This window comes from Amycolatopsis sp. CA-161197, assembly GCF_050942255.1.
In the GTDB taxonomy this organism is placed as follows: domain Bacteria; phylum Actinomycetota; class Actinomycetes; order Mycobacteriales; family Pseudonocardiaceae; genus Amycolatopsis.
The window spans coordinates 7,094,466-7,202,073 of record NZ_CP192059.1 but is presented as its reverse complement, the minus strand read 5'-3'; the positions used below and the strand labels follow the sequence as shown (position 1 = coordinate 7,202,073).

Sequence of the window (107,608 nt, the reverse complement as noted above, 5' to 3'; positions counted from 1 at the left end):
GGCCAGGTTGTCGGCCAGCCGCGCCCCGCCGACCTGCAGCACGCGCAGGCTCGCCAGTTCGCCGGCGCCGTGTTCCGTGGCGTGTTCGAGCCAGCGGGCGGCCACGGCGGGCACGACCGCGGTGTGCGTGACGCCTTCGGCGGCGATGGTGGCGAAGGCCCGCACCGGTTCGGGCGAGGGCAGCATGACCACGCGCCCGCCGGCGAGGAGCGCGCCGAGGATCCCGGGACAGGCCAACGGGAAGTTGTGCCCCGCGGGCAGGCTGACGAGGTAGCCGGTGTCCGGGCCGAACCCGGTGAGCTCGGCCGAGGCGCGCGCGTTGTAGGCGTAGTCGTCGTGCGTCCGGGCGATCAGCTTCGGCAGCCCCGTGGTTCCGCCGGAGAGCAGGAACACGGCGACGTCCCGGCTGTCCGGGCACAGCGGGTCGAGCCGCGCCCGGTCGGCGGCGGGATCGACGGCAGGGCCGCAAAGCGCGCGCAGGTCGACGCTCCCGGGCGTGATCTCGTCGCCCGCGACCAGGACGTGCCAGGCTTCGCCGGTCACGTCCTGCACGGCCGGGGCGAGTTCGTGCGCGAGCGCCTGGTGGTCGAACTCGCGCAGCCGGTCGGGCACGGCGATGGCGGTGGCTTCGGCGTGGCGGGCGAGGTAGGCGAGCTCGGTGCGCCGGTGCGCGGTCAGCGCCATCACCGGCACGATCCCGGCGCGCAGGCAGGCGAGCGTGAGCACCACGAACTCCCAGCCGTTGCCCAGCTGCACGATCATCCGGTGGCCCGGAGCCAGGCCGAGGTCGAGCAGCCGGACGGCCGCCGCGGCGGCGCGCTCGTCGAGCTGCGCGTGGGTGAGGCGGGTGCCGTCGGCCGCGTCGATCAGCGCGGGAGCATCCGGGGCTCGCCCGGCGGCCTCGCGCAGGAGCTCGCCGAGCGGGACCCCGGCCCAGTACCCGGCCGCGACGTACCGGTCGGCGTCGGCGGCGGGCCAGGGCACGGTGTGGTCACTGATCGGGCTGGGCATCGCCGGCCTCCTTGCCGATGAGCACGGCGTCCAGCGCGACGAGGCCGTCGCGGGTCAGCCGCAAGGGGTTGATCTCGAGTTCGTCGATCCCGGGGTTGGCGACGAGGACCGCGCCCACGGCCGCGACCACCTGTCCCAGATCGGCCGGGTCGACGGCGGGACCACCGCGCCAGCTGTGCAGCAGAGCGCGCCCGGCCAGCTCGTCGGCCATGCCGGCGGCCTCGTCGGGGGACAGCGGCGCGAGCCGCACGGCGACGTCGGCCAGGGCCTCGGCGGTCGTCCCGCCGAGCCCGAGCACGGCGACCGGGCCGAACACCGGATCGCGCCGCACGCCGAGCACGAGGTCCACACCGGACGGTGCCATCGCTTCGACGAGGTAGCGACGGGCGCCGGCGGCGTCGAGCGCGTCGAGCGCGGCCTCCAGCTCCTCGGGCGTTTTCACGCCGAGGTGGACCCCGCCGATCTCGGTCTTGTGCAGGACCGCGGCGTCGAGGATCTTCACCGCGACCGCGCCGCCGAGCTCGTCGAGCGCCGCGCGCGCTTCCGCCCGGCTCGCGCAGGCGCGCCGCGGCATCGTGGTGATGCCCAGCGCGTCGAGCAGGTTCTTGGCCTGGTGCTCGTCGTGGGCGCCGGCGACGCCGGTGGGCACCTCGCGGTCGAGGACGCCGGTGGCCGGACGCGCCTGGGCGCGGGCGTCGGCGAGCAGCGCGCCGGTGGCGGCCGCGACACCGCGGGCGTCGGTCGCCACCGCGACCCCGGCGTCGAGCAGGGCCCGCCGGTCCGCGGTCACCGCGTCGCCGGCGCCCCCGACCCCGAGGACCATCGGTACATCAGGAGTACGGCCCCCCTTGGCTGCGGCGACGAGGTCGACCGCGTCGGGTTCGTGCAGCGCGTAGCCCGCGATCACGTCGACGCCGGGGTCGCCGCTCACGGTCGCGAGGATGTCGCCCAGCTCCGGGCCGGGGCGGCCGGTGTCGACGGGATTGCGCTGGAACGTCAACGGGGGCAGCAGTTCGCTCAGCCGCTGCTGGGTCGCGGGCGCCAGTTCGGGGATGCGGGCGCCGCGTCCGCGCAGGTCGTCGAGCAGCAGCAGGCCCGGGCCGGCCTGGGCGGTGACCACGCCGACGCCGGGGTCCGCGGCGGGGCGGGCCCGAACGACCGACAGCGCGCCGACGGCGTCGACGAGCTCCCGTTCGTCGTCGACGAGCACGGCACCGGCCTGCGCGAGCGCGGCGCGGGTGGTCCGCCAGGACGTGGCGAGCGCGCCGGTGTGCGAGGCGGCGAAGGCGCCGATGTCGTTGCGCCCCACCACCAGCGCCACCACCGGACGCCGCGGCGTCACCCGCCGGACGGCGTCGACCAGCCGGGGCCCGTCGGCGACCGACTCGACGTGCAGGGCGATCGCGCCGGTGTGCTCGTCGTCGGCGAGGTGCTCCAGCACGTCGGGGGCGCTCACGTCCACGCCGTTGCCGAGGCCGACGGCGAGGCTGACGCCGTGGCCGGCCTCGGTCAGCAGGAACGACACGGCGTGGTTGACCCCGCCGCTGGCGGCGACCACGGCCACCCGGCCGGGCCGCACGCCCGCGACGCCCGGCACGAAGCTCGCCGTCACGCCCGCGTGCGGCGCGAGGAAACCACTGGTGTTGGGACCCAGCACCCGGATGCCGGTTTCGGTCACGATCTTCGCGATCCGCTGCTGGTACTCGATTCCCGGCCCGCCGGCCTCGGCGAACCCGCCACCGCACACGACCGCCGCGCGGACACCCGCTTCCGCGGCGTCGGCGACCACGTCGGCGCAGGCCGCCGCGGGAACGCAGATCATCACGAGGTCGACCGGGCCGGCGTCGGCCGCGGCGCGGACCGTCGGGTGCATCGTCTCGTCGCGGCTGTTGACCAGCGCGAGGTGCCCGCCGCGGGCCGCGAACGGAGCCAGCGACCGCGCCAGCGTCGCGCCGAGCTTGCCGGGCGACCGCGACGCCCCCACGACGGCGATGCCGCGCGGCGCGAACAGCGGGCTCAGCCCGGCTCCGGGGCCGCTCACGCGACACCACCGACCAGGTCGGCGCGGCCGGACAGCACTGTGGTGAGCGCCTGATCGCGGTCGAGCCCGGGATCGACCAGCAGCGCCGGGATCCCTTCGACCATGCGGGCCCGCTCGCACACCAGCAGCCGCGTCAGCGCCGTCCCGCCGTGGACCGCGACCAGCGCCGCACCCGCCAGGCGGGTCAGGGAGTCGTACGCCGCGGGCAGGCCGGCTTCGCGGTCGGGCGCGGCGAGGACCGCGCCCCACGGGCCGGACCGCGGCGTGGCCGACAGCGGCAGGCCGGCGGCGCGAACCGGTGTGCCGTCCGCCGCGAGCTCGACCTCGACGAGCCGGCCCGGCACCGACCAGTCGCCGGCCGAGAACGGTGTGTCGAGGGGTTCGGCGCCGTGCTCGCGTTCCCAGCCGCGGTGCGTGGCGGCGACGAAGTCCGGGGCGCGCCGGGCGAGGCGCGCGTCGGTGATGCTGCGGGAGAGGAAGTGGTACGCGAACTGCCACGGCTCGAACACGTCGTAGTACTGGCCGAAGTGCTCCCACCAGGACAGGCTCGGGCGCGCGGAGTCCTGGATCCGGCGCACCGACGGCTGCGCGGCTTCCTCGTAGCCGGCGAGCGCGGCGGCCAGGTCGTCCGGGTGCTCGGCCAGCGCGCCCGCCAGCGCCATCGCGTCCTCCATCGCCATCTTCGTGCCGGAACCCACGGAGAAGTGCGCCGTGTGCACGGCGTCGCCCAGCAGGACCACGGGGCGCGGGGCGAGCGTGTGCCACCCGCGGGTGCGGCGGGTGCGGAAGCTGCCCCAGCGGGAGTTGTTGGTGAGCAGCCGGTGCCCGTCGATCTGGTCGGCGAACAGCTTTTCGAGGTAGTTCTTCGACACCAGGTCGCTCACGCCCGGCGGCTGTGCCGGGTCGAACTCGTCGAGGCCGGCGCGCCGCCAGGACGGTTCGTCGGTTTCGACGATGAACGTCGAGACCTCGTCGGAGATCGGGTAGCCATGCACCGCGAAAACGCCGTCTTCGCTGCGTTCGTGCACGAAGGTCAGCCCGTCGAACAGGTAGTCGGTGCCGAACCAGATGAACTTCGCCGTCGCGGTCTCCACGTCGGTGTCCAGGTCGCCGTAGCCCTGGCGGTCGAGCTGCTCGCGGATGCGCGAACCGGTGCCGTCGGCCGCGACGACCAGGTCGTAGCCGGTGAGATCCTCCAGCGCGACCTCGGTGGAGAAGCGCAGGTCCGCACCCGCGTCCCGGGCTCGGGCCTGCATCAGCGCCAGCAGCGTCTTGCGGACGATCGAGGCCATTCCGTTGCCGCCGCAGCGGATCCGTTCGCCCTTGAGCCGCACTTCGATCTCGTCCCAGTGCCGGCCGTGTTCGGCCAGCGCCTCACGCAGCACCGGGTCGGCCTCGTGGATCCCGGCCAGCGTCCGGTCGGAGAACACCACGCCGAACCCGAACGTGTCGTCGGCCCGGTTGCGCTCGAACACGGTGACCTCGACCGACGGGTCGGCCCGCCGGACCAGCGTGGCGAAGAACAGCCCACCGGGGCCGCCTCCCGCGACGGCGACGCGCATCAGGACTCCTTGACCGTGGTGTTGCGCAGCTCGCCGACGCCCTCGACGCGCGTCACCAGCTCGGCACCTTCGCCGAGGTAGCGCGGTGGTTTGCGGGCGTGGCCGACACCGCCGGGCGTGCCGGTGGCGATGAGGTCGCCGGGCACGAGGGTGATGAGCTGCGAGAGGTAGGCGACGAGGTCGGCGGGGCTGAACACCAGATCGCCGGTGTCGGCTTTCTGCATGACGTCTCCGTCGACGACGCAGGTGATCTCACCGGGCTGGGCGTCGGTCACCAGCCACGGCCCGACGGGCGTGCTGCGTTCGAAGGTCTTGCCCTGCAACCATTCCACCGACCGGTACTGGAAGTCGCGGGCGGTCACGTCGTTGACGACGGTGTAGCCGGAGATCGCGGCCGCCGCCTGCTCGGGCGTGGCGTGGCGGACCTCGGCGCCGATGACGACGCCGAGCTCGGCTTCCCAGTCGACCTCGGTGGAGCCCGCAGGCAGGACCACCGGGTCGTGGGCGCCCACGAGCGCGCGGGAGAACTTCGCGAACAGCGTCGGGTACTCGGGCAGCTCGCGGCCCATCTCGAGGATGTGGGTGCGGTAGTTCAGCCCGACGCAGAAGATCTTCTCCGGCCGCGGCACGAGCGGTGCGTAGTCGAGCGTCGCCAGGTCGTGCCGCGGCCCGTTCGCCTGCTCGGCGGCCGTTTTCCACCCGGGCCGGGCGAGGAACTCGCCAAGGTCGGGGGCGCCGAGCTCGACGGCGGCGTCGTCGTCGACCCGGACGGCCGTGGTGCCGGTCGGGGTGCGGATGGTCGCGAGCTTCACGCGGAAGCCTCCTCACGGGCGGTGCGGGAGAGGCCGAGGGCCTCGAACACGGGGTCGTCGGAGAACCGGAACGCGTCGAGTCCCGATTCGGTGCGGAAGGACAGCGGCACCCACGACGGGACGGCGAACAGGTCACCCTTGCCGACGGGGTAGGTCTCGGCGCCGACGCGGACCTCACCCGACCCGTCGAACACCTGCCACACGGCCGATCCCGCCGTGCGGACCGCCGCGGTCGAAGCGCCCGGGCGCAGGCGGTGCATTTCGCAGCGCATGGTCGACAGGCAGTCGCCGGCGGTGGCGGGGTTGGTGAAGCGGACCACCGCGTGACCGGGCTCGACGACACCGGGGTGGCCCTCGTCCTCGAGTTCCAGCTGGGCGCGCAGGGCCGCGTCGGTGTGCTCCCAGCGGTAGGCCATCAGGGGAGACGCCTTGGGGGCCGGTGCGCCGACGGGCGTGAGGCCGGGGTGGGCCCAGAGGCGCTCGTTGCGGGAGACGGCCGTGGTTTCCTTGGTGGACAGCACATCGGGGCCGAACTCGAAGAAGCCGGCGTCGAGGTAGCGGACCAGCGGGATGTCGAGCCCGTCGATCCACGCCATGGGCTCGCCGGTGGTGTTGTGGTGCTCGTGGAAGTGCATGCCCGGGGTGAGCAGCAGATCGCCGCGGCGCATCGCGACCGCGTCACCCTCCACATTGGTCCATACGCCCTCGCCCTCGACCACGAACCGGAACGCGGTCTGGGTGTGCCGGTGGGCGGGCGCCTCTTCGCGCGGGCCGAGGTACTGGATCGCGGCCCACAACGTCGGTGTCGCGTACGGCGTGCCGGGCAGGCCCGGGTTGCGCAGCGCGATCGCCCGGCGCTCACCGCCGCGGCCGACTGGGACCAGTTCGCCCGCGCGCTGGGCCAGGGGCAGCAGCGTCGACCACTGCCACAGCGCCGGCACGGCGTCCGGGCGCGGGCTGGTCGGCATCAAGCCGCCGATCTGTGTCCACAGTGGAGTCATGTGCGCCGCGTCGAAGGCCGCGTACAGCTCGTCGAGCTGGGCCTTCTCCTCCGCGGTGAGCTCGGGCGTCGAGGTCATGCCGGCGTCTCCTCCTTCGTGACGGGGTCGTCGCGGTGGCGTCGCCGTGGTCGCTGAGCTACCGGCCGATGCCGCGACGAGTGCTCCACGTCGATCACGCACGCCTCCGCGGCGGCGCGCTGTGCCTCAAACGTACAACACTCTGAAGACGTCCGTCTACAAAGTGGCATAGGTTGCCGAGTCAGCCCGCCTTCTCCGACGCCGGCGCGTCCTGCTCGATGAGTTCGTCGACGTATGCCTCGGCCGCCCGCCGCAGCAGGCCGTGGGCCTCGAGGAAGGCGTCGTGGGCCTGGCGTCCGTGCCAGCCCGCCGGCAGCAGCTCCGGCGGCAGGTCCGGGTCGCGGAACGGGAAGTGGCGGTACTCGTAGACCAGGCGCATGCGCTCGGCCAGCGCTTCGGCGCCCGGCAGCGTTCCGGAGCGGTACCGCGGCAGGCGCGGACGCAGGTCGGCCAGCCACGCGGCGTAGTCGCGGTCGAGGTCGGCGAGGTCCCAGGCCCGCGCGGCGATGTCGCGGTCCTCCTCGGGGCCGCCGGACTGCGACCGGAACACGTCCAGGCGCGCCGACGGCTCGCCGGCGAACGCCTCGCGCACCTGGTCCGCGCGGTCGTGCGGGCTCAGCCACACCGACGAGGACAGGGGGCCGAAGCCGAACCACGCCAGCTTCTTGCGCAGCTGCTCGCGCAGGGCGCGCTCGGACTCGGGCACGGAGTAGATGACCATGTGCCACTGCCCGTCCCACGGGCCGCGCACGCGGTCGAAGATGCGGTCGCGCCCTTCGTCGAGCATGTGCCAGGCCGTCTCGCTCAGCGCGTAGACCGTCTCCCGGCCTTCGCGGCGGCTGGTGAGCCAGCCTTCCTTGCGCAGGCGGGTGGCGACCACCCGCACCGTGGGTTCGGGGATGTCGAAACACGCCATCAGGGCCACCAGGTGGCGCAGCCGGGCCTCCCCGCCCCGGTAGCGCAGGTAGTCGCCGAACAGGTCGAACATCAAAGAGCGGGCTTTCACCGACCACCTCCGTCAACGAGCTCGTCTTCAGTATGGCATGTGCAACGTTTTGAAGACGATCGTCGAATAAGCGTCCTATTTGGGGAGCGGTCGGCTGTCAGTGGTCCTGGCTGGCGCCGAGCACCCCGAGCACCCCGAGCAGCGCGAGAACTCCGGGCTGTTCTGCAGCAGCGTGTCGACCAGTGCGCGGGCTCGCGCGTCGCCTCGCCGCACCAGGGCCGCGCGCAAGTCGGCAGCCAGCATCCGGGACTCCTGGGCCTGGTCCTCGGGCGGGTAGGCGGCGCGGGCGTCGGTTGAGGTGAACCACCGGTAGACGGCGCTGCGGTCGGGTCCGTCGCGCCGGGTGTGGTCGCCGAAGACGGCGGTGGCGAGCGCGTTTTGTGCGAGGACTTCGCCGAGGTCGGTCATGACTTGGGCGGGCATGTCGTGGAGGCGGTCGAGCAAGCCGAGGAGCACCGGGGAGACGTGGTCGTCGGCGAGGAGCCGGTCGGGTGGGGTGTGGCCGGCGAGGCGGAAGAGGTGGTCGCGTTCGTCGAGTGTCAGGCGTAGTGCGCGGGTCAGGCCGCGTAGGACCGAGGGGGTTGGTTGTGGGGCGCGGGCTTGTTCGAGGCGGGTGTAGTAGTCGGTGGAGATGCCGGCGCGGGTGGCGACCTCTTCGCGGCGCAGGCCGGGGGTGCGGCGCCGGGTGGTGGACTTGATCCCGAGCTCTTCGGGGGTGAGCGCTTCGCGGCGCACCCGCAGGAAGTGGGAGAGCGGTCCGGAATCCATGGGCCCAGTGTCCCCCGGGGCACCGTCGGTCAGCCAGGGATCGGCGGTCCCCGGGAAGAGCTCGCTCTGCTTGGGTGTCCGTCCGCATCGGACAGTGGTGAGTGAGGGGCCGGAAGCGCCCACCCACAACGACGGAGGAGTACGTAATGACCGAACACGACACGAGGACCTGGTTCCTGACCGGGGCGTCGCGGACTGGGCGCTTCGTGGGCGCAGGCCGTTCTGGAGCGCGGCGACCGGCTCGCGGCGACGGCGCGGGACGCCGCGTCGCTCAAGCCGCTCGTCGACAAGTACGGCGACCAGGTGCTGCCACTGGGCTTCGACGTCCAGGACGCGACGGCCGTCCGGGAAGCCGTGGCTGCGGCCGAGGCGCACTTCGGTGGCATCGATGTGCTGGTGAACAACGCCGGCCACATGCTCATCGGCGCCGTGGAAGAAGTCACCGACGAGCAGGCCCGCGCCCAGATGGACACGAACTACTTCGGTCCACTGTGGACCACCCGGGCCGTCCTGCCGGGCATGCGTGCCCGAGGGGGTGGACGCATTCTCCAGGTTTCCTCGCTCGGCGGGGTTGTCGCGTACCCGGCGCTCGGGCTGTACCACGCGTCGAAGTGGGCGCTGGAGGGCGTGAGCCAATCGCTTGCGGCGGAGGTCGCGCCCTACAACATCAAGGTGACGCTCATCGAGCCGATCGTCTTCCCCTCGGGACTGATGAGCTCCTCACCCCAAGCCCGCGAGGACGCCGCCTATGCCCATGCCCGCCAGTCCCTCTTCGCCGGCGCCGCGCACATCGTCCCCGGCGACGTCACGGCCACCGGCCGGGCCGTGCTGGAACTCGTCGACGCCGAAGAGCCGCCGCTGCGGGTCCTGTTCGGCGTCGGAGGCTTGGACGAGGTGCGCGCTGAGTACGCGCACCGCCTCGAAGGCTGGGAGAAGTGGGACGACGTTTCGCGGATGGCCCACGGTTCGTGACCGGTACTGCCACGGGTACGCCGGATCGTTCACGCGGGCAGGGCGTCTCCGGGGAATCCGTGGCACGGGTGGACCTCGTAGTGCATCATCCCGGCCCGCACGCAGGGGTCTTCGGCCATGATCCGCGCGGCTTCTTCGGCCGGCACGGTCATGATCGCGACGCCGGCCACGGTGTCGGAGGCGACCGGGCACAGGATCGCGATCACTCCGTCGGCGCGCAGCGACACCATCCGTCGCTGGTGTTCGAGTTCGATGGCGTCCGCGCCGGCGGTGGTCCGCTCCGGTCCCCACCGGAGGAGCGCCACGCTGTAGGGCTTCGCGGTCGCGGCCAGGGCCTGGATTTGTTCGTCGGTCACGGTCGTGCTCATGAGGTCTCCCTACTTCTCGATGTGCTCGGCCAACGAGACGATGATTCCTTCGGGCCCGCGGACGTAGGCCATCCGCCACACGCCTTCGTATTCGGCGACGCCGCCCACGAGGCCGTAGCCGGCGGCCGCGGCGTGGTCGACTGCGGCGTTGAGGTCCTGCACCTCGAAGGCGACGTTGCGCAGGCCCAGCTCGTTGGCCGGCGCGGCGGGTGAACCCGGCAGGTGGTCCGGCCGCGTGAAGCTCGAGAGCTCCAAGGTCGTCCCTCCGCCCGGCGCTCGCAGCATGACGATCTCGGTGCGGGCGCCCGTCATGCCGATCACCGTGTCCAGGAACTCGCCTTCGACGGCCATCTTCGGGTCGGCCTCCAGCCCGAGGCCGACGAAGAACGCGGTCACGGCGTCGAGGTCGGCGACGGTGATGCCGACGTGGTCGAAGCGCCTTACCAAGGTGGCCGGAGCCGGTCGTGACGTCATGACGGCCACCCTAACGAGGGTCGACGACCGGTGAAGGCGCTTTCCGTCAGGGGTGCGGGCGCAGTCCGTCGACGACGATGTCGAGCAGACGGCGCCAATCACCCGCTTCGCTGCGGATGGTCGCCGAGATCGACCCGACGATCATGTACACGTCCGCGACGGTGCAGTCGTCGCGGAGCGCGCCGGCTCCGCGGTCGCGCTCGATGAGCTCTCCGACGACGGACTCGAGCCGGGCCCGGCTCTCGCCCCGCGGTTCGCTGCCCGCCGACCGCCGCGTGGCTTCGAGCGACGCCGACAGCCCGCGGTCGGCGGCCAGCACCTCGCCGACGTGCTGGAGGTAGCCGGCCAGCGCGTGCCCGGGCTCGGCGCGGAGCAGGCGGGTGCGGGCGAAGTCCTCGATCTCGGCGAAGCGCAGTTCGGCCGCGGCCTCGATGAGGTCGCCCTGGGTGGGGAAGTGGCGGTACACGGTGCCGACGCCCACCCCGGCCACGCGGGCGATCTCGGGCAGCTGCACCTCGTCACCGCGCTCGGCGAGCAGCGTACGGGCCGCCGCCAGGATGCGGGCTCGATTGCGGCTGGCGTCGACCCTCGGCTTGCGCGCCGGCGAGCTTGACATCGGCGATCCTCCCGTGCGTACACTCGGTGAAGAAACGGATTAGGACTCCGGTTCCGATTATGACACGATGGGGGCTGACCAGCCATGCCCGGTGATCGTTTCCTGCTGCTCGAACCCGGCGAGGCCCGGCCCGGGCGCGTGCCGTTGCCGCCCGCGTTCGCGGCCAAGGCGCTGACCGGGGACACCGAAGGCCGCTTCTCACTGCTGGAGGTCGTCCTCGCCCGCGACATCCCCCGGCACACCCACCACGCCGCCGACGAGTGCATCTACGTGCTCGACGGCGAACTCGGCGTCGACTTCGACGACCGCCACCTCACCGCGACCAAGGGCACGTTCGTCCTGCTGCCGCACGGAATCCCGCACGCGCTGCGCGCCGTCTCGGCACCACCACCGCGCGTCCTGCAGATCTCCTCCCCGGGCGGCTGGGAGTGCTACCTGGAGGACCTGTTCGAAGCCGGCCCCTCGGTACTGACCGACGGGGCGCTGGATCCACGGAAGGTCAACCCGATCGCGGCGAGGTACGAGATCCGGTATGAGGAACCGGCGTAGTGGGGCGGATTTGTTGACGGCCGGCAAAGGCGGGAAGCAGTACGAGGCGCCGCTCCTCGCCGCCCGCCGACAGCGGGCCACCGAGATCGCTCTCAGGCACGCCGAGCTCGGCTTGCGGCAGCAGGACCGTGACCAGGAGCAGCAGAAGCGGGTCACCGACGCGACCGAGGCCGACGCGGACGCGCGCCGGATCACCGAGCTGTACACCACGGCGGCTGCGCAACTCGGCTCGGACAAAGCTCCGGTGCGTCTTGCCGGTCTTTCTGCGTTGGAACGCCTCAACCAGAACAACCCGAGCCAACGGCAAACGATCGTCAACGTGCTGAGTGCCTACCTGCGCATGCCCTTCAGCATCCCCGGTGCGCTGGGTGATCGGCGACCTCATGCACCGGCTCGGCGCGCGGCAGATTTGCGGCGGGGCTCAAGGCAGCACACCGTGGCCGGATTCTCCAGCGGACGCCGCTCGGCGTACCCGCCGGCCGCGATGTGTGACGAGTCGACTGTCAGGGCGGTGAAAGTGCCCTCGCGGGCGCGCGCGGCGTGCTTACCGTGGGAGCGTGAACTTCTTCGCGCGGGCCCTGCTCGGATCCGGCCGGCTGCCCGGGGCGGTGCGGGCCGAGGTGCAGGGCGAGGGAGTCGTGTACCTGGCCGAAGGGCTCACCGGATCCGTGCGCTACCACGGTTATCGGGCGCCGGGGGTGTGGCGGTTCGGGGCGGTCGACTCGACGGCGGGCGCACTCGTGGTGACGCGGCGGCGGTTGCTGGTGTGGCTCACCGGCGGTGAGCAGAAGGGCAGGCACCTCGACGTGCCGCTGCGCGAGGGGCGGCCCTTCGGCGTGACCGTCCGGGTGGGGGAGCGGCGGCTGGTGCTGGGGTACGAGCCGGCCACTTTCCACGCCGATCGCAGCGGTCGCGTGGAGGTGCGGTTCAGGAGCGCCGAGGCGCCGAGGATCGCGGCGTTGCTCGGGGTGCGCTGAACCGCGGATGCGTCCGCGCGCCGGGCCTGCGCGAACGCATCCGGAAAGGGCGTCAGCCCAGTTCCTCGACCAGTCCGATGATCACACCCGCCGGACCGCGGACGTAGCAGTAGCGGCAGTAGTCCTCGTACCGCGCGACCTCGCCGACGAGCTCGGCGCCGTGGGCGCGCAGGCGGTCGAGGGTGTCGTCGACGGAGTCGATGACGAAGGTGAGGCGGGGGATGCCCGGGACGTTGACCGGAGCGCGCGGCGCGGGCGCGGTGGGCAGCGGCGAGCGGAACGCCGACAGCTCGATCCGGCCGCCGCCGTCCGGGACGCGCAGGAAGGCGAGGTCGGCCCTGACGTCGTCGAGGCCGACGAGCTGGTTCACCCATTCGCCCTCGACCTTGGTCTCGCCCTCCAGCTCCATCCCCAGTTCGACGAAGAACGCGACGGCGGCCGCGAGGTCCTCGACCACGAAGCCGGTGTGGTCGAATCGGCGGATCGTCATGGTTGCCTCCCGTGTCGCGCGGCCCTCGTGGCCGCTCGTGCCCCTGGGACGGAGCCCGCGGCGCGGCTCCGACATCGGCCGGCTGTGACCGCCGTCACGATCCTCTCATCTGACGCGAAGGCCCGGCTGCGCAGGCAGCCGGGCCTGGCGAGCGTCAGCGGACGAAGACCCCGATCCCGTTCGCGACCGAACGCTCGCCCGCGGCGTCGGTCGGGTGGTTGCGGACCGTGACGGTGTTCGCGCCGGGGTCGCGGGCCACGAGTGAGGTCGAACCGCCGCCGTCGAGGTTGACGGCGTTGGCGGCGCCGGCCTGCTGCAGGAGCTGGGCGACCTCGGGGATGGTCATGCCGCCGCTGGTGCCGGGTTTCGCCTGCACCGCGACGAGGTACAGCGTGTGGCCGTCGGCGCTGAAACCGGCGCCGGTGCGGACCGCGGCGGTCTTGGCGTCCTGGCCGGCGACCACGGTGCCGTCGCGCAGGATCGGGAAGCCGCCGATCGCGAAGCGGAACGGGACGCCGTGCCCGGTCGAGAGGGCGTACTGCGTCGTGACGTGCTGGCCGACCTGGAGCGTCCGCAGCGCGTCCGCGCCGCCTTCACGCCCGACCAGCACGGTCTCGTCGCGCGCGATCGCGCCGGCGCCGACGGTACCGCCGACCGCGACGACCCGGTCGTGCCTGAGCGTCACCTCGGTCGTGTCCGTGCTGCACGCGGCGCCGCGGCTGGTGTCGGTGCCGCAGACCGAGCGGGCGCGGGACGTCGCGCCCCACGCGCTGGTGTAGGCGCCGATGCCGCCGACCGGGATCGCGTACTGGTTCAGGCCGCCGAGCGAGTACGTGGCCGACTTGATGCGGACGCTGCCCTCCAGGTGCGCCGAGCCCAGCCGCGCCACCCGGTCGACGCCGACGCCGAGCACGGCCTCCGTCGTGACCCCCGGCGGCATCCCGGGCCCGAACCGCTGCCCGTTCGGGACGGCGGCCTTGAGCACGCGCCGGTCGGCGATCTCGGGGCCGTCGGAGGAGTCGGTGAAGGCGACGCCGGGGTGCTGGGCCTCGGTGTTGTTGAAGAAGTCGCCGTTCACGCCGGCCACCGCGCCCTGCGCGTTCGCCATCTGCGACACCGTCTGGGCCTGCGCCACCGCCGGCGGGTGCAGCAGGTCCACCGAGACGCGCGGGTTGCGCAGGTCGACGGTCAGCAGCTCACCCTGGATGGTCGCGGCACTCGCCGAAGCGGTCGTGAAAGACGAAAGCCGGACACCGGGCGCGACCTGCTGGCTGCCGGTCACGTCGAGCGCCGGGTCCGCGATCGCCGGCGCGGTCAGCGTCGTCGCGGCCGCGGCGGTCAGCGTCAGCGCCACCAACGTTCTGCGCAGTCTCATGGGCGGGTCCTTTCTTGCCGGAACGGGAGCCCGCCCACTCTTGCCGCCGGTGGTGACTCCGTCCGTCCGTGGCCGTGAACCCGGCATGAACACCAGGGGGGCTCCTGGTTCGAGTCCGGCGGGCAAGCGAGAAGCCCAGGCCGAGGGGCCTGGGCTTCTTCACTGGCACTGACCGCGGAACTCAGCCGGCCGCCGCCGTGGCGCGATGGCCGAGTGCCGCCGGCGTGTGCAGGTGGTCCGCCGGGACGACGCCCGAATACAGCGCCGTCCAGCACGACGGGCAGCAGTACTGGCGGAACGCCACACGCGCGTCGACATAGGCGGCGTAGCTGCCGCCGTGCCACGTCATCGCGAACACCGCGCCCGGCGCGAGACAGGTCGACGCGTACTTCTGCCCGGGTTCCGCCACGGGCCCGAGTTCGTCCATTGTGGAAAGCGTCCCGGATCTCCTCGACGTCGGTGGTTCACTTTCCGGAAGTCTCCAACCTGGCGAGGCGCTCTCAGGTGAAGTACAGCCTCGACGGCGCCGGATCCTGGTACACCCGCGGACTCCCGCCCGGCGTCGGATCGGCGCCGAAGGCCACGCCCTGGCCGGTGCGGACGCTGGTGAGGGTGAAGAAGCCACTGAAGCTGGTCGGGTTGCCGACGGGGTCGAGGGCGGTGAGGGTGAACTCGTCGGCGTGGTCGGAGTTGTCGGTGGCGCACGTGCAGAGCAGCTGGTGGCCCAGCGGTGTGGTCGTGGCGCTCGCGTGGAGGGGGCGGCCGGTGGCCTTGGCGGTCAGGGAGGTGCCGGCGCCGAGGAGGCCGAAGGACCACAGGTCGGCGTCCTCGACGCCGGCCGGGCGGGGGCGGTGGACGACCTCGAAGTTCGAGGGCGCGCCGGGGACGGGTTCGGTGCTCGCGTGGAGGCAGTCGTTGGCGGCGTCTTCGCGGACGTAGGCGCCGTCGGGGCCGGGCAGGCCCGCGCAGAGGTAGCCGGCGGAGGTGGCGAGGCGCAGTTGCTTGCGGACGGCGATGAGCTGGGCCGCCACGTCAGGCACGCCGAGGTTCGTCAGGACGGCGCCCATGCGTTCCAGCAGCGGGGTCAGCACTTCCTGCTGGGTTTTCCGGCCGAAGACCGTGTCGCGGTAGGTGCGGATCTGGTCCAGCAGCTGGGCACGGCGGCCGGCGTCGTCGTGGACGAGGCGGGCCAGCAGGCCGCTCGTGCGGACCGTGAAGTGGCGCGAGGGCTGGAAAGTCTGGTCGACGCCCCACGGGATGAGCTTGAACTTCACGTTGCCCACGCCGGGCGCGGCGACGGCCTTGACGTCGTTGTAGGCGTAGGTGTTGTTCGTGTTGCCGGTGTAGCCGTCCCAGTGCTTGAGGAAGAACTCCATCGCGAACAGCTTCACGAACTGGTCGAGGTCGAACACTTCGGCGGCCCCGCTCAGGCCGTGGGCGGCGACGTGGTCGATGGCCAGGCGCAGGTCGGCCTTGTTCTCGAACTCCGAAAGGTCCTCCACGCCGATGAAGTCGAACCGGGCGTCGGTGAAGTCGTCCTTGTGCTCCAGCTCGTACAGATTTCCTTTCATGTTCCCGAAATTGCGCTCGATGTAGCGCGGCATGATCGGTTCGGCGCTCACGAAGACGCCGGGCGCGACCTGGCCGACGAGGGTGCCGTTCACGCGGACGCGCGCGAAATTGCAGCGGGAATGCGGCAGCCCGGCGAGCTCGAACAGCTTGTAGCCGAGCGGCTGGCGCAGGAAAGAGGAATCCTGCACGGAGTTGTTGAGCGTCAGGTACCGGGAGCCGATGAGATTCGCGATCAGCGGTTTGTTGGCGTCGCGGAACTTCCCGAAATCGATGTGCAGGCACGGTTTGTCATTGTCGAACGAACCGCAGAACGACTTCTTCTTGATCCCCACCTCGGCGAACGACGTCCGCGCCGGGAACCGCGTCCCGGAGATCTCGACGGAAGTCGCCTTCCGCCAGGTGAAGCGGCTGCCGCCGGTCCAGTCGAAGTTGCACCGCCCGCCAGCCGGCTCCTCGGTGCGCACCGCGTCCCAGTCGGACTGGGGCATGGTGATGTCGACCGTGAGCACGTTGTCGATTTCGTACAGGGAATCGAGTGCCTGCTGCTCCTGAACGCTCATCGTCCCACCTCCGCGACCCCTGGAGTGTACGGCTGGAAAAGCGCCTCTGTACTGGTCTGTCCACCGCTCCTACGATTGGGGTATGGCAGCGGTCGACGATCTCGTGGAGCTGGTCCAGCGCGCGGCGGCGGCCGAGAAGAACGCGATGGCGGCGAAGTGGAAGGACGAGGACGACGTGCGCCGCATGATCGGCAAAGCACGCGCGGCCTCGGAGGAACAGCGGCAGGAGATGCGCCGCGACGTCGATCCCGCGCGGCTGTCGCCGGAATGGGCGCGGCTGAGGCAGTACCACGTTGACGCCGACCCGCAGGAAGACCAAGCGGGGGTCCCGACACCCGGAACGGTGACACACCAGGACGCCGCGCAGGCCGAACGCGACGGGGTGGCCGCCGTCGCGATCGCGCGGATGGCGTTGACCGACGCCGCGCGGGCCGTGCTGGAGGCGCGGCTGGCGCGCATCCGGGCGGGGGAGGACGAGCCGGACGCGGTGGCCGTCGACGGGCACGTGCCGCTGCACGGCAGCAACCCCGTGAGCCGCCACGGACCGGCGCTCGCGCACGGGCTCGTCGGCGAGATCCGGTACGTGCTCACGCGCAAGCCGCGCAAATCCGTCCGGGCGCTGGGGGTCGCGTTCGGCCTGGGCCTGCTGTACCTGGGGTACCTGCGGCTGTTCCGGTGGGACGAGGACCAGAAATGGCTGCCGTACCTGGGGTTGTGGACGATCTCGTACGTGATGGGCGGCGCCGTCTGCGTCAACGCGATGAGCTTCGACGCCATGCGCGTGCGGGCGGCGCTGGACACCGGGGCGCGCCTGTGGCACGTGCTGGTGATCAAGAACCTGGCGCTGGTGTGCATCGTCGCGCCGATCGGGTTCGCGCTCAGCGCCCTGCTGGCCTGGCGCGCCGGGGAGTTCGGGGCGTTCGCGCGCGCGTGCACGCTGGTGGTGTGTTTCATCCTGCTGTGGCTCGGCGTGGGCAACGTGCTCTCGATCGCGCTGCCGAACCGCGACGAACCCCTGTTGAAGCGCCGCAAAACGGGCACGCTCAAGCAGTTCCTGATCGCGCTCGGCGTGGCGTCCGCCGTCGGCTACCTGGTCAACTTCATGCTCGTCTGGCGCGTGCTGGCCGCGCGGGCGCTGACGGAACGGCTGGACGCGGTCGTGCTGCCGGCGATCGCGATCGTGCTGAGCTGCGTCGTGATGTGGGTGCTGCTGACGGTGTTCGCGATCGCGCTGGCGCAGCAGCCCGTGGTGCGCCGGCGGCTGCAGCGCGAGACCGCCGACTACCGCGCGAACGCCGAAGCCGAGGCCTACGCCGCCGAAGAACGCGCGGCGGCGAAACCGGTTTCGCCGGCGCCTTCGTGATCCCACCCGGTGCGGGTGAGGTGCCGGGCGGCCGGATGACGGCATGCTCGCGGCCGAGCAACTCGGGAGGAGACCGGCCATGGCCTCGCACAACGACGCGCCTGTCGACCTGTACATCGCCGCCTACTCGGACCCGGACGCGGCCCGCGGTGACTGGGCCGCGCTCAAGCAGCTGGCCCACGAGGACGTGATCAAGGTCAAGGGCCTGATCCTCGTCAGCCGCCACGGCGACGGCAAGATCCACGTCGACGACGACTTTCACACCACCCGCAAGGGCGCCACGTGGGGCGCCGTCGGCGGCGCGGTCGTCGGCTTGATCTTCCCGCCGTCGCTGCTCGCCGGCGCGCTGGTGGGTGCCGGCCTCGGCGGCGGGGTCGGCGGGCTGCTGTCGCACGCGGAGAAGAAGGCGATCAAAGCCGAGGTGGAGGACACGCTGCCACCGGACAGCTCGGGGATCGTCGCGCTCTTCGAGGAACGCTGGGTCGTCGAGGTCGACAAGGCCCTGCTGCACGCGGCGAAAGTCACGAAGGAAAAGGTCGACGGCGAAAGCGCCGAGCAGGTGACGGCAGCGGCCTCCGCGGTGAAGGGCAAGGAGTAACGACCGTCCACACGGGCCGGCCGCCCGGACGGGATCCGGGTCGCCGGCCGGTTGCCGCTGCCGTGGGAGCTTCCGCCTCGCTGGTGGGTGTTTTTGTCTTCTGGCCGGGCCCGCGGGCGCGGCGTAGTCCTGGTCGTAGACAACCGGTCTACTACCTGAGGACGGAAATGATGGGCAGCAACAGCGGGCAGAAGGTGGCCGTGGTCACCGGCGCGTCGCAGGGGTTCGGTGCGGGGATCGTGGAGGGGTACCGCAAGCTGGGCTACGCGGTGGTCGCCACGGCGCGCTCGGTCGAGGAGTCCGGTGACGCCGGCGTGGTGGCGGTGGCGGGTGACCTCACCGACCCGGCGACGTCGGAGCGGGTCGTGGCCGCGGCGATCGAGCGGTTCGGCCGGATCGACACGCTGATCAACAACGCCGGGGTGTTCGCGGCGAAGCCGTTCACCGAGTTCACGGCCGAGGACTTCCAGTGGCTGGTGTCGGTGAACCTGGGCGGCTGGTTCGCCGTCACCAGCAAGGTGCTGCCGCACATGCTCGAACAGGGCGGCGGGCACATCGTGCAGATCACGACCAGCTTCGTGGACCACCCGGTGGCGGTGGTGCCGGCGTCGGTGTCCATGCTGACCAAGGGCGGCCTGCAGGCGGTGACGAAGTCCCTGGCCGTGGAATACGCGGGGCGCGGGATCCGCGTCAACGCCGTCGCCCCGGGGATCCACAAGACGGCGCTGAACCCGCCCGAGACCTACGCCGAGCGCGCCGGCCTGCACCCGCTGGGCCGCATGGGCGAGGTCAGCGACATCGTCGAAGGCGTGCTGTACCTGGAAAACGCGTCGTTCGTCACCGGTGAGATCCTCAACGTCAACGGCGGCCAGAGCGCGGGTCACTGACCGACGCCGCAACCGGGGCCGCGGACATTCGTTCGTCCGCGGCCCCGGGGCGTTCTCTTCGAATCCACAAGGGACAGATGTCCCCGACCGTCATTCCACGATCCTGGACACGTGGTAGTGGCTGATCAACCAGTCGCCCCCGGCCTGCTGGAGCAGGATCACGGTCAGGTGAAACGGGAGCTCGGTGCCGTCGGGGCGGGTGAACACCGGATCGACGTAGGCGGAAAGCACGCCCTGGGCGAGGGGGCGGATTTCCCGGATCTCGTAAACGACCGTCAATCCGACGGGCTGTTCTTCGTAGTATTCCTCGACGCCTTTCCGCCCGACGGAATAGCCGGGGTGCGCGCCCTGGAAGAGGGCGTCTTCGGTGAAGTAGTTCGCGACCTCGTCAGGTCGGTGCGCGTCGACGCCGTCCTTCCAGCCGTCGAGAACCCGGGTGATGACCGTTCGGTAGTCCATCTTGACCTCGGCAGATTCGCTCAAGTAGCAGACCGGTTGTCCCTCTCCACGAATACCGGGCCGGCGGCCCTTTCTCCAGGAGGGAGAGCCACTCACCATCGAGGCGCAGACTCCCAGCGGCCGAGGGGCCGCTGAACACCGTGGGCGGCCACGCATCAGGTGCCCGTTCACTTGGTGGAAAGGACCGTCAAGGAAACGTCAACGACGAGCACCGCCCGGACGGGTGAATCCCAATCTGTGCGGTGTGACTACGACGCTTCCCGCCAGCGACAGCAGCGAGACCGGCGACGCCGCCGAAAGTGGTGGTGAGCGGCACCGGCTTTCCGTCGTCGGCGGGCTGGCCGCCCTGTCCCTGGACGCGATGGCGTCGGTGGCGTACGGCCCCGAAGCGATCGTGATCGTGCTGGCCGTCGCGGGCGGGAGCGGGCTGGGGTTCACGCTGCCGGTCACGCTCGCGATCGCGCTGCTGCTCGGGGTCCTGACGCTGTCGTACCGGCAGGTGATCGCCGCGTTCCCGGACGGCGGCGGCGCGTACGGCGTGAGCCGGGTCCACCTCGGCCGCCGGGCGTCGCTGGTCGCGGCCGCGTCGCTGATCGTCGACTACGTACTCAACGTCGCGGTGTCCGTGGCCGCCGGCGTGGCGGCCCTGACGTCCGCCGTGCCCGCGCTGCTGCCCTACACGCTGTGGCTGTGCCTCGGGGTGCTGGCGCTGGTGACGGGCGTGAACCTGCGCGGAATCGCGGAGAGCGCGCGAGCGTTCATCGTGCCCACGGCGGTGTTCGTCGGGTCGATCCTCACGGTCGTCGTGGTCGGCCTGGTCCGCACGGGGCCCGCCGCGGCCGTCGCCGCGCCGGCGCCCGGGGTCAGCCTGCAGACCATCGGGATCCTGTTGCTGCTCAAGGCGTTCGCCAACGGCTGCGCCGCGCTCACCGGCGTGGAGGCGATCGCCAACGCCGTGCCGTCGTTCCGCCGGCCGCGGGTGCGCCGGGCCCAGCGGGCCGAGATCGCGCTCGGCGTGCTGCTGGCCGTCATGCTCATCGGGATCGCGGTGCTGATCGGGAAGTTCGCCATCCACCCCGTCGACGGCGTCACCGTGCTCTCGCAGGTCACCACCGCGTCGCTCGGCAACGGGTTCGGGTTCTACCTGGTGCAGTTCTCCACCGTGGTGTTGCTCGCGTTGGCCGCCAACACGTCGTTCGGCGGGCTGCCGGTGCTGGCCCAGCTGCTCGCGAAGCACAACAACCTGCCCCACGTCTTCGCGCTGCGCGCCGAACGCCAGGTCTACCGCTACGGCGTCGGCTTCCTGGCGATCACCTCGGCGCTGCTGCTCGTCGTCGCGAACGGCGACACGAACACCCTCGTCCCGCTGTTCGCGATCGGCGTCTTCGTCGGCTTCACCCTCTCGCAGATCGGCATGGTGCGGCACTGGTTGCGCATTCGCCCGCCACGCTGGCACGGCAAAGCCGTCCTCAACGGGTTCGGCGCGCTGCTCACCGGCATCGCCGCGATCGTGGTCACCGCGACGAAGTTCGGCGAAGGCGGCTGGCTCATCGTCGTCGCCCTGCCGCTGCTCGTCGCGGGCATGGAGTGGGTGCACCGCAGTTACCGTCGCATCGGCGACCGGCTCGGGCTCGGGCGCACCCCGCCCCCGCCGCGACCGAACCGGTCACTGGTCGTCGTGCCCGTGCACACGGTGTCCCGCCTGACGCGCGACGCGCTCGCCGCCGCCCTTTCGCTGGGCGAGCGCGTCGAAGCCGTCCACGTGACCCACCCGGGCGAGGAGGCCGCGGCGCGGGAGTTCGTGGCGTCCTGGGACCTCTGGCACCCCGGCGTGCCGCTCGTGCAGCTGTACGACGAACGCCGGCGGCTGGGCGAGCCCCTCGTCGAGCACCTGCGCGGCCACTCCGGCTGCCACGTCTTCGTCCTCATCGCGGAAGTCGAGCCGGACCACCCGTGGCAGCGCATCCTGCAGAACCGCCGCGGCGCCGTGCTCGCCCGCGCCCTGCGCCGCCGCGCCGACGCGGTGGTCTGCCGGATGCGTTTCCGTCTCGGGCAGCGGCCCGAACCGGGCAACGAGGGACGAACCAAAGTCCGCCGCGGTGCCAGGTGATTGACGGGCCCGCCGACGCCGCCGTACCGTTCTGGCCGCGTGACGGCTTCGAGAAGCCGGTGAGAGTCCGGCACGGTCGCGCCACTGTGAGCCCATCGTGTACCCGGTGGGCGAGTCAGGTCGAGGAGCCGTCACCTGTTCCACCCGCAAGGGACGCGTCATCCCGAAGGAGAACCGGACATGGCCAGGCTGAACACCTCCTGTCCCTCGGCCTCCATCTGCCTGCCGGTCGCCGTCGCGGTGTGAACCCGTTCTTCGCTTTCGACACGCACGCCGTGGGCGACGAGCCCGCCGCGCCGTGGCGTCCGCTCTCCGAAGTCCTCGACGACGGACCCGTGCTGCGCGAGCGCGTGACGCAGGTCCGCGCCGTGCTCGCCGCCGGGGGTGGCGACGTGGAGCTCCGGGTCGCCGCTTCCGTGACCCACCTGGGCCTCGCGGCGCGCCTCCTGTCGCCCGCCCTCGCACTCGCCGTGGGCGCCGGCGTCGTCCCCGACTTCTCCACCGCTTGGTGGCAGCCAACGACCGGCGGCGCGGTTCCGCTTTCGCTGCCCGAAACCGATGCTGTGGACGACGACCTGGTCGCGCTCTTCGACCACCGGGTCCTGAGTGGACCGTTGCGCCGGCTGCACCAGGCTCTCGCCGGGTTCTCGCTCTCGGCGACCATCCGCCGCGGCAACGTCGCCTCCGCCCTCAACGGCGCCGTCACGATGCTCCGCCGAGAACGTCCCGAGTGGACGGACGACATCCACCGCTTCCGCGACCGCCTGGAAGCCCTGCCGGTCCTCGCCGACACCGCCATCCACGAGGACGGCCGCTTCCGCCGCCGCAGCTGCTGCCTCATCTACCGCGCCGCGCCGAACCACGACGGCCCGAAATGCGGCGACTGTGTCCTGGCCTGACCCGTGCGGGTGATCGCGCTGTGGTGCGGCCTCGCGGCGGTCGTCGGTGTCGTCGGTGTCGTCGATTCGCTGACGCCCGGAGCGCCGCACCTGCCGCAGCAGAGTTGTTCGCGGCCGTTGCCGGGATCTTCGTGGTGGTCGGGATCGCCGCCGCGAAACTCGCGCTGAACCGTCCGGAGGTGCCTGCCTCGACGATGGCCCGCCACCTCTGGCGGAAGCTCCCCGCCCTGCTGCGGTGGGGAGCTCTGGCCGTGATCGCCGGTGGTGCCGTCGTCGCCGTGCTCGCCGCGCCGCGAGTGCCCTACGGCGTACCCGAGGTCACTCCTCACGGCTACCTCATGGTCACCCGTCAAGGCGATTTCTTGGTCAGCACCGCCGATTACCTCTACCTGCGCGCCGAGAACGAGCGGCTGATCGCCGCCATCGCACTCGTGGTCAACAGCGCGGCGGGAACCACCGCGTTCGCGTTGTCAGTGTGGTTCGCCGATCCGCACCCGTGACCAGTCGAGCTCGGCCAGGTTGACCACGATGGCCTCCTGTGTCGTGCGGGCGATCACCACGACGGCTTCGTTCTCCGGGTCCGGGTTCTCCTCCCGGTGCGGCACGAACGGGGTGCTCGACGCACAGCCGGCGGTCCAGCGCGGCGCCTTGGCCACTCCGGTGCCCGACGCGCTGCTTCGCGCGGCTTACCGGGCGGCCCCTCCGTTGCCCCAGCTTGTCCTCATCGGTGACGAAGACCCGCTCGCCGACCGCGAAACGCTGGCCCGCACGGTGAAGTCCGCGCCGCGCGCCCGCCTGTCCGTGGTCCGCGGCGCCCACCACGACGTGCTCAACGACCGGCAGCACCGCTCCGTCGCCGCCGAGGTCGTCAGCTTCCTCGAAACCCTCGGCAACGAACTGGTGCCGGTGATCTCGGTCGAGTCCAGTGCCTGGTGAGCCCGGGCTCGACCCCACCCTGCTGCGCGCCGCGTTCGGCGCCTTCCCGACCGGCGTGGTGGCGATCGCCGCGTCGGTCGGCGGCCGCGCTGTCGGTCTCGCGGCGAGCTCGTTCACGTCGGTCTCGCTCGCGCCGCCGCTGGTCTCCTTCTCGGTCGCGACCACGTCGCGCACGTGGCCCGCGCTGCGCCGCGCGCCCCGCCTGGGCGTCACCGTCCTCGCCGGCCACCACGGCGCCGTCGCCCGGCAGCTCGCCGGCCCCGCCGAAGGCCGCTTCACCGGCCTCCCCCTCACCACCACGGCCGACGGCGCCATCACCCTCGACGACGGCGTCGCGTGGTTCGACACCACCATCGAACGCGCGGTGGCCGCCGGCGACCACACGCTCGTCCTGCTCCGCCTGCACTCGGCGGCCCACGCCGCTGATGCCGCGCCGCTGGTGTTCCACCGCAGCGGTTTCCGGCCGGCGGTGTGATCGGTGCGTCAGCGATCCAGCGTCACGTGCGTGCCGAACGAACGACGGTGGTACGTGAGAGGCTCCCCGGCCCACCCCGACACCGCGAGGACGGACCCCAACACGACGATGTGGCCGCCGCCCTCCACCTCCTGCTCCACGGAACACGCGAGCCAGCCGAGCGCACCCGCAAACCGCGGCACGCCGTGGTCGACTCCCCACTCGACGCCTGCGAACTTCTCCTCGGGCGTGCGGCTGGTCGCGAACGTCCGGGCCAGCGCGGAATGCGACGAACCGAGGACGTTCAGCCCGAACCGGCCCGTCTCCCGGATCACCGCCAGCAGCCGCGACGCCTTGATCAGCGACACCAGCACCATCGGCGGCCGCAGCGACAGCGACGAGAACGCGCTGACGGTGCTGCCGTAAGGACTTCCGCCGTCACTCAACCCGGTCACGACGGACACCGGCGTGGCCACGTGCGCCATGACCTCGCGAAACCGCTCCTGCACGTCTTCGGGCATCGGAGTTCTCCTTTCGTTGGTCGCGGATCGACCCATGCGTGCTTCCTGGCCGCAGCCGCGGAAGCACAAGCCGGGCTCGCGCGTTCATCCACAGCCGGTGCGCCCGGTTCCCGCCGGCTACGCGCCGATGCCGAGCGAGGCCGCGGTGTCGTTCAGGACGGCGCGCAGCTGGTGGTCGTCGAGGCCGGGGACGGCCTTGATGCGGTCGGCCCAGTCGCCGGCTCGGACGCGGGGCGCGTCGGTGCCGAGGACGAGCCGGTCGGCGCCGAAGGAGTCGGCGAAGAGCTTGATCGCGGCGGGGTCGTCGGTCAGGGTCGTGTCGTAGTAGAGCTTCTTGAGCTCCTGACGCGGATTCGTCGCCAGCCATTCGTCCTGGTGGAGGGTTTCGGTGATTTCCTCGAACCGCCGCCAGAGGTAGCCGATCGAGCCGCCCATGGTCGCGATGATCCACCGGATGTTCGGGTACCGGCGGGTCACACCCGACACGACCAGCCGGGTCGTCGCGAGCGTGGCCTCCATGGGGCCGCCGTACTTCGGTCCCATCATGAACGCGTCGAGCCCGGTGGAGAACGTGTCCGGGGTGCCGACGGGGTGCACGAAAACGACCGCGCGGCGGCGGTCCAGTTCGGCCCACAGCTCCGCGAAGGCCGGGTCGTCCAGCGAACGGCCGAGCGCGGTGGTGCCGACGCCGATGCCGGCGAAGCGGTGCTCGTCCAGGCAGCGCACGGCTTCCGCGACCGCGTGCTCCGGGTGCGGCAACGGGACCGCGCCGAACGCGGAGAACCGGCCCGGGAAATCGGCCGCCATGGTCGCGTAGAGGTCGTTGGCGAAGCGTGCGCAGTGCACGGAGACAGCGGAGTCGGTGTGGTAGGGCTGGTTGTGGCCGAGCCCCACCACCTGCAGGCGCACCCCGTCGGCCGCGAGCTCCTCGGCGCGGCCGGCCAGCTCGGGCCGGTGTTCGGGCCAGACCTTCAGGTTGCCGACGCGGGTGAACTCCTTCGTGAGCGCCGGGGGAAACCAGTGCGCGTGGATGTCGATCACAGTCGGGTGTCCTTTCAGACGAGGAAGCTGATCGCGGACGGGTTCTTCTCGAGCAGGGCTTTGCCGTGCAGCTCCTGGGTGACCCGGCGGAAGAAGGCGGCGTGCCGGGAGGCGATGCCGGCGTCGCGCCAGATCCGCTGCAGCGGGTTCACCTCGGCGAACGCCGAGGATCCGTGCGCAGACATGAGCAGGTCGACGGCCAGGAACGCCTGCCGGGCCGCCCAGGCCAGGTTCACGCGCAGCTGCGTCCGGACCGTCTCCGGGGGAAGCTCGGCCTTGGCCGCGTAGTCGTCGAGGATGTCCGCGGCCTGCCGGGTGATCTCGCGCGCGGCGATGATCATGCTCGAAGCCTCGGCGACGTCGATCTGGAAACCGACGGATTCGGACTGGGAGCCGTAGACCGTGGTCGTGATCGAGCGTTTGGGTGCCTTCTCCAGGACATAGTCGAGTGCGGCTTCGGCCTGTCCGAGCTGAGCCCCGGCGAGCGAAAGCGACAACAGGCCGGCCAGGCTCGCGCGCCCGCTCAGGCCGGCACCACCGGTCGCGTTGGCGCCGGTGAACAACGGCGTCAACGGGCGCAACCGGTGCGCGGGAACGAAGACCTCGTGGGCGACGACCGTGTTGCTGCCCGTCGCGCGCATCCCCGAGACGAACCAGGTGTCCTCCAGCGTGACGTCCTGGACGGGCACGAGCGCGAGCTGCATACCCGGGTCGTCGGGGGAGGTGCCGGGGTAGCAGACGCTGACCCAGTCGCAGTGGTTCGACCCGGAGGCGTACCCCCATTTGCCGGTGAGCACGATCCCGCCGTCGACGGCCTTCGCTTCGGCGGTCGGCGCCAGCACGCCGGCCGTCGTTGCGGCGGGGTTCTCGCCCCACACGTCGGACTGCGCCTGGTCGGAGTAGCTCGCGGCCAGCCAGTTGCCCGTGTTGAGCACCCCGGTGACCCACGCCGAAGAGCCACAGCCGCGGCCCAGCGCGATCGTCACCTCGAGGAAGGTGCGCATGCCCGAGTCGTACCCGCCGAACCGGCGGGGCACGAGCAAGCGCGTGAGCCCGGCGTCGCGGATGGCCTGGAACGTCTTGTCCGCCACCCTCCGGGTGCGGTCGGCCTCGGGTGCGGCTTCCCACAGCAGCGACCGGAGGTCGTCCGCGCGGGTGATCAATTCTTCCCGGCTCGGTGTGTCCTGCTTCGCCGAGACGGTGGGGCCTGACGTCGTCATTGATGTCTCCCTGCTCGAACTGTTCGATGGCGCCGCTGGTCCAGTGGAGGGGTGCCGACCGCCCCGGAGGGCGGGTTGGTTCAGTGCGTGCCGCCGGTCGCCGGCAGCTCGACGCCGGTCCAGTAACGGGTGCCCGCGACGTAGAGCTGGTCGGCGGGGAAGCGGGTCAGGAGCCGGCAGCCGTCGGCCGTGACCACGAGCTCCTCTTCGATCCGCGCGGCCGCGGAGCCGTCCGGGGTCGGCCAGTACGTCTCGATCGCGAAGGTCATGCCCTCCACGAGCTCGATCGGGTGCTCGAAGGAGTGGTAGCGGCTCATCAGCGGCCGTTCCCACAGCCCGAGCCCGATCCCGTGGCAGTACTGCAGGCCGAACGCTTCTTCCTCCGTGGCGAAGCCGAATTCCTGGGCGGCGGGGAAGTGCCGGACGATGTCGGCGGAGCTGGCGCCCGGCCGCACCTCGGCGATCGCGTTGTCCATGTACTCGCGGGCACGGGCGTAGGCGGCTCGCTGCGCCGCGGTCGCGCTGCCCACGTTCATCGTGCGGTAGTAGCAGGTGCGGTAGCCGTTGAAGCTGTGGATGATGTCGAAGTACGCGGTGTCGCCGGGCCGGATCAGGCGGTCGGAGAACACGTGCGGGTGCGGGCTGCAGCGCTCACCGGAGATCGAGTTGACGGCCTCGACCTCCTCGGAGCCGTTCTCGTAGAGGTACCGGCTGACCAGCGCGACGCAGTCGTTCTCGCGGATCCCGGCCCGCAGGGTGCGGTAGAGCTCCTCGTAGGCGCCGTCGACCAGCGCGGCCGCGTGGTCGAGCAGGGCGATCTCGTCGGCCGACTTGATCGCGCGGGCGTCGAGCAACAATGCCTGGCCGTCCTCGACGTGCAGGCCTTCGCGTTCCAGCGCGCGCAGCACCGGCAGCTCGACGACGTCGACGCCGACCGGCTCGTCCGCGAGACCGTGCTCGCGCAGGAGGTCGGCCAGCCGCTTGGCGTTGCCGGCTTCGATGCCCACGTCGGTCGGCACCGCGCCGCGCCACGTCGAGACGCCCGCTCGCCAGTTCCCCGTGGGCAGCCAGGGCGCGAACATCTGGTGGGTTTTCGCGGCCGAGCCGATGTCCCACAGGATCGGGTCCTGCCCGCGCATCAGCAGCACGCAGCGGAAGTACTTGTCCCGCGCCCAGTTGCCGATGTGGGTCCCGGTGACGTACCTGATGTTGTTCATGTCGAACAGGATCAGCGCGCCGAGCGACGACTTCTCCAGCTCGGCCCGGGCGCGCGCCAGGCGGGCGTGGCGCAGGCGGTCGGGATCCACGCGGCGTTCCCAGTCGACGGTGCCGGTCGCACCGGGCGAGCCGATCGGCGTCGGGCCTTCGCTCGCGTGGTAGAACGCGGGCGATCCCGTGGCCGGCGACGGCGAAGAATCGTTGGTGGGCATGGGAAAGGTCCCTCCGTGCGGTGTGCTGCGGTGGTTCGGGCCGGGCGGTGGGTCAGACGGGCGAGTACTCGCCGGTCTCGGCCTCGGTGACGGGCGCCCGCGGAGCCGGGCCGGGCCGGGCGAGCGCCGACCAGGCGGCGTCGATGACGTGCTGGGTCGACAGGCCGTACTTGTCGAACAGGTAGGGGGCCGTGAGCGATCCCTCCGCGAAGGTGTCGAGGATGCCGACCCGGCGCAGCGGCCGGCCGAGGCCGGCTTCGGCGATCGCCTCGGCGACGGCGGAGCCGAGCCCGCCGATGACCGAATGGTTCTCGGCGGTGACGACCCCCTTCGCGCCGGCGACGGCACCCAGGATCGTGGCGGTGTCGAGCGGCTTGATCACCGGGACGTTCACCACCGAGACGGAGACGCCGGCGTCGCCGAGGGCTTGTGCGGCACCGAGAACGGCAGCGAGCATCATGCCGCCGGCGATCAGGGCGAGGTCGCTGCCTTCGGCGAGGACGGCGGCCCGCGTGGTGTCGAGGACGTGGTCGTCGTCGAAGACGACCGGGACCTCACCGCGTTTGAGCCGGACGTAGACCGGGCCGGGAAGGTCCACAATGGCCTCGGCGACCTGAGCGACCTCGACGGCGTCGGCCACGTCGAGGACGGTCATGTTCGGCAGCGCCCGCATGAGGGCGACGTCGTCGATGGCCTGGTGGCTCGGGCCACCGGGAGTGGACACCCCGGGCATGAACCCGATGATCCGCACCGGGAGGTTCGGGTAGGCGATCGCGTTGGCGATCTGGTCGTAGGGCCGGCGCGTGGCGAACACGCCGAAGGTGTGCACGAACGGGAGGTGTCCTTCGCGGGCGAGGGCGCCGGCGAGTCCCATCATGTTCGCCTCCGCCATGCCGGCGTGGACGAACCGCCCGGGCAGCTCGGCCCGGAACAGGTCGATCTCGGTCTGCCGCGTGAGATCTCCGCTGAGACAAAGGATTTCCTCGCGGCGGCGGGCGAGGGCCAGCAGCGCGCGGCCGTAGGGCTTGAGCTCGATCGGGTAGGGCGGCTTACGCACGGTGGGCCTCCAGCTTCGCGGTGAGCTCCGCCTCGGCGGCCTCGGCCAGCTCGGGCGGGAGCTTGATGAAATGGCCGTCCGCGTCGTCGGGAAGGCAGTCGAGGCCGTGCCCGGTGGAGGTGCGGCAGACCAGCACCCTCGGGCGGTCGTCGGCCTCGGCCGCGCGCAGGGCGGCCAGCACGGCCTCGACGTCGTGGCCGTCGAGATCCACGGCGTGCCAGCCGAAAGCCGTCCACTTGCCGGCGATCGGCTCGAGCGTCGTGATGGTGTCGACGGGGCCGTCGACTTGCGAGTTGTTCGCGTCGAGCAGGACGGTGAGCGACGCGAGCCGGTGGTGTGCGGCGAAGATCGCGGCTTCCCAGAGCTGTCCCTCTTCCAGCTCGCCGTCGCTGACCAGTGCGTAGGTCCGCCGGTCGGCGCCGCGGAGCCGGTCGGACAACGCGAACCCGGCCGCCGCCGACAGACCTTGTCCCAGTGAGCCGCAGGTGTAGTCCACCACCGGTGAGCGCTCGGTGCCGATGGCCTCGATCGCCGAGCCGTTGCGCCCGTACGTCGCCGCCGCCTCTTCGGTCAGCAGCCCCAGCGCGGTCGCCGCCGCGAAGGGCGCGATGACGTAGTGGCCTGGGGAACAGACGAGCCGGTCGCGGCCGGGGCGGGCGGCGGCGAACACCGCGGCGACCTGTTCCGCGGCGGACAAGGCCTGCCCCAGATAGCCGAACCCCTGCGGAGCCACCATCCGGACGGCCTGGAGGCGGATCCGCAGCGCGAGTTCGGCCGGGTCGCGCACCGACCACGCCGCCCCGGGGCTTGAGAAGTGCAGCGGTGCTGGCATCACGGCTCCCGTGCGAAGTGGAAAAGTGGCCAATTGGCTATGCCACATACTGAGGGTCATTGAGCGGTACTGTCAACAGCCGCAGGACTCGTGGGTCCCGGCCCGCAGGGAGGAGAAAAGTGAGCGAGCCTTCGCCGAAGCGCCCGTACCGGCGGCGCGCGTCGCCGGTGCCGCTGGAGGGCATCACGCCGCTGCCGACCACCCGCCTCGCCGACGAAGTCGCCGCTCGGATTCGCGCGTTGATCATCAGCGAGGACGTGGAGGAGGGGGCCCGGCTGCCCTCGGAACGCGAGCTCGCCGAGCGCTTCGCCGCGAGCCGGCCGACGGTGAGCCAGGCCCTGCGGAGCCTGTCGCTGATGGGGCTGGTCGAGATCCGGCGAGGCTCCGGGGCCTACGTCGTGCGCCGTCCGGAGTCGATGGTGACCGCCTCGGTCAACCTGATGCTCGACCTGGACCGCCGATCGGTCGGCGACCTGATGCAGCTGCGCCTGTGGCTGGAGACGCTCGGTGTCGAGGAGGCGGCGCGGCGGACGACCGCGCCCGATCCCGAGGAACGCGCCGAAGTGCTCTCGGCCCTGACACGGCTGACGTCGTCTGCGGGCACCATGTCGGAGTGGATCGCGGCCGACACGGTCTTCCACGCGACGGTGGTCCGCAGCTCCGGCAACCCCTACCTCGCGGCGATGTACGAGAGCGTGCACACGGCCGTTCTTTCCTTCGAGTTCCAGCAGTGGGTGGACACCGAGTCCGCGCCGTCGTGGCTCGAGACCACCGGCGCCGACGAGCAGCGGGCGCTGCACGAGCCGATCGCGCGCGCGGTGCTCGACCGTGATCCGGAAGCGGCGCGAAAGGCAGTTGCCGCCCACCACCAGCGGATGGCCGAGCACCTCAACGAGGCGATCGAGTCAAGCCTGAAGCGCTGATCCCGGTCACGTGCGGCGACGGGCGAGACCGGCGGCTTCGCGCTGACCCTGCGTGCAGGCGGCGCGCACTTTGGCTTCACCGCTGACTTTCGGCCGGCCCCGGGTCGCCGATCGGCGCGCGCTCGCCGGGAGCGGCCGGGGTGTCCGGGTGGGGCGGACAGGCTCCTTGACTGGGTTGTGGGCGCACTCTTAAAGTCAATGTGGCTATGCCACTTAGCCACATCTGTCGAGCGGTTCCCCGCCTGTTTTCCCGAGAGGGCATCGACCCATGAGCGAGTCCCGGCTTTCCCCTGAGATCGACACCGTTGTCCGCAACATCGAGGCGCTGCAACCGATCCTTCGGGAGGACGGCGCCAAGGCGGAAGCGGGCAGGCAGCTCACGCAGCGCGTCGTCGACGGCCTGCGCGAAGCCGGGGCGTTTCGCGTTTCCGTGCCGACCCGCTTCGGCGGATACGCCGCCAACTCGGTCGAGTCGACCGCGGTGTCGCGGCAGATCGGGTACGGCGACGGCGCCGCCGCGTGGATCTACGGGGTCGTGAACTCGGGATCCTGGGTGGTCGGCCTGCTGCCGCTGCAGGCGCAGCAAGACGTGTGGGCGGACAACCCGGACGCCGTCATCTCACTGGTGCTGCCGCCCACCTCGACCGCGGAAAAGGTCGACGGGGGATACCGGGTGACCGGGCGCTGGAGCTACGGAACCGGTTCGCACCACGCGGACTGGTCGCTGCTGGGCATGCCGCTCGTCGACGACCGGGGTGAGATGGTCGGCGCGGCCATGGGCCTCATCCCGGCCGCCGATCTGCGGATCGAAGACACGTGGTTCGTCGCCGGGATGAAGGGGACGGGCAGCGACACCCAGGTCGCGACCGACGTCTTCGTCCCCGACCACCGGGTGTTCCCGCTCGCCGAGGCGGTCGAAGGAAAGTACCCGGGATCCGGGGTGAACCCCGAGGTGTCCTACAAACCCGCGTTCGTGCCGGCACTGGCGTTGCAGCTGGTCGGCCCGCACCTGGGAATGGGGCGAGCTGTCCTGGACACGGTGGTCGGGAAAGCGTCGACGCGGGGAATCGCTTATTCCGGGTACACGCGTCAGGCGGACTCGGTGGGTTTCCAGCTGACGACGGCTCGCGCGGCTCTGCTGCTGGACACCGCCGAGCTCGTGGCGAGGGAAATCGGGCAGCAGCTCTATTCCTGGGCCGAGGCCGGCGAATATCCGGGATTCCCCGAGCGCGTCGGGGTCCGGGGAAAGATCGGCTACGCGGTGGAATGCGTCACCGAGGCGGTCGGGGCACTCGTTCTCGCGCACGGATCGAGCGGGTTCGCCGAGTCGAGCCTGGTGCAGCGATTCTGGCGCGACCAGACCACGGCGGCGAGCCACGCGCACACTTTGCCGGCGACCGGGCTCGACGCTTACGGAAAAATCCTGCTCGGCCTCGAAAAGGAAGCCAGGGTCGTGCTTCCGGTCATTTGAGACCGGCACGGGAAGACGCAAAGATCGATCACGGAAAGGCGGACCGATGTCCGAAGAACGCATCACCAGGGTCAAAGCGCCGAAGATCCCGGGAATCTCCGACAGCGTCCGGGTGGCGGCCGGTGATCTGGTCTTCATCTCGGGGGCGGTCGGGTTCCCCGAAGGCGGCGGGGCTCCCGAGAGCTTCGAGGAAGGCGTCGAGCTGGTCCTGAAGGAGCTGGACCGCGCTTTGACGGCCGCCGGTGTCACGTTCGACGATCTCGTGCGGATCAACGTGTACGTGACCGATCTCGACGCGGACAAGCTGCGCACGTTCCGGGAAGTCCGGGACCGGTGGGTCGATCCCGGCCACGTCCCCGCGAGCACGTTCATCGGTGTCGCCCGGCTTTTCGACGACCGGATCAGCATCGAGATCGACGCCATCGCCGCCGGCTGAGCAGCGTTCGGGCGGAAGGCGAATCCGCCCGCGTCGCCGGTCCACGACACCGTGGTCCGAGATTCGTGATGGGAAAGGGGAAAACGTGCGCTCGGTGCGCGTCGCGCTGCTCGTGCTGGCACTGGGGGCGTTTTCCCTCGGTACGGGCGAGTTCAGCATTCTGGGTCTGCTTCCGCAGGTCGCCGACGATCTGCGGGTGTCGATCCCCGAAGCCGGCCACCTCGTCTCGGCGTACGCGATCGGCGTCGTCGTCGGGGCGCCGCTGCTCATCGCCGCCGCGACCCGGCTGCCCCGGCGGCGGGCCCTCATCGTCATGATCGCGCTCTACGGCGCCGCGTACCTGTTCACCGCGATCGTGCCGGGTTACCCGCTCGTGCTGCTGGGGAGATTCCTGTCCGGGCTGCCGCACGGGGCCTACTTCGGCATCGCGGCCATCGTCGCCGGCTCGCTCGCGCAGCCGGACCGGAGGGCCCGGGCGATGGCCACGATGTTCGCCGGCCTGACGGTGGCCAACATCTTCGGCGTCCCGCTCTCCACCCTGCTCGGGCAGCTGCTCGGCTGGCGGTGGACGCTCGCGGTGGTCGGCGTGATCAGCCTGGCCTCGGCGTTCGCGATCCGGTTCGTGGTCCCGGATCTTCGTCCCGAGGGCGGCCGGCCCCGGCTGGCCGACGAATTCCGCGCTCTCGCACGGCGCCCGGTCTGGCTGACCCTGCTCATCGTCGTCCTCGGCGGGGCGACGCTCTTCGCCAGCTACAGCTACATCGCCCCGATGCTCACCGACGTCGCGGGTTATCCCGCCGCCGCGGTCACGCTTTTGCTCGCGATGTTCGGCGTCGGGATGACGGCTGGCAACGCGATCGGCGCGCGCCTGGCCGACCTCAACCCGATGCGGACGATCCGGGGCGCCTTGGTCGCCGACATCGTGATCGCGCTGGCTCTGGTGCCGGCGATGCACCACCCGGTCAGCGCCGCGATCGTGCTCTTTCTCTTCGCCGTCACCACGTTCTCCCTGGTTCCCTCGGCCCAGTTGCGCATCATCGACGGCGCGGCCGGCGCTCCGCACCTGGCCGCCGGCTCGATGCACGCCGGGTTCAACCTGGCCAACGCCCTGGGCGCCTGGCTCGGCGGCCTGGCGATCAGCCTGGGCTTCGGACTGACCGCTCCCAACGTCGTCGCCGCCGGCCTCGCGCTCCTCGGGCTCGGCGTCGCCACGATCTCGGTGCTGGTCGAGAAACGCAGCCCGGTTCCCGCCTAGGCCCACCCGGTCCCGATGCCGGGACCGGCACCCGCAACGGGCGTCAAGGCCGACGCCCGCCCCGAAGAGAGGAAATGCGATGACTGACGTCGTCACGCCCACCGCCGCCGACTCCGGTTCGTCGGCGACGGAACAGTTCCAGCAGCGAGACCGCGCCCGCGGTTCGGCCACGCCGGCCGACACGGCCCGGGTGGACGCCATGGCGACCGAAGCGCTGGAGGCGCTGCGCGCGGTGATCCGGAAGTACCAGCTCACCTACGCCGAGTACCACGCGGTCAAGGCGTGGCTGATCAAGCTCGGCGAGGACGGCGAATGGCCGCTGTTCCTCGACGTGTTCATCGAACACGAGGTGGAGAAGATCGCGACCGAGGGCCGGGAGGGCTCCGTCGGCAGCATCGAAGGCCCGTACTACGTCGAAAACGCGCCCGAACTCGGTTCGGCCGGCACCCCGCCGATGCGCGAGGGCGAGCCCGGCACGCCGCTGCACTTCTTCGGTCAGGTCCGCACCGTGGCCGGGGAACCGGTCCAGGGCGCCGTGGTGGACTTCTGGCAGGCCGACGCCGACGGCCTGTACTCGCACTTCGCGCCCGGTATCCCCGAATGGAACCTGCGGGCCCGCTTCACCACCGACGCCGAGGGCAACTTCGCCATCGACACGGTCCACCCGTCGCCCTACGAGATCCCGATCGACGGCGCCACGGGCATCCTGCTCGCCGCGGCGGGATGGCACGCCTGGCGTCCCGAGCACCTGCACATCCGGGTGTCGGCCGAGGGCTACCACACGATCACCACCCAGCTGTACTTCGAGGGCAGTGACCACGTCGAAGACGACATCGCCATGGCGGTCAAGGACGAGCTGATCCTCGCACCGACCGCGACCGACGACGGCCGCGGCGAGCAGGTCCGGTACGACTTCGTGCTCGACCCGGCCTGAGCCCCCTCACCTTGCTCGGCCGAAGGCGGCTGCGCGCTCGGCTCACTGGTCCAGATACGTCCTGATCACCGAGAACCGCAGGTAATCGTCATTCACGTGCACCACCGTCACGGCCACCGGGAGCTCGTCGGCACGGATGTGGGTGTGGCGCAGGCGCAGCACGGGACGCGTGCGGGGGAGGCCCAGCGCCGTGGCGATCGCGGCGGGTGGCAGGACGGGGCGGATCTCGGCGACGGAGTAGCAGACCGGTGTGCCGGTGTCGGTTTCGACGAACTCGAAGGTGGAGCGGCGCGGGTCGCTGTCCTCCGGGTGTTCGCCGAGCAAGGTGGCGGGGACGTGGTCGACGCTGTGGACCGCGGGCTTCCCGTCGGCGTCGAAGACGCGTTCGATCCGGAGCGCGCGCTCGCCGGCGGGGAGCTCGAGGGACGTGGCGAGCTCCTCGTCGAGGGCGATGAGGTGCTGGTCGAGCGTGCGGACGGCGGGGCGGTAGCCGGCCTGGGTGAGCAGGTCGACGAACGGGCTGGCCTCGGCGAGGTTGGCGGCGAGGCCGATCGTGTGGCGGTTGATGAAGGTGCCGCTGCCGTGCAGGCGCCGGATGCGGCCTTCCTTCTGCAGCGACTGCAGCACCGAGCGCAGCGTCGCGCGGCTGACGCCGAGCGCGGTGCTCAGCTCCTCCTCCGACGGCAGGCGGTAGCGGCCCTCGGCGGCGTAGCGCGTGATCGCCTCGCGCATCCGCTCCTTGGCCTGCCGGTAGGAGTCCGCGGCGACCGTCTGGATGGAGACGGGTGTCAGCTCCGGCTCACGCATGACCATCGGTTGTCCTCCCCGGGGCGGCCTCACGGCCCGTCGTACGGCAACGCTGCCGACACGCACAGTCGATCGGCACCCTCCGAGCGTAATGACCTCACGCCGCGTCCTGAACCCACCCTGGGCCAGGCAGACGGGTGATCACGAGCTGTCACGACGCGCGCCACCGAGGTTCCCACTCCTCCAGCTGCTCCAGCGTCTCCTGCTCGCTCCAGTCGGTCAGCCCGGCGAAGCGCGCCCAGTTCCCGCCCACCATGTTCGCCACGTCCAGGCGCGAGATCGGCGCGCCGGGGTCGGCGACGTCGTTGACGAGCGTGAGCTTCGGCAGCAGGACGGCCGGTTTGCCGCCGCCGGGGTAGTCGGTGCCCCAGCAGATCCGCGACAGCGGGCAGCCCAGCTGCTGCGCGCGCAGGAGGAATTCGTAGAGCTGGCGCTGCGTGGACTTCGTGGCGAACATGCTGATGTCGAGGTAGGTGTTGTCGTGGCGGGCCACCATGGCCAGGCACTCGTCGACCCACGGGAACCCGGCGTGGCACACCAGCAGCGGCAGGTCGGGGAAGTGGCGGGCGACCTCGTCGAGCGCGCCGGGCCGGCCGTAGTCCAGCACGGTGTCCTTGGCCGAAGACGTTCCCATGTGGACCATCACGCCGATGCCGAGCTCGACCGCGCGCTCGTAGATCGGGAAGGCGAGGTCGCGGTCGGCGGGCGCGTAGTGGTCGTACATGGGGTAGAGCTTCAGCCCTTGCAGGCCCAGCTCGCCGACGGCGCGGGTCAGCTCGTCGCGGGCCCACTCGACCCCGCGGAACTTCGGGTTCACGGCGCTCATGCCGATCAGCTCGGGGTGGCGCCGGGTGAGCGAGGCGATGTAGTCGTTGCTCTTGGCCACTTCCAGCGGACCGTCCACATCGGTCACGCGGCCGAGGTCGATGGTGCCGCGTTCCCCGTAGGCGGTGTAGGTCGAGGGCGCGACGGCCAGCACGGTCGCGAGGTCCACCCCCGCGCTCACGTGGTCGTCGACGAGCGTGCCCGGGTCGATGGGGTCCAGGTCGCCCTCCAGCCCGGCCCAGTCCTCGTCCGTGGCCGGCCGGTACGCGGGCAGCCGGCCCGCCCGCCGGTGCCCGGGCGCGCGCATCTCGCGCACGAACCGGTCGTGGCCGGGCGGCAGGGCGGTGGCCAGTACGTGGTTGTGGCAGTCGATGATCACTCGTCGAACTCCTCGGCCAGGCTTCGCCAGATCGCCCGCTGCAGGCGCTGGAACTCGGGTTCGAACCGGACTTCCTGGAAGTGCCGCGGCCGGTCCAGGGAGATGCGGAACTCCTCCTTGATCGTGCCGGGACCGCGGCTCATCACGAGCACGCGGTCGGCCATCGCCACGGCCTCCTCGACGTCGTGGGTCACGAAGACCACGCTCTTGCCGAGGTTCTCCCAGATGGAGAGGAACTCGCCGCCGAGGCGGATCCGCATCTGCGCGTCCAGCGGCCCGAACGGTTCGTCCATCAGGTAGACGTCCGGGTCGTACGCCAGCGCGCGGGCGATGCCGACGCGCTTGCGCATGCCGCCGGAGAGCTGGTTGGGGTAGCTCTGCTCGAACGACGTGAGCCCGACCAGCTCGACCAGCCGGCGCACCTCGGCGCGTTGCTCTTCGGCGGGGACTCCCTTGATCGCCAAGGGAAAGCGGATGTTGTCCGCGACCGTGCGCCACGGGAACAGCGCGTCGGACTGGAAAACCAGCCCCACGCCTTCCGGCACGCCTTCGGGCACCGGCGCGCCGTCGAGCCGGATCTCGCCGGTGGTCGTGGGCAGCAGGCCCGCGATCAGCTTGAGCAGCGTGGACTTCCCGCAGCCGCTGGGCCCGACGAGCGCCACGAACTCGCCGGGCGCGAGGTCGAGGGTCAGGTCCTCGAGCGCGACGAACCGGCCCTTGGGGGTGCGGTAGCCGAGCCCGACCCCGCGCAGGCTGAGCTTCGGCGTGGCCGCGGTGGACTCGACTGAGGACGTCAGCGTTTCGGTCATCGTGGTCCTCCCGGCTACTTCGCGGGCAACAGGCTGTAGTCGAAGATGTCCTGAGTGGACGGAACCGGGTCGGTGAGGAAGCCGGTGCGCACCAACAGGTCCGTCGAGGACTTCACGACCGCGTCCTGGGCCTTGAGGCCGTCGGGCACGCTCTTGATGGCCTCGGTGACGATGGTCTTGAGGTCGGCGTCGCTGATCTTGTAGCCCTGCTTCTTCATCCACGTCGTGGCCTGGTCCGGGTTGGCCTTGGCCTGGGTGGACGCCTCGTCCATCGCGGCGAGGAAGGTCTTCATGAGGTCCTGGTGCCCGGAAACCCAGTCCTGGTCGGCCATCGCGACGATGTCGACGTAGTGGTAGTCCGGTTCCTGCCACAGGACCTTGAACTTCCCGGTCCGCAGCAGCTGCAGCGTGTCGGGCTGGCTCGTCATCCCGGCCACGACCTGGCCGCCGTTGAGCTCGGCCTGCATCGTCGCGCCCGCCCCGCCGCTGACGACGGTCAGGTCCTTCTTCGGGTTCAGCCCCGCGTCCAGTGCCGCCTTCTGCATCTCGGTGTCCGACAACGTGCCCGGCGCGGTGACGGCCACCTTCTTGCCGGCGAGGTCTTTGACCGAGGCGATGTCGTTGCGGGCGACCATGAGGTAGGAGAAGCGGTCGTTGGCCACGCCGTAGGCGCGCATCTTCACGCCCTTCTTCTGCGCCAGCACCACGTGGCCGATGTCGCCCATGAACACGTCGGCGCTGCCGCCGATGAGGGCGTTGGTGGCGGTGGAACCGCTGGTGACGCACATGGGCTTGATCGTGATGCCCTTCTGCGCCGCGATCCCGCTGTTCTGCGCGAGCTCGGCGGCGATGGGCGCCAGGCCGCTGCAGAACAGCTCGACCCGGATCGTCTTGGTGTCGCCGCCACTGCCGGCCGACGAGCTGCCGCACGCGGTGGCGGTCGCGGCCAGGGCGAGCGCGGCCACGGTGGCCGTGATGCGGGAGAGCTTGGTCATCGGTGGTGTCCTCATCTGTGACGTTTTCGGAGGGGACCTCAGCGGGTGGCGCGGTGACGCAGGACCCGTCGCTCGACGAGCGCGACGAGCTGTTCGGCGAGCATGGCGATCACCGTGATGATCACCAGGCCCGCGAAGACTCCGGTGGTGTCGAGCACGTTGGCGGCGTAACCCATGTAGTAGCCCAGGCCCTGGCTCGCGCCGACGAGCTCGGCGATCACCGCGCCGATCAGCGCCAGCGCGATCGACAGCCGCAGGCTGGTCAGGATCCAGGGCGCGATCGAGGGGAGGATGGCCCAGCGCAGCCGGGCCGTCCACGGCGCGCGGAAGCTGCGCGTCATCTCGATCAGGTCGGGCTCGATGCCGCGCATGCCCTGGTAGGTGTTGTAGAAGGCGACGAACACGACCATGGTCACGACCATGAAGATCTTGGATTCCAGGCCGATCCCGAACCACACGATGAACAACGGGGCGAGCGCCACGCGCGGCAGGCTGTAGAGCGCCATGATGTACGGGTAGAACCAGCGTCCGACGGTTTTCGACGGCGCGATCAGCACGCCCAGCGCCACGCCGATCACCATGCCGATCGCCAGCCCGGCGAAGGTCTCCGCCAGCGTGGTCCCCAGGTCCGGCCAGAGCGTGCCCCCGGTGACCAGCTCGACGATGCGCTGGACGATCAGCCACGGACTGCTCACCGTGAACGCCCCGAACACCTGCCCGGCCAGCTGCCACAGCACGACGATCAGCACGCCGACGCCCCACTGCCCGCCGCGGACCACCCACCGGTGGCGCCGGTCGGCCCGCCGGTCGCGGTCGTCCTGGGAGTCCGCCGGTCCGTCACGCTCGGTTCGGCCGGCCGAGCCGCCGACACGGTTCGCCACCATCCGCTGCCTCCTCAGACGTCAGACGTCTGACGGACCATAGGAGCCGGTCCGGGCGGGCACAAGGGTTCTCAGGGGGTGGGACCAGGGCTTGCTTTTGTTCGGTCGTGTGCCGGCGGAGACGATTGTCCACTGTAGACATTCGGTGGCCTGACGGGGCCTCCCTTGCCGAACCCGGACTTGCCTTCTTCGAATTTCTCTGACTATGGTCAGAGAATGGAGGAGCAGATCGGGGCCGTCCGGCGGTTCAACCGCGTCGTCACCCAGCGGGTGGGTGCGCTGGAGGACGCGTACTTGTCGCGGGAGCGCTCGCTCGGGCTGTCGCGGCTGTTGTGGGAGATCGGGCCGGACGGGTCGGAAATCCGGGTGCTGCGCGCCCGGCTGGGGCTGGACTCCGGGTACGTCAGCCGTCAGCTGCGGCTGCTGGAGTCGCAGGGTCTGGTGACCACGGATCCCGGCGACCGCGACGGGCGGGTGCGCACCGCCAAGCTCACCGCCGCCGGTCTGGCCGAGCGCGAGCTGCTCGACCACGCGTCGGACGAGCTGGCCGAGTCGATGCTGGCTCCGCTGACCGTCGCGCAGCGCGAACGTCTGGTGCGCGCCATGGCCGACGTCGAGCACCTCGTCACGGCCTCGCTCGTCCGCATTGAGATCACCGACCCGCGTAGCCCCGACGCCCGCTACTGCCTGCGGTCCTACTTCACCGAGCTCGGCGACCGCTTCGACGCGGGCTTCGACCCGGCGCGGAGCATCTCGGCCAGTGACGACGAGATGACCCTGCCCTCGGGCCTGCTGCTCGTCGCGGCCCTGCAGGGCTCCCCGGTGGGCTGCGGCGCCCTCAAGCTCCACGCCGGCACCGGGGTCGCCGAGATCAAACGCATGTGGGTCTCCCCGACGGTCCGGGGCCTCGGCCTGGGCCGCCGGCTGCTCGACTCCCTGGCGCAGGAGGCCTCCTCCCGGGGCACGCACACGCTGCGGCTGGAGACGAACAAGGCCCTCGTCGAAGCACGGCGCCTCTACGAAACCGCGGGCTTCGCCGAAGTCGCCGCGTTCAACGACGAGTCCTACGCCCACCACTGGTTCGAACGAGACCTCCGGCAGGACTGAGGGCGCCCCAACACTTCCGGCGGTTACGGCGAACGCGGTGCTGGCCCGGGGGCGGGTTTCGGCGGCCGGCGAACGTCGACAAAGCGGCAAAGCCGGGTGCGGCTGGTTGAGACCTGCTTGCCGGGGGTTGAATCCGGGCTTCCCGAGCGGGGCCGGGCAGGTGGTGCGGAGTGGAAGACGTGGGGGTCGAACCCACCGCGGCGATCTTGCAAGGATCGTCTGCGCTCCGGCGCGTCTCCCGGGGAGCTCCCCTGCCAGGACTCGAACCTGGTACCTCCCGAGTAACAGTCGGGTGCGCAGCCTGGTGCGCCTCAGGGGAAAGGGTGGGCCGCCAGGGAGTCGAACCCTGAACCCGCCGAGTAAAAGTCGGCTGCTCTGCGCGGTTGAGCTAGCGGCCCTCGTACCGCGGGTCGCTCGGACCCGCGGCGCGAAGTGGATCGCCGGGGAGTCGAACCCCGAACCCGCCGAGTAAGAGTCGGCTGCTCTGCCGTTGAGCCAGCGATCCGGAAGCGGGGAGTAAGCCCCTACGAGGCTGATCCCCTTGCGCGGCACCGGGTGCCGTGCGAGTCGTCACGAGCCTCTTCCGGGACTCGAACCCGGTCCTTCCGTTTACGAGACGGGTGCTCTGCCTGGTGAGCTGAAGAGGCGAACTGCTGCTGCGAGCGGCCGGAGGGCATCGAACCCTCTGCTTCGGTTTGGAAGACCGACGTGTCCGCCGAGTTCACCACGACCGCGCGACGCCGCGGGCAAGCGGCGTGAAAGGTGTTTCTCCGTTGTGAAAGTCTCAAAGAACACGCCACCGAAAAAATGGGGGCGCGAAGCACCGGTGGAAGCAGTCGAACCTTCGGCGAACGGTTTTGGAGACCGCCGCGCTCTCTCCGGAAGCTCACCGGTAAATCGATCGCGCGAAACAGAGAAAGCCGCCCGGATCGGTTTCCCGACGGGCGGCTCCCTCGACCTGACGAAGTGTCACATCAGGGTGGGGAGCCGACGGTGATGCCGTTGGCAGTCCAGGGTTTCCGGCCGGACGAGCACACGGCGACGATCGCGGCGGCCGGCTTCCGGCGCTGCGTCCCTCGCTCTCGCGTGTTCGTCATGACTGCCCCTTTGTTCGCTGGTGTGGACTCATCCTCTCCGGCGCGCCCGCGGACGTCAACCGGGTTTTCCGCCGACGGCGCCGCGGCCATAAACGCTTGTGATTATCCGAAATCGAGCCGGGCGATTTCCGCGGAGATCCGCTGCGCCTCGGCGACGAGGTGGCCGATGAGGAGCTGGGCGCTCTTCGACGGGGTGCGGCCGGCGAGCGTGGTGATGCCGATGGCGCGGGGCACGGTCTCCAGCCGGATCGGCAGGTAGCCGAGGGCGTCGTCGTCGGCGCCGATGAGCAGGGGCAGCGGCGTGATCGCGTCGGTGTGCAGCAGGATCGAGCGCATGGTCAGGATCGTCGAGCACTCGATGACGTTGCGGGGCAAGGGAACCTCGTGGCGGGCGAACAGCTCGTCGAGCTCGTCGCGCAGCGCGGTGGGCCGGCCCGGCAGGATCCAGGGGAACTCCTGCAACTGCGCCAGGGAACACAGTCCGGAGGCGATGGCCGGGTGGTCGCGGCGCGCGACGAGGCCCACGGGTTCCTCGTACAGCGGCGCGTGGTGAAACCGGCTCGCGGTGCCGGCGGGCGGGCGGCCGACGAGGAGGTCGACCTCGCCGTGGGCGAGCCGGACGTCGAGATCGGCTCCCAGGCCTTCGACCACGGTCGCCGTGAGGGTCGGGAGCTCGGCCTTGAGCCGGACGAGCGCCGAGGGGAGCAGCACGTACGCGCCGGCGAGGTTGGTGCCGACGCGCACGGGCTCCGCGCCGTCGCGCAGCAGCCCGTCGATGCGGTCCTGCGCGGAGGCCATGGTGCTCACCACCGCCCGTGCGTGGTCGAGCAGGATCTCGCCGAACGCGGTGGGCCGCACCCCGCGCGGCCCGCGCACGAACAGCTCCACCCCGACGATCGACTCCGTCTCGCGCAGCGCCCGGGACACCGCCGGCTGCGTCACGTGCAGATCCTTGGCGGCGCCGAGCAGGGAGCCGTTCTCGGCGATCGCGATCACCAGCACCAGGTGCCGGATCTTGAGGCGGCCGTCGAGGAAACGCTGCTGGTCCACTGCCCTCACCCTTTCTTCCGGCGAGGTATAGCAGATCGGCCCCGGTATAACCAGACAGGCATAACCAGGCCGGGATAGGCATTGGTGCGCCGACGTCCGCGCGCACACGATGAATTCATGTCTTCTTCGCCTGAGACCACCGGATCCGTTTCCGCGCTGGTCGGCGCCCTCGCTCGCGGTGACGCGTCGATCGTCGAGCTCACCGCGTCGCTCTCGTCCGCCACCCCCGTGCTCGACCTGCCCCCGGACATGGCGCCGATTCCCCGATTCCGACTGGAGGAGCTGGCGAAGTACGACGAGCGCGGCCGCACGTCGTACCAGAACGGCATCCACACCGGCGAGCACGTCGGCACCCACTTCGACGCGCCGCGCCACTGGGTCACCGGGGCCGATCTGGAGGACGTCGCGTCCGTGCCGCCGGCCCGCCTGATCGCGCCGGCCGTCGTGATCGACAAGTCGCGCGAGGCCGCCGCCGACCCGGACTACCTGCTGCGCCGCGACGACGTCGAGCAATGGCAGCGCGAACACGGCCCGCTGCCGCAGGGCTTGCTGCTGTTGCGCACCGGCTGGGCCGCGCGCTCCCACGACCAGGAGCTGTTCCTCAACGCCGCCGACGACGGGCCGCACACCCCCGGCGTCGATCCTGAGTGCGCACGCTGGCTGGCGCGGGAGACCCCGATCCTCGGGTTCGGCGTCGAGACCGTCGGCACCGACGCCGGGCAGGCATTCGGCTTCGATCCCGAGTTCCCCGTGCACTCGTACCTGCTCGGCGCCGGCAAGTACGGCATCACCCAGCTGCAGAACCTGCACCTGCTGCCGCCGACGGGCACGTTGCTGATCGTGGCGCCGCTGCGGATCGTCGGCGGTTCCGGGAGCCCGGCCCGCGTGCTGGCGATCGTCGAGAACGGAGCGAACTGACCATGCTGGTGCACGAGGCCATCGGCCGGTACCTGACCGAGCACGGCGTGCGCGCCGCGTTCGGCGTGGTCGGCAGCGGCAACTTCCACTTCACCCAGGCACTCGTGGCCGGGGGAGCGCGGTTCGTGGCGGCGCGCCACGAAGGCGGCGCGGCGACGATGGCCGACGCCTACGCGCGCATGTCGGGCGAGGTCGCGGTGCTGTCGCTGCACCAGGGCTGCGGCTACACCAACGCGCTCACCGGGATCACCGAGGCAGCCAAGAGCCGGACCCCGCTGCTGGTGCTGACGGCCGAAGCCGGCGACCCCGCGTCCAACTTCTTCATCGACCAGCCCGGGCTCGCCGCCGGGGTCGGCGCCGTGCCGCTGCGGGTGGGCTCGGCGCGCACGGCCCTGCGGGACGTGGCCCGCGCGTTGGCGATCTGCGCGCAGCAGCGGCGGACCGTGGTGCTCAACGTCCCGATCGACGTCCAGGAGCCGGAGCTGCCGGAGCAGCAGCACGGGACGGTCCCGGCCGAGGTCGCGGCGCCGCAGCCCGCGCCCGAGCCGTTGGCGGAGTTCGTCCGGCTGCTGAGCGAGGCGTCGCGGCCGGTGTTCATCGTCGGCCGCGGCGGCCGTTCGCCCGGGGCGGGCGAGGCGATCCGGGAGCTGGGGAACCAGGCGGGGGCGCTGCTGGCCACCTCGGCGGTGAGCCGCGGGCTGTTCCACGACGACCCGTGGAGCATCGACGTCTCGGGCGGCTTTGCCTCCCCGCTGACGGTCGAACTGGTGTCGCGGGCCGACCTGGTCGTGGCGTTCGGGTGCGCGCTGAACATGTGGACGACGCGGCACGGCGCGCTGATCGGGGCCGACGCCCGCGTTGTTCAGGTCGACCTGGACCCGGCGGCGATCGGCCGGCACCGCGCCGTCGACCTCGGGTTGTGGGGCGGCGTCGCGGAAACCGCCCGCGCGGCCACGGCCCTGCTCCGCTCCGGCGGTGCGGAGCCGAAGACGGGCTACCGGCGCACGGAGCTCGGCGAGCGCCTCCGCACGGGGCTGCGCTGGAACCAGCTCCCGTTCGACGACGCGTCCACCGAGGACCGCATCGACCCGCGGACGCTGTCGGCGCGGCTCAACGAGCTGCTGCCGGCCGAGCGGACGGTGTCGGTCGACTCCGGCAACTTCCTCGGCTACCCGAGCATGTACCTCGACGTGCCGGACGAGTACGGGTTCTGCTTCACCCAGGCGTTCCAGTCGGTCGGGCTCGGGCTGGCGAGTGCGATCGGCACCGCGCTGGCGCAGCCGGACCGCGTGCCCGTCGCGGCGCTGGGCGACGGCGGGTTCCTGATGGGGATCTCCGAGCTGGAAACGGCCGTGCGCCTGGGACTTCCGCTGCTGGTCGTCGTCTACAACGACGCGATGTACGGCGCGGAAGTGCACCACTTCGGCGCCGGGACCGCGGGACTGGACAACGTCACCTTCCCCGACGGCGACCTCGCCGCGCTGGCCCGGGGCCACGGCTGCGCGGGCCTGACCGTGCGCTCGGCCGACGACCTCGCCGCGGTCAAGGACTGGCTTTCGTCTTCGCCGCGGCGGCCGTTGGTCCTCGACGCCAAGATCACGTCCGACGGCGGGGCCTGGTGGCTGCACGAAGCCTTCGGTCACTGAGCGCAGCGGCGGCCCTTTTTCGCTGACACCATCGTGTTCGCACCAGGGCCGCCGCTTGCACCGAGTACGTACCATCTCGAACCGGGGCGGCACCGAGGCCGGCCTGCGAGAGGAGCACGCGATGACCGGTCTCGACTGGCAGGAGGTGGCGCGGTTCGGCGAGCTCGCCTGCGGCTCGCTGCGCGCGGCCACCGTGCAGCAGCGGACCCTGCCGGAGCTGGTCCGCGTCCTGCGCTGCGACTCGGGCGCGATCCACCAGCTCGACCGCCGCTGCCGGGGCCGGGTGGCGTCCTTGACGGGCGCGCCGGTGAAGATGCTCCTCGAGTTCGCGCCCATCTCCGGGCCGGCGAACCCGTACTTCAAGCGCTCGACCACGTCCCGGTTCCCGGTCCACGACGCGGTCCTGTACGGCCGCCGCACCGACCACCTGCGCTCGCCGGTGGGCCGGCTCCTCGCCGACTACGGGTTCGAGCACTGCCTCTACGCGTTGCTCGTCGCCGAGGGCCGGCCCGTCGGCACCGCGACCTTCGCCCGCCGGACCGGCCGTCCGGCGTTCACCACCCGGGAGCAGGAGATGGCCCACCGGCTGTCGAAGTTCCTGGGGATCGGCCTGGCCAACGCCGCGGCCTACGAGCGGCGCGCACCCGCGGCGCCGCTCGAGGGACCCGTCGCGACGAACCTCGACATCGACACGATCGACCTGTCCGAGCCCTCCGGGGCACCCCAGGCCGGCACCGCGCCGTCCGCGGGCGCCGACGGGGGACTGACCGAGCGGGAGCGCCAGGTGCTCGCGCTGGCCACGAGCGGGCTGAGCAACGCGGAGATCGCCGCCGAGCTCGGGATCGCGCTCAACACCGTCAAGCAGCACATGAAGCACAGCTTCCACAAACTCGGCGTGCGCTCGCGGCTCGAAGCCCTGCGGTACCTGCAGGAGCACAACCTCGTGACGCCCTGATCCGAAGCCGCCGGGATCGCCTGTGCGGCAAGCGATCCCGGCGGTCGCTCAGGCATTTTCTCCGGCGGCATCGTCTTGGCGTTCGGGATGTTCGCCTCGATCAGGTCCGCGACCGCGACGTCGTCGCCTCGCGTCACGATGTAGTGGACGTAGGCCTCGGCTTCGGCGGTGGTGTCCTTTTGCACGACGTACGCGAAAAGCCAGATCTGGATCTCTTTGCTGAATTTATTGCGCGCCTCTTCACGGTATTCCGCGGCGAACTGGCGCCCGCGCGGCGAGCCACCGGAGATGACCTGATCGACAGTTTCTGCGGGCGAACACCGGCCGGGCCATGACCCCTGGGTGTTATTGTGACGGATTCTCGCTCCGCGCTAAGGTGATCGTCACTCCGCGCCAAGACGCGGCCCGTGACAAGAGCTGTCGCGGGGCTGTACGGGCCACAAGATCTCGTACCAGCTGCAGGAAGTTCGTCAGCGTCGGCGTTGCCGTGACGAAGCCCGAGGCCTTCGGGGCCGAACGGAGCAGCTATGAAAACCACCATTGTCGTTGGAAATCCGAAGCCCGCTTCGCGCACGAGGCAGGTCGCCGAAGCCTTGCTCGACCGGCTGGTGAAGGACGACGCGGACCGCCAGGTCATCGACCTGGCCGACTGTTCCGCCGAGATCTTCACGTGGCCCTCGGACGTGATGTCGGCGTTGAACGAGCGCGTCGCCGGCAGCGATCTCGTGGTGATCGCGAGCCCGACCTACAAGGCCACCTACACCGGCTTGGTCAAGGCGTTCCTGGACCGCTACGCGGCGGGCGCGCTGACCGGGGTGACGGCGATCCCCGTGATGACCGGGGGCAGCCCCGCCCACGCGATGGGCGTCGACAGCCACCTCGCGCCGCTGCTGACCGAGCTCGGCGCCGTGGTCCCGGGCGCCGGGTGGTACTTCGAGACGTCCTCGATGGCCTCGCTGGACACCCTCGCCGAAGAGGCGGCCGCGCGCTACGCCCGCACGATCGGGCAGCTCGCCCGCCTGGCCGAGGGGGTGCGGATCCCGTGACGCGGCAGTTGACGAGCTTCGACGACTCCCGTGCGTACCGCGACGCCGTGGGGCGCTACGCCTCCGGCGTCGTGGTGGTCGGCGCTAGCGCGGACGACGGGCAGCGCGTCGGGTTCACCTGCCAGTCGTTCCACAGCGTTTCGCTGGACCCGCCGCTGATCCTGATCGGCGTCGCCCGGACTTCGAGCACCTATCCGCTCATCCGGGACCTCGGCCGGTTCGCCGTGTCCGTGCTGGGCCACGGCCACCGGGAGGTCGCTTCCGCGTTCGCGCGCAAGGGCGTCGACCGGTGGAGCGGGGTCGCGCACACCGAAACCGCGGCCGGGAACCCTGTCCTCTCCGAAAGTCTCGTGTGGCTCGACTGCGAGATCGACGCCGAGCACGACGCGGGCGACCACCACCTCGTCGTCGGCCGGGTCCTGGAGATGAGCTCGCCGGACGCGCAGGACGGCGCCGAGCCGCTGCTGTTCTACCGCGGTGGTTTCCACCGCATCGCCCCGGCGCCCGCCGCCGGCTGAGCGACCCGGGTCCCGCCGGACCCCACGAAGGAAGAACGACGATGGCACAGCAGCTTTCAGCAGACCGCCGGTCCGGCGCGGTGAGCGTCGAGCAGGCCGCCGCCGCGATCGCGGCCGGGCAGCCGGTGGTGGTGACCGGCACGCACGGCGACCTCGTGTTCGCCGCGCAGGACGCGACACCGCACCTGGTGTCCTTGTCCGTCCGGTACACCGACGGGTTCGTCTGCGTCGCCCTGCCGGACGAGGACTGCGACCGCCTCGGGCTCCCGTTGATGTACCCCGGGGCGCCGGCGTGCGGAGGGGAAGCCTTCGCCGTCACGGTCGACGCCCGCACCGGCGGAACGACCGGCATCTCCGCGGCCGACCGGGCCCGCACCATCCGGCTGCTGGCCGATCCCGCCGCCACTCCGGCCGACTTCACCCGGCCCGGCCACGTCGTGCCCATCCGCACGGCCCGCGAAAACACCCCCCACCGCGCCGGCCGCGGCGAGGCCGCCCTCGACCTGGTGCGGCTCGCGGGCAAGCACGAAGCCGCGGTGCTCAGCGGCATCGTGTCGCAACGCGAGTCGGGCGACCTGGCGGGCCCGGAGGAACTGGCTTCGTTCGCCGCCGACCACGGCCTGCTCGTCGTGGCGGCGGCCGACGTCCTGGCCCCCAGATCGGCTGCTCACCCCGCGTGCCCCGAGTGCGGGCACGCGGGGTGAGCAGCCGTCGGCGCCGTCAAGTGGTTGCGGCGCCGACCATCTCGGTGCGGCGCGGCTCGGCAGCGAGCCGCCGCAGCGACACGACGTGCAGCGCCACGGCGAGGGGCACGGCCGCCGTCGGGATCAGCGCCAGCGGCAGCGCCCCTGACGCCCCGGCCGGCTCACCGAGGACGAACCCGCTCACCAGGCGCAGTGCCAACGCGAAGGTGAGGTCGGCGATGCCCAGCACGTTGAACCAGAACGCCCACCGGTGGCCGGTGCCGCGCGCCAGTGCACGCGCCACCCACGGCGCGGCCAGGCCGATCGCCAGATCACCGAGGCCGGGTGGCAGCGCGGCCAGTGGCGACAGGTTGCCGGTGAACATCAGGATCAGGAACAGGACGCCGATCACGCGGACGGTCTGCGGCCACGCCAGCCGGGCGGCCGTGCCGGGCGCCGCCAGCACCTTCGCCACGATCGGAATCCGGGTGCCCGCCAGCACCGCCACCAGCAGCGCGACGACGAGGACCGGTGCCAGCGGGCCGGACGCGAACGCGCCGTAGTACGCGAGCAGCACGCACGCGGCCAGCCAGCCGAGCAGCACCACCGTCGTCCAGCCGGCCACCTTCCCCGACGTCGGGCGGTCCAGCCCGGCCGCCCGCCCCGCCCGGTACAGGCTGACGCCGGTCAAGGCCCGGATGCCGATCGTGCCGATGAGCACGAGTGTCCACAGGAGAATCGCGAGGGTGGACATTCACGTTTTTCCTTCCACATCAGCGGTTTCCAGTCGCAGATCGGCGACGTCGAGGAGGATGACGGTGGAGTGGTGGTCGGCCACGCCGTCGGTGTCGCGGCGCAGGACGCGGCGGCGGGTCGGGACGGGCAGCCCGCCGAAGTCGCGGTGTTCGCTCGTGTAGTGGGCGGTGAGGGGCTTGCCCGTGACCTCGGGCGAGTAGTCCACGCGGCGCTGGAGCCCGGTGCCGGCGTCGAAGTAGTAGGTCTGGACCGGAGAGTGGGTCGCCAGCCGGGAGGGGAAAGCCGCCTCCAGCCGGCGCCAGGTCTCGCCGTCTTCGTGCCACGGCTCGATTTCGCGGGTCGTGACACCGGGCAGGGTGAGCAGGAACGGTTCGAGCAGGTAGGTCCAGCTCGCGTAGGCGATGAAGTAGCCGGCCTCGGCCACCGACCACGGGTGTTCCCGGGGGAGGTCCGCCATGGCCCGGCGCGGCGAGTCGAGCCGCGTTTCCTCCTCGCCGCGCGTGACGAGGACCCGGTCCGCGTCGGCGTCGAAGTCCACGGCCGTGCCCGGGCCGAAGGGCGCGAGCGTGACGCGCTGGCGGTGGACGTTCGCGGTGACGTGCGTGGTGCCCACGACGTCGGGCCGTTGCTTGAACGGCCAGAACGGGCCGGAAAGGCGGACGGTGGCCGACAGGGTCGTGGCGGCGTGCCAGCGGTCGAGGCCGCCGTGTCCGTCCACGACGAACTCGAGCAGGTCGTTCACGGTTTTTCCTTCGTGACGAGGGGTCAGGCCCGGGCGACCTGCGGGTAGAGGGCCTCGATGCCCTGGGCGAGGCCGGCCTTGATCTGGCGGGTGAACTCGTCGGCGACCACTTCCAGCTGCCCCTGGGCGACGCCGTCGAGCGCGATCCGGGCGACCTCGGCGGGGTCGGCCTTCTCGACGTCGGTGAGGTCGGCGATCAGGTCCGTGTCCAGGTAACCGACGTGCAGGCTGCTCACCTGGGTGCCCTGCCCGGCCAGCTCCACGCGCAGGGAGTTGGTGACCGACCACTCGGCGGCCTTGGCGGCGCAGTAAGCCGCCCAGTGGGGGAGCGACGCCCACGACAGCACGGACAGCACGTTGAGGATCGCCCCTCCGCCGTTGCGGGCCAGGGCCGGCGCGAAGGCGCGGGTCACATCGAGGGTGCCGAGCACGTGGGTCTCGTACTCGAGGCGGTAGGCGTCGAGGTCGCCGTCCAGGACGCCGGTCGACGTCAGGATCCCGGCGTTGTTGATCAGCAACGTCACGTCCTGCGCTTGCTCGGCGGCGGCGACCACCGAGGCGTGGTCGGTGATGTCGAGCGCGACCGGGACGGCGCCGGTGTTCGTGACGGTGCGCGGGTCGCGGGCAGCCGCGTACACCTTGCTCGCGCCGGCGTCGAGCAGTGCGCGGACGAACTGGGCGCCGAGGCCGCGGTTGCCGCCGGTCACGAAGGCGACGGATCCGTTGACAGTCATGGTGGGGCTTCTTCCTGGTCGGAGGCGCGAAGATCAGAAACCGATTGGTTTCTGCAGGCGACGTCAACGTAAACCGCTCGGTTTCTCGTGTCAACCCCGGCGAGGTAGCCTGGACGCCATGAGCACCGAAACCGCCGCACCCGACGCGAAGGCCGGAGCGCCGGACAACGCCGTCCGCGAGTCCCAGCGCGAGCGGCTCCTGCGTGCCGCGATCGAGCTCTTCTACCGCGACGGGGTCGCCGTCGGCGCCAACGCGCTGTGCCGGCGCGCGGGGATCTCCAAGAAGTCGATGTACGAGCTGTTCGACAGCAAGGACGCCCTCCTCGAAGCCGCACTGCAGCGCCGCATCGGCGACGACGCCGCCTTCCTGTTGCCCCCACCCGGTTTCAGCTCCAGCCCGCGCGCGCGGCTGCTGCACGTCTTCGAGCAGCTGGAAGCCTTCGCGACGTCACCCGACTACCGCGGCTGCGCCTACCTCGCCACGCAGCTCGAGCTGAAAGACCCCGACCACCCCGCGAGCATCACGGCCGCCCGCCTCAAAACCGAGCACCTGGAAGGCTTCTTCCGCGCCGAAGCCGAACGCGGCAACGCCACCGACTCCGGCTTCCTCACCCGCCAGCTCGCCGTCCTCTACGACGGGGCCAGCAGCCGCGCCGGCGTCGGCGCCGACGACCTGCGCGGCCTCGCCGTCGCCACCGCCCGCACCCTCCTCGACGCGGCGGGCGTCACGGACTGACCGTCCGCAAAGGACGGTCTCCGGTTCGCGCAGCCGGGCAGCGGCCGTCCGTGGCGTCAATGCAGGTGGACCAGGATCAGGTTCTTCAACAGGATCATGACGACGCCGAGCAGCCCTGCCGCGCAGGTCGTCCCGATCAGTGCCGCGCCGCGCAGCCGGGCCACGCGCGCCGCGGACCACGCGTGATAGGTCAGGACCACCACGGCCACCGCGAGGCCGGTGTTGGCCGCGGCGGCGGGCGAGGCGCCGGCGAGCCGGGCCAGCAGCAGTGCGGCGATCGGGCCGAACGACGCCGTCACCATCGGCCACGTGGCGCGCAGCTCGGTGGCGATCCTCGCCCGGCTCGGCAGTTTGCCGTCCTCGACTTCCTCGCCCAGTAGTTCCGCGTATTCCTCGGCCGTCCAGTAGACCAGCAGCGTGACCACGACCGTGACCGCCAGTGGCAGAGTCGAAAGCTGTCCGCCCACGGCGGTGAGGATGGCGGCGGTGACGATCACGCCGTAGATGCCGGCCGCGCGGCGCCGTCCGGCGGTTCGGTCACGCACTTGCTCGGCCACGCCTGCCTCCGTCCGTCGCGAACCGGTGCTGCCCGGTCGCCGCGTGGGGGAGGGGCGGCCCCGCCGGTCTCGGCCTGCCGGCGGGGCCTGGCCGGCCCGCGCTCACCGAGCGAGGGCCTTGGCCTTCAGGGACTCGTACTCCTCCGCGTTGATGGCGCCGGTGTCGAGGAGCTTCTTCGCCTCGGCGATCTGGCCGGCGGCGCCCTTGTCGCCCTTGTCTCCCTTGTCGCCGTTGGCGGCGACCGAGCGGACGTAGTCGTCGAACTGCTTCTGGTTGTCCGCCGCCTCGGAACGCCGGCGCTCGCCCATGTGCTTGCCCTGCGCGATGAGGTAGATCAGCACGCCGACGAACGGCAGCGCCAGGACGAGGACGGTCCAGCCGGCCTTGCCCCAGCCGGAGACGTCCGAGCGGTGGAAGAGGTCGCCGAAGATCACGATGAGCAGCCAGAACCAGACCACCCAGCCGAAGAACACCAGCATGGTCCAGATCACGTCCAGGAACGGGTAGTCCGATTGAGCCAGTGCCATCACGCCTCCGATGCTCGACACCCGCACGACCGGGAGGTCCGTCCACAACGGACCGGTAGCCAGGGTCGAGCGGCTCCCGGCCGTGTCCCCCTGTGGCAGCGTTCCCAGCGACCGCCCCGCACGGCATCACCCGGCGGAGGTGAATTCCGGCGCCGCGGAGCTCACCGCACCGGCCGGCCCGCGCGAACCGCCGCGCCGGCGACGCCGGACAGCGTGCTCGTGATCACGAGACCGATCAGCAGGTTCCCGGCGGCCGTCGCGAACCGCGCGCCGCGCTCCGCGTCGAGGCCCAGGGGGATGACGACGGCGATCGCGGTGACGAGCAGCATGATCGAGACGAAGAACGACTTCGCACGGGGCGTGCTGATCAGGAGCAGGTGGAGCAGTCCTGTCGCCGCTAGGGCGACGAGCGCGGCGCCCACCGCGTAGGCAACCGTGCCGACCCCGCCCCACGCGCCCTGGCCTTCCGGGGCCAGCACGGGCACGTCGAACAGGCCGCGCGCGACGAGCACCACCACGATGGCCGCCAGGGCCGCGACCAGTGCCGTCGCGCCGCCGCCGGCCCACCAGCCTGCCCGCGGCGACCCGGGGCCGCGTGTCTCCGGTCATGGGCCCCTCCGCGGTCTCGCGTCCCGCCCCGGGCGACTGGGGCCACCGAAACACATCCGGAGGCCGCCGTGCTCCTCCGATTCGGGTGAGATGATGCCGGGTGCCGTCAGGGCGACGCGCGGCAGCGAAGAACATCCACAGTGGACGGAACGCCATCAGCGCGTCGGATCCACCAGCTGCCGGACGGTGTCGGTGACGACGCGGCGGCGCTCGGCCTCCGGGACGAGGCCGCGGACGTCCTCGCCCTGGTTCTGCCACATGTTCGCGATGGTCAGCACCAGGGCGAGCACCTCGCCGGCCGGCCGCCGGCCGGTCACGGTGCCGCGGCCCTGCGCGTCCTCGATCGCCGCGGTCTTGTCGGCCATGGACTTCGCGACGACGGGCCGGACGCCGCCGCGCTCGAGCTGGTACCAGGTGACGAAGCGCATCACGTCCGGGTGCCGAAGGCCCGCGTCGTAGAGCTGTCCCGCGTATCCGGGCAGGTCGTCCGCGTCGATGGGGATCCCGGAGACGACCTGCTCGACGATGGCGTCGTAGACCGCTTCGTACAGCCCTTCTTTGCCGTCGTAGAAGGAATACACGAGCCCGGCGCTGACCCCGGCGCGGGCGGCGATGCGCTCGACGCGGGCGCCGCCGATGCCGTGCTCGGCGAACTCGGCGAGCGCGCCGTCCAGCAGCTGCCGCCGCTTGCTCTCGGGGTCTCGGGTCCGGGCCATGCCGTCATCCTAATGAGTGTTCATTCGGCTCGAGCTGCCGCAGCAGGCCGAGCATGTCCTCGCCGAACCACGCCTCGGCGATCTTGCCCGCCCGCACGGTGTAGATGCCGATGCCGGACCACGCGGCGGGCCGGCCGGTGGCCGCGACACCGAGGAACGGCCCGGTGTGGGTGCCGCTGTTGGTGAACCGGAGCACGACCGTGTCGCCGTCGACGAGGGTGTCGTGCACGGTCAGGTGCATGCCGGTGAAGGCACCGCCGACCGCGGCGCGCAGGGCGGTCCGGTAGGCCTCGAGGCCGTGGAGGTCGCCGGCGCTGCCGGCGTGCCACGCGAGGTCGTCGTGCCAGAGCTCGCCGACGACGTCGAGGTCGCCGCCGTTGATGACCTCGGTGACGAACCGGTGCACGACCGCCGCGGGGTCGGGCGCGGTGCGCGGCAGGTCGAGGACGTCGTTGAGCCACGCGATGGCGCTGTCGAGGGCGATGTCGCCGAGCGGGGTGGCCATGTTGGTGAACGCGTGCGGGGCTTCGGGCCAGATCTCCAGCCGCGCGTCGCGGCCCGCGAGCCGTAGGCGGGCGGCGAGCAGGATGGCGTCGTCGCGCAGCGGGTCGAGGTCGCCGACCGTCAGCAGGGTGGGCGGGAAGCGGGTGAGGTCGGCCAGGGCCGGGGACAGCCGCGGGGCGCGCCGTTGCTCCGGCGTGTGGCCGGGCAGGGCGAGGTCGGGCAGGCCGTCGATCCAGGACCGGGTGAGCACGAGGCTGTTTTCGGTGGCCGCCGCGGCGCTGGGGGACAGGCCCAGGTCGTAGATGCCGCAGTCGAGGTAGGCGCCGGCGAACGCGCCGAACGCGGGATCACCGGCGTCGCGCAACGCCAGCAGCGTCGCGGCGGCGAGGTGCGCACCGGCGGAGATGCCGCCGATCAGCAGCCGGCCGGTGCCGAACTCCGCGGCCGCGTGCCGGGCGAGCCGGCGGGCGACGGCGACCGTCTCCTCGATCTGCTCGGGCACGGTGGCCTCGGGCGCCAGCCGGTACTCCGGGCTGACGACGATCGAACCGGTCGCGCGGGCGAGTCGGTCGTTGACGACGTCGTCGTCCTCCGGTGCTCCGGCGGCCCAGCCGCCGCCGTGAATGCGGTAGAGGATCGCGCGTGGCTCGGGCGGCGTGAACACGCGCAGCCGGATCGGGCCGGTGGGTCCGTCGACGTGGCGTTCGGTGGGGCGCAGGTCCGTCGCGCCGGGGTTGTGGGCAGTGCCGGCGCGCAGGGTGGCGAGCCCTTCGGGGGTCCGGACGTCCGGGTGCGGCATCTTCGCGAGCACGGCGTTCACCTCGCGCTGGGCTTCGAGGAGCGCGGGGTCGACGTCCTGCCGACGGAGGTCGAAGGTCGAGCCGGTCATGGGATGAGGTCCTTTCGGGAGGTCAGAAGGAGAAGGTGACGCCGGTGAGGCGTTCGCTTTCGGCCCACAGGCGGGCGCCTTCGGCCGGGTCGTCGGCGCCGCGGGGGAGCTTGACCGGCTTCGGGGTGCCGGAGGTCTGGTCGCGGCCGGCGGGGCCGTAGAAGGCGCCGCCGATCACTTCGGGGCTGGTCGCGGCGTACAGCGACGGCCACGCCGCGCCTTCCGGGGAACCCATGACCACGCTGCGCAGCACCGCGATCATCGCCCGCGAGACCGCGCTTTCCGAGTGGCGCTGCAGGTTGGTCACGGCCGAGCCGGGGTGCACCGACACCGCGCGCAGGGCGGTACCGGCCAGCCGCCGGGACAGCTCCTGGGTGAAAACCACGTTGGCGCGCTTGGACTTCGCGTACGCGCGCATCGCGCCGTAGCGCTGCTCGCTCATCAGGTCGTCGAGCCGGCCGGAGCGCCAGGTCGCGGCGATCGCGCTGACGGTGACCACCCGCGCGGCTTCGGCGCGGCGCAGCGCGGGCAGCAGTCCGGCGGTGAGGGCGAAGTGCCCGAGGTGGTTGGTGCCGACGGTCAGCTCGAACCCGTCCGCGGTCGTGCGCCGGTCCGGCACGTTCATGACGCCGGCGTTGTTGAAGAGCAGATCGATCGTCTCGGTGGCCGCGAGCCGCGCGGACGTCTCGGCGACGGAGGCCAGGGAGCCCAGGTCCAGCACGACGGTGTCCAGCCGCGCGGTGGGCTGGTCGGCGCGCAGCGTGGCGACGGCGTCGTCGAGCTTCGCCCGGCTGCGGCCGGCCAGGAGGACGCGGGCGCCGTGACGGGTCAGCACGCGGGCGGTTTCGAGGCCGATGCCGCTGTTGCCGCCGGTCACGAGCGCGACGCGGTCTCGCAGGTCGCCGATCCGGTCGGGCGTCCAGTGGGCCGGGGCGAGGGTGGTGGTCACGGTTCCTCCACTAATGAATGTTCATTTAATAAGACGATGACACGGGTGCGTCAGGACGTCAATGAAAATTCATTCAGTAGTGGCGGTCTTCACCACGGGGCCGGTGGTCAGGCTTGCGAAGCCCGGCCCGCCTTCTCGGGAGGCACGACCGGAGTGTCCCGGTACTTCAGGATTCCTTCGACGCCGAGGCGGAAGGTTTCGCAGACCGGCGCCGGATCGCTGAGGCAGCCGGCGGCCATGGCGCCGTCCCGCAGCATGACGAAGTGCCTCGCGGCCGGCTCGGGCGCGGTCTCGCCGGCGTGGGCGAGCAGTTCGGTGACGACCTCGAGGAACCACTGTCGGTGGGTGAGCACGGCCTGGTGCACGGGGTGCGCGGGATCGGGGTACTCCGCGACGGCGTTGAGGAAGGCGCAGCCGCGGAACCCGGGCGTGCGGATGCCGTCGGCGATCGACTCGGCGACCGCGCGGACGGCGTCGGCCCCCGAGGCCTTGCCGGTGCGGGCGGTCTCGATGCCGGCGCGGATCGCCTGGTCGGCCGCCGTCAGGTACGCGACCAGCAGGTCGTCCTTGCTCGGGAAGTGCCGGTAGAGCGTGGCGCGCGTGACGCCGGCGTCGGCGATGACCCGGTCGATGCCGACCGAGTGGAGGCCCTCCGAATAGAACAGCCGGCTCGCCGAAGCCAGCAGTCGGGCTCGCGCTTCGGACACTTCGCCGTCCACCTCTCCTCGTTGCTTCCACACTAGCAGATAGAACGGTCGGTCTTGACGGCTTGGCTCGGCGGCTGCCATAGTCACTCACCGAGAGATAGAACGATCTGTCTACCCGGCCGATCGCGACCCCAGTCCGAAGGAGCACTCCATGAGCACCACCACCGTTGCGGCCCCCGGGGGTATCGCGAAACCCTTGCGGCGCCTGTACTTCATCCGGTTCGCGTTCGCCGTGGTCTGGGCCGTGCTGCTGTTCGTGACCGGGTCGGGCCTCGGTCCGGTCAGCACGACGCTGCTCGTGCTCTACCCGCTGTTCGACGTGGCCGCGGCCGTCGTCGACGCCCGCTCGGCGAAGGAGGGCAAGCCGGTCGCGGGCCTGTATGTGAACGTGGTGATCAGCTTGCTCGCCGCCGTGGGCCTGGCCGTCGCGGCCTCGTCGGGCATCCCCGCGGTCCTCGGCGTGTGGGGCGCGTGGGCGATCGTGGCCGGGCTGGTGCAGCTGGTCGTCGGCTTCCTGCGCCGCACCCTCGGCGGCCAGTGGCCGGTCATCCTCAGCGGCGGGATCTCCGTCTTGGCCGGCGCTTCGTTCGTCCTCCAGGCCACAAAGGACAGTGCGTCCTTCACGACTCTGGCCGGTTACGCGACGTTGGGCGGCATCTTCTTCCTCGTGTCCGCTCTGCGGCTGGGCCGTGCCGCGCACGGACCCGAAGCCGGCTGAGAGCGCGAGCCCGGTTGTCCTGAACCGGACGGGTTTCCCCGCCGGCGTTGCCCCGTCGCCGCGCGGGGAAGCAGAATCGGCGCCGACGCGATGACAAGGTTGTCAACAAGGGGGGCGGACATGGCGCTCAGGCGGCGCGCGGTGCTTCAGGGACTCGGCGCGGGCGGGCTCGCGCTGGTGAGCGCGGGCCTGGTGACCCCGGCGGCGCGGGCCGCCACCCCCGCGCCGGCCCGCGGCGGGGGAGCGCCGGACGACGTCGCCGCGACCTACCTGCGGGTGCTGCTTCGCCACACCCGCTGGGCCGAGCAGCAGTTCGACGCGGCGGCCGGCATCTACCCGGCGAAGGACTTCACGTTCGCCGTGGTGCTGGGCAACGCCGTCCTGCTCACGCGCGACGGGTACGACGCCGCGGTCACCGGCGTCGAACGTGAGGTGCTGCACCGGCACACCGTCGACACGATCCGGCACTTCGCGGCGAGCAACCTCCTCACCGGCGGCACCGAGTGGGGCCGCCGGCTGTTCTTCGACACCACGTTCCAGTCCTACTTCCAGCTGGCCGGCCGCCTGCTGTGGGCCGACCTCGACGCCGCCACCCGCGCGAACCTCGACGAGATCGCGACCGGGCAGGCCGCCTACACCGCGGCGCTCGGCACGGGCGACGACCCGCTGTCCGGCGACTGGACGCCCCACGGCCTCTCGGGCGGGCACGTCGGCGACACCAAGCTGGAGGAGATGGGCGTGTACGCCCAGGCCCTCGCCCCGGGGATGGCCTGGGCCGCGAAGGATCCCCGCGCCGCGCAGTGGCGCGAGTGGTTCGGGCGGTGGAGCCGCAACGAGACCGCGCTGCCCGCCGCGGACCTGGCCAACCCCCGGGTCGTCGACGGCGTGCCGATCTCGGCCAACACGGCGGAGAACCTCTACGACACCTTCCTCGTGGAGAACCACGGCTCCTTCGGCCCGCATTACCAGGAAGAGCTGTGGCGCACCTCCGGCCGCAACTCGATGCATTTCCTGCTGGCCGGGCAGCCGCTGCCGGAGGTGCTCACCGCGCAGCCCAACGGCGAGCTGCTGTGGCACACGATGCTGCTGATGGCCAGCGACGCGGGCGAACCCCTCATGCCGATGGTCGCCGACCGCGAGCACCTCTACGGCCGCGACGTCATCCCGCTCGCGTTCCGCGCGCAGGTGCTCGGCGACCGCTACGCCGCGCGCGCCGAGGCGCAGCTGGCCGCACGGCTGGAGCCGTACCAGGCCTACGCGCCCGCCGATCGCGTCACGAAGTTCTCGGGCGAGCCCAAGTACGAGCCGGAGGCGCGGGCGGAGATCGCGATCAGCTACCTGTTGCACGAATGGCGCGCCGACCACGGTGGCCCGGTGCGTCCGGTGAGCCAGGCGGAGTTCGACGCCCACGCCGTCGGCGTCGCGGACTTCGGCGACGGGCCCGGCCTGCTCGCGCACCGCAGTCCGGCCGCGTGGGCCGCGGCGGTGAGCAAGCCCGGGTTCACGAAGTTCGCGTGGCAGCCGCACCACGACGACTGGCTGTTCGCCGTCAGCGGCGCCACGCCGATGTTGCTTCCGTCCACCGCGCTGGCCGTGCGGGAACGGCACGCCACGACGTGGACGAAGGTCCGCGACGGCTTCGACGCGAGCGCCGCGGTGTGGAAGTTCGACACCGGGTACGCCGGTTTCGCGACGTTGCCGACGGGCGCGGCGGTGTACTCCAGCACCGGCCTGGGCGCGGGCGAGGGCGTGGTGTCGGTGTACAACCTCGCCATGCCCGGCGTGCCGGGGCTGACCGGCGAGCGGACCTACCGCACCGCCGAAGGCGCGGTGACCGTCCCCGTCGCGGCGGCGCCGCCGTCCGGCGGTGGGCGCACCGACGACGTGACCTTCCCCGCGGTGACGGCCCGGTACGTGCGGATCCTCGGCGTGCAGCCGGATCCGACGTACGGGTATTCGGTGTGGGCCTTCGAAGTCCGCGACGGTGCGGCGGGCCCGGACCTCGCCCGCGCGGCCACGGCTTCGGCTTCCTCGGCGACGCCGGGCAAGGAGGCGAAGTTCGCGAACGACGGTGACGCGGCCACGCGGTGGGCCGTCTCCGTCGCCGACCGCCCGCGCGCCGACAGCTGGCTCGCGCTCGATTTCGGGGCGCCCCAACGGTTCGACCGCGTTCGCGTGGCGTGGGAGGCCGCCGCCGGGCGCCGCTACCGCGTGGAGACCTCGGCCGACGCCACCACGTGGACCGCGGCCGGCACCTACCCGCTGCCCGCCGTCACCACGACCGGCGGCTGGCTCGACGTCGACGGCCGCGCCGGGTTCGTCGTGTCCGGCTCACCGCACCCGGCCACCGTCACCGGCGACCGGATCGTGCTGTCCGACGGTGATTCCGCGCCCGTGCACGTCGAATGCCATCCGGACCCGCGCAATTTGGCCGCCGCCGCGCGCGAACCACGGCCGACGGCCAGTTCCGCGGCACTGCGCGGATCCGTGCTCGACGGGCACCTCGTGCTGTTCAACCTCTCCGCCGCGACGACGTCGGGCACCCTCACTCTGCCCGCCACGGACGGAACCACCGCGCTCTACCAGGGCTCGCAGGTCGTCACCGCGACCGGCACTTCGTGGTCTGTCTCCGCGTCGCCCGGCGAAGCCCGCATCGAACCGGCGCGCTTCACCGTGCGTGGCGTGGGCCGCACCCTGCCCGCCGGCGTGCGCGCCACCGTCGTCGACGCCGCCACCCTGCGGCTGACCGCCGACCGCACCGTGGTCGTCTCGGTGCAGCCGGCGGGCGAACCCTGGCGGCCGGTGGTCCTCCCCGCCCGGCACGCGGTGACGGTCACCGCCCGCCGGACCCGTCCGTACCCCTTGCCGGACCTGGCTTTGGGCGCGACCACCTTCCCGGCCGAACCCCTTCCTCCGGGCATGAGCACCCCCACCGCCGCCGTCGACGACGACCCGCGCACCTCCTGGCGCCCGGGCCCGAACGGCCGCCTCGTCCTCGACCTCGGCGCGCCCTGCCCCCTCACCACCGCGGAGCTCACCTGGACCGGCGGCCGCCTCCCCACGTTCACCGTCGAGACGAGCACCGACGGCCGCACCTACACCGCCGCCCCGACCCCGTCCGCGCGCCGTACGACGACGGTCGCGCTCAGCGGAGCGGCGCGTTACGTCGCGGTTCAGGTCACCGGAAACCCGACGGCGAGCCTGACGAGGATCACCGTGCGCTGACCCCGCGCGGTCAGGACCGGAAGAACTCCAGGAGATCCGCGTTGATCGTCTCGGCGTGGACGGTCGGCATGCCGTGCGGGTAACCCGGATAGATCTTCAGCGTGGAGTTCTGCAGGATCTTCGACGACAGCAAGGCGGCGTCGGCGTAGGGGACGATCTGGTCGTCGTCGCCGTGGCCGACGTAGACGGGGACGGTGATCTTCTTCAGGTCGTCGGTCTGGTCGGTCTGGGAGAACGCGACGATGCCGTCGTAGTGGGCCAGCGCGCTGCCCATCATGCCCTGGCGCCACCAGTTCTGGATGATTGCCTCGTCGGGTTCGACGCCGGGGCGGTTGAAGCCGTAGAAGGGGCCCGAGGCCACCGCGCGGTAGAACACCGAACGGTTCGCGAACAGCTGCGCCTGCAGGTCGTCGAAGGCGCTCTTGGGCAGGCCGCCCGGGTTCGACTCGGTCTTCAGCATCAGCGGCGGGATGGCGGACAGGATCGCGGCCTTGGCGACGCGGGACTCGCCGTGGCGGCCCAGGTAGCGCACGACCTCGCCGCCGCCCGTGGAGTGCCCGACGTGGATGGCGTCGTGGAGATCGAGGTGCGCGGTGACGGCCGCGAGATCGTCGGCGTAGTGGTCGAGGTCGTGTCCCTCGGCGACCTGCGCCGAACGACCGTGACCGCGCCGGTCGTGCGCGATGACGCGATAACCCTGCTGCAGGAAGAACAACATCTGGGTGTCCCAGTCGTCCGCCGACAGGGGCCAGCCGTGGCTGAACACGATGGGCTGGCCGGTGCCCCAGTCCTTGAAGAAGATCTCGACACCGTCGTCGGTGGTGATCATCGGCATGGCGTTGTCTCCGTTTCTCGCGACGTTCCCGGATACCTCGTGAATCTGTTGCGTGTGGACACTGAGCGCAGCGCGTCGGATCTGCGCCTCGCAGACTACGCTTGCGCGCCGACGGGTCCAGCTTCCTGGATCACGCGGGTGAGGTGCCCGCCGCGGCCGTCGGCCGGAGATGGCGCTGCGCATGTGCTTTTCAAGGAGGGGGCCGAATCCGCACTGATCTGCGGCCCGGCGCGACACGTGGCCGCGGAGCGCCTCAGGACTGGCTGACGAGCCGGTACCCGGCGGCGGAGAACTCGGCCGTCAGCGCGTAGCGGTCGCCGCGGACGAGGGTGTGGCGCCACTCCATCGGGCGCCCCTGCGAGTGGCTCAGGCGGTTGATCGCGAAGGCCGCGACGTCGTGGGCGCAGGCGAGCTGGGCGCGTTCGGCGGCGGTGGGGATGACGGCGTGCACCTCTTCGCGACCGTGGTCGAGGCGGATCCCGGTGCGCCGGGCGAGCTCGCCGTAGAGGCTGGTGTGCGTGAAGTCGGCCTGCAGCAACGGTTTCGCGACGTCGGCGGGGAGCCACACGCGGTCCATCGCCAGCGGCTCGTCGCCAGCCAGGCGGAGGCGCTCCAGGTAGACCAGCGGCGTCGAGGCTTCGAGGTCGAGGCGCTCGGCGACCAGCGCGTCGGCGCGGACGTCGAACGTGCGGACGATGCTGTGCTGCGCCAGGCCCGCGGCCTCGACAGACGTGAACAGGCTGTAGAGCGCGCCCAGCGGCTGGGCGATCTCGGCCGGCGGGGCGACCCGCGGCTGACGGCCGCGCTCGGCGACGACCACACCGTCGGCACGCAGCTGGCGCAGGGCCTGGCGCACGGTGTGGCGGCTGACACCGTACTCCTCGGCCAGCGCGAGCTCGCCCGGGAACTGTTCGGTGAACTCGCCGGCGTCGAGCCTGGTCAGCAGCTCGCGCTGGAGCTGGCGCCAGAGCGGTTCGGAGCCGGCGCGGCTCAGCGTGCGTGGGGCCATGGCCTCCTCCGGACTGTCTCGCCCGACACTACCGGTAGCCAAATGTGCGGACATAATCTAGTTTGAATGTACGTACATTTGGACGCGGGCAGACTCGGGAGGGGAGTGTCGATGCGGACACACGAACGAGCGGGTGCCCGGTGACCGCCACCCAGGACCGCCCCGTCGAGCGGCACCCGGCGCGTGACCGCGTCGCCGAGGCCGCTCCGGGGCTGCTGGTGGCGCTGGTCGTCGCCGGGGTCGCGACGGGGCTGGGTTCGCTGGTCCCGATCGTCGGCGGGCCGGTGTTCGGCATCCTGCTCGGCGCCTTGGCCGCGGCCCTCGTGCCGGGCCTGCGGGCGCAACGGTGGGCGCCGGGCTACGGCGTGGCCTCGAAGCCGGTGCTCCAGCTGTCGATCGTCGTGCTCGGCACCGGGCTGTCGCTGCAGGAAGTGGTCCGCGTCGGCGTGCAGTCGCTGCCCGTCATGCTCGGCACGCTCACCGTCGCCCTGGGCGGGGCCTGGCTGCTGGGCCGCCGGCTCGGCATCGAGCGCGACACACGCACCCTCATCGGCGTGGGCACGGGCATCTGCGGCGCGTCCGCGATCGCGGCCACCACCGCCGTCATCAAGCCGAAGCAGACGGACGTCGCCTACGCCATCGGCACGATCTTCACCTTCAACATCGCCGCCGTGCTGCTGTTCCCGCCGCTGGGCCACCTGCTCGGCATGAGCTCGCACAGCTTCGGCCTGTGGGCCGGCACGGCCATCAACGACACCTCCTCGGTCGTCGCGGCCTCCTTCGCCTACGGCGGCGACGCCGGCTCGTACGGCATCGTCGTGAAGCTGACCCGGACGCTCACGCTCATCCCCATCGTGATCGTGCTCGCGTTCCTCACCGCCCGCCGCGAAGCGCGCCAGAACCCCGGCGACGCCGGCTTCAGCATCCGCGCCATGCCGTGGCGGCGCATCGTCCCGCTGTTCCTGGTGGGCTTCGTCGCCGCCGCCGCGCTCGACAGCCTCGGTGTCGTGCCCGCGTCCTGGCACCCCGCACTGTCCACACTGGGCACGTTCCTCATCACCACCGCGCTGGCGGGCATCGGCCTTTCCCTGCGCCTGGCGGACATGCGCCGCGCCGGCCCCCGCCCGCTCCTGCTCGGCGGCGTGCTGTGGATCGCCGTCGCCGCCACGAGCCTGGGCCTGCAAGCGGTGACCGGCTCGCTCTGACAGCCATTCTTCCTGAAAGGTCCCCGCGGCCGGCCGGCTTCGTGCCGTTGCCGGCCGCCGTGGATTAGCGGCAGGCAAACCGCGGGTTAGACCGTTGCCAGACAACGACTTTTCTCCACAGTGATTACTCCGTGTTCCCTGACCGGCAACCTTCGTCACCCTGGCGTGGCAACCTTCGTCACTAGCGTGATGTAACGGTTGTTAGCTACCGCCTCCACGTAAGGGGACTGGCATGGGAACACGCATCCGGCGCCGAGCCGTCGTCGCAGCGGCGGTGGCCGCGGTGGCGGCGGTGTCATCGGCCTGCGGGAGCTCGCCGAGCGGTTCGGCGGGCGGGGCGGCGCCGCCGCTGGTCGTCTACTCCGCCCAGGGGTACACGCAGGGCGTGCTCGACGCCTTCAGCAAGGCGACGGGCGTGCAGGTCAAGCTGGTGTCCGACAGCACGGGGCCGTTGCTGGCCAAGGTCGCCGCCGAGAGGTCCAACCCGCAGTGGGGGGTGCTGTGGGCCGACGGTGACGCGCATTTCGCCGGTCTCGACACCCAGGGGATGCTGCTCAAGGGCGTCACGGTGACCGCGCCGTGGACCGCGTCCGCGCGGTCGGTGATCCCGAAGGACGCCAGTTACGTGCCCACGGGCCTGACGTTGGCCGGTGCGCTGGTGTACGACCCTTCGCTCACGCCGGCGCCGCCGAAGACGTGGCAGGAGCTGACGTCCGCGCAGTGGCGCGGCAAGGTCGGCATGCCGAACCCGGCCATCTCGGGCCCGACCTATCCGTTCGTCGCGGGCACCATGAGCCAGCTGGGCGGTGAGGACCAGGGCAAGGCGTTCTTCTCTCAGCTCAAGACCAACGGCCTGCAGGTGTTCGACGACAACCCCGCGGCGTCGCACGCGCTGGCGACCGGGTCGATCCAGCTCGACCTCGCGCAGAGCTCGTCGGCGTACTCGTCGGTGAAAAAGAACCCGGCGCTGAAGATCGCGTACCTGAACAAAGTGAGCCTGCTGCCGAGCAACCTGGCGATCGCGGCGAAGGCCCCGGCCGCGGTGCAGGACGAGGCGAAGAAGTTCCTCCAGTTCGTCGTCAGCCCGGCCGGGCAGCGGGCCATGCTCGCCGGCGACGCCACCGGCGACTCGTTGTACTGGCCGCCGATCACCGGGGTCGACCCGCTGCCGGCGCTGCCCGCGTTGGACACGATCTCCTACCAGACGGTGGATCCCTACGCGTGGGGCCCGAAGGAGAGCGAGATCGACAGCTGGTTCACGCAGAACATCGTGCACTGACGGAATCCGTGATGAACCTCGACACGACCGTGGCCCCGCGCCGCCGCGAAACGGCCGCGCCGCCCGACGTCCGGCCGCACTTCGGCAGGCCCGGGGTCTCTGCACTGCACCGAGCTCGGCGAGCGCTGCCGCGGCTGGCCGGGCTCGGCGGATCCGTCGCCGTCTTCGCCGTCCTGCTCGTGCCCGTGCTCGGGTTCCTGCTCGTCGCGCTCACGCCCCGCCTGTTCGGCCAGGGCGACGCCTGGTTCACCCTGGCCCCGTTCGCGACGGCGTTGCGCGGCAACAACCTGCAGGCCCTGCTGAACACCGCCGTCACCGGCGCGCGTCGGCTCTGGTCGCGACGGCGTTCGGGACGGCGCTGGCGCTGCTGTTCGGCCGCGCCAAGGTCTTCGCCGCGCCGGTGTGGCGGCTGGGTATCTGGGCGCTGCTGCTGGCTCCGTCCTATTTGGAGGCACTCGGCTGGACGCGACTGGTCGAAAAGGATGGTGTGCTGGCAGGGCTGTTCGGCAGCGACGTTTCGTGGCTTCGCGACCTCGTGATGGGACCGGCCGGTGTCATCTGGGTGCTGGGCAGCCGGGGCGTGCCGTTCGCGTTCCTCGCCGTGTCGGGTGTCGTGCGGGGCCTCGGCCGCGATTTCGAAGACGCCGCCCGCGTGCACGGCGCCGGTCCGTGGTCGCGGGCGAAGATCATGATCGGGCTGCTCTCGCCCGGGCTGTGGTCGGCGCTGGCGATCGTGTTCGCCGAGGCGATCAGCGACTACGGCGTGGCCTCGACGCTGGCCGCCGGCGCGCATTTCCCGATCGCGACGTTCGCGCTCGCGGGCGCGGTCACCACGTTCCCGTCGGACTACCCGACGGCTGCGGCGATCGGCTGGCTGCTGATGGTGCTGGTCGCGCTGACCATGCTCGCGCAGCGCGCGGCGACGCGCGGCAAGTCCTACGCCGTGCTGTCGGGCCGGACCCGTCCGGTGCGAGTCGTCGCGCTGCACGGCTGGCGCAAGCCCGCGGCGTTCGCGGGACTGGCCGCGTTCTTCCTGCTGGCGCTGGGCGTTCCGCTGCTGGGCACGGTCTTCGCCTCGTTGCTGGGCAACTTCGGCACCCTGACCGCGCACAGCCTCACCTTCGATGCGTACCGGCAGGTGTTCGAACGCGCGGATCTGCTGGCGCCGGTACTGCTGTCGGTGCGGCTCGCCGTGATCACCGCGACGCTCGCGCTGGCCGGTGGGGTGCTGATCGCCCGGCTGCTCTCCCGCCGCGGCTCCGCTGCGCGGGGGAGGACGGCCGCGTCGCTGGACCTGCTGCTGCTCGCGGCGCTCGGGCTGCCCGCGATCGTGCTCGGCGCGGGTTACATCTTCACCTACAACCTGCCGCTGGTGACCTCGCTGGGCATTCAGCTCTACGGCACCCTCACGCTGCTGGTGATCGGACTGCTCGCCGGCGCGCTGCCCGCCACCTCGCGCCTGCTGACGGGATCGTTCGCGCAGCTGCAGGACTCACTGCTGGTCGCCGCCCGGGTGCACGGTGCGGGTCCGGCGCGGGCGTGGCAGTCCACGGTGCTGCCGCTGTTGTCCGGCAGCCTGCTGTGGGCGTGGCTATTGGCCTTCGCCGACCGGCTGCTGGAGCTGCCGCTCGCGGCGATGCTCTACCCGCCGGGGCAGCAACCGCTGTCGGTGGCGGTGACCACCTTGGTCAACGGCTACGACTTCGCCGGCGGCACGGCGACGCTCGTGGTGGCCTGTCTGGGAATCCTCCTGGTGATCGGGGTGGCGCTGGGCCTGTTCCGGCTGCTGACGCCGGCCGGGTGGCGACGTTGGGAGCACCGGTGAACACCACGACGGCCACCAGGCTCGAGCTCCGGGACCTGGTCAAGCGCTACGGCACCCAGACCGCGCTCGACGAGGTGTCCCTCGTCGCCGAAGCCGGGCAGTTCGTGGTCCTGCTCGGCCCGTCGGGCTCCGGCAAATCCACGTTGCTGCGTTCGGTGGCGGGCATCGAGCGCGTCCACGGCGGCCGGATCCTGCTCGGCGACCGCCTGGTCGCCGGCGACACGCTGCACGTGCCGCCGGAACGGCGCGAGCTGGCGATGGTGTTCCAGGACTACGCGCTGTGGCCGCACCTGACCGTCGCGGACAACGTCGCGTACCCGTTGCGGCGCAAGAAGATCGCTCGGCCCGAGGCGGAGAAGCGGGCCACGGCCATGCTGGAGCGCGTCGGCCTGGGCGACTACGCGACGCGGTTTCCCAGCGAACTGTCCGGCGGCGAGCAGCAGCGCGTCGCGCTGGGCCGGGCGCTGGTCGGCCGCCCGTCGTTGCTGCTGTTCGACGAGCCACTGTCCAATCTGGACGCCGACCTGCGGGAGCGGATGCGGGTCGAGATCGCCACCCTGGCCAGGGAAAGCGGCGCGACCGTCGTGTACATCACGCACGACCAGTCCGAGGCGTTCGCGCTCGCCGACCAGATCGGTGTCCTCGACCACGGCCGGCTCGTGCAGTACGCCCGCCCGGAGACGGTGTACCTGCGCCCGGCGAACCGCTTCGTCGCGCGGTTCACCGGGCTCGCCGCCGATCTGGCGGCCACGGTCGCCCGGGTGGACGGCGAGTACGTCGTGCTCGACACGGGTGAGCGCCGCCTGCGCGCCCGCGCCGTCGGCGACCTGCGCCCCGGCGACGGCACGCGACTGCTGATCCGGCCGGCGGCGACGCGCATCGTCGCCCACCGGGAGGCGGGGGAGGACGGCTCCCTCGACGGCTCGGTCGTCGACGTGGCCTACCGGGGCCGCGGTTACGACCACGTCGTCGCGACCGCGGGCGGCGAGCTCACCGCCGTGTTCGACGAACGTCCGTGGCCGCGCGGCTCCGAAGTCCGCGTCGTCCTCACTTCGGACGGGTGCATCGCACATGTTATGGAACAGGTCTAACGGCTGTTAGAATCAGCAGCTGGAGTAGCGGGCGTGAGCCCGGGTAAGGAGGTGGCGATGAGCGGCGGTGCGCTGTTCGTCGCGGTTTTTCTCGCCTGTTCGGTGGAGGCGGTCGAAGCCCTGACCATCGTGCTGGCGGCCGGCACGGCCCGCGACTGGCGTTCGGCCGGGCAGGGGGTGGTGGCGGCGCTGGTCGTGCTCGCGGTGATCGTCGCGGCACTCGGGCCGGCGCTGACCTACGTGCCGCTAACCGGCCTGCGGCTGGTCGTCGGCGGCCTGCTCCTCGTGTTCGGCCTGCAGTGGCTGCGCAAGGCCGTGTTGCGCGCCGGCGGGCTGAAAGCCCTGCACGACGAGGACGAGATCTACGGCCGGGAGCTGGCCGCGGCGAAGGCCGTCGGCGGTGAACGCCGGCCCGGGGTCCGCGACTGGTACGCGTTCACGCTGTCGTTCAAGGGCACGTTCCTGGAAGGGCTCGAGGTCGCGTTCATCGCGATCACCTTCGGCAGCAACCAGGGCAACGTGCTGCTCGCGGCGATCGCCGCCGCGGCCGCCGTGGTGGTCGTGGTGGTCACGGGGTTCGCGGTCCGCGCGCCGCTGGCGAAGGTGCCGGAGAACTCGATGAAGTTCGTGGTCGGCGTGATGCTCACGGCGTTCGGCGTCTACTGGGGCAGCGAGGGCGCGGGCGCGTCCTGGCCGGGTTCCGACGCGGCGCTTCTCGTGCTGGTGCCGGCGATCGCGGTGTTCGCACTCGGCCTCGTGGCCGTCCTGCGGCGCCGGACCGCCGTCGCGGCGGGACTGGAGGGGGCTCGATGAAGTGGCTCAAGAGGTTCGGCGCGTTCTGGTACGACTTCATCGTCGGTGACGACTGGCGGGCGGCGCTCGCCGTGGTCGTGGCGCTGGTCGTGACCTACTTCGCGGCCGCGGCGGGGATCCCGGCGTGGTGGATCCTGCCGGTGGCGGTGGTGCTCGTCCTGCCGGTCAGCGTCTGGCGGGTCGTCCGCGCGAAGCGGCGAGCGAGCTGAAGGACGGGAGCCGCCGGCCCGGTCAGCGGCTCTCGGCTTCTTCGTCGTAGACGCGGCTGGCGTACTTCTCCAGCGCGTCCACGCACGTTTGCAGCGCTTCTTCGGCCGCGGCCCGGCCGGGGGCGCCGAACACGTCGCGCACGGCGATCTTGGCGAACCAGTTGCGCAGCTTGGTGAGGTCTTCCTCGTTCTCCTCCAGCTCCGCGTAGGTGAAGTGGTTCGCCGTGTACTCCTTGTCCAGCTGCTGGTGGAAGTCCTGGCACTTGTCGACGATCTCTTCGTACTCGTCGTCGCGCGCGGCCTGGAACGCGGCGAGCACCTCCTGCTCGCCGGCCAGCACGTCACACGAGAGCAGCACCGCGGTGCCGGTCATGTCGAGGATCTCGTGGCGCAGCTTGCGCAGGGCCCGGCCGTTTTCGGGGGTGTCGGGCAACGCCGCGGCCGAGTTCTGCAGGTAGATCGCGCCGAGTCCCTTGAGCCGGCGCCACACGGCCGCCCGCAGCCGGGTCGGCTCCGAGGGCACCCGGTAGATCAGGACGAGCCAGCCCGGCTTCTCGTGAGCGGCGGTGGGGTCGAGGTTGTCCGACACGACCTCAGCCTAGTCGGGCGCGGACGTCGGCTCCGCGCCGGAACGGCCGCCGGGCAGCAGGGTCCGGCGGGCGACGAGAGCGCCGCACAGCCACGCGGTTCCGAAGGCGATGCTGCCGATCACGTCGGTGGGCCAGTGGACGCCGAGGTACACCCGCGTCCACGCGATCGCCACCACGTAGGTGCCCGCGATGACCCACAACGCGGCGCGCAGGACCGGCCGGTCGCGCAGCCGTTGCGCCGCGAGCCACGCGAGCACGCCCGCGGCGAGGATCGCGTCCGAGGTGTGGCCCGAGGGGAACGACTGGCCCGACGCGGCGACCGCCCAGTCGGTCTCGGGCGGGCGCGGCCGCGCGATGAGCGCGGAGAGCCCGAACCGGCACAACACGCCCAACCCGACGACCCCGGTGACCAGGGCGGCGCGCGTCAGCCGCGGACCGAGTGAGCCTCGCGTCAGCGCGAGCGCGGCGACGAACACCGCCGGCACGGCGAACGCCGATGACGCGGTGCTCGTCAGGGCCGCGGCGAACGAGACCACCGCGGCGGAGCGGTGCGCGACGACCCACGAGTGCACGCCGAGGTCGAATCCCTTCGTCCACGGCAGGATTCCCAGCGCCGAGACCGTCAGCAGCAGGAAAACCAGCGTCGCGACCTCGGCGACGGCCGGGGCCAGCACCCGGCCGCCGGCCTCCGGTTCCGCGGTCGGCTGCACGGCTCGACTCTAGGTCCCCGACGACCAACGGGAGGTTCGCGCGAGGTCAACGGCTTCGCACGCCGATTTAACCGGCCGCTAACCGGACGCTGACGGTCCGCTCAGCCACGCGCCGGTAGCTTGCGGTGGAAGAGACCGGAGGCGCGAGTGCACGTCGTGATCGTCGATGACGAAGCCGCGCTGCGGGACTCGCTGTCGCGCACCCTGCGGTTCGAGGGGTACACGGTGTCGGTCGCGTCGGACGGGGCGCGCGGGCTGGAGCTGGTCAGGTCGCAGCGGCCCGACGGCGTGATCCTCGACGTGACCATGCCGGTCCTCGGCGGCATAGACAGTTGCCGGCTGCTGCGGGCGGAAGGAAACCACGTCCCGATCCTGATGCTCACGGCCCGCACCGGCATCGACGACCGTGTGGCCGGCCTCGACGCCGGTGCCGACGACTACCTGGTCAAGCCGTTCGCGTTGCAGGAGCTGCTCGCCCGGGTCCGCGCCCTGCTGCGCCGCACGGATTACGCCTCCGCCACGACCGAGCTGCCGCCACCGCTGTCGTTCGCCGACCTGCTGCTCGACTCTTCGACACGGGAGGTCACCCGCGGATCGCGCCCGCTTCGCCTCACCCGCACCGAGTTCTCGTTGCTGGAGACCTTCCTGCGCAACCCGCGCCACGTGCTGACCCGCGCGGTGATGTTCGAACAGGTCTGGGGCTACGACTTCGGCGCGGCGTCCAACGGCCTCGACGTGTACGTCGGCTCCCTGCGCCGCAAGCTCGAAGCCGGGGGAGAGCCACGGCTGCTGCACACCGTGCGCGGCGTCGGTTACGTGCTGCGCGAGGACCCGTTGTGAAACGGCGGCTCCCGGAGCTGACGCTGCGGGCCCGGCTGACCGTGCTCGTGGTGGCGGCGGTCGCCGTGGCCGTGGTCGCCGTCTCGCTCACCTCGTGGCTGGTGACGCAGGCGAGCCTCTACCGGCAGTTCGACGCGCAGCTGCAGGCCTACGCCCAGGTGGCCGCGAAATCCGCGTCGCCGGCCGACGCGCTGGCCACCTTGCGCTCGGCCGACCGCGACGGCCGGAGCACGGACCCGGGACACGGCGTCGGCCTCACCGTCCAGTTCGTCGACGCCGCCGGCGCGCCCACCGGGGCCGCCGGCGAAGTGAGCGCCTTTCCGGTCGGCGCGCAGGCACGGCAAGTCGCGGCCGGGGCGATCTCGGTCGGCTCCGAGGTCGACCGGATCGGGTCGGACCGCTACCGCGTCTGGATCGCCGCGCGTCCGGCCGGCGGCGCGGTGCAGGTCGCCCGAGATTCGGAGGGGGTCGAGCACACCCTGGCCGACCTCGGGCTGTGGGAACTGCTGGTCGGTCTCGCCGGGGTCCTGGTCGCCGCGCTCATCGGCCGCGCGGTCGCGAAAACGGCGTTGCGCCCGGTCGACACGCTGACCGCGGCAGCCGGCGACGTCGCGCGCACCCAGGCGCTGGCGGCCGAGATCACCGTGAAGGGCCGGGGCGAGCTGGCGAAGCTGGCCGAGTCGTTCAACGAGATGCTCGCCGCGCTGGCCACGTCGCGCGACGAACAGCGCCGCCTGGTCGAGGACGCAGGCCACGAGTTGCGCACGCCGCTGGCGAGCCTGCGCAACAACATCGAGCTGCTCATCCACGCGCAGACCCGGTCCGGGCTGCCCTCGGACGACCACGCCCGCCTGCTGACCGACCTCGACACGCAGTCCGCCGAGCTCACCGACCTGGTCGGCGAGCTGGTCGAGCTGGCGACGGGGGACCACTCACCCGAAGACGTGGAAGACGTGGAGCTCGCCGACGTCGTGCGCACCGCGGTGGACCGGGCGCGGCCGCGGGCGCCCGGGATCCGGTTCGACCTGTCCACCGAAGCCGCCGAGTCCGTCGTGGTCCGGGGCCGGCCGGCCGCGCTCGAACGCGCGGTGCTGAACATCCTGGGCAACGCCGCCAAGTGGAGCCCGCCCGGCGGCACCGTGACCGTCACCCTCGCCGCCGGGCCGGGCGAGGTGCACCTCGTGGTGACCGACGAGGGCCCGGGCATCCCCGACACCGACCTGCCGCACGTGTTCGAACGCTTCTACCGGGCCGCGTCCGCTCGGGCACAACCGGGATCGGGGCTCGGGCTGGCGATCGTGCACCAGGTCGTCGCGCAGCACCACGGCCGGGTGCGCGCGTCGAACGGTGAGCGCGGCGGGGCTCGCTTCGAGCTGGCCCTGCCCGTGCGGGGTTCTTAACCAAACCGGGCCCGATCTTCATCGTTTCCTCATCCGGGCTCACGATCGTGGGTGGGGTGACGACCACTTCGCCCCGGCCCGCTCGGGTCAGCCCGATCGCGTGGACCGCGATCGGGCTGTGGACGGCGGCGCTGGCCCTGGTGGGCGGGCTGACCATCGGGTTCGCCCACCGCGTCGACCCGTTCCGCGACCCGGTGAGCGACTACGCGCTGCACCGCTCGGGCCGGGCCCTGTTCACGATCGCCGTGCTGCTCGTGCTCGCCGGCGGGCTCGCCCTCGTCGTGGCGGCCCAGCTGGCGGGACTGCCCCGGAACAGCGCCGTGTCCGTCCTCTTCGGACTGTGGGTGGCCGGGCTGTTCCTCGTGGTGCTGTTCCGGGAAAACCCCAGCACCACCGTCGTCACGCTGCACGGCGAAATCCACCGCTTCGGCGGCGCCGTGCTGTTCGCGTGCCTCCCCCTGGCCTGCCGCGCACTCGCGCGGCTCCTGCGCGCCGACCCCCGATGGGCCCGCCACGCGCGGCGAGTCCGCTCGTGCGCCCGGCTCGCCTTCACCACGGCGGTGGCGTTCGGGCTTGCGCAGTTCGTGTCCGAGCTGCCTGAGGGGTTGCTGGAACGCGCTGCGCTCGTCGCGGAGCTTGGCACCTTGGTAACCATCGCGCTCGTGGTGCGGGCGGTGGCCCGATGACCCTCCTCGCCGTCGGCTTCGCTCTGCTCGGTGCGTGCTTCTTCGCGGGATCCGTTGCCCTGCAACACAAGGCCGTCCAGACCCGGAGCAGCGTCACGGGCCGGGTCGAGCTCACGCGGCTGGCGCGGTCGCGCACGTGGCGGGCGGGGGTCCTCCTCGGTGTCACCGGCACCGCCCTGCACTTGACCGCGTTGTCGCTCGCGCCGCTGGCCGTGGTGCAGCCGCTCGGCGTGCTGAGCCTCGTGCTGACCGTGCTCGCCGGGCGAGGCGCGGTGACCGCGCGCCGGATCCGCGTCGCCGCGGCGGTCGTGTGCGTCGCGGTCGCCGGGTTCGTGCTCACCTCGGCGTCCGCGCCGGTCCCGCACGCGAACATCACCACGAGTGCCGTGGTGCTCGCCGTGCTGGCCGGGCCGGCGGTGGCCGTGGCGGGGCTCGCCTGCCTGGGCCGCGCGCGGTGCCTCGGGCGCTCCGCCGCCGCGGCCGTGTTGTTCGGCCTCGGTGCCGCGGTGCTGCGGGCGGCCGCGCTCAGCCTGCCCCACCTGCCGGCGGCGGCCGGATTCGCGCTCGCGGGCGGCGCGCTGATCGCCGGTGGCGGCTGGCTGCTCCAGCAGGCCCACGCCGCCGGGCCCACCGCCGTCGTGGTCGCCGCCACGACGGTGCTCGACCCCCTCACCGCCGTCGTCGCCGACCAGCTGCTCTACGGCGAAGCACCCCACCTCGTGCCGGCACTCGCCGCCGCCCGCCTGGTCCTGGCGCTGGTCGCCGTGCTCGGCGTGCTCGTGCTGGCCGGCTCCCTCAGCAGTCCCACCGAACACGACAAGGAAACCCCGATGCCCACCTCCGGACTCCGGATCCTGCTCGGCGCCGACACGTTCCCGCCCGACATCAACGGCGCCGCCCACTTCACCGCCCGGCTCGCCCACGGCCTGGCCGGCCTGGGACACGACGTCCACGTGCTGCGACCCCGGCCCCGCCGTGACGACGCGGACCACGGCAGCCTCACCGTCCACGACGCGCGCGCCTTCGGGACGCCGTTCCACCCGACGTTCCGGATCAGCACCCCCGGCGGCGCGCGCCGGGCCGCGGAAGACGTGCTGGACCGGGTGCGGCCCGACGTCGTCCACGTCCAGTCCCACTTCTCCGTCGGACGCGCCCTGCTGGCCGCCGCGCACCGCCGGGGCATCCCGACGGTGGCGACGAACCACTTCATGCCCGAGAACCTCCTCGGCTACGTCCGGCTGCCGCAGCCGGTCCGGCGCGCGCTGATCCGCGTCGGCTGGCGCGACCTGGTGCGCGTGTACCGCGCCGTCGGGACCGTCACGACACCGACGCCCCGGGCCGCCGAACTGCTGGCCCGCAACGGGCTCGAACGTCCCGTCGGGGTCATCTCGTGCGGGATCGACCTCGCCCACTACGCCGAGCGCGCCACACCGGCCACGGGTGACGTCGCGGTCCTGTTCGTCGGCCGCCTCGACGCGGAGAAAAACGTCGACGAGCTCATCCGCGCCGTCGCCCGCCTGCCGCGGCTTCGCGCCGAGATCGTCGGCGACGGCTCGTGCCGGGCCGCGCTCACGAGCCTCGCCGCCGAGCTCGGTGTGGCCGACCGCGTCTGCTTCCACGGCTTCGTCCCGGACGCCGACCTCGTCCGCATCTACGCCTGCTGCCAGATCTTCTGCATGCCCGGCACCGCCGAACTGCAGAGCATCGCCACGATGGAAGCGATGGCGGCCGGCTTGCCGGTGGTCGCGGCCGACGCGATGGCGCTGCCGCACCTCGTGCGCCCCGGCGTCAACGGCCACCTCTACCCACCGGGCGACGTCGACGCCCTCGCCATCCGCCTCGACGAGCTGGCCGGCGATCCCGGCGCCCGCGCGTCGATGGGCGCGGCGAGCCGAGCACTGGTGGCGCGCCACGATCTCGCCGGCACGCTCGAGAGCTTCGTCTCCGTGTACCGCCAGGCCTGCGGCGCGGCGCAGCCGACGGAAACCGAGCGGCGCGAGCCGTCCGTGGCGTGAGCGCGCCGGGGCGACGGGCCCGCCCGGGACTTCGCCGAGACCCACCGCCGGATTCGGCCAGGGCACAGCAAAATCGCGGCCAATTCGGCGGACACCGGGTGCGGGCGCGGGCACTCTCGGATCATGGGAGTTCCCGATTCGGCCCGTTCGGCCCTCGCCCCGGTGGCCCGCTTCCTCCGCCTGGTGCGCCCGGCCGTGCGGCGGCGGCCCTCGGTGCGGATCTGGGACCGGATCGAGGCCGTGCTGATCCTGGTGCTGAGCGCGGCGCTCTTCGGGTCGGTCCCGATCTGCTTCGGGCTCGCTTCGTCGGTCTTCGCCGCGGATCAGGCGGCGGATGCGCGCGCCGGCGTGCGTTACCAGGTCACGGCGAGGGTGTTCCCAGGCCCACCCGTCCTGCAGACGGCCGGCAGCGAGGCTTCGCCCGGCACGCGCCGTGTCCGTGGCATGTGGACCGCACCGGACGGGGCGGCTCGCAGTGGAGATCTGACGGTCGAGCTCGGCCCCACCGGACCTCAGACGGTGAAGATCTGGGTCGACCGCCAGGGCCTGCTGCGAGCGGCGCCGCGGACCACCGCCGACTTGCTGTTCGTCGCGCTGATGTACGGCGTCGCGGTCGAGTTCTGCGCGGTCGTGGCGGTCGCGTTGGTGTACGTGACGACGCGGTGGTGGCTCGACCGGCTCCGCGCCCGGGGCTGGGACCGCGAATGGCGCCGGCTCACCGGCGTCGGGACGGACGCCTGATCTCTTCGTAAAACGACAATGGTGTAGAAATACTACATGCCTGTCGAAGATCTGGACTACCGCGGAAGGCGGTCTCCCGCATGAACCCGTTGAGCGCGACGTCGTGGCTCTCGAGCCTCGGCACGGCGGGGGTGTTCCTCGTCCTGTTCGCCGAAACCGGCCTGCTGATCGGGTTTTTCCTGCCCGGTGACTCGCTGCTGTTCACCGCCGGGCTGTTCTGCACCACCAGCGCCACGGCCGCCGTCCACCTGTCCCTGCCGCTCGTGCTGGTGGCCGCGGTTGCCGGCGCACTGCTCGGCGCGCAGACCGGGTTCGTGCTGGGCCGCCGCGGGGGCCGGGCGCTCCTGGCGCGCACGAACAACGTGCACCTGCACCGCGGGATGACCAGAGCCGAAGAGCTCTTCACCCGCTACGGCCACGCGAAGGCGATCGTCCTCGCCCGCTTCATCCCGGTCGTGCGCACGGTGCTGAACCCGCTCGCGGGCATCCTCGACGTGCCCGCGCGGACGTTCACCCTGTGGCAGGTCCTCGGCGGGCTGCTGTGGTCGGTCGGCGTCACGGTCGCCGGGTATCTTCTCGGGGCGAGCATTCCGGGGATCGACCAGTACCTGCTCCCCATCATCGCGCTCGTGGTCGTCGTCTCGCTGATCCCGCTCGCACTCGAACTGCTCCGCAGCCGCAAGCAGCGCCGGGGAGCCGGCTCCTGATGTTCCCGCCCCTCAAGTCCCTCAGCAGCACCGTCAGCGCCGTCAGCACTGTCAGCAAAGGAAAAACTCGGTGAGCGCGATCGACCTCGGCCAGTCCGTGATCCTCGGGATCGTCGAAGGCCTGACCGAATTCCTGCCGGTGTCCTCCACCGGGCACCTGAAGATCGCCGAGGGGCTGCTCGGCATCCCGGTCGACGACCAGTCCGTGGTCGGGTTCACCGCGGTGATCCAGGTCGGCGCCATCGCCGCGGTGCTGGTGTACTTCTTCCGCGACATCGTGCGGTTCGCCGCGGCGTGGGGGCGCGGGCTCGTCAACGCGCGGGCGCGCCAGGAACACGACTACAAGTTCGCCTGGTGGGTCATCCTCGCCACGATCCCGATCGTCATCGCCGGCCTGCTGTTCCAGTCGCTGGTGAAGGGTCCGCTCGCGTCGTTGTGGGTCGTCGCGATCTCGCTCATCGCCGGCAGCGCGATCATGTGGGCCGCGGACCGGTTCGGGACGGGCAAACGGGCCGAGGCCGACACCACGTTCACCGACGCGATGCTGGTCGGCTCGTCGCAGATCCTCGCCCTGCTGTTCCCCGGGTTCTCCCGCTCCGGCGCGACGATCTCGACCGGCCTCCTGCGGGGCCTCGACCGGGTCGCCGCCACGCGGTTGTCGTTCTTCCTGTCGATCCCGGCCCTGACCGGTGCCGGCCTCTACGAGCTGAAGGACGCGCTCGGCGGCGGCGTCGACGTGCTGCCGCTCGTGGTCGGGACGGTCGTGTCGTTCGTCGTGGCCTACGCCGCGATCGCGTGGCTGCTGAAGTTCGTCGCGGCGCACACGTTCACGGCGTTCGTGATCTACCGGGTCGTCGTGGGCGTGGCGTTGCTGGCCGCGCTGGGGTCGGGCCTGCTGTCCGCCTGACCGGCACCGGGTCGCGCGAAGCCTTCCGCGGCCAGGGCTTCCGTCGCGGCGGCGACGATGCCCTGGCCCCGGGCGAGCAGATCGTGCAGGCTCCGCTCACGCAGGATCGGCGCGTCGCGAAGATCCCCGTCGGGCAGCAGCCCGGCCACGCGCTGCAGGGCGTTCATCGCGTGCCACGCAGCCAGCGTCAACGGGTCGGGCTCGGGCGCGTCCTCCGCCAGCATCGAAGCTCCGAGCTGCGCGGCGAGCCGGTCGGCCAGATCCGCGAGCCGGGCGGCGTGCAGCAGGTGAGGTTCGGGCATGGGCAGCTCTCCGGTGTCGCCGACGGAACCGCGGCAGTGTGCCACGGAGCCGGCAAACGTCCGGCAAAACGCTTTGCCGTTCGCTTACCTACGCGGGCCGCGTTTCGCGGCGCGCAGCCGTTCCTGGCGCAGGGCCCCGATCTCCGGCAGCGGCAGCGCCGCGGGCGGCGCGCCGAGCGACCAGCCCAGCAGCAGGTCCGCGAGGGCGGGGTTGCGGGCCAGGGCCGGGCCGTGCAGGTAGGTCCCCAGCACCCGGCCCGTGAGGGCGCCCTCGGTGCCGTCGCCGTTGCCGGTGCCCGCGCGCACGGATCCCAGGGTGCGGCTGCCGGGGCCGATTCGCGTGCGGCCGAGGTGGTTCTCGAAGCCGGTGAGCGGTTCGGTGCCGAGCTCGGCCGCGACGTCGACGACGACCTCACCCACCGCGCGCCGCTTGCCCGGGGCCGTGCCCGCGTCGAGGAGCCCCAACCCGGTGTGCGTCACGCCGTCGGAGGTGGTGAACTCCGTGCCGAGGATCTGGAACCCGGCGCAGACGCCGAACACCACCGCGCCGCGCGCGACCGCGTGCTGCAGGCCGGGGTGGGCGCGGAGGTGGTTGACCGCGAGGGCCTGGGCGTCGTCTTCGCCGCCGCCCAGCAGGTAAAGGTCGAGCGACGACGGCACGGGTTCGCCGTGGCGGATCTCCGTGACGGTGGCCGCGATACCGCGCCACTGGGTCCGGCGCCGCAGGACCTGCGCGTTGCCGGCGTCGCTGTAGGTGCCGAGGATGTCGGGCAGCACCAGGCCGATGCGCAGCGCCGAGTCGCGCGGCGTCCGCGCCGGGTCAGGCATGGCCGAGGTGTTGTTGTGCGTCGCGGAAGGCGGTGTAGTTCGCGACGAGCTCGACGGGACCCGGCGGCAGCGACGTGATGGCCGCCTGCGGCTCCCGGCACAGCGTGTGCCGCACTTCGGCGTAGGTGAGGCGGACGGCCACGTCGGTCGCGCGCTCACCGGAGGCGACCACGTGGCGCCCGCGCAGCTGCTCGAACGGCACGTCCCACAGCCACGATGTGTCGCGTCCGTCGGCCTCTCCGCTGTTGACCGCGACCACCACCGGCGAGCGCGGAGGGAGCAGCGGCAGTGTTTCCCGCCAGCCGGCGGGGTTCTTCGCCAGCAGGACCCGCACCGAGCGCCCGGAGACGACGGCGCGCCGGTAGCGTCCCGAGACCTCGCCGATCGCGCGCAACTGGGCGACGGCGACGTGAGGCGACACCCCGAGGCGCTCGGCCGCGGCGACCGCGACGGCGGCGTTGGCGGCGTTCGCACGGCCCGGCAGCCGCAGGTCGAGCGTGACCGTGGTGCCGCCCGCGGTTTCCACCGTGTCGTCCCGCAGGGTCCACAGTGGATCCGGGCGGGTCAGGCCGCACACGCAGTGCCAGCCGGCCTCGTCGCGGTGGATGGCCTGCCCGCACCGGGCGCACGCCACGGCGTCGGCGTGCCAGCCCTGTCCCGCGCTGATCCACAGCGGCCGCGCCGAGGCGAGGGCGGCGGAGGTGACGAGCGGGTCGTCGCAGTTGGCGACCACCGTCGTGTCCGGCAGCGCGGCGGAGATCGCCCGGAACTCCCGCTCGATCGTCCGCACCTCGCCCACCCGGTCCAGCTGGTCGCGGCTGAGGTTGAGCAGCACCAGGCACGAAGGCCGTACCTGCGCCGCGACGCCGGACAGGTAGGTCTCGTCGACCTCCAGCACCGCTACGGGCGCGTCCGGTTTGGCGACCAGCGCGGCGACGACTCCGTCGGGCATGTTCGCGCCGTCGCCGTTGCCCGCGACTTCGCCGAGCGTCTCCAGGACCCGGCTGAGCATCAACGCCGTCGTGGTCTTGCCGTTGGTGCCCGTCACGAGCACCACGGTGCGATCGCGGCTCAGCTGCCGCAGCACACCGGGGTCCAGCCGGAGCGCGATCCGCCCGCCGATCACGCCGCCGGCGCCCAGCCCCAGCCGGCGGGAAACCGCCGCGGCGGACCGGGCCGCCGCGACGGCCAGCCGGGTCCGCGCCGGCAGGTGCCGCGGACCCGGCGCGATCGGGGCTCGCGCGTCGAGGACTGTCGGCGGACTGGGGCTCACCACTGGATCTCCTTCGCGTGCCTACCGGGGTTCGCGGTCACCCTCGTCGGGACCTCCTGTGAGGACGCTGAGGACGTGGCGAAGCCCGCAGTCACCGACGTTAGGCCAGTGCGGTTCAGGAGCCGGTTCGAGCAGGGTTAACCGAACGCTGTCTCGTCGATCCACAGTGGACAAGGTCAGCGGCGGGCAAGATCTCGTTGGCGCACGGTTTGCTTCAGGACCGGCGGCCGGCCGGGAAACGTTGGGCTGCGCCGTCAGCCGGCCCGGTGCGCGCGGCGAGCGGCGCCGGCCCGGCACCGGGCGGCCGAGCCGAGGGTCTCGGCGTACAGCGCCAGGAGTCGTTCCGTGGCGGTGTCCCACCCGGACGCGGCGGCGTGGCGGCGTGCCTCGGCGCGGTGGTCGCCGCTCAGCAGGGCGCGGGCGTGGGCGGGCAGGTCGGCGGGCCGGTCGACGGGGAAGAACTCGGCGGCCGTGGTGCCGGCGAGCGTCGAGCGCGCCGCCGGGCTTTCCGCGGCGAGGACGGGCAGGCCGCTGGCGAGCGCTTCCAGCAGCACGAGCCCGAGGGTGTCCGTTGTGGATGGGAAGGCGAACAGGTCGGCCGTGCGGTAGGCCTCGGCGAGGGCTTCGCCGTGGAGCATGCCGGTGAAGACCGTGCCCGGCGGCAGGGTGCGTTCGAGGTGGGCGCGGGCCGGGCCGTCGCCGACCAGCACGAGGCGGAAGCCACCGGCCGGCGCGGCCAGGGGAGCGAGCCGGTGCAGGCCCTTCTCCGAGGCGAGCCGGCCGACGTACAGCGCGACCGGACGCCCGTCGGTGCGCCGGCGCGGTGCGGGGCGGAAGCGCTCGAGGTCCACGCCGCGCGGCCACAGGCGGACGCGGTGGATGCCGTGGCGCGCCAGTTCGTCGACCGACGCGCTCGACGTCGCGAGGTTGAGGTGCGCGCGCCGGTGCAAGGCGCGCAAGATCGTCCAGATCAGCGGCACGGCGGCGCCGAGGCGGTAGTGACGTGCGTAGCGGGCGATGTCGGTGTGGTACGACGCCACGGTGCGGCGGTTCTGCCTCCGCGCGGCGAGCAGCCCCGCGATGCCCAGGAACGCCGGGTTGACCAGGTGCACCACGTCGGGGTCGAATTCGCGCAGGTACCGGCCGACCCGGGGGAGCGGCAGCCCCCAGCGTTTGCCGCCGTAGAGGAACTTCGCGCCGGCCGCCCGGACCGTGCGCACCCGCGCGCCCGCCAGCGTGCTCGGGCCGCCGGCTTCCGGGGCGATCACCAGGACTTCGTGGCCGCGCGCGTGCAGTTCGCGCACGGTGGCGACGAGCCGGGTGACGATCCCGTCGGTCGAGGGCAGCCACGTCTCGGTGACGAACGCGATGCGCATGGCCTTACCGGGCCCGCCGGCCGGACGCCTGCGTCACGCCCAGGAACGCGACCAGTGCCGCGATCACCAGCAGCAAGGTGACACTCACCGGACCGGTGCCCAGCCCCACGCCGCCGCGGTCGGGTCCGACGCCGAGCCAGTCGGCGAACGAGGCCCCCAGCGGCCGGGTCACCACGTACGCGGCCCAGAACGTCGCGACGGAGCCGAGACCGGCGAAGCGCCGGGCCAGCGGCGGGACGGCGATGACGACCGCGAACACCACCCCGGAGCCGAGGTAGCCCAGGTGCAGCGTCGTGGCGGTGAGGTCGCCGAGCGCGGTGCCGAGCGCGAAGGTCGTGCCGACGGCGAGCCAGTAGAACACCTCGCGCCGCGGAGTGGTGATGTCGTGAATGGACAAGGTGCGCTCGAGCCGGTGCCACAGCAGGAAAACCGCGGCGAGCACGATCGCGAACACCGCCGTCGACACCGCGTACGGCACCCCGAAGCCGACGTGGGCGGCGTCGGCGGCCATGGTGCCGAACACGCTGACCAGCACCACGGTCGTCCAGTACAGCCAAGGGCGGTAGGTGCGGGAAAGGAACTGCGCGACGAGGGAACCGGCGAGCACCAGCCCCGCCACGCCCACCGCGATCACGGGATCCACGTTGTGCGCGAAGAAATCGCTCGTCGTCTCGCCGACGCCCGTCGTGAGCACCTTGATCACCCAGAACAGCGCGGTGACCTCCGGGACCTTGCTCGCGGTGCGGCGGCCGGTGCGCGGGCCGCCGCCGCTCAGTTCCGCTGTCGTCATGGGGAAATCCTCCCAGGTGCCGGCGTGCTCCGGGACGTCGGAATGATTGTTCCGCGGGTGTTCTCGATGCTCATTTTGCCGGTTTTGCGCTTGCGGAAAAATTGCCGCGGGTAAACCTTCGGCTAACCTTCGAGGCGGTATCTTGTCGCCGGTTTTCCCTGCTGTGACGGGAAAGTCAGTTCACGCGTTGTTCTTTCACGTGTTCCCCGGAGTCCTCTTCGGGGGCCTGGAATACCCCGGGCGCCGCAGCCGGCGGATGCCGGACAACAGGAGGAAATCCGTGTCGAGAACCCGCACACCCTTGTTCGCCCTTCTCGCCGCCGCGGGATTGTTCGCGACCGTCGCCCCGGCCGCGACGGCGCAGCCCGAGCAGCGGCACGTGCTGCTCGTCTCGGTCGACGGCATGCACCAGTCGGACCTCGCCTGGTACACCGCGACCCACCCGCACTCGGCGCTCGCGAGCCTGGTGGCGCACGGCACGCAGTACACGCACGCGAACACGCCCGTGCCCTCGGATTCTTTCCCCGGCCTCGTCGCCCAGGTCACCGGCGGCAACCCCGCGACGACGGGCGTGTACTACGACGCCACGTACAACCACGCGCTGCTGCCCGCGGGCACCACGAACTGCGCCGGCGTGAAGCCGGGCACCGGCGTGGACTACACCGAGGATCTGGACCTCGACAAGAACTCCGTCGATGCCGGGCAGGGGCTCGCCGGGCTGCCCGCCGGTGTGCTGAAGATGACCGGGAACCCGCGCACGCTCATCGACCCGGCGAAGCTGCCGGTCGACCCCCGCACGTGCAAACCCGTTTACCCGCACCAGTACCTGCAGGTGAACACGGTCTTCGAGGTGGCTCGCCAGGCCGGGTTGCGCACCGCGTGGTCGGACAAGCACCCCGCCTACGAGATGCTGAACGGCCCGTCCGGCACCGGCGTGCAGGACCTGTTCACCCCGGAGATCAACAGCCAGGTGCCCGGCGGACCGGCCGGCGGCGACTGGACCACGGACAACGCCGCGACCCAGCAGTACGACTCGTACAAGGCCCGCGCGGTGCTCAACGAGATCGACGGCTACGACCACAGCGGCACCACGAAGGTCGGCACGCCGGCGGTGTTCGGGCTGAACTTCCAGTCGGTGTCGACCGCGCAGAAGCTGCCCGTCTCCGGCGGCCAGGCCGGCGGGTACACCGCCGGCGGCGCACCCGGCCCGGTCGTGCGCTCGGCGCTGGACTTCGTGGACCGGCAGCTGGGCGCGTTCACCGCGGAGCTCCAGCGCCGCCACCTCGACCAGAGCACCACCATCGTGCTGTCCGCCAAGCACGGCCAGTCGCCGATCGACTCGAACGCGCTGACCCGCATCGACGACGGCGCCCTGCTCGACGGTCTCAACGCGGCCTGGCGCGCGGCCCACCCGGGCGCCGCCGACCTCGTCGTCCAGTCGACCGACGACGACGCGATGCTGCTGTGGCTCAGCGACCGCTCGGCCGCGGCCACGACGTTCGCGAAGAACTACCTCCTCGCGCAATCGGGCACCGGCAACGGGGTCACCGGCGCGCCGAAGCCGTTCGTCCACTCCGGACTGACGACCGTCCACGCGGGAGCGGACGCCGCGCGCTACTTCGGCGTGCGCCCCGGCGACGCGCGGGTGCCCGACCTCGTCGGCATCACCGTGCCCGGCGTGGTGTTCACCGGCGGGCAGTCGAAGATCGCCGAACACGGCGGGGCGGCCGCCGACGACCGGTCCGTCCCCCTGGTCGTCAGCGGCACCGGGCGCGGGCAGAGCGTCGGCGGCGCGGTGGAGACCACGCAGATCGCCCCGACGATCCTGCGGCTGCTGCACCTCGACCCGCGGTCGCTCGCCGCGGTGCGCGAGGAAGGCACCCGCGTGCTGCCCGAACTCGACCGGTAGTGGGCCGGCGCCCGCACCGCGAGTGCGGGCGCCGCACACCGGACGAAACAGGCGCCGCCGCACCCGGAGAAGCCGACCGACTACATGGATGTAGATTTACTACATGCCTGTAGAAATTTCCGAAGGCGACCGCGTGGTGCTCGTGTCCGCGCGGGTCGGCGCCGGGCACGACGGTGCGGCTCGGGAGCTCGCCCGGTGGCTGGCCGAGCGCGGGGTGCGCGCCGACCGCGTCGACTTCCTCGACCTGCTGCCGGGCCGGCTCGGGCAGACGCTGTGCGGCGCCTACCACCGGCAGTTGCAGGTCGCCCCGCGCAGCTGGGACTGGCTGCTCGGGGCGCTCGGCTCACCGGCGCTCGCGGCAGTCGCCCGGCGGCTCGCGGCCCTCGCGTCCCCCGGGCTGGCCGTGGTGGTGGGCGACGACGCGCGGCTGGTCCTGTCGACCTACCCCCTCGCGACCCACGCGGCGGCGCACCTGCGGGCGCGCGGGCGGCTCGCGCCGGGGCTGGTGGCGTACCTGACGGATCCGTCGGTGCACCGCCTGTGCGTCAGCGCGGAGGCCGACCTGACCGTGGCGCCCAACGAGACCGCGGCACGGCAGGCCCGAGCCTGGGGCGCGGGGCGCGTGCTGGTCGCGCCGCCGCTGGTCGCGCCCGCGTTCCGGCCGGTGGCCGGCGCGGCCGAGCGGACGCGGCTGAGGTTCGCGCACGGCCTGCCCTCGGATCGCGCGCTGGCCCTGGTCGTCTCGGGGTCCTGGGGCGTCGGCGAGGTCGAACGGACGGTGGCCGACCTGCGCGCGGACGGTTCGGCCGAGCCCGTGGTCGTGTGCGGCCGCAACGACGCGTTGCGCGAACGCCTGCGCAACGCGGGGCTCCGGCACGTGTTCGGCTGGGTGGACACGATGGCGGACCTGATGCGCGCCTGCGACGTCGTGGTCCAGAACGCGGGCGGGCTCACGACTTCCGAAGCCCTCGCGACCGGGCTGCCGGTGCTGACCTACCGCTGCCTGCCCGGCCACGGCCGCGCCAACGCCGCCGTACTGGACCAGGAGGGCACCGTGCCGTGGGTCCGGACACCGGACGCGCTCGGCCCGGCCTTGCGTGCCGCACTGGCCCGTGAAGCCGTGCCGGTCCTGCCGGTGGAGGTGGCCGGGTGATGCGCGTGGTGGTGGTGGTGGCGGGTGCGCTCGCGGCGCATGCCGCCCCGGCCGCGTTGTTCCTGCCGCGCCTGCGCACCGACGCGTTCGGCCCGGCCTTGCGTGCCGCGCCGGTCTGTGAAGCTGCGCCGGTCCTGCCGGTGGAGGTGGCCGGGTGATGCGCGTGGTGGTGGCGGGTGCGCTTGCAGAACATGCCGTTCTGGCCGGGTTGTTGCTGCCGTCTATGGGTCACGACGCGTTCGGTCCCGCTTTGCGTGCCGCACTGGCCCGTGAAGCCGTGCCGGACCTGCCGGTGGAGGTGGCCGGGTGATGCGCGTGGTGGTGGTGGTGGCGGGTGCGCTCGCGGCGCATGCCGCCCCGGCCGCGTTGTTCCTGCCGCGCCTGCGCACCGACGCGTTCGGCCCGGCCTTGCGTGCCGCGCCGGTCTGTGAAGCTGCGCCGGTCCTGCCGGTGGAGGTGGCCGGGTGATGCGCGTGGTGGTGGCGGGTGCGCTTGCAGAACATGCCGTTCTGGCCGGGTTGTTGCTGCCGTCTATGGGTCACGACGCGTTCGGTCCCGCTTTGCGTGCCGCACTGGCCCGTGAAGCCGTGCCGGACCTGCCGGTGGAGGTGGCCGGGTGATGCGCGTGGTGGTGGCGGGTGCGCTCGCGGCGCATGCCGCCCCGGCCGCGTTGTTCCTGCCGCGCCTGCGCACCGACGCGTTCGCCGGGGTGGGCGACCCCGGCCACGTCGCGCTCACCTTCGACGACGGTCCGCATCCGCGCTCGACCCCGCATTTCCTAACGCTGCTGGCGAAAACCGGCACGCGGGCAACGTTTTTCGTGCTCGGGCGCGAGCTCGCCCGGTGCCCGGAGCTCGGGCGCGAGATCGTCGCCGCCGGGCACGAGCTCGCGGTGCACGGCTGGGACCACCGCTGTTTCCTGCGCCGGTTCCCGACGGCTCTGCACGACGACCTCGCGCGGACGGCCGAGCTGGTCACCGACGTCGCCGGCGTCGAGCCGCGGTGGCTGCGCGCGCCCTACGGGGTGTTCTCGGCCGGCTCGTTGGTCGCTGCGCGGAAGCTGGGCCTGCGGCCCGTGCTGTGGACCGCCTGGGGGTTCGACTGGGCCGCCCGCGCGACTCCGGCGTCGGTGGCCGCGACAGTCCACAAGGGACTTCGCCCGGGGGGCACGATCCTGTTGCACGACTCGGACGTCGCCGCCTCCACCGTCGGTTCGTGGCGGTCAGCGCTCGGCGCACTCCCGGTGATCCTGGCGCGCTGTGCGGAACGCGGTCTCACGGTGGGACCGCTGAACGAGCACGGGGTGGGCCGCGCACGAGGCCTGCTGGGCGGCTTCGATGTCGGCGTGCAACGCGATCGCGGCCTGCGCCCCGGCCCCGGCGGACCAGGCGCAGCAGCCGAGCACCACGGCGACCGCGATCGCGGTCAGCACCCCGCGGCGGCGCGGCGGTGACGTGGGGGTGTCCAGCAGCGCGCGCACCCGCTGCGGCACCGGCCCGCCCCCGGCGGCGAGCGCGTACGAGCCGCGGCTCCGGTCGGCCAGCGCGGCCTTGGCCACCGCCGTCGCGACCACGCGCCGGTCACCGACCCCGGACGCGGCGGCTTCGTCGGCCCAGCGCTCCATCGCGAACCGCACGGCCGTCGTCAGCGGGCGCACGAGGGGGTTGAGCGCCGCCGCGAGAACGCCGACCGCGGCATAGCCCGGGTGGCGCAGCCGAAGGTGTGCTCGCTCGTGCTGCAGGAGAGCCGCCCGTTCGCCGGGTTCGAGCGCGGCGAGCATCCCGGCGGACACGGCGATGCGGCCGCCGCGACCGGCGATGGCGAAGGCCACGGGCTCGGCGCCCGGCAGGACCACCACTCCGCCTTCGCGGGAATGCTCGTCCAGCTCGGCGTGCACGCGCCGGTACCACCGCCACTGGCCGTGGATCGCGCGCACCGCCGAGACCGCCGCGGCGATCAGCAGGGTGCAGCAGGCGATGGCCACCGGTGTCGGCACGGTGGCGGTGAACGTCGCGGGGGAGAAGTCGCCGAGCTCGGCGACCACCGGCAGCAGCGACAGGCCCGCGAGCGCACCCACGGCCAACGCGCCGGTGCTGCCCGCGGCGAACACCAGCGCGAGAAACGTCAGCAGCTGCGTTGCACCGCGGGGGGACAAGCGCGGCGCGAGCCAGCGCCCGACCGGCCACGACGCGGCCGGCAGGACGAGCGGAACGAGCAGGCCGGTGCCCACGGTCTCAGTCGCCTTCGCGGTCGTGCTGGAGCAACTGCAGCAGCGCCTGCTCGTCGTCGGCCGACAGGTTCGACACGAACCGGGCCAGCACGCTCTCGCGGTTGGCCTCCCCGTCGAGCACCGCGCGCATCCGCCGTGCCGCGAGGCCAGGGGCGTCTTCCGCCGGGCTGTAGACGAACATGCGACCCCGCTTCTCCCGCGTGACGACGTCCTTCTCGTAGAGCCGGGACAGGATCGTCACCACGGTGGTGTAGGCGAGCGAGTCGTCGCCGAGCCGTTGCCGCACGTCCGCCGCGGAGGCCGCACCGTGCTGCCAGAGCACGGCCAGCACCTCGGCCTCGAGCTCACCAGGTCCCCTGCGCATGAGGCAAATCTACACTGGTGTCGTAGTTCACGGTGCCGTCGGCGGCCGGGACCGGAGTGAGGTGGCGAAGAAGTCACGCTGGTCGGGCTGCAGGTAGCGGGTGAGGTTGCCGGGCATGGTGGGCAGGAGCTTGTCCGGCCCGATGCCCGGCGCGTCGGGCCGGTAGCTGTTGAACGTGACCATCGGCGAGTGGATGTCGAGCTCCATGCCCTGCTGGACGCCGGCCTGGACCATGGCGTCGGCGAGGGTGTGGAGGGTGAGCCCGGTGCCGCCGACGTAGAGGAGGTTGCCGGCGCGGTCGGTGCCGAGGCCCGAGCGCCAGGTGTACTGGAACTGGTTCGACGCGCTGCCCCAGTGGCCCGCCGGGTTGAGGTCGAGGCCGGGGACTGGGGCGCCGTGGTCGATCACGAGGTCGAGGTTCTGGCGCACGGCGGTGAGGTGCGGGTTCATCGTGGCGTCGCGGCCCCACTGGGCCACGGAGACGCGCCCGGTGTCGTCGATCACGACGGACGCCATGCCGTTGTGCAGGGGTGCGACGGTGGTCCCGTCGAGGTAGTAGCCGCCGTTGCAGTCCTTCAGCTTGAACCCGGAGTTGAAGGCGGCCACGAGCGAGCTGCGCATTTCGGCGGGAATCGCGGCCGGGCCGGGCCCGCCCGGGTCTTTCGTGCCGGAGAACAATTGCGTGCGCACCAGCGACTGGTTCAGCCACGCGACTCCGGCGACGACACTCGCGTGGGCCGGATCGGGCTGGATGAACGTCGTGTATTCGGCGACCTGGCCGCCGCCGCTGCGCGCGCCCGGGAGCCATTCGCCTGCACCGGCCGCCGCGGACGGGCCGACGGGCAGGTTCCGCGGGCGCGGCCCGGGCCCGTTGACGGCCAGTCCGCCCAGCGAGGGCAGGTCCCCGGCCGACGGCGGCGCGCTCGAGGGCGGGTGGCGGGTGAACCACCAGTTCTCGACGGCGTTGACCACACCGCCGAGACCGATGTCCCGCAGCCAATCCACGGTCCGGACCGACACGCTCGCGTCGCCGGGGTAGGTCAGCGCGTAGCCGTAGGTGCCGGCCGGGTAGGCCAGCAGGGCAGCGATCACCAGCAGCACGATCCGGCGCCGGCGGCGCTTCGGCCGCGGCGGCGCGGGTGGCTGCCGGGTCGCCTGCTGCGGCGGACCGGGGTGCGGCGGAACCGGGTGCGGAAAGAGCTGATCGGCGGACATGTCCGCAAGTTATTCCGGGCCCGGTGCACGCCCGGAAAGCCGCGGGTTAGGGAGAGGAAAAAACGGTTTCGCCGCTGAACCGAACCGATTTCACCGGGGTGGGCGACAACAAAACATTCGGCCCAGGTTAGCGGGAGGCAAAATGATCGTGGTGCGCACCGGAACCCGGGAATGCGGATATTGTCGGGGCATGGCCCGAGTTCTCCTCGTCGAAGACGACCGCACCATCGGTGAGGTCCTGCACACGAGCCTGACCCAGCACGGGCACGAAGTCGCGTGGCACACGCAGGGCCGCACCGCCCTGCACGACGCCGCGAAGCAGCCGTGCGACCTGGTCCTGCTCGACCTCGGCCTGCCCGATCTCGACGGCACCGAGGTCTGCCGCGAGCTGCGCGGCGCGTTGCCCGCGTGCGTGATCGTGATGCTGACCGCGCGCGCCGACGAGATGGACGTGGTGGTGGGCCTCGAAGCGGGGGCGGACGACTACCTCGTGAAGCCGGTGCCGCTCGGCGAGCTGCACGCGCGCCTGCGGGCGCACCTGCGGCGCCATTCGACCGACCGGAGCCTGGGCGAGATCACCCTCGGCCGGCTGAAGATCGATCCGGCGGCGCGGCGGGCCACTGTGGACGGTGGCGAGCTGGCCTTGCGCGCCAAGGAGTTCGAGCTCCTGCTGCGGCTGGCGCAGGAACCGGGCAACGCCGTGAGCCGGGAGACGCTGATGGCCGACGTGTGGGACGCGCACTGGTTCGGCTCCACCAAAACGCTCGACGTCCACATCGCGACGCTGCGGCGCAAGCTGGCCGACGCCGGCGCGCCGGGCCCGATGCCCGAGATCGCCACCCTGCGCCGGCACGGCTACCGGCTCGAGGAACCGGAAGGGTGAGCGCGTGCGCCGCCGCATCGTCCTGACGACGGTGCTCGCCGCGTTGGTCGCGATCGGGTTGTTCGGGGTCCCGCTGGCGGTCGCCGTGGCGCGGTACTTCGTCACGGCCGAGCGCGCCGAGCTGGAACGCGCCGCCGACTCGTACGCGCTCGACGTCTCGGGCGACATCCTGCGTCACCGCACCCCGGACCGGACGCCGAGCACCGAAGACCCCACCTCGGTAGCGGTGTACAGCCCGCAGGGCACGTTGCTCGCCGGCGCCGGCCCGGCCACGCTCGCCCAGGCCGGGGAAGCGGCGGGCGCCGACGGCGTCGTCCCCGCGGACACCGCCGACGACCTCGTGGTGGTCGTGCCCATCGACGACGACGGAACGGTCGTCGCGCTCGTCCGCGCCGCCACCGCGCGGACCGAGGTCTACTGGCACACCGGCCTGACCTGGCTCGGCATGGCGGGCCTGGCCGTCGTCGCGCTGCTGTCGGCCTACCTGGTGGCCCGCCGTCAGGCGCGCCGGCTGGCCCGTCCGCTCGAGAAGCTGTCGGCGACCGCGCGGGACCTGGGCGACGGCGACTTCAGCATCCGAGCGGACCGGGCGGGGATTCCCGAGATCGACTCCGTCGGGGAGTCCCTCGACTCCACCGCCGTCCGGCTCGACGACCTGCTCGCCCGGGAACGCGCTTTCTCCGCCGACGCCTCCCACCAGCTGCGCACGCCGCTCGCCGGACTTCGCCTGCAGCTGGAAGCCGCGCTGGAGAACCCTCATGCGAACCTGCGTGACGTGGTCGAGGCCGGCGTCGCGACCACCGGGCGGCTCGACCGGACCGTCACCGACCTGCTCGCCCTGGCCCGCGACACCCCGCCGGTCCGCGCCACCGCCGCGGCCGACGAGCTCGCCGCCATCGAGCTGGAGTGGGCGCCTGCCCTGGCCGACCACGGGCGCGCGCTCGTGCTCACCGTCGAGCCCGTCGTCGCGGGCGCGCAGCTGTCCGGCCCGGTGCTGCGGCAGATCATGACTGTGCTGCTGGACAACGCATTGCGCCACGGCGCCGGCACGGTCACGGTCACCGCCCGCGACGCCGGCGACGTGCTCGCCGTCGACGTCGCCGACGAAGGCGAGGGGATCACCCCGGGCACCGACGTGTTCCACCGCCGCTCTCCGGGCGCCCGGGGGACGGGGATCGGCCTCGCGCTCGCGCGCCGCCTGGCCGAAGCCGAAGGCGGGCGACTTCGCGTGACCCGCCCGCAGCCCGCCGTCTTCACGCTGCTGCTGCCGCTCGAGCCCTGACCGAAGCTACTACGTTAGTGTAGAATTTCGGCGAGAGTTTCGGACCCCAGCTCGGCCGGGAGGAACCATGACCGCAGACGAGCCCAGCACGGAGCGGGCGTCCGAGGGCATCCGCTGTTCCGACGCCGAGCGCGAAACCGCCGCTACGGCGCTGCACACGGCCGTCGGCGAAGGCCGGCTGTCCCTGGCCGAAGTCGAGGACCGCACCGCGACGATCTACGCCGCCCGCTTCCGCCATGAGCTCGACGCGGTCCTCGCCGACCTGCCACGTTCCGCCGCGCCCGCCCCCACCTCCGGCTGGCGGCCCGTGCTGACGCTCGCCGCCCACCAGCTGGCCGCCGACTTCACGACCCTCACCGGCCGCAGCGCCACCGCCGGCTCCCGCCGCCGGGCCTTCCTCATCGCGGCCACCGTCCTCACCTTCGTGGCGCTGCTCCTCCTCGCCGCCCACGGCATCACCGACGACGGCCCCCACCACGGCTTCGGCCACGACTGACCGTGGCCGGTCAGCGGTCCGGTTGGTTGTCCTTTGTGGACGCTCGGGCGACCAGCAGCACGACGGCCACGATGCACACCAACGGCGCAACCCCGGAGACCGCGCGCGCCATGATCACCGGCACCCCCGCGTGGGCGACCGGACCACCCACCGGCCCCGGCGGCGGGGTAAACCGCAGACGCGCGTCCAGGTGGTGCCAGCGGGTCACTTCGAGGTAGATGATGCGCCAGCTGCCCACCCACGCCGCCCCGGCTACCGCAAGCAGCCACCACAACCCCCGGCGGGTCATGGCGTGCGTTCGAGCAGCGCTGCCCGCAGCGTCGGCGCGGAGATGCCCAACGCCGCCAAAATCGGCGGCACCAGGCCCCCCGGCGTGCCGACCACGACGGCGCCGAGGTGGTGCGCGCCGGCGGGGGACACGCCGCGGCGTCCGGCCTCGGTGACGGCGGCCTGGAGGCAGGATCGGGCCCGGCCGGTGATCGGGAGGTGGCCGGGGAGCTTCGGGTGGCGTCGGGTGCGCGGAGAAGGCGCCGGGAAGGGGCCGAAGATGGCCTCGACGGCTTCGCGGACCGCGTCCAGGTCGATGCCGATCGCGGCCAGGGCGGCCGCGTCCACGTTGGCGAACGGGGGGCGCGGCCCGGCCAGGAGGCGGTCGGTCTGGGTGGCCACTCCGGCGGGGGTCAGGCCGTACTCGCGGGCCACCTCGCCCACGCGGGTCGGGGCGTCCGCGACCGCGAACAGCAGGTGCTCGGAGCCGATCCCGGGATGGCCGAGCGTGCGGGCGCGTTCCTGGGCCGTCCGCACCAGCGCGCGGGCGTCGTCGGCGAACTGCCGGTTCCTCATTTCGGCCCCCGGATTCTGCGGCCGTGCTTGCGGTGCACCGTCTGCTTGCTCACGCCGAGCCGGGCCGCGATGTCCTGCCACGACCACCCCGACAAGCGCGCCCGATCCACCTGCAGCGTCTCGAGTTCCTCGGTCAGCGCCCGCAACGCCGCCACCGCCCGCAGCCCGACGTCGGGGTCGGAACTGGCCGCGCTCTCGGCGATCTCTGCTCGTGTCTTCATATCGTCAACATAAGCTGACAGCACCCGCGATGTCAACATAAGCTGACGATCGCCCGAAAAGGGCCGGCCGGAACGAACGGCCGGCCCCCGGGATCAGGCGCCGCTTCGGGCCGGCGCCGCGTGGTGGCGGCTGATGTTGCGTTCCAGCAAACCGAGCGACTGCGCGACCCCGACCCCGTCGGCGCCGAGCTCGGGGAGCCGCCCGTCGTCGTGGCGCAGGCGGATGAGGGCGTTGTCCATGGCCTCCTGCGCGGCGAACAGGCAAGGCGTGCTGTAGATCGCGACGTCGACCCCGAGCGCCGACAGCTCGGGCAGGGACAGGCGCGGCGACTTGCCGCCCGCGATCTGGTTGAACAGCAACGGTTTGTCGCCGATCACCGTCCGGATCTCCGTGATGGCCCCGGCGGAGCGGACGCCGTCGATGAGGACCACGTCCGCGTCGGTCCGGGCCAGGGCTTCGGCGCGGCGGAGGATCTCGTCGTGCTCGGTGGCGTCCGTGCGGGCGACGACAACGAGATCCCGGCGGGCGGACAGCACGAGGTCGAGCTTCTCGAGGTACTCCTCCAAAGGCAGGACCTGCTTGCCGTCGACGTGGCCGCACCGGCGGGGCCGCTTCTGGTCCTCGAGGATGACGCCGGACGCGCCGAGCTGCTCCAGCTGCTGCACGACGTGGCCCGCGACCTCGGGGTGTGCGGGGTGATCGAGTCCGAGCGGATGGCCGAACGAAGGCTTTCGCCGTGACGCACCTTGATCTCCTTGGAATGGGATGTGGATGATCTTGGTACCGATGGTGGCCGGGGCGGGGTTAACGGCTCCCTATCGTGCGGAGCTCACGGGCCAGCGTGGCCCGCAGCGGGTCCTCGTTCCCGGCGGTGAACCCGTCGTCGGTGATGTGGGGGAGCGGGTCGGCGGCCAGGTCGCGGTGGATCACCGTTCCGTCGGGGTGCTGGGCCTCCCACTCGCCGCGAAAGGCGGCCGTCACGGCACGCGAGGTGGACGCGTCGCCGGGCCAGATCGAGCTGTCGAGGTGCAGCGTGGGCATGTACTGGTGACTTTCGGTGCGATCGAGCGGTTTTTTCGGCAGCCGCCGTGGCCACCAGCCTGCCTGGCGCCCGGCAGGCTGGTGGGGGCGAGCTCAGGCTGCGACGTGGTAGCGACTGGTGATGGCGACGCGGTTGAAGGCGTTCATCACCGTGACCAGCCAGGAGACCGCCGAGATCTGGTCTTCGGTGAGCTCGGCCGCGGCGGCCGCGTAGTCCTCGTCGCTGACGTGTCCGTCCGCCACGCGGGTGATCGCCTCGGCCAGGCGCAGAGCGGCGCGGTCCGTCGCCGAGAAGTAGCCGGTCTCCTCCCACGCGGGCAGCACGGCGATCCGGTCGGGGTTCTCGCCCTTCTTGAGCGAGTCACGGGTGTGCATGCGCAGGCAGAACGCGCAGCCGTTGATCTGGGAGGTGCGGATCCGCACCAGCTCGACCAGGAGCGGGTCGAGCCCGGCCGCGACGGCGCCGGCGTCCGCCTCCGTCGAAAGGGCGATGAGGGCCTTGTAGGAGGCCGGGTGCTGCTTGTCGATGCTGACGCGCTGGGTGTTCGTCACAGTTGCTTCGATTCCTTCGTGTGGTCCGAGCCGCGCCCTCCGGGCGCGTCGTGCGTTCTCGGCAGGGAGACGAGGCAGCCCCTCCGGACGTGACAGCTCAGACCCGCGAAAGTTTGTCCGGGTTCAGGACCCTGCGGTACGCCGTGATCAGACCGTCCGTGATCTGCACCGTGTCGACGGAGTACACGCTGCCGTCGCGGCGGAATACGAGACCGAGCTCGCCGCCCACCTCGACGAGATCGATCCGGTCCGGACGCCACTGGTGACCCACGCGCACCATCACCTCGGCGATGCGCTCGCCGCCGTGGATGAGCTTGCGTGCGGCCGAGACCTTGCCGCCGCCGTCGGTGACGTAGACGGCGTCGGGGTGCAGGAGCCGGACCAGGCCGGCCAGGTCGCCGGATTCGTAGGCGGCGCGGAAGGTCGCCAGCACCCGTTCACGCTCGGCTTTCGTTGCCTGCGAAGGGGACTGCTTCGCCTTGGCCACCCGCCGCCGCGCCCGCGAGGCGAGCTGCCGGGCCGCCGGCACGGAGACGTCCAGCACCTCTGCGATCCGCCCGAACTCGAAAGCGAAGACGTCGTGCAGGACGAAGGCCACCCGCTCCGGCGGGCTCAGCTCCTCCATGACGAGCATCATCGCCGCGCCGACGGACTCGTCGACGAGCACCGGCTCCGAAGCGTCCGGTCCCGTCAGCAGCGGCTCCGGCAGCCACGGCCCGACATAGGCCTCCCGGCGCGACCGGGCGCTCTTGAGGATGTCGTACGACCGCCGCGCGGCGACCGTGACCAGCCAGGCCCGCAGGTCCTCGACCTCGCGCAGATCGGAGCCGGCGGCCCTCAGCCACACGTCCTGGGCCACGTCCTCGGCGTCGGCGACGCTTCCCAGCAGCCGGTAGGCCACGCCGAAGACCGCAGGCCGATGCGTCTCCCACTCGGCGCCGAGCCTGTCCTCCTGCTCGGACCGTCCGGGCGCATGCCCATCACCCATGCAGACCGCAACCTCCTCCGGCACGTGGGGCCAGCGTACCCATCCGAATCCGGATGATCGCCGGACAGCCCGTGCCGCCGGTGGTCACCAGTTGATGTCGTAGGGGAAGAAAACCTCGTCTTCCGGCGCGGTCTTGCGGGCGGCCAGGACCGTGGTCGCGGTCGCGCCGGCCGGCACGCGCAGCGGCGGGTTTTCCTGCTCGATGGTGTCGGCCACGACCTTGGCCACCTCCTCGGGCGTCACGACGTCGCCGCGGGTTTTGGGCAGCTCGTCGAACAGGGGACCGTAGGGGTCGTCGTCGGTGCGGTAGACCTTGGCTTTCGCGCCGCCGTCGGTGGCGACCACACCGGGCTGGACGAGGCTGACTTTCACGCCGAAGTGGCCGGTTTCGATGGCCAGCACCTCGGCCATGGCTTCCACCGCCCACTTGCTCATCCCGTACGGGCCGATGATCGGCAGCACCATCCGGCCCTGGATGCTGGAGAGGAACACCAGGTGGCCGGAGCCGCGTTCGCGCATACCGGGCAGAGCGGCCTGGACGACGCGCAGCGCGCCGAGTGCGTTCAGGTCGAACAGCCGCGCGACCTCGGACACCGGGACGGTCTCCAGCGGCGCGCGCATGGTCTCACCGGCGTTGTTGACCACCACGTCGATCCGGCCCGCGGCCTTGATCGCCGCGTCGACGCTGGCCTGGTCGGTGACGTCGAGCCGGAGCCGCTCCGCGAGGGGCAGATCGGCCAGGTTCTCGGGGTTGCGGGCGGTGCCGATGACGCGGTGGCCACGGCCGGCGAGCTCCAGCGCCATGGCGCGGCCGATTCCCTGGGAGGCGCCGGTGATGAGGATGGACGACATGTCTGGATCTCCAGTTCGCAGAGTGGTTGGGGAGAGTCACGGCGGCGGACGACACCTCGCCGCGACCCCAGCGTCGGTCTCGTCGGCGACGCTACCACGTATGTATGTCGGACGACATAATTTGGGCCACCCGGCAGAGTGATCCAGCCGACCCGCCGGGTCAGTCGCGGGGCTCGGTGACCGCCTGCGCGCGGCTCGCCACGACGTCGCGGACCGCGTCGAACGGTTCGGTGCTGCGCAGCGCGCGGGAGGTCACCATCGCGCCCTCGACACCGGCCACTGTCGCGTGGGCCAGCTCGCGGGCGCCGGCCGCGTCGGCACCGAGCACGACGAGCTGGAGCGCCAGGGTCTCGACCATGAGGAAGAACGCGCGCCGGCTGGCGGCACCCAGTTCCTCGGAGGAATCGCCGATCTCGATCACCAGCGGGGCGATGGTGCACCCACGCCCATAACCGCTGGTCTGCATGCCCTCACTGGCCAGGTCGACGTAGGCCCGCACCAGATCCTCGGCCGTGGCGGCCTCCCCGGCGAGCCGGTTGATCATGTCGACCTGCTCGCGGGTGTGCTCCTCGGCCGCTTCGGCGGCCATCTGCACCTTGCCCTCGGGAAAGTGGTGGTAGATCGACCCGCGCGGAGAGGCGCTGCGCTCGACCACGTCGGACAACGCCATGGCGCTGTAGCCGTGTTCGCGGATGAGCTGGCGGGCGGCCCCGACCATGCGCTGCTTGGTGTCTGAACGTCGAGCCATGCCCCGAGTCTACCGCTTTCCATGTATGACGAACGACATATTGAGTGGCACGGGAGACTATGACGTGCGACATAATCGGGGCTCTGCACAGGTCGACCACGAGGAGTCCCGCCATGAGCCGTAACGTGCGTTTCCACCGGATCGGTGGTCCCGAGGTGCTGCAGTTCGAAGAGGCGCCCGAGCCGGAGCCGGGTCCCGGCGAGGTGCTGATCCACGCCCGCGCGTGGGGGCTCAACCGGGCGGACGCGCTGTTCCGCCAAGGGCTGTACAGCGTCAGCCCGGTCTTCCCCGCCGGCCTGGGTTACGAAGCCGCGGGCGTGATCGCGGCCGTCGGCGACGGGGTCGACGGGCTTCGCGCCGGCCAAGCCGTCAGCGTTCTGCCCGCGTTCAACCTGCTCGACTACCCGATGCACGGCGAAGCGGTTCTCGCGCCCGCACACGCCGTCGTGGCCCACCCCGAAGAGCTCTCCTTCGAGCAGGCGGCCTCGACGTGGATGCAGTACATCACCGCCTACGGTGGCCTGGTGGAGATCGCCGGGACGCAACCCGGGGACACCGTGGTGATCTCGGCCGCGTCCAGCAGCGTGGGCCTCGCGGCCATCCAGACCGCCCGGCGGGCGGGGGCGAAAACCGTGGCGCTGACCCGTACCGGCGCGAAGCGGCAACAACTTCTGGACGCCGGCGCGCACGTCGTGATCGCCACCGCCGAAGAGGACGTCGTCGCCCGGATCCGGGAGCTGACCGACGGCCGGGGCGCGAGGGTCATTTTCGACGCGGTCGGCGGCCCGGTCCTCGCGACGTTGGTCGAAGCCGCTGCCGACAACGCGATCCTCGTCGTCTACGGCGTGCTCGACTTCACGCCCGCGACCGTGAACGTGATGGCGTTGCTGCTCAAGCGGCTCACCGTCCGCGGCTTCGGGGTCATGGAGCTCGCCTCCGACAGCCGCCGTCTGGCCGCCGCAGTGGACCACGTTCGCGAGGGCATTGTCGCCGGGGACTTCATTCCCGTCGTCGACAAGGTGTTTCCGATGGACGACTTCGCCGAAGCGCACCGCTACCTGGAGGCCGGCAACCAGGTCGGCAAGGTCGTTGTCGCGGTTTCGCCCGGGAACCCGGAGACTGGACTGCACAAGTGAACCAGCGCTCGTCAGAATCCGAGGCCGCGCCGGGCAACGCTCTGGTTCTGGGTGGCGGCGGCCCGGTGGGGGCGTCGTGGACCTCGGCTCTGCTGAACGGATTGCGGGCTGCCGGAGTCCCGCTGGCCGAGTCCGATGTGGTCATGGGGACGTCGGCCGGCTCGGTGGTCGGCGCCTGGCTGACGATCCAGCCCGACGGCCTCGCGGAAGTTCCGGCTCTGATGCGTGAACGTGCCACCTGGCACGCGAAAAACGCGTCAGCCGGGCGCCCGGACACCCAACTGTTCGAAGCGCTCGTGACGGATGCCGAGAAAGGTTCGGCGGAGGCGGTCGGCCGGGCCGCGATGGCGGCGATGCCACCGATTTCCGTTGACCGGGCTGAAGATCTGTGGCAGGCGATGCTGCCCGCGGGCCCGTGGTCGCCCCGGCTGCGGATGATGTCGGTGAACGCCGGTACCGGCCAGGCGCGGGCGTGGTCGGCTTCCGACGGCATTCCCCTCGCCGTCGGGGTCGCCTGTTCCACCGCGGCCCCCGGTGTCGCTCCGCCGGTCACGGTGGACGGCGGGGTCTGGCTGGACGGGGGAGTGCGGACCGGCACCAACGCCGACCTGGTCGTCGACCTGCGCGCCGAGACCGCCGGTGCTCGGGGCTCGGAGCCGGGCCGGGTGCTCGTGGTCGCACCGTTGGCAGCCCAGGACCTCGAGCGCGAAGAGGCATTTCTGGTCGAGCGGGGCTACCGCGTCCGCGTCGTCGTCGCGGACCCGTTTTACCGCGCGCCGGTGGATTTGCTCGATCCGCGCTTCATCGACGTCGGGGCCACGGCGGGTGCCGAGCAGGCACGTGACCTGGCTCCGGAACTGCTCGCTTGGTGGAAGGGCTGATCCGGCACGAAGGTCACGTCGGGCGCCTCGACGGGAGCAAGCTCGCTCCCGTCGAGGCGCCCGACGTGGTGTGTCGTGAAGCGGTCAGAGGACGGGGTGCTGTCCGCGGACCGGGCTCAGCGTCTCCAGCACCGAGGCGAGGTGCAGGATCGTGGACTCCGCGTACCAGGAGGCCGCCAGCTGCACGCCGATCGGCAGGCCGTCGGCGGTCGTCCCGAAACGCATGGACAGGGCCGGGAGCCCGGTCAGGTTGAACGGGACGGTTGTCGACATCACGTGGAAGATGCTGAGCGTCTTCCCGTCGAGGGTGAGCTCCGTGGCTCCGCGCTTCTGCGCGGGGGCGGTGGTCACCGGGAGCAGCAATGCGTCGTACTGCTGGAAGTACGCGGCGAAGCCGTCGCGGAGCCGCTCGATGCCCTGCTCGGCGTGCACGTAGTCCTCAATGGACGTTTCGGGGGCGTCGCGCATGAACTTGGTCGCCTTGTACATCCGGTCGGCGTGGCCGGCGGTGGCCTCGGCGTAGGCGGGCTTCACCTCCATCACGTGCTGCAGGTTGAACAGTTCCAGCGGGGTGTCGCGTTCGAGCGCCGGGATGCTGACGGCGTCGACGTGAACCCCGGCGCCTCGCAGCGCTTCGGCGGCCGCCTGCACGGTCGCGGCGACCTCGGGATCGACGGGGCCGAGCCCGGAGTCGACCAGCCAGCCGACGCGGACGGTCCGCTCCGGCGCGGCGCCCAGGCCGGCGTCGAGACCGGCGGGGACGGTGGAGGAGAAGCCGTCGGCGCCGTCGGGGCCGGCGAGGAACGAGTACGCCAGCGCGAGGTCGCGGATGGTGCGCGCCATGGGGCCGGCGTGCCAGTCGCGGCGCGGCTCGCGCGGCCAGGCGCCCGTCATGGGAATGCGCCCGTGTGTCGGCTTGAGGGACACGATTCCGGTGTTGGCGGCCGGTCCGCGGACGGAGATGGCCAGGTCGCTGCCGAGCCCGAGCGGTGACATGCCGGCGGCGATCGCCCCGGACTCGCCGCCGCTCGAACCGCCGGCCGTGCGGTCGAGGTCCCAGGGGTTGTTCGTGTCGCCCGTCAGGAGGTTGTCGGAATCGACGGCGTAGGAGAACTCCGGGAGGTTGGTCTTCGCCAGGAGGATCCCGCCGGCGTTCTTCAGCCGCGCCACCGCGGTGGCGTCCGTGTCCGGGACGCGGCCGGCGAAGATCGGCGAACCGCGCTGGGTCAGCACGCCGGCGGTGTCGAACGAGTCCTTGACGGTGAAGGGCACGCCGTGCAGCGGCCCCACCTCGACTCCCGAAGCGAGCTCTTCGTCCGCCGCTTTCGCGGCCTCCAGGGCCCCTTCGGCGACCGTCACGACGGCGTTGACCTTCGGGTTGGTGGCCTCGATGCGGTCGAGGTGCGCTCGTACCACCTCGACGGAGGACGCCTTCCCGGTGCGGATCAACTCCGCGAGCTCGGTCGCGTCGGACCAGATGAGATCGGACATCGTGATTCCTCTCCTGGACCGGCCTATGATATTAGACCGGTCTACTAGTTGATGGCACCCGAAGACCGGGCGACGGGGACGTGCGAAATCAGACGTGCAGAACCTGGCGGGTGACCGCCAGGGCCCGGTCGAGCTGGGCGGCGCTGCCGTGGATCTTCGCCAGCATGCTGGCCCCGAGCCACAGGTCGTACAGGGTCTCGGCCGTCGCGCGCGGAGTGTCCTGAATGGACACCGACCCGTCCGCCACGCCGGCGGTGATCATCTGCTCGATCCGGTCGATGATCGCCGCGGTCCCGGCCTTCGTCGTGACGCGCATGGCCTCCGACAGGTCGGCGATCTCCGCGCCCAGCTTGACGACCAGGCAGCCGCCCTGGCAGTCGTCCGCGGCCTGCGTGTCGTGGAAGTACTGCCAGTACTGCATGAGGTGCTCGGCCGAGCTCTTCGCCTTGTCCGCGACGATGCGGTCCATGGTGGCGAAGTAGTCGTCGAAGTAGCTCTTCATCATCGCCTCGCCGAAGGCGTCCTTGGAGTCGAACCAGTGGTAGAACGACCCTTTCGGAACGCCCGCGTCGGCGAGCACCTCGTTGATGCCGACCGCCGCGTAACCCTTGGCCAGGACGATCCGCCGGGCGGTGTCGAGCAGGCTTTTGCGAGTGTCGGCTTTGGGTGGCATGGGGCGACCGTAGCAGCAGATTAGACCAGTCGTCTAGTGGCGGTCTCGAAATCGGGTCAGAGGTGTGCTTCGCGGGCCCAGACGTCCAGTGCGCGCCTGTCTCCCCGCACGTCCAGGCCCGTCGCGTCGCGCCGGTTCCACAGCAGCAGAAGCAGTTCGCCCGGCTGGGCGGTCACCTCCGTGTCCACTGTGGCGGGCCCGCGGCCGAACTCCGGTTTGTCCGGCCCGATCCGCACCCACCACCGCGATCCGGTTTCGGAGCACGTCAGGCCGAGGGAAGTGGGCACCGTGGCCCGCAACGTGGCGGCATAGCGCTGGGCGAACCCGGTGACCATCTCGTCGACGCCGTCCGCGGCGAGTGCCGGGTCGAGGCTGGTGCCGCGGAGGCCGCTTTCCCGGCCGGCGTTGCGCGCGTCCACGGCGTGGACGACGGTCTCGTGCACCATGCGCCGGGCCCAGTACAGCCGAGGCTCGGCGGCGGGCCACATCGTCCAGCAGGCCAGGCCGGCCGGCGCGGTTCGAAGGGCTTCGAGCACGCTGTGGTGAGCCGCGGCCAGGGACTCGACGGGATCGGCGAGGGAATCGGGGTCCGGCCCGGGCAGGGCGGGTGGCCTGCTTCGCGCACCTCGGACGATCAGCTCGACCCAGCGGTACACGCTCGTGGTGTGCGTGACGAGGTCGTCGAGTGTCCACTCGGGACAGAATGGGACGCGGTCGGCGGGGCCGGCCCGGCGGGCCGAGGCCACCAAGGCCGGGCCCTGTTCCGCCAGCTCGTCGAGGTAGTACCCCACGTCGGGCGGCGGACGATGGACCGCGGTCTGGCTGCCGTGGCTGGACTGAGGGTTCATCGATGTGCTCCGATATCGACCTGAGCTTTCGTATGTATGTCAGCCGACATAGTATCGACGGCGTGATCATCGTCAACCGAAGGCGCGCCCCGGCCGGCGGGAAGACGTCACGGACTCGAGCAAGGAGCACACATGTCGCAGCCGCACGGCGGAGGACCGGTCTACGCGCTCAACCTCTTCGACATCGCCGACCGCGAGGAGTACCTGGCCTACTCCCGGCGATCGCCGCGGGAGGTCGCCGCGCACGGCGGTCGTGTGGTCGCGCTGGGCCGGTTCCAGGAGTCGGTCACCGGCGACATCGAGCCGCGCAAGGTCATGATCGTCGTCGAGTGGGAGTCGCGCGCGGCCTTCGAGAGCTACCGCAACGACCCGGCCCTGGCCGACCTGCACCCGCACCGTGAGAACGGCTCGTCCTCCTACGTCTGGCATCTGTTCGACCGTCTCGACGACCTGCGTCCCCTGCTGCGGCCGGAGTCCTGACCCCGCGGCGGGTCACACGGAGAGCTCTTGCGCCTCGACGGCCCGGCGGTACTCGAGTTGCTGCTGTGCCAGCTTCCGGACTCGTGCCAGTGATGCGATCCGCTCGTCGATGAGGTCGATCTTGGACTGCAGGCTCTCCTGTGCTCGCGCGTGGTCCAGCACGCCGTCGGTCATCTCCTGGCAGAAGGCCAGGATCTCGCGCAGGGAGAACCCGATCGACTTCCCGGAGGCGATGAGGTCGGCCGTTTCGACGTCCTTCTCCGTGTAGTGCCGATAGCCGTTGTCGCTGCGGCTGCCGGAGAAGAAGCCCACCTTCTCGTAGAAGCGGATCGCGTCGGTGCTGACGCCGACGCGTTTGGCGAACTCGCCGATTAACATGCGCTGAGCCTCCCTGTCGATCCGCGCCGCCCTGCCGAGCCGGGTGGAGTGAGGCGGGGATCACCCTGGACCTTGGAGTGTACTCCAAGGTTTACGTTCGAGCCGACCGACGATCAAGGAGGCTCCGATGACTGTGACTCACCCCGAACCCGGAACCGCGGTGGACGGCCTGGACGGATTCCGGCACCGCTACGCCGAAGTGAACGGCACCCGCATCCACTACGTGATCGGCGGCGCCGGCCCGGCGGTCGTGCTGGTGCACGGCTTCCCGTTCACCTGGGCGGTGTGGCGCGAGGTGATGCCGCTGCTGGCGGCACAGGGCTACACCGTGCTGGCGCCCGACCTGCGTGGCATGGGCGATTCCGGCCCGGCCGAGAGCGACACCTTCGCCAAGACCAACGTCGCCGAGGACATCGGGCAGATTGTGCTCGGGCTGGAGCTCGGGCCGATCAACCTGGTCGGCATGGAGGTGGGCGGCATGGTGGTCTACGCGTACGCGTCGCGGCACCCCGACGAGGTCCGCCGGCTGGTGCTGTCCGAGACGCTGATCCCCGGCTTCGGCCTCGAGGAGATGATGAACCCGTCCGTCGACGGCGGCACGTACAGCTTCGGGTTCCACGGCCAGGTCGACCTCGCCACGTTCCTCACCCAGGGCAAGGAAACCGCCTTCCTCACCCCGTTCTACCGGCTGACCTCGGTGCGGCCGGACGCCGAGGAGTACGGCGTCGCCCACTACCTGCCGCACTTCACCGGCCCGAACGGCATCCGCGGCGGCTTCCAGCACTACGGCGCCATGGTCGAGGACGGCAAGGCCAACCGGGCGGAGTTCACGACCCGGCTCCCGATGCCGGTCCTGGTGCTCCACGGCGACCACGGCTACTTCCGCGACCAGCTGCTGGCCGGCGCCCGGCAGGTCGCCGAGCACTTCGAAACCGATGTCATCCCGCAGGCTTCCCACGCGTACGCGTTCGACAACCCGCAGGCCACCGCCGAGCGATTCCAGCGGTTCTTCGCGGTGTCCGACACGGAGCGGCTGGTCGTCGTCGACGAGATCCGGCAGTTCATGGCCCAGTACGTCTCCTACGCTGACCGCAAGCAGTTCGACCGGCTCTCGCAGCTGTTCGCGCCGGAGGCGACCTTCACGATCCACGACCCGCAAGGCGCGCAGGTCATGCGGATGACCGGCCCGAAGGAGATCGAGGACGTCATCACCACCAGCGTCGGCGACGCCACCGCGATCCACCACCTGTTCTCCTTCACCACCGAGGTCCACTCGCCGGTCGCCGCGTCCTCGACCGTCGCCATGGAGGACTGGATCGACGGCAGCACCCTCAAGGTGCGCGGCTACGGCCACTACCACGGCGAGTTCGCCAAGGTCGACGGCTCCTGGCGGATCGAGAAGTTCGTCGAGACCCGCCTGCGCACGGACGTGCTCTCGTGAGTGCGCCGCCCCAATAGTTCTCTCACCGAACCAGCCTGTGCTACAGTCCTCGATAGTTCGCTCACCGAACTTACGGTGCGCCGAGTTCGCAGGTGCGTCGATCGGCTGACGGATCGCTCTTGCCGTGAGGCCGGACGCATTTCCTACGGAGGTGGACGATCGTGAACGTCGAGAGGCACGCGGCGGCTGGGGCGCGGCCCGCGGCAGAGGGGGCGACGGTTGCGCTGGCGTGCGTGGCCACCGCTTTGGCGATGGTCATGTTCACGTTGCCCATGAGCACGTTGGTCACGCTGGCCAACACCATGGGCGCGAGCGTGATGGGACGCACCTGGATGCTCAGCGCCGCCAGCGTCGGGCTCGGCGCGGGCCTGCTCGTCAGCGGCGCGCTGGCCGACAAGCTGGGCCGCCGCACCGTTTTCGTCATCGGCGCGGCGGTTCAGGCGGTCTTCCTGTTCGTCGGCGCCGGGCTGCCCAACCCGACCTTGTTCACGATCGCCCGCATCGGACAGGGACTCGGCGCCGCCGCGATGCTGGCCACCAGTCTCGGGCTGATCGCCCAGGTCACCACCCCCGGACACCAGCGCACCCGAGCCACCGGCCTGTGGGGGGCGAGCCTCGGCGTCGGGATCCTCATCGGACCCCTGCTCGCGGCGCTCCTTGAGCCCGCGGCCGGCTGGCGCAGCCCCTACCTGCTCGTCGGGCTGCTCAGCGCGGGCCTGACCGCCTTCTCCCGGGTTCTGCCCGCCAACCCCGCGAGCCCCGCACCGGCCGGACGCATCGACTACCTCGGCGCCGCAGCCCTGATCGCCGGCCCGAGCGCACTGCTCGCCGGACTGGTTCTCGGCCGCACCGGCTGGGGTCAGCCCGCGGTCCTGGTGTTCCTGGCCGCGGGAATCCTCATCATCGCCGCCTTCGTCGTCCACGAACGCCGCACCGAACACCCCCTGGTCGACCTTCGGCTGTTCACCAACTGGCAGTTCGTCACGGTCACCGCCGCCGCCTTCACCGCCGGATTCGGCGTGATCTCCCTGACCTCCTACACGCCCACGCTCGTCGAGCAAGCACTGCACGGCTCCCCGCTCGCCGGCTCCGTTCCGCTGGTGATCTGGTCGGGCCTGAGCGTGCTCGTCTCCCTGGTCGCCCGGCACCTGCGCGGGCGCGTCACCCCCGAAACCCAGCTCGCCCTCGGGCTGGTCGTCATCGGCGCCGGCCTCGCGACCCTCGCACCCCTGCACGACGGCGCCACCCTCCTGCGCCTGGCCCCCGGCTTCGCGATCGCCGGCATCGGCACCGGCCTGCTCAACGCCTCGCTCGGCGCCCAAGCCGTCGCCACCGTCCCCGCCCACCACGCCAGCATGGGCAGCGGCGTCAACAACACCGCCCGCTACCTCGGCTCCGGCCTCGGCGTCGCCGTCGTGACCTCGACCGTCAACCCGGCGTCGCCACAAGCACTTCTGCAGTCATGGGCGGTCCCCGTCACCATCTGCGCCGCCATCTCCGTGGTGATCGGCGTTGCCATCCCGCTCTACGCAAAGGTTTCCCGCAAAGGTGCGCCCGCCCGGGAAACCACGGTGGCCGGGTGAGGAAAACCCTTGGCCCGCCGCCCTTTCCGGCGGGCCCGCTCAGCGCAGGGGTACCAGCATGCGGTGCGGCTCGGAAAGGGCTTCGCTGACGAAGTCGTCGGCGTGATCGTCGTAGCCGGGCCCGGGAAGGACCACGAGGTCGGCCGGGGCGACCGCGCGGCCGCACGCCGAGCAGGAGCCGTCCTGCGCGAGCAGGCCGGAATCCTCGACGTGCTGGAACACGCGGCGCGGACCGCGCTGGGAGAAGTGTTCGTCGCCCCAGACGAGCAGGTCGCGGACGACCGACCACAGGCCCACGCCTTTGTCGGTCAGCACGTATTCGCGGTAACCGTGGGTGCCGCGCGTCTCCGCCAGCACCCCGGTCTCGAGCAGGCCTTCGAGGCGCTCGGTCAGCACGGCGCGCGACATGCCGAGGTGGGCCTGGAAGTCTCCGAAGCGGCGCACGCCGAAGAAGGCGTCGCGCACGATCAGCAGCGTCCAGCGTTCGCCGACGATCTCGAGGCTGCGCGCCAGCGAGCACTGCTGACCCGCGTAGTACTTGGGGAGAGCCATAAGTCCATGCTACCAGGGATGGTTCGTTGACCGAACTGCGTTGGCGGGCCGGCCGAAACGGCTGCCGCGGCGCGGGTGCGGCGGCTATTGTCACTGCCGTGAACGACCTGCCGGAGTTCCAGGCGCGTGAGCTCGCCGCGCTCGTCGAAGACCTGAGCGGGCTCGAGCCGCAGCAGTGGCGCTCGGCCACGTTGTGCGCCGACTGGGATGTCGAGGAGGTCGTCGCCCACCTCGGGGCGGCCGCGACGCTGTCGCGGTTCGCGTGGTTCCGCAGCATGATCGGGGCCCGGTTCGACGGGGATGTGCACAACCGGCGGCGTCTCGAAGAGTTCCGGGGCAGCACGCCGGAGGAGACGTTCGAGCGGTTTCGCCGGGTCGGTCCCATCGCCACGCCTGTGAAGCCGTCTCCGGCGGGGCTCGGTGAAGTGATCGTGCACGCCGAGGACATCCGGCGGCCCCTGGGGATCGAGCACGCGCCGGACGCAGAGGGGCTGCTCGCGGTCGCCCGGTTCTTCGCCACCAAGAACTTTGCGGTGAACAGCAAGACCATGGCCGCGGGGCTTTCCCTGCGGGCGACGGACGCCGGCTTTGCCGAGGGCAGCGGGCCCGAGGTCGCCGGGCCGCTGCTGTCGCTGGTGATGGTGATGGCGGGCCGGGCCGCGGTCCTGCCCGATCTCAGTGGTGACGGCGTGGCGGAGCTTCGCACCCGGCTGGGTTCCTGACCTACGCGCGCACGGCCGGTTCCAGCAGCGACAACGTCCGCCGCTGCGCGTCCAGGCCCACACGAACCCC

The 107,608-nt window shown here is 71.8% G+C and carries 120 protein-coding genes, 6 tRNA genes, 2 pseudogenes and 1 riboswitch (2 of these 129 only partly in view); of the genes and pseudogenes, 56 read left to right on the top strand and 72 right to left on the bottom strand.

The window, feature by feature from the left end; translation table 11 throughout:
- The 7 genes from ACQPXB_RS33890 to ACQPXB_RS33860 all read right to left on the bottom strand — a co-directional run.
- Window positions 1-1,011, bottom strand: partial view of a (2,3-dihydroxybenzoyl)adenylate synthase gene (locus ACQPXB_RS33890; protein ID WP_432845750.1) — the 5' portion only. Its footprint begins 678 nt before the window's first position; 1,011 of the gene's 1,689 nt are visible here — the first part of the coding sequence; the start codon lies at window positions 1,009-1,011; its stop codon lies off the left edge, out of view.
- Window positions 992-3,052, bottom strand: coding sequence for an acetate--CoA ligase family protein (locus tag ACQPXB_RS33885; protein ID WP_432845749.1), 2,061 nt, complete (start codon window positions 3,050-3,052; stop codon window positions 992-994). Before ACQPXB_RS33885 ends, ACQPXB_RS33890 begins: the two co-directional genes overlap by 20 nt.
- Window positions 3,049-4,614 (bottom strand): FAD-dependent monooxygenase, encoded by a 1,566-nt coding sequence (locus ACQPXB_RS33880; RefSeq protein ID WP_432845748.1) that lies wholly within the window; start codon window positions 4,612-4,614, stop codon window positions 3,049-3,051. The genes ACQPXB_RS33885 and ACQPXB_RS33880 overlap by 4 nt, the downstream gene beginning before the upstream one ends.
- Complete coding sequence (locus tag ACQPXB_RS33875) at window positions 4,614-5,426, bottom strand: fumarylacetoacetate hydrolase family protein (RefSeq protein WP_432845747.1); 813 nt, start codon at window positions 5,424-5,426, stop codon at window positions 4,614-4,616. The genes ACQPXB_RS33880 and ACQPXB_RS33875 overlap by 1 nt, the downstream gene beginning before the upstream one ends.
- On the bottom strand, window positions 5,423-6,505 hold the full coding sequence (locus tag ACQPXB_RS33870; RefSeq protein ID WP_432845746.1) for a cupin domain-containing protein: 1,083 nt from the start codon (window positions 6,503-6,505) through the stop codon (window positions 5,423-5,425). The genes ACQPXB_RS33875 and ACQPXB_RS33870 overlap by 4 nt, the downstream gene beginning before the upstream one ends.
- Window positions 6,506-6,686: 181 nt before the next feature.
- A complete protein-coding gene (locus tag ACQPXB_RS33865; RefSeq protein WP_366582685.1) occupies window positions 6,687-7,511 on the bottom strand; it encodes a PaaX family transcriptional regulator in 825 nt (274 codons plus the stop codon).
- Between the two features lie 75 nt (window positions 7,512-7,586).
- Window positions 7,587-8,279, bottom strand: coding sequence for a helix-turn-helix transcriptional regulator (locus tag ACQPXB_RS33860; RefSeq protein WP_432845745.1), 693 nt, complete (start codon window positions 8,277-8,279; stop codon window positions 7,587-7,589).
- A 195-nt stretch (window positions 8,280-8,474) separates the two neighbouring features.
- On the opposite strand from ACQPXB_RS33860, the gene ACQPXB_RS33855 reads away from it, so the two are divergent.
- The gene (locus ACQPXB_RS33855) at window positions 8,475-9,251 is read left to right on the top strand and encodes an SDR family NAD(P)-dependent oxidoreductase (RefSeq protein ID WP_432856901.1); all 777 of its coding nucleotides are present in this window, start codon (window positions 8,475-8,477) and stop codon (window positions 9,249-9,251) included.
- 29 nt (window positions 9,252-9,280) lie between these two features.
- Here the strand turns inward: ACQPXB_RS33855 and ACQPXB_RS33850 are convergent, their stop codons facing one another.
- From ACQPXB_RS33850 to ACQPXB_RS33840, 3 genes are read right to left on the bottom strand one after another with little or no spacing between them, the layout of a single operon-like run.
- A complete protein-coding gene (locus ACQPXB_RS33850; RefSeq protein WP_432845744.1) occupies window positions 9,281-9,619 on the bottom strand; it encodes a hypothetical protein in 339 nt (112 codons plus the stop codon).
- Between the two features lie 9 nt (window positions 9,620-9,628).
- Entirely contained in the window at window positions 9,629-10,093 is a 465-nt protein-coding gene (locus ACQPXB_RS33845; RefSeq protein ID WP_432845743.1) for a VOC family protein, read from the bottom strand.
- Between the two features lie 46 nt (window positions 10,094-10,139).
- Window positions 10,140-10,709, bottom strand: coding sequence for a TetR/AcrR family transcriptional regulator (locus ACQPXB_RS33840; protein ID WP_432845742.1), 570 nt, complete (start codon window positions 10,707-10,709; stop codon window positions 10,140-10,142).
- A gap of 84 nt (window positions 10,710-10,793) precedes the next feature.
- Between ACQPXB_RS33840 and ACQPXB_RS33835 the strand changes: the two genes are divergently transcribed.
- Window positions 10,794-11,258 (top strand): cupin domain-containing protein, encoded by a 465-nt coding sequence (locus ACQPXB_RS33835; RefSeq protein ID WP_432845741.1) that lies wholly within the window; start codon window positions 10,794-10,796, stop codon window positions 11,256-11,258.
- A gap of 557 nt (window positions 11,259-11,815) precedes the next feature.
- Window positions 11,816-12,235 (top strand): hypothetical protein, encoded by a 420-nt coding sequence (locus ACQPXB_RS33830; protein ID WP_432845740.1) that lies wholly within the window; start codon window positions 11,816-11,818, stop codon window positions 12,233-12,235.
- Between the two features lie 52 nt (window positions 12,236-12,287).
- Here ACQPXB_RS33830 and ACQPXB_RS33825 read toward each other — a convergent pair whose 3' ends face one another.
- The 4 genes from ACQPXB_RS33825 to ACQPXB_RS33810 form a co-directional block, all read right to left on the bottom strand.
- Window positions 12,288-12,725: a VOC family protein gene (locus ACQPXB_RS33825; protein WP_432845739.1), complete on the bottom strand. Its 438-nt coding sequence runs from the start codon at window positions 12,723-12,725 to the stop codon at window positions 12,288-12,290.
- A 154-nt stretch (window positions 12,726-12,879) separates the two neighbouring features.
- The gene (locus ACQPXB_RS33820; protein ID WP_432845738.1) at window positions 12,880-14,100 is read right to left on the bottom strand and encodes a phosphodiester glycosidase family protein; all 1,221 of its coding nucleotides are present in this window, start codon (window positions 14,098-14,100) and stop codon (window positions 12,880-12,882) included.
- Window positions 14,101-14,281: 181 nt separating this feature from the next.
- Window positions 14,282-14,527, bottom strand: a complete 246-nt coding sequence (locus ACQPXB_RS33815; protein WP_432845737.1) for a hypothetical protein — start codon at window positions 14,525-14,527, stop codon at window positions 14,282-14,284.
- A 73-nt stretch (window positions 14,528-14,600) separates the two neighbouring features.
- Window positions 14,601-16,232: a CotH kinase family protein gene (locus ACQPXB_RS33810; protein WP_432845736.1), complete on the bottom strand. Its 1,632-nt coding sequence runs from the start codon at window positions 16,230-16,232 to the stop codon at window positions 14,601-14,603.
- An 82-nt stretch (window positions 16,233-16,314) separates the two neighbouring features.
- On the opposite strand from ACQPXB_RS33810, the gene ACQPXB_RS33805 reads away from it, so the two are divergent.
- From ACQPXB_RS33805 to ACQPXB_RS33795, 3 genes are all read left to right on the top strand, one after another.
- The gene (locus tag ACQPXB_RS33805) at window positions 16,315-17,595 is read left to right on the top strand and encodes a hypothetical protein (RefSeq protein WP_432845735.1); all 1,281 of its coding nucleotides are present in this window, start codon (window positions 16,315-16,317) and stop codon (window positions 17,593-17,595) included.
- Window positions 17,596-17,674: 79 nt separating this feature from the next.
- Entirely contained in the window at window positions 17,675-18,193 is a 519-nt protein-coding gene (locus ACQPXB_RS33800; RefSeq protein WP_432845734.1) for a DUF1269 domain-containing protein, read from the top strand.
- A 170-nt stretch (window positions 18,194-18,363) separates the two neighbouring features.
- Complete coding sequence (locus ACQPXB_RS33795; RefSeq protein ID WP_366582698.1) at window positions 18,364-19,080, top strand: SDR family NAD(P)-dependent oxidoreductase; 717 nt, start codon at window positions 18,364-18,366, stop codon at window positions 19,078-19,080.
- A 90-nt stretch (window positions 19,081-19,170) separates the two neighbouring features.
- On the opposite strand, the gene ACQPXB_RS33790 is transcribed toward ACQPXB_RS33795, so the two are convergent.
- On the bottom strand, window positions 19,171-19,539 hold the full coding sequence (locus tag ACQPXB_RS33790) for a YybH family protein (RefSeq protein ID WP_432845733.1): 369 nt from the start codon (window positions 19,537-19,539) through the stop codon (window positions 19,171-19,173).
- Window positions 19,540-19,783: 244 nt separating this feature from the next.
- On the opposite strand from ACQPXB_RS33790, the gene ACQPXB_RS33785 reads away from it, so the two are divergent.
- From ACQPXB_RS33785 to ACQPXB_RS33775, 3 genes are all read left to right on the top strand, one after another.
- A complete protein-coding gene (locus ACQPXB_RS33785; protein WP_432845732.1) occupies window positions 19,784-21,649 on the top strand; it encodes an APC family permease in 1,866 nt (621 codons plus the stop codon).
- 39 nt (window positions 21,650-21,688) lie between these two features.
- Window positions 21,689-21,784: riboswitch (adenosylcobalamin (AdoCbl) riboswitch) on the top strand.
- Between the two features lie 107 nt (window positions 21,785-21,891).
- Window positions 21,892-22,548 carry a (2Fe-2S)-binding protein gene (locus ACQPXB_RS33780; RefSeq protein WP_432845731.1) on the top strand — a complete coding sequence of 219 codons (657 nt, stop codon included), beginning with the start codon at window positions 21,892-21,894 and terminating at the stop codon, window positions 22,546-22,548.
- Between the two features lie 104 nt (window positions 22,549-22,652).
- Window positions 22,653-23,048 carry a hypothetical protein gene (locus ACQPXB_RS33775; protein ID WP_432845730.1) on the top strand — a complete coding sequence of 132 codons (396 nt, stop codon included), beginning with the start codon at window positions 22,653-22,655 and terminating at the stop codon, window positions 23,046-23,048.
- On the opposite strand, the pseudogene ACQPXB_RS33770 reads toward ACQPXB_RS33775, so the two are convergent.
- Window positions 23,019-23,159 (bottom strand): annotated as a pseudogene (locus tag ACQPXB_RS33770) (cupin domain-containing protein); the annotation flags it as partial. The gene ACQPXB_RS33775 and the pseudogene ACQPXB_RS33770 sit on opposite strands and share 30 nt — an antisense overlap.
- Window positions 23,160-23,196: 37 nt before the next feature.
- Between ACQPXB_RS33770 and ACQPXB_RS33765 the strand changes: the two are divergent.
- A complete protein-coding gene (locus ACQPXB_RS33765) occupies window positions 23,197-23,484 on the top strand; it encodes a hypothetical protein (RefSeq protein WP_366582703.1) in 288 nt (95 codons plus the stop codon).
- Window positions 23,474-23,959, top strand: coding sequence for a flavin reductase family protein (locus ACQPXB_RS33760; protein ID WP_432845729.1), 486 nt, complete (start codon window positions 23,474-23,476; stop codon window positions 23,957-23,959). Before ACQPXB_RS33765 ends, ACQPXB_RS33760 begins: the two co-directional genes overlap by 11 nt.
- An 8-nt stretch (window positions 23,960-23,967) precedes the next feature.
- Here ACQPXB_RS33760 and ACQPXB_RS33755 read toward each other — a convergent pair whose 3' ends face one another.
- The 6 genes from ACQPXB_RS33755 to ACQPXB_RS33730 all read right to left on the bottom strand — a co-directional run bounded on the left by ACQPXB_RS33755 (window position 23,968) and on the right by ACQPXB_RS33730 (window position 30,039).
- The gene (locus ACQPXB_RS33755) at window positions 23,968-24,459 is read right to left on the bottom strand and encodes a flavin reductase family protein (protein ID WP_432845728.1); all 492 of its coding nucleotides are present in this window, start codon (window positions 24,457-24,459) and stop codon (window positions 23,968-23,970) included.
- Window positions 24,460-24,576: 117 nt separating this feature from the next.
- A complete protein-coding gene (locus tag ACQPXB_RS33750) occupies window positions 24,577-25,500 on the bottom strand; it encodes an amidohydrolase family protein (protein WP_386952709.1) in 924 nt (307 codons plus the stop codon).
- 14 nt (window positions 25,501-25,514) lie between these two features.
- Entirely contained in the window at window positions 25,515-26,720 is a 1,206-nt protein-coding gene (locus ACQPXB_RS33745) for an acyl-CoA dehydrogenase family protein (RefSeq protein WP_386952711.1), read from the bottom strand.
- An 80-nt stretch (window positions 26,721-26,800) separates the two neighbouring features.
- A complete protein-coding gene (locus ACQPXB_RS33740) occupies window positions 26,801-28,150 on the bottom strand; it encodes a M24 family metallopeptidase (protein WP_432845727.1) in 1,350 nt (449 codons plus the stop codon).
- Between the two features lie 52 nt (window positions 28,151-28,202).
- Complete coding sequence (locus ACQPXB_RS33735; RefSeq protein ID WP_432845726.1) at window positions 28,203-29,207, bottom strand: transketolase family protein; 1,005 nt, start codon at window positions 29,205-29,207, stop codon at window positions 28,203-28,205.
- Window positions 29,200-30,039: a 1-deoxy-D-xylulose-5-phosphate synthase N-terminal domain-containing protein gene (locus ACQPXB_RS33730; protein WP_432845725.1), complete on the bottom strand. Its 840-nt coding sequence runs from the start codon at window positions 30,037-30,039 to the stop codon at window positions 29,200-29,202. Before ACQPXB_RS33730 ends, ACQPXB_RS33735 begins: the two co-directional genes overlap by 8 nt.
- Before the next feature lie 119 nt (window positions 30,040-30,158).
- Here ACQPXB_RS33730 and ACQPXB_RS33725 point away from each other — a divergent pair, with 119 nt between their 5' ends.
- From ACQPXB_RS33725 to catA, 5 genes are all read left to right on the top strand, one after another.
- Entirely contained in the window at window positions 30,159-30,962 is an 804-nt protein-coding gene (locus tag ACQPXB_RS33725) for a FadR/GntR family transcriptional regulator (protein WP_432845724.1), read from the top strand.
- A 268-nt stretch (window positions 30,963-31,230) separates the two neighbouring features.
- Window positions 31,231-32,433, top strand: a complete 1,203-nt coding sequence (locus ACQPXB_RS33720) for an acyl-CoA dehydrogenase family protein (protein WP_432845723.1) — start codon at window positions 31,231-31,233, stop codon at window positions 32,431-32,433.
- 46 nt (window positions 32,434-32,479) lie between these two features.
- The gene (locus ACQPXB_RS33715; protein ID WP_366582713.1) at window positions 32,480-32,869 is read left to right on the top strand and encodes a RidA family protein; all 390 of its coding nucleotides are present in this window, start codon (window positions 32,480-32,482) and stop codon (window positions 32,867-32,869) included.
- A gap of 85 nt (window positions 32,870-32,954) precedes the next feature.
- Complete coding sequence (locus tag ACQPXB_RS33710; protein ID WP_366582714.1) at window positions 32,955-34,124, top strand: MFS transporter; 1,170 nt, start codon at window positions 32,955-32,957, stop codon at window positions 34,122-34,124.
- Window positions 34,125-34,203: 79 nt separating this feature from the next.
- The gene (catA, locus tag ACQPXB_RS33705; protein WP_432845722.1) at window positions 34,204-35,058 is read left to right on the top strand and encodes a catechol 1,2-dioxygenase; all 855 of its coding nucleotides are present in this window, start codon (window positions 34,204-34,206) and stop codon (window positions 35,056-35,058) included.
- Window positions 35,059-35,100: 42 nt separating this feature from the next.
- On the opposite strand, the gene ACQPXB_RS33700 is transcribed toward catA, so the two are convergent.
- From ACQPXB_RS33700 to ACQPXB_RS33680, 5 genes are all read right to left on the bottom strand, one after another.
- Window positions 35,101-35,871: a GntR family transcriptional regulator gene (locus tag ACQPXB_RS33700; RefSeq protein WP_366582716.1), complete on the bottom strand. Its 771-nt coding sequence runs from the start codon at window positions 35,869-35,871 to the stop codon at window positions 35,101-35,103.
- A gap of 145 nt (window positions 35,872-36,016) precedes the next feature.
- Entirely contained in the window at window positions 36,017-37,069 is a 1,053-nt protein-coding gene (locus tag ACQPXB_RS33695) for an amidohydrolase family protein (RefSeq protein WP_432845721.1), read from the bottom strand.
- Window positions 37,066-37,878, bottom strand: a complete 813-nt coding sequence (locus ACQPXB_RS33690) for an ABC transporter ATP-binding protein (RefSeq protein WP_432845720.1) — start codon at window positions 37,876-37,878, stop codon at window positions 37,066-37,068. Before ACQPXB_RS33690 ends, ACQPXB_RS33695 begins: the two co-directional genes overlap by 4 nt.
- Before the next feature lie 14 nt (window positions 37,879-37,892).
- Complete coding sequence (locus ACQPXB_RS33685) at window positions 37,893-38,873, bottom strand: ABC transporter substrate-binding protein (RefSeq protein WP_366582719.1); 981 nt, start codon at window positions 38,871-38,873, stop codon at window positions 37,893-37,895.
- 38 nt (window positions 38,874-38,911) lie between these two features.
- Complete coding sequence (locus ACQPXB_RS33680; RefSeq protein WP_366582720.1) at window positions 38,912-39,757, bottom strand: ABC transporter permease; 846 nt, start codon at window positions 39,755-39,757, stop codon at window positions 38,912-38,914.
- A gap of 213 nt (window positions 39,758-39,970) precedes the next feature.
- On the opposite strand from ACQPXB_RS33680, the gene ACQPXB_RS33675 reads away from it, so the two are divergent.
- Window positions 39,971-40,861, top strand: a complete 891-nt coding sequence (locus tag ACQPXB_RS33675) for a GNAT family N-acetyltransferase (protein ID WP_432845719.1) — start codon at window positions 39,971-39,973, stop codon at window positions 40,859-40,861.
- Window positions 40,862-41,107: 246 nt separating this feature from the next.
- Here ACQPXB_RS33675 and ACQPXB_RS33670 read toward each other — a convergent pair.
- The 8 genes from ACQPXB_RS33670 to ACQPXB_RS33635 all read right to left on the bottom strand — a co-directional run bounded on the left by ACQPXB_RS33670 (window position 41,108) and on the right by ACQPXB_RS33635 (window position 43,008).
- Window positions 41,108-41,180, bottom strand: a tRNA-Asn gene (locus tag ACQPXB_RS33670).
- 5 nt (window positions 41,181-41,185) lie between these two features.
- Window positions 41,186-41,259, bottom strand: a tRNA-Lys gene (locus tag ACQPXB_RS33665).
- A 35-nt stretch (window positions 41,260-41,294) separates the two neighbouring features.
- Window positions 41,295-41,366: transfer RNA gene (locus tag ACQPXB_RS33660), tRNA-Lys, on the bottom strand.
- A gap of 70 nt (window positions 41,367-41,436) precedes the next feature.
- A tRNA-Thr gene (locus ACQPXB_RS33655) sits at window positions 41,437-41,508 on the bottom strand.
- 14 nt (window positions 41,509-41,522) lie between these two features.
- Window positions 41,523-41,595 (bottom strand) — tRNA-Gly (locus ACQPXB_RS33650).
- A gap of 87 nt (window positions 41,596-41,682) precedes the next feature.
- Window positions 41,683-41,755: transfer RNA gene (locus tag ACQPXB_RS33645), tRNA-Trp, on the bottom strand.
- Between the two features lie 80 nt (window positions 41,756-41,835).
- Window positions 41,836-41,958, bottom strand: a complete 123-nt coding sequence (locus tag ACQPXB_RS33640; protein ID WP_386952732.1) for a hypothetical protein — start codon at window positions 41,956-41,958, stop codon at window positions 41,836-41,838.
- Window positions 41,959-42,060: 102 nt separating this feature from the next.
- Window positions 42,061-43,008 (bottom strand): LysR substrate-binding domain-containing protein, encoded by a 948-nt coding sequence (locus ACQPXB_RS33635; RefSeq protein ID WP_432845718.1) that lies wholly within the window; start codon window positions 43,006-43,008, stop codon window positions 42,061-42,063.
- A 117-nt stretch (window positions 43,009-43,125) separates the two neighbouring features.
- On the opposite strand from ACQPXB_RS33635, the gene ACQPXB_RS33630 reads away from it, so the two are divergent.
- The 7 genes from ACQPXB_RS33630 to ACQPXB_RS33600 all read left to right on the top strand — a co-directional run bounded on the left by ACQPXB_RS33630 (window position 43,126) and on the right by ACQPXB_RS33600 (window position 48,795).
- Entirely contained in the window at window positions 43,126-43,926 is an 801-nt protein-coding gene (locus tag ACQPXB_RS33630) for a cyclase family protein (protein ID WP_432845717.1), read from the top strand.
- 2 nt (window positions 43,927-43,928) lie between these two features.
- Window positions 43,929-45,572: a thiamine pyrophosphate-binding protein gene (locus ACQPXB_RS33625; RefSeq protein WP_432845716.1), complete on the top strand. Its 1,644-nt coding sequence runs from the start codon at window positions 43,929-43,931 to the stop codon at window positions 45,570-45,572.
- 121 nt (window positions 45,573-45,693) lie between these two features.
- Window positions 45,694-46,527 (top strand): LuxR C-terminal-related transcriptional regulator, encoded by an 834-nt coding sequence (locus tag ACQPXB_RS33620; RefSeq protein WP_432845715.1) that lies wholly within the window; start codon window positions 45,694-45,696, stop codon window positions 46,525-46,527.
- Window positions 46,528-46,670: 143 nt separating this feature from the next.
- Window positions 46,671-46,862 carry a hypothetical protein gene (locus tag ACQPXB_RS33615; RefSeq protein ID WP_432845714.1) on the top strand — a complete coding sequence of 64 codons (192 nt, stop codon included), beginning with the start codon at window positions 46,671-46,673 and terminating at the stop codon, window positions 46,860-46,862.
- Between the two features lie 192 nt (window positions 46,863-47,054).
- The gene (locus ACQPXB_RS33610) at window positions 47,055-47,573 is read left to right on the top strand and encodes an NADPH-dependent FMN reductase (protein ID WP_432845713.1); all 519 of its coding nucleotides are present in this window, start codon (window positions 47,055-47,057) and stop codon (window positions 47,571-47,573) included.
- Complete coding sequence (locus ACQPXB_RS33605; protein ID WP_432845712.1) at window positions 47,570-48,091, top strand: flavin reductase family protein; 522 nt, start codon at window positions 47,570-47,572, stop codon at window positions 48,089-48,091. Before ACQPXB_RS33610 ends, ACQPXB_RS33605 begins: the two co-directional genes overlap by 4 nt.
- Before the next feature lie 41 nt (window positions 48,092-48,132).
- On the top strand, window positions 48,133-48,795 hold the full coding sequence (locus ACQPXB_RS33600) for a 3,4-dihydroxy-2-butanone-4-phosphate synthase (protein WP_386952746.1): 663 nt from the start codon (window positions 48,133-48,135) through the stop codon (window positions 48,793-48,795).
- A gap of 16 nt (window positions 48,796-48,811) precedes the next feature.
- Here ACQPXB_RS33600 and ACQPXB_RS33595 read toward each other — a convergent pair whose 3' ends face one another.
- From ACQPXB_RS33595 to ACQPXB_RS33585, 3 genes are read right to left on the bottom strand one after another with little or no spacing between them, the layout of a single operon-like run.
- Window positions 48,812-49,528: a hypothetical protein gene (locus ACQPXB_RS33595; protein WP_366582730.1), complete on the bottom strand. Its 717-nt coding sequence runs from the start codon at window positions 49,526-49,528 to the stop codon at window positions 48,812-48,814.
- The gene (locus ACQPXB_RS33590; protein WP_366582731.1) at window positions 49,529-50,272 is read right to left on the bottom strand and encodes a hypothetical protein; all 744 of its coding nucleotides are present in this window, start codon (window positions 50,270-50,272) and stop codon (window positions 49,529-49,531) included.
- A gap of 23 nt (window positions 50,273-50,295) precedes the next feature.
- Entirely contained in the window at window positions 50,296-51,006 is a 711-nt protein-coding gene (locus tag ACQPXB_RS33585; RefSeq protein WP_366582732.1) for an SDR family oxidoreductase, read from the bottom strand.
- A 118-nt stretch (window positions 51,007-51,124) separates the two neighbouring features.
- Between ACQPXB_RS33585 and ACQPXB_RS33580 the strand changes: the two genes are divergently transcribed.
- Window positions 51,125-51,742: a TetR/AcrR family transcriptional regulator gene (locus ACQPXB_RS33580; RefSeq protein ID WP_432845711.1), complete on the top strand. Its 618-nt coding sequence runs from the start codon at window positions 51,125-51,127 to the stop codon at window positions 51,740-51,742.
- Window positions 51,743-51,798: 56 nt separating this feature from the next.
- Here ACQPXB_RS33580 and ACQPXB_RS33575 read toward each other — a convergent pair whose 3' ends face one another.
- The 7 genes from ACQPXB_RS33575 to ACQPXB_RS33545 form a co-directional block, all read right to left on the bottom strand.
- Window positions 51,799-52,299 (bottom strand): hypothetical protein, encoded by a 501-nt coding sequence (locus ACQPXB_RS33575; protein ID WP_366582734.1) that lies wholly within the window; start codon window positions 52,297-52,299, stop codon window positions 51,799-51,801.
- Window positions 52,300-52,401: 102 nt separating this feature from the next.
- Window positions 52,402-52,827: an SHOCT domain-containing protein gene (locus ACQPXB_RS33570; RefSeq protein ID WP_432845710.1), complete on the bottom strand. Its 426-nt coding sequence runs from the start codon at window positions 52,825-52,827 to the stop codon at window positions 52,402-52,404.
- A gap of 161 nt (window positions 52,828-52,988) precedes the next feature.
- Window positions 52,989-53,345: a DUF6069 family protein gene (locus tag ACQPXB_RS33565; RefSeq protein ID WP_432845709.1), complete on the bottom strand. Its 357-nt coding sequence runs from the start codon at window positions 53,343-53,345 to the stop codon at window positions 52,989-52,991.
- Between the two features lie 246 nt (window positions 53,346-53,591).
- Window positions 53,592-54,152 (bottom strand): TetR family transcriptional regulator, encoded by a 561-nt coding sequence (locus ACQPXB_RS33560; protein WP_432845708.1) that lies wholly within the window; start codon window positions 54,150-54,152, stop codon window positions 53,592-53,594.
- Window positions 54,153-54,156: 4 nt separating this feature from the next.
- Window positions 54,157-55,545 (bottom strand): alpha/beta hydrolase fold domain-containing protein, encoded by a 1,389-nt coding sequence (locus ACQPXB_RS33555; protein ID WP_432845707.1) that lies wholly within the window; start codon window positions 55,543-55,545, stop codon window positions 54,157-54,159.
- A 22-nt stretch (window positions 55,546-55,567) separates the two neighbouring features.
- Entirely contained in the window at window positions 55,568-56,494 is a 927-nt protein-coding gene (locus tag ACQPXB_RS33550; RefSeq protein WP_432845706.1) for an oxidoreductase, read from the bottom strand.
- Window positions 56,495-56,601: 107 nt separating this feature from the next.
- The gene (locus tag ACQPXB_RS33545) at window positions 56,602-57,201 is read right to left on the bottom strand and encodes a TetR/AcrR family transcriptional regulator (RefSeq protein ID WP_432845705.1); all 600 of its coding nucleotides are present in this window, start codon (window positions 57,199-57,201) and stop codon (window positions 56,602-56,604) included.
- A gap of 151 nt (window positions 57,202-57,352) precedes the next feature.
- On the opposite strand from ACQPXB_RS33545, the gene ACQPXB_RS33540 reads away from it, so the two are divergent.
- The gene (locus ACQPXB_RS33540; protein WP_432845704.1) at window positions 57,353-57,919 is read left to right on the top strand and encodes a hypothetical protein; all 567 of its coding nucleotides are present in this window, start codon (window positions 57,353-57,355) and stop codon (window positions 57,917-57,919) included.
- Window positions 57,920-58,039: 120 nt separating this feature from the next.
- Complete coding sequence (locus ACQPXB_RS33535) at window positions 58,040-61,144, top strand: discoidin domain-containing protein (protein ID WP_432845702.1); 3,105 nt, start codon at window positions 58,040-58,042, stop codon at window positions 61,142-61,144.
- 10 nt (window positions 61,145-61,154) lie between these two features.
- Here ACQPXB_RS33535 and ACQPXB_RS33530 read toward each other — a convergent pair whose 3' ends face one another.
- Both ACQPXB_RS33530 and ACQPXB_RS33525 read right to left on the bottom strand, forming a co-directional pair.
- Complete coding sequence (locus tag ACQPXB_RS33530; protein ID WP_432845700.1) at window positions 61,155-61,979, bottom strand: alpha/beta fold hydrolase; 825 nt, start codon at window positions 61,977-61,979, stop codon at window positions 61,155-61,157.
- 253 nt (window positions 61,980-62,232) lie between these two features.
- Window positions 62,233-62,988 carry a GntR family transcriptional regulator gene (locus ACQPXB_RS33525; protein WP_366582744.1) on the bottom strand — a complete coding sequence of 252 codons (756 nt, stop codon included), beginning with the start codon at window positions 62,986-62,988 and terminating at the stop codon, window positions 62,233-62,235.
- 140 nt (window positions 62,989-63,128) lie between these two features.
- On the opposite strand from ACQPXB_RS33525, the gene ACQPXB_RS33520 reads away from it, so the two are divergent.
- From ACQPXB_RS33520 to ACQPXB_RS33495, 6 genes are all read left to right on the top strand, one after another.
- A complete protein-coding gene (locus tag ACQPXB_RS33520) occupies window positions 63,129-64,193 on the top strand; it encodes a YeiH family protein (RefSeq protein WP_366582745.1) in 1,065 nt (354 codons plus the stop codon).
- A gap of 232 nt (window positions 64,194-64,425) precedes the next feature.
- Window positions 64,426-65,472: an ABC transporter substrate-binding protein gene (locus ACQPXB_RS33515; protein ID WP_432845698.1), complete on the top strand. Its 1,047-nt coding sequence runs from the start codon at window positions 64,426-64,428 to the stop codon at window positions 65,470-65,472.
- Between the two features lie 400 nt (window positions 65,473-65,872).
- Complete coding sequence (locus ACQPXB_RS33510) at window positions 65,873-67,297, top strand: ABC transporter permease (protein WP_432845696.1); 1,425 nt, start codon at window positions 65,873-65,875, stop codon at window positions 67,295-67,297.
- Window positions 67,294-68,388, top strand: coding sequence for an ABC transporter ATP-binding protein (locus tag ACQPXB_RS33505; RefSeq protein WP_432845694.1), 1,095 nt, complete (start codon window positions 67,294-67,296; stop codon window positions 68,386-68,388). Before ACQPXB_RS33510 ends, ACQPXB_RS33505 begins: the two co-directional genes overlap by 4 nt.
- Before the next feature lie 57 nt (window positions 68,389-68,445).
- Window positions 68,446-69,201 (top strand): COG4280 domain-containing protein, encoded by a 756-nt coding sequence (locus tag ACQPXB_RS33500; RefSeq protein ID WP_366582751.1) that lies wholly within the window; start codon window positions 68,446-68,448, stop codon window positions 69,199-69,201.
- Window positions 69,198-69,410 (top strand): hypothetical protein, encoded by a 213-nt coding sequence (locus tag ACQPXB_RS33495; RefSeq protein WP_366582752.1) that lies wholly within the window; start codon window positions 69,198-69,200, stop codon window positions 69,408-69,410. The genes ACQPXB_RS33500 and ACQPXB_RS33495 overlap by 4 nt, the downstream gene beginning before the upstream one ends.
- A gap of 22 nt (window positions 69,411-69,432) precedes the next feature.
- On the opposite strand, the gene ACQPXB_RS33490 is transcribed toward ACQPXB_RS33495, so the two are convergent.
- Entirely contained in the window at window positions 69,433-69,999 is a 567-nt protein-coding gene (locus tag ACQPXB_RS33490; protein ID WP_432845693.1) for a Chromate resistance protein ChrB, read from the bottom strand.
- A gap of 9 nt (window positions 70,000-70,008) precedes the next feature.
- On the bottom strand, window positions 70,009-70,710 hold the full coding sequence (locus ACQPXB_RS33485; protein ID WP_432845692.1) for a phosphatase PAP2 family protein: 702 nt from the start codon (window positions 70,708-70,710) through the stop codon (window positions 70,009-70,011).
- A 147-nt stretch (window positions 70,711-70,857) separates the two neighbouring features.
- Between ACQPXB_RS33485 and ACQPXB_RS33480 the strand changes: the two genes are divergently transcribed.
- The 7 genes from ACQPXB_RS33480 to ACQPXB_RS33450 all read left to right on the top strand — a co-directional run bounded on the left by ACQPXB_RS33480 (window position 70,858) and on the right by ACQPXB_RS33450 (window position 78,006).
- Window positions 70,858-71,550, top strand: coding sequence for a response regulator transcription factor (locus tag ACQPXB_RS33480; RefSeq protein ID WP_366582755.1), 693 nt, complete (start codon window positions 70,858-70,860; stop codon window positions 71,548-71,550).
- Window positions 71,547-72,950, top strand: coding sequence for an ATP-binding protein (locus tag ACQPXB_RS33475; RefSeq protein WP_432845690.1), 1,404 nt, complete (start codon window positions 71,547-71,549; stop codon window positions 72,948-72,950). The genes ACQPXB_RS33480 and ACQPXB_RS33475 overlap by 4 nt, the downstream gene beginning before the upstream one ends.
- 56 nt (window positions 72,951-73,006) lie before the next feature.
- The gene (locus ACQPXB_RS33470) at window positions 73,007-73,636 is read left to right on the top strand and encodes a DUF998 domain-containing protein (protein ID WP_432845689.1); all 630 of its coding nucleotides are present in this window, start codon (window positions 73,007-73,009) and stop codon (window positions 73,634-73,636) included.
- A complete protein-coding gene (locus tag ACQPXB_RS33465; protein ID WP_432845687.1) occupies window positions 73,633-75,651 on the top strand; it encodes a glycosyltransferase in 2,019 nt (672 codons plus the stop codon). The genes ACQPXB_RS33470 and ACQPXB_RS33465 overlap by 4 nt, the downstream gene beginning before the upstream one ends.
- A 123-nt stretch (window positions 75,652-75,774) precedes the next feature.
- On the top strand, window positions 75,775-76,392 hold the full coding sequence (locus tag ACQPXB_RS33460; RefSeq protein ID WP_432845686.1) for an Rv1733c family protein: 618 nt from the start codon (window positions 75,775-75,777) through the stop codon (window positions 76,390-76,392).
- Window positions 76,393-76,472: 80 nt separating this feature from the next.
- Window positions 76,473-77,099 carry a DedA family protein gene (locus tag ACQPXB_RS33455; protein ID WP_432845685.1) on the top strand — a complete coding sequence of 209 codons (627 nt, stop codon included), beginning with the start codon at window positions 76,473-76,475 and terminating at the stop codon, window positions 77,097-77,099.
- A 70-nt stretch (window positions 77,100-77,169) separates the two neighbouring features.
- The gene (locus ACQPXB_RS33450) at window positions 77,170-78,006 is read left to right on the top strand and encodes an undecaprenyl-diphosphate phosphatase (RefSeq protein WP_432845684.1); all 837 of its coding nucleotides are present in this window, start codon (window positions 77,170-77,172) and stop codon (window positions 78,004-78,006) included.
- Here ACQPXB_RS33450 and ACQPXB_RS33445 read toward each other — a convergent pair.
- The 5 genes from ACQPXB_RS33445 to ACQPXB_RS33425 form a co-directional block, all read right to left on the bottom strand.
- Window positions 77,943-78,308, bottom strand: a complete 366-nt coding sequence (locus ACQPXB_RS33445) for a hypothetical protein (RefSeq protein ID WP_386952809.1) — start codon at window positions 78,306-78,308, stop codon at window positions 77,943-77,945. The two genes, ACQPXB_RS33450 and ACQPXB_RS33445, sit on opposite strands and share 64 nt — an antisense overlap.
- A gap of 84 nt (window positions 78,309-78,392) precedes the next feature.
- Complete coding sequence (locus ACQPXB_RS33440) at window positions 78,393-79,136, bottom strand: type 1 glutamine amidotransferase (protein WP_386952812.1); 744 nt, start codon at window positions 79,134-79,136, stop codon at window positions 78,393-78,395.
- Window positions 79,129-80,409 carry a MurT ligase domain-containing protein gene (locus ACQPXB_RS33435; protein WP_432845683.1) on the bottom strand — a complete coding sequence of 427 codons (1,281 nt, stop codon included), beginning with the start codon at window positions 80,407-80,409 and terminating at the stop codon, window positions 79,129-79,131. Before ACQPXB_RS33435 ends, ACQPXB_RS33440 begins: the two co-directional genes overlap by 8 nt.
- Before the next feature lie 254 nt (window positions 80,410-80,663).
- Entirely contained in the window at window positions 80,664-81,785 is a 1,122-nt protein-coding gene (locus tag ACQPXB_RS33430; RefSeq protein ID WP_432845682.1) for a glycosyltransferase family 4 protein, read from the bottom strand.
- A 4-nt stretch (window positions 81,786-81,789) separates the two neighbouring features.
- Window positions 81,790-82,575, bottom strand: a complete 786-nt coding sequence (locus tag ACQPXB_RS33425; protein WP_386952819.1) for a COG4705 family protein — start codon at window positions 82,573-82,575, stop codon at window positions 81,790-81,792.
- A 256-nt stretch (window positions 82,576-82,831) separates the two neighbouring features.
- Between ACQPXB_RS33425 and ACQPXB_RS33420 the strand changes: the two genes are divergently transcribed.
- The 7 genes and pseudogenes from ACQPXB_RS33420 to ACQPXB_RS33390 all read left to right on the top strand — a co-directional run.
- On the top strand, window positions 82,832-84,484 hold the full coding sequence (locus ACQPXB_RS33420; protein WP_432856898.1) for an alkaline phosphatase family protein: 1,653 nt from the start codon (window positions 82,832-82,834) through the stop codon (window positions 84,482-84,484).
- 103 nt (window positions 84,485-84,587) lie between these two features.
- Complete coding sequence (locus ACQPXB_RS33415; protein WP_432845681.1) at window positions 84,588-85,637, top strand: glycosyltransferase; 1,050 nt, start codon at window positions 84,588-84,590, stop codon at window positions 85,635-85,637.
- On the top strand, window positions 85,637-85,795 hold the full coding sequence (locus ACQPXB_RS33410) for a hypothetical protein (protein WP_432845680.1): 159 nt from the start codon (window positions 85,637-85,639) through the stop codon (window positions 85,793-85,795). The genes ACQPXB_RS33415 and ACQPXB_RS33410 overlap by 1 nt, the downstream gene beginning before the upstream one ends.
- Complete coding sequence (locus tag ACQPXB_RS33405) at window positions 85,795-85,947, top strand: hypothetical protein (RefSeq protein WP_432845678.1); 153 nt, start codon at window positions 85,795-85,797, stop codon at window positions 85,945-85,947. Before ACQPXB_RS33410 ends, ACQPXB_RS33405 begins: the two co-directional genes overlap by 1 nt.
- On the top strand, window positions 85,947-86,105 hold the full coding sequence (locus ACQPXB_RS33400) for a hypothetical protein (RefSeq protein ID WP_432845680.1): 159 nt from the start codon (window positions 85,947-85,949) through the stop codon (window positions 86,103-86,105). The genes ACQPXB_RS33405 and ACQPXB_RS33400 overlap by 1 nt, the downstream gene beginning before the upstream one ends.
- A complete protein-coding gene (locus ACQPXB_RS33395; protein WP_432845678.1) occupies window positions 86,105-86,257 on the top strand; it encodes a hypothetical protein in 153 nt (50 codons plus the stop codon). Before ACQPXB_RS33400 ends, ACQPXB_RS33395 begins: the two co-directional genes overlap by 1 nt.
- Window positions 86,257-86,700, top strand: a pseudogene (locus ACQPXB_RS33390) (polysaccharide deacetylase family protein); the annotation flags it as partial. The gene ACQPXB_RS33395 and the pseudogene ACQPXB_RS33390, both read left to right, overlap by 1 nt.
- Window positions 86,701-86,859: 159 nt before the next feature.
- Here the strand turns inward: ACQPXB_RS33390 and ACQPXB_RS33385 are convergent.
- From ACQPXB_RS33385 to ACQPXB_RS33375, 3 genes are read right to left on the bottom strand one after another with little or no spacing between them, the layout of a single operon-like run.
- The gene (locus tag ACQPXB_RS33385) at window positions 86,860-87,867 is read right to left on the bottom strand and encodes a M56 family metallopeptidase (RefSeq protein ID WP_432845676.1); all 1,008 of its coding nucleotides are present in this window, start codon (window positions 87,865-87,867) and stop codon (window positions 86,860-86,862) included.
- Between the two features lie 4 nt (window positions 87,868-87,871).
- Window positions 87,872-88,231, bottom strand: a complete 360-nt coding sequence (locus ACQPXB_RS33380) for a BlaI/MecI/CopY family transcriptional regulator (protein ID WP_366582773.1) — start codon at window positions 88,229-88,231, stop codon at window positions 87,872-87,874.
- Window positions 88,232-88,258: 27 nt separating this feature from the next.
- On the bottom strand, window positions 88,259-89,446 hold the full coding sequence (locus ACQPXB_RS33375; protein WP_386952834.1) for a hypothetical protein: 1,188 nt from the start codon (window positions 89,444-89,446) through the stop codon (window positions 88,259-88,261).
- A gap of 190 nt (window positions 89,447-89,636) precedes the next feature.
- On the opposite strand from ACQPXB_RS33375, the gene ACQPXB_RS33370 reads away from it, so the two are divergent.
- The 3 genes from ACQPXB_RS33370 to ACQPXB_RS33360 all read left to right on the top strand — a co-directional run bounded on the left by ACQPXB_RS33370 (window position 89,637) and on the right by ACQPXB_RS33360 (window position 92,107).
- The gene (locus ACQPXB_RS33370; RefSeq protein ID WP_432845675.1) at window positions 89,637-90,329 is read left to right on the top strand and encodes a response regulator transcription factor; all 693 of its coding nucleotides are present in this window, start codon (window positions 89,637-89,639) and stop codon (window positions 90,327-90,329) included.
- Window positions 90,330-90,333: 4 nt separating this feature from the next.
- Window positions 90,334-91,611 carry a sensor histidine kinase gene (locus tag ACQPXB_RS33365; RefSeq protein WP_432845674.1) on the top strand — a complete coding sequence of 426 codons (1,278 nt, stop codon included), beginning with the start codon at window positions 90,334-90,336 and terminating at the stop codon, window positions 91,609-91,611.
- Between the two features lie 67 nt (window positions 91,612-91,678).
- On the top strand, window positions 91,679-92,107 hold the full coding sequence (locus tag ACQPXB_RS33360) for a DUF1707 SHOCT-like domain-containing protein (protein ID WP_432845673.1): 429 nt from the start codon (window positions 91,679-91,681) through the stop codon (window positions 92,105-92,107).
- A 10-nt stretch (window positions 92,108-92,117) separates the two neighbouring features.
- Here the strand turns inward: ACQPXB_RS33360 and ACQPXB_RS33355 are convergent, their stop codons facing one another.
- From ACQPXB_RS33355 to ACQPXB_RS33315, 9 genes are all read right to left on the bottom strand, one after another.
- Entirely contained in the window at window positions 92,118-92,396 is a 279-nt protein-coding gene (locus ACQPXB_RS33355) for a hypothetical protein (protein WP_432845672.1), read from the bottom strand.
- Window positions 92,393-92,950 carry a Clp protease N-terminal domain-containing protein gene (locus tag ACQPXB_RS33350; RefSeq protein WP_432845671.1) on the bottom strand — a complete coding sequence of 186 codons (558 nt, stop codon included), beginning with the start codon at window positions 92,948-92,950 and terminating at the stop codon, window positions 92,393-92,395. The genes ACQPXB_RS33355 and ACQPXB_RS33350 overlap by 4 nt, the downstream gene beginning before the upstream one ends.
- Window positions 92,947-93,171 (bottom strand): helix-turn-helix domain-containing protein, encoded by a 225-nt coding sequence (locus ACQPXB_RS33345; protein ID WP_364179631.1) that lies wholly within the window; start codon window positions 93,169-93,171, stop codon window positions 92,947-92,949. Before ACQPXB_RS33345 ends, ACQPXB_RS33350 begins: the two co-directional genes overlap by 4 nt.
- Window positions 93,172-93,264: 93 nt before the next feature.
- Window positions 93,265-93,939 carry an isocitrate lyase/phosphoenolpyruvate mutase family protein gene (locus ACQPXB_RS33340; protein ID WP_432856895.1) on the bottom strand — a complete coding sequence of 225 codons (675 nt, stop codon included), beginning with the start codon at window positions 93,937-93,939 and terminating at the stop codon, window positions 93,265-93,267.
- 37 nt (window positions 93,940-93,976) lie between these two features.
- Entirely contained in the window at window positions 93,977-94,213 is a 237-nt protein-coding gene (locus ACQPXB_RS33335; RefSeq protein ID WP_432845670.1) for an NAD(P)H-dependent oxidoreductase, read from the bottom strand.
- Between the two features lie 93 nt (window positions 94,214-94,306).
- Window positions 94,307-94,765 (bottom strand): carboxymuconolactone decarboxylase family protein, encoded by a 459-nt coding sequence (locus ACQPXB_RS33330; protein WP_366582786.1) that lies wholly within the window; start codon window positions 94,763-94,765, stop codon window positions 94,307-94,309.
- Window positions 94,766-94,862: 97 nt separating this feature from the next.
- A complete protein-coding gene (gene sigJ / locus ACQPXB_RS33325) occupies window positions 94,863-95,753 on the bottom strand; it encodes an RNA polymerase sigma factor SigJ (protein WP_432845669.1) in 891 nt (296 codons plus the stop codon).
- An 84-nt stretch (window positions 95,754-95,837) separates the two neighbouring features.
- On the bottom strand, window positions 95,838-96,605 hold the full coding sequence (locus ACQPXB_RS33320; protein ID WP_386952865.1) for an SDR family oxidoreductase: 768 nt from the start codon (window positions 96,603-96,605) through the stop codon (window positions 95,838-95,840).
- Window positions 96,606-96,765: 160 nt separating this feature from the next.
- Window positions 96,766-97,353: a TetR/AcrR family transcriptional regulator gene (locus ACQPXB_RS33315; protein WP_432845668.1), complete on the bottom strand. Its 588-nt coding sequence runs from the start codon at window positions 97,351-97,353 to the stop codon at window positions 96,766-96,768.
- 113 nt (window positions 97,354-97,466) lie between these two features.
- On the opposite strand from ACQPXB_RS33315, the gene ACQPXB_RS33310 reads away from it, so the two are divergent.
- Entirely contained in the window at window positions 97,467-98,489 is a 1,023-nt protein-coding gene (locus ACQPXB_RS33310; RefSeq protein WP_432845667.1) for a zinc-dependent alcohol dehydrogenase family protein, read from the top strand.
- A complete protein-coding gene (locus ACQPXB_RS33305; protein WP_432845666.1) occupies window positions 98,486-99,370 on the top strand; it encodes a patatin-like phospholipase family protein in 885 nt (294 codons plus the stop codon). Before ACQPXB_RS33310 ends, ACQPXB_RS33305 begins: the two co-directional genes overlap by 4 nt.
- Window positions 99,371-99,454: 84 nt before the next feature.
- On the opposite strand, the gene ACQPXB_RS33300 is transcribed toward ACQPXB_RS33305, so the two are convergent.
- From ACQPXB_RS33300 to ACQPXB_RS33290, 3 genes are all read right to left on the bottom strand, one after another.
- Window positions 99,455-100,861, bottom strand: a complete 1,407-nt coding sequence (locus ACQPXB_RS33300; RefSeq protein WP_432845665.1) for an amidase — start codon at window positions 100,859-100,861, stop codon at window positions 99,455-99,457.
- A gap of 88 nt (window positions 100,862-100,949) precedes the next feature.
- Window positions 100,950-101,534: a TetR/AcrR family transcriptional regulator gene (locus ACQPXB_RS33295; RefSeq protein ID WP_432845664.1), complete on the bottom strand. Its 585-nt coding sequence runs from the start codon at window positions 101,532-101,534 to the stop codon at window positions 100,950-100,952.
- Window positions 101,535-101,590: 56 nt separating this feature from the next.
- Window positions 101,591-102,382: a maleylpyruvate isomerase family mycothiol-dependent enzyme gene (locus tag ACQPXB_RS33290; protein ID WP_432845663.1), complete on the bottom strand. Its 792-nt coding sequence runs from the start codon at window positions 102,380-102,382 to the stop codon at window positions 101,591-101,593.
- Between the two features lie 132 nt (window positions 102,383-102,514).
- On the opposite strand from ACQPXB_RS33290, the gene ACQPXB_RS33285 reads away from it, so the two are divergent.
- Window positions 102,515-102,862 (top strand): DUF1330 domain-containing protein, encoded by a 348-nt coding sequence (locus ACQPXB_RS33285; protein ID WP_366584841.1) that lies wholly within the window; start codon window positions 102,515-102,517, stop codon window positions 102,860-102,862.
- 12 nt (window positions 102,863-102,874) lie between these two features.
- On the opposite strand, the gene ACQPXB_RS33280 is transcribed toward ACQPXB_RS33285, so the two are convergent.
- Window positions 102,875-103,240: a MerR family transcriptional regulator gene (locus tag ACQPXB_RS33280; RefSeq protein ID WP_432845662.1), complete on the bottom strand. Its 366-nt coding sequence runs from the start codon at window positions 103,238-103,240 to the stop codon at window positions 102,875-102,877.
- Window positions 103,241-103,367: 127 nt separating this feature from the next.
- On the opposite strand from ACQPXB_RS33280, the gene ACQPXB_RS33275 reads away from it, so the two are divergent.
- A complete protein-coding gene (locus tag ACQPXB_RS33275; RefSeq protein ID WP_432845661.1) occupies window positions 103,368-104,681 on the top strand; it encodes an alpha/beta fold hydrolase in 1,314 nt (437 codons plus the stop codon).
- A 161-nt stretch (window positions 104,682-104,842) separates the two neighbouring features.
- Complete coding sequence (locus ACQPXB_RS33270) at window positions 104,843-106,264, top strand: MFS transporter (protein ID WP_432845659.1); 1,422 nt, start codon at window positions 104,843-104,845, stop codon at window positions 106,262-106,264.
- A gap of 39 nt (window positions 106,265-106,303) precedes the next feature.
- On the opposite strand, the gene ACQPXB_RS33265 is transcribed toward ACQPXB_RS33270, so the two are convergent.
- Window positions 106,304-106,816, bottom strand: coding sequence for a winged helix-turn-helix transcriptional regulator (locus tag ACQPXB_RS33265; protein WP_366584853.1), 513 nt, complete (start codon window positions 106,814-106,816; stop codon window positions 106,304-106,306).
- Window positions 106,817-106,914: 98 nt separating this feature from the next.
- On the opposite strand from ACQPXB_RS33265, the gene ACQPXB_RS33260 reads away from it, so the two are divergent.
- Window positions 106,915-107,538: a maleylpyruvate isomerase family mycothiol-dependent enzyme gene (locus ACQPXB_RS33260; RefSeq protein WP_432845658.1), complete on the top strand. Its 624-nt coding sequence runs from the start codon at window positions 106,915-106,917 to the stop codon at window positions 107,536-107,538.
- 1 nt (window position 107,539) lies between these two features.
- On the opposite strand, the gene ACQPXB_RS33255 is transcribed toward ACQPXB_RS33260, so the two are convergent.
- Window positions 107,540-107,608: the final stretch of a S66 peptidase family protein gene (locus ACQPXB_RS33255; RefSeq protein WP_432845657.1), read on the bottom strand. 921 nt of this gene lie beyond the right edge of the window; 69 of the gene's 990 nt are visible here — the last part of the coding sequence; its start codon lies off the right edge, out of view; the stop codon is at window positions 107,540-107,542.

Coding starts and splice junctions, on each gene's coding strand:
- ACQPXB_RS33880 (WP_432845748.1), bottom strand. CDS start 4,614: ATGCGCGTCGCCGTCGCGGGAGGCGGCCCCGGTGGGCTGTTCTTCGCC.
- ACQPXB_RS33870 (WP_432845746.1), bottom strand. CDS start 6,505: ATGACCTCGACGCCCGAGCTCACCGCGGAGGAGAAGGCCCAGCTCGAC.
- ACQPXB_RS33860 (WP_432845745.1), bottom strand. CDS start 8,279: ATGGATTCCGGACCGCTCTCCCACTTCCTGCGGGTGCGCCGCGAAGCG.
- ACQPXB_RS33850 (WP_432845744.1), bottom strand. CDS start 9,619: ATGAGCACGACCGTGACCGACGAACAAATCCAGGCCCTGGCCGCGACC.
- ACQPXB_RS33845 (WP_432845743.1), bottom strand. CDS start 10,093: ATGACGTCACGACCGGCTCCGGCCACCTTGGTAAGGCGCTTCGACCAC.
- ACQPXB_RS33840 (WP_432845742.1), bottom strand. CDS start 10,709: ATGTCAAGCTCGCCGGCGCGCAAGCCGAGGGTCGACGCCAGCCGCAAT.
- ACQPXB_RS33835 (WP_432845741.1), top strand. CDS start 10,794: ATGCCCGGTGATCGTTTCCTGCTGCTCGAACCCGGCGAGGCCCGGCCC.
- ACQPXB_RS33825 (WP_432845739.1), bottom strand. CDS start 12,725: ATGACGATCCGCCGATTCGACCACACCGGCTTCGTGGTCGAGGACCTC.
- ACQPXB_RS33820 (WP_432845738.1), bottom strand. CDS start 14,100: ATGAGACTGCGCAGAACGTTGGTGGCGCTGACGCTGACCGCCGCGGCC.
- ACQPXB_RS33815 (WP_432845737.1), bottom strand. CDS start 14,527: ATGGACGAACTCGGGCCCGTGGCGGAACCCGGGCAGAAGTACGCGTCG.
- ACQPXB_RS33810 (WP_432845736.1), bottom strand. CDS start 16,232: ATGAGCGTTCAGGAGCAGCAGGCACTCGATTCCCTGTACGAAATCGAC.
- ACQPXB_RS33805 (WP_432845735.1), top strand. CDS start 16,315: ATGGCAGCGGTCGACGATCTCGTGGAGCTGGTCCAGCGCGCGGCGGCG.
- ACQPXB_RS33800 (WP_432845734.1), top strand. CDS start 17,675: ATGGCCTCGCACAACGACGCGCCTGTCGACCTGTACATCGCCGCCTAC.
- ACQPXB_RS33795 (WP_366582698.1), top strand. CDS start 18,364: ATGGGCAGCAACAGCGGGCAGAAGGTGGCCGTGGTCACCGGCGCGTCG.
- ACQPXB_RS33790 (WP_432845733.1), bottom strand. CDS start 19,539: ATGGACTACCGAACGGTCATCACCCGGGTTCTCGACGGCTGGAAGGAC.
- ACQPXB_RS33755 (WP_432845728.1), bottom strand. CDS start 24,459: ATGCCCGAAGACGTGCAGGAGCGGTTTCGCGAGGTCATGGCGCACGTG.
- ACQPXB_RS33745 (WP_386952711.1), bottom strand. CDS start 26,720: ATGACGACGTCAGGCCCCACCGTCTCGGCGAAGCAGGACACACCGAGC.
- ACQPXB_RS33740 (WP_432845727.1), bottom strand. CDS start 28,150: ATGCCCACCAACGATTCTTCGCCGTCGCCGGCCACGGGATCGCCCGCG.
- ACQPXB_RS33730 (WP_432845725.1), bottom strand. CDS start 30,039: ATGCCAGCACCGCTGCACTTCTCAAGCCCCGGGGCGGCGTGGTCGGTG.
- ACQPXB_RS33720 (WP_432845723.1), top strand. CDS start 31,231: ATGAGCGAGTCCCGGCTTTCCCCTGAGATCGACACCGTTGTCCGCAAC.
- ACQPXB_RS33715 (WP_366582713.1), top strand. CDS start 32,480: ATGTCCGAAGAACGCATCACCAGGGTCAAAGCGCCGAAGATCCCGGGA.
- catA (WP_432845722.1), top strand. CDS start 34,204: ATGACTGACGTCGTCACGCCCACCGCCGCCGACTCCGGTTCGTCGGCG.
- ACQPXB_RS33700 (WP_366582716.1), bottom strand. CDS start 35,871: ATGGTCATGCGTGAGCCGGAGCTGACACCCGTCTCCATCCAGACGGTC.
- ACQPXB_RS33690 (WP_432845720.1), bottom strand. CDS start 37,878: ATGACCGAAACGCTGACGTCCTCAGTCGAGTCCACCGCGGCCACGCCG.
- ACQPXB_RS33685 (WP_366582719.1), bottom strand. CDS start 38,873: ATGACCAAGCTCTCCCGCATCACGGCCACCGTGGCCGCGCTCGCCCTG.
- ACQPXB_RS33680 (WP_366582720.1), bottom strand. CDS start 39,757: ATGGTGGCGAACCGTGTCGGCGGCTCGGCCGGCCGAACCGAGCGTGAC.
- ACQPXB_RS33675 (WP_432845719.1), top strand. CDS start 39,971: ATGGAGGAGCAGATCGGGGCCGTCCGGCGGTTCAACCGCGTCGTCACC.
- ACQPXB_RS33640 (WP_386952732.1), bottom strand. CDS start 41,958: ATGACGAACACGCGAGAGCGAGGGACGCAGCGCCGGAAGCCGGCCGCC.
- ACQPXB_RS33630 (WP_432845717.1), top strand. CDS start 43,126: ATGTCTTCTTCGCCTGAGACCACCGGATCCGTTTCCGCGCTGGTCGGC.
- ACQPXB_RS33625 (WP_432845716.1), top strand. CDS start 43,929: ATGCTGGTGCACGAGGCCATCGGCCGGTACCTGACCGAGCACGGCGTG.
- ACQPXB_RS33620 (WP_432845715.1), top strand. CDS start 45,694: ATGACCGGTCTCGACTGGCAGGAGGTGGCGCGGTTCGGCGAGCTCGCC.
- ACQPXB_RS33610 (WP_432845713.1), top strand. CDS start 47,055: ATGAAAACCACCATTGTCGTTGGAAATCCGAAGCCCGCTTCGCGCACG.
- ACQPXB_RS33600 (WP_386952746.1), top strand. CDS start 48,133: ATGGCACAGCAGCTTTCAGCAGACCGCCGGTCCGGCGCGGTGAGCGTC.
- ACQPXB_RS33595 (WP_366582730.1), bottom strand. CDS start 49,528: ATGTCCACCCTCGCGATTCTCCTGTGGACACTCGTGCTCATCGGCACG.
- ACQPXB_RS33585 (WP_366582732.1), bottom strand. CDS start 51,006: ATGACTGTCAACGGATCCGTCGCCTTCGTGACCGGCGGCAACCGCGGC.
- ACQPXB_RS33580 (WP_432845711.1), top strand. CDS start 51,125: ATGAGCACCGAAACCGCCGCACCCGACGCGAAGGCCGGAGCGCCGGAC.
- ACQPXB_RS33570 (WP_432845710.1), bottom strand. CDS start 52,827: ATGGCACTGGCTCAATCGGACTACCCGTTCCTGGACGTGATCTGGACC.
- ACQPXB_RS33560 (WP_432845708.1), bottom strand. CDS start 54,152: ATGGCCCGGACCCGAGACCCCGAGAGCAAGCGGCGGCAGCTGCTGGAC.
- ACQPXB_RS33555 (WP_432845707.1), bottom strand. CDS start 55,545: ATGACCGGCTCGACCTTCGACCTCCGTCGGCAGGACGTCGACCCCGCG.
- ACQPXB_RS33540 (WP_432845704.1), top strand. CDS start 57,353: ATGAGCACCACCACCGTTGCGGCCCCCGGGGGTATCGCGAAACCCTTG.
- ACQPXB_RS33535 (WP_432845702.1), top strand. CDS start 58,040: ATGGCGCTCAGGCGGCGCGCGGTGCTTCAGGGACTCGGCGCGGGCGGG.
- ACQPXB_RS33530 (WP_432845700.1), bottom strand. CDS start 61,979: ATGCCGATGATCACCACCGACGACGGTGTCGAGATCTTCTTCAAGGAC.
- ACQPXB_RS33525 (WP_366582744.1), bottom strand. CDS start 62,988: ATGGCCCCACGCACGCTGAGCCGCGCCGGCTCCGAACCGCTCTGGCGC.
- ACQPXB_RS33515 (WP_432845698.1), top strand. CDS start 64,426: ATGGGAACACGCATCCGGCGCCGAGCCGTCGTCGCAGCGGCGGTGGCC.
- ACQPXB_RS33500 (WP_366582751.1), top strand. CDS start 68,446: ATGAGCGGCGGTGCGCTGTTCGTCGCGGTTTTTCTCGCCTGTTCGGTG.
- ACQPXB_RS33495 (WP_366582752.1), top strand. CDS start 69,198: ATGAAGTGGCTCAAGAGGTTCGGCGCGTTCTGGTACGACTTCATCGTC.
- ACQPXB_RS33465 (WP_432845687.1), top strand. CDS start 73,633: ATGACCCTCCTCGCCGTCGGCTTCGCTCTGCTCGGTGCGTGCTTCTTC.
- ACQPXB_RS33460 (WP_432845686.1), top strand. CDS start 75,775: ATGGGAGTTCCCGATTCGGCCCGTTCGGCCCTCGCCCCGGTGGCCCGC.
- ACQPXB_RS33455 (WP_432845685.1), top strand. CDS start 76,473: ATGAACCCGTTGAGCGCGACGTCGTGGCTCTCGAGCCTCGGCACGGCG.
- ACQPXB_RS33445 (WP_386952809.1), bottom strand. CDS start 78,308: ATGCCCGAACCTCACCTGCTGCACGCCGCCCGGCTCGCGGATCTGGCC.
- ACQPXB_RS33440 (WP_386952812.1), bottom strand. CDS start 79,136: ATGCCTGACCCGGCGCGGACGCCGCGCGACTCGGCGCTGCGCATCGGC.
- ACQPXB_RS33430 (WP_432845682.1), bottom strand. CDS start 81,785: ATGCGCATCGCGTTCGTCACCGAGACGTGGCTGCCCTCGACCGACGGG.
- ACQPXB_RS33425 (WP_386952819.1), bottom strand. CDS start 82,575: ATGACGACAGCGGAACTGAGCGGCGGCGGCCCGCGCACCGGCCGCCGC.
- ACQPXB_RS33420 (WP_432856898.1), top strand. CDS start 82,832: ATGCCGGACAACAGGAGGAAATCCGTGTCGAGAACCCGCACACCCTTG.
- ACQPXB_RS33415 (WP_432845681.1), top strand. CDS start 84,588: ATGCCTGTAGAAATTTCCGAAGGCGACCGCGTGGTGCTCGTGTCCGCG.
- ACQPXB_RS33410 (WP_432845680.1), top strand. CDS start 85,637: ATGCGCGTGGTGGTGGTGGTGGCGGGTGCGCTCGCGGCGCATGCCGCC.
- ACQPXB_RS33405 (WP_432845678.1), top strand. CDS start 85,795: ATGCGCGTGGTGGTGGCGGGTGCGCTTGCAGAACATGCCGTTCTGGCC.
- ACQPXB_RS33400 (WP_432845680.1), top strand. CDS start 85,947: ATGCGCGTGGTGGTGGTGGTGGCGGGTGCGCTCGCGGCGCATGCCGCC.
- ACQPXB_RS33395 (WP_432845678.1), top strand. CDS start 86,105: ATGCGCGTGGTGGTGGCGGGTGCGCTTGCAGAACATGCCGTTCTGGCC.
- ACQPXB_RS33380 (WP_366582773.1), bottom strand. CDS start 88,231: ATGCGCAGGGGACCTGGTGAGCTCGAGGCCGAGGTGCTGGCCGTGCTC.
- ACQPXB_RS33375 (WP_386952834.1), bottom strand. CDS start 89,446: ATGTCCGCCGATCAGCTCTTTCCGCACCCGGTTCCGCCGCACCCCGGT.
- ACQPXB_RS33370 (WP_432845675.1), top strand. CDS start 89,637: ATGGCCCGAGTTCTCCTCGTCGAAGACGACCGCACCATCGGTGAGGTC.
- ACQPXB_RS33360 (WP_432845673.1), top strand. CDS start 91,679: ATGACCGCAGACGAGCCCAGCACGGAGCGGGCGTCCGAGGGCATCCGC.
- ACQPXB_RS33355 (WP_432845672.1), bottom strand. CDS start 92,396: ATGACCCGCCGGGGGTTGTGGTGGCTGCTTGCGGTAGCCGGGGCGGCG.
- ACQPXB_RS33350 (WP_432845671.1), bottom strand. CDS start 92,950: ATGAGGAACCGGCAGTTCGCCGACGACGCCCGCGCGCTGGTGCGGACG.
- ACQPXB_RS33345 (WP_364179631.1), bottom strand. CDS start 93,171: ATGAAGACACGAGCAGAGATCGCCGAGAGCGCGGCCAGTTCCGACCCC.
- ACQPXB_RS33335 (WP_432845670.1), bottom strand. CDS start 94,213: ATGCCCACGCTGCACCTCGACAGCTCGATCTGGCCCGGCGACGCGTCC.
- sigJ (WP_432845669.1), bottom strand. CDS start 95,753: ATGGGTGATGGGCATGCGCCCGGACGGTCCGAGCAGGAGGACAGGCTC.
- ACQPXB_RS33320 (WP_386952865.1), bottom strand. CDS start 96,605: ATGTCGTCCATCCTCATCACCGGCGCCTCCCAGGGAATCGGCCGCGCC.
- ACQPXB_RS33315 (WP_432845668.1), bottom strand. CDS start 97,353: ATGGCTCGACGTTCAGACACCAAGCAGCGCATGGTCGGGGCCGCCCGC.
- ACQPXB_RS33310 (WP_432845667.1), top strand. CDS start 97,467: ATGAGCCGTAACGTGCGTTTCCACCGGATCGGTGGTCCCGAGGTGCTG.
- ACQPXB_RS33300 (WP_432845665.1), bottom strand. CDS start 100,861: ATGTCCGATCTCATCTGGTCCGACGCGACCGAGCTCGCGGAGTTGATC.
- ACQPXB_RS33295 (WP_432845664.1), bottom strand. CDS start 101,534: ATGCCACCCAAAGCCGACACTCGCAAAAGCCTGCTCGACACCGCCCGG.
- ACQPXB_RS33290 (WP_432845663.1), bottom strand. CDS start 102,382: ATGAACCCTCAGTCCAGCCACGGCAGCCAGACCGCGGTCCATCGTCCG.
- ACQPXB_RS33285 (WP_366584841.1), top strand. CDS start 102,515: ATGTCGCAGCCGCACGGCGGAGGACCGGTCTACGCGCTCAACCTCTTC.
- ACQPXB_RS33280 (WP_432845662.1), bottom strand. CDS start 103,240: ATGTTAATCGGCGAGTTCGCCAAACGCGTCGGCGTCAGCACCGACGCG.
- ACQPXB_RS33275 (WP_432845661.1), top strand. CDS start 103,368: ATGACTGTGACTCACCCCGAACCCGGAACCGCGGTGGACGGCCTGGAC.
- ACQPXB_RS33265 (WP_366584853.1), bottom strand. CDS start 106,816: ATGGCTCTCCCCAAGTACTACGCGGGTCAGCAGTGCTCGCTGGCGCGC.